Raw genomic sequence first — 115,343 nt, forward strand, 5'->3', positions numbered from 1 at the left:
GAAAAATACGCGCCCTCACCGCAACAGACGGCAAAGAATTAGCCAGTATTTATTCACCAGACGGTAAGTACATTATTTTTCATCGCTACTCAGAAGAAGAATGTATTAACGATATTTGGGCGAAAAACCTAGAAACACAGCAAGAATATAAACTCAGCAAAAATATGGATATCTATGGACAACAACGCTTCTCAAAAGACGGGAAGAAAATTATTGTCATCCGAACCGTTGACTGTGCTGAACCTATTACGCAGAAAAAATGCTATCAGCTTATGAGCCTTGATTTCGAAAAAGCACTAAACGCACCTCAGGAAATGGATTTAATCCTAGAGTGCAAAAACTCCGAGATTAGAAGACCCTATTGGATGAACAATGGTAATATTGCGCTAATGCAAAGACACACTGAGCGTTGGAAACTGGTGAGTTTTACAAGTAATCAGAGTCAAACCAATGTGATCCATGATGGCTTTGTTTATCACTATGACTACTCGCCAAAACAAGATTTACTGGCCGTCACAAGTATTAAAGAAGATAGCCAGTACTATATAGATATCATCAAACCTAACGGCGAGCTGATTTCTAGCCACCCAATTAATTTACCTCCAGAAATTACAGGTTATCGTTTTATTCGCCCTAACTTTTCACCAATTGAAAATACATTAATTTTTAGTACAGGTAGGCAACTTTTTTCAATGACGTTTGATGGCGAAATACAGAATATTAGTATTCCCGTTGACAAGCCTTTCTCAAGTCCAATGTTTCACCCTGATGGTGATAGAGGCCTGGTTATAAAAGGGGTATATGATACTGATATAATTTTAGTCGATATAAACGAAGGTTCATCTAGTGTTATTTCAAGGTCAAATACAGGTGAAAATAGTGCAGTGTATCAACCAAACGGCAATTACATTGCCTTTGAATCAGAACGGTCGGGTGACGAACAAGTTTGGGTAACAAATCAAAGTACCACTACGCAACTGAGTCACTTACCCACTGACAGTTATATCTCTGGTTTGAAATGGTCGAGAGATGGTAAAAATATATTAATGAACGCAAATAGTAGTTTATTTAATATTTCTTTAGATAAAGTACAAAAACAAATCACGACAAGCTTACCCATACTTGCATTATTACACTGGGACGATAATAAAAACTCGGCATTGGTATTTGCACAGTTCAATGGAGTGAAAAAGCTGGCTAAAGTAGACTTAACTTCAGGCACAGTGCAAAAGCTAACAGACAAGCGTGTCAACTGGGCAACAAAAACGGATACCGGTGCAATTGTACTCACCGATCATATGGATAAGTTTTGGATTTCTAGCGCGATAGAGTATCAACCTATCACCGCACTTAATATGCAAGGCGGTGATAACAAACGCTTCTTCACCCGCAATAATAAGATTTACGGCATAAACAACCAAAATCAAGCTTGGCGATATGACATACAAACTAAAGAATTCGATACTATTACGACACTTACAAAGAACACCGAAAATATTACAGATATAAAGAACAACAAACTGTTAGTGACAAAAAGGCAAGTTGCCAACAAAGAAGTAGTAGAGTTACTCCTAGTTAAATAAGTACCTAAAGCTAGAATGCTTAAGATACTTATTTAAAAATCGGATTAATCTTGGAGAAGAAACTTCAATGGCTGCGCAGCCATGGTTGGTAAAATTTCTGTAATTTCATAATGCGCAAGAGCTTCAATAAAGAATGGGTCTTGCGCAATTACCTCATCTAACTGCTTTCTATCTTTAATTGTAGAAATGATTACACCACCCGTTCTTGGGTTCTTACGGCCTGACAAAATAAAGTTACCATTGCCATAATGCTTCTCTAGAAACGTTTTATGCTCTGGAATGTATTTATCAATGACGCTAAGCGGTGCACAGTAACTCAAAGACACAATAAACATAGAAAATCCTTATCTATAGAACAAAAACCTTATCTTAAAGCTTAGGCTGCCTTAAGGTAAGGCTCTCGGCCTTTATGTTTATTGCTACGTTGATAACTGCCCTTACCTTTTTTAGGCTTTTCGACTTTACTCTTAAACAACACGCTTGTGACAAGCGCCTTAATCGCATTATCTTTTATCTCACCACGATGGTGGTCGTGTTGATATTTTTTGTTTTTACTCATCAATTCCTCTTTTAAAAATGAGTTAATCTCGAATTGGCTATCGTATATAAAAAACCTATAAAAACAATCAATATTTAATCAATTTAAAGTTTTTTATTTGGTGCGCCACCATGAAAGTTTATGTACAGCTGCTGTAAATTTTTAGGGACCAATGGCCAGCCAAAATCAATGGCTTCAGCAGTACAAGAAAAGAACAAGTGCTCAACATAATAGACATCAATATATTCAGCTTCGATATTTGAAGCCGACTCAAATTTTTTACTCATGTAATTTAAATAAGATGTAGCTTTATCGATATCGCCCGAATTGAAGGCTTGGTTTGTTAACTCTGCAATAGCTTCGAGCCTAAAAGCATAAGCCCACTTTTCATGCTGCTCCATTAACGTAACAGCTTCAGGAAAATGTTGAGTAATATCTTTTAAAAAGCGTCTAATTACGATTTTTGACATAAGAGTTTTGCGTCATTTAATCTATTGAGACGAATTTCAACATGCGAAAGCAATCTTTCAATTGCGTCTTTGTGGTTGAGCAGTTCACCTGCAGTCGTGCGGATCTTTTTTATTTCGCTAAGTTTAGGGTATTCTGCTTTACCTTTAATCATGCTGAATCGGATAGCTAATGAAAAATATGAGAGGTATAAATTAAACACTTCTAAATCATTCGCTTCAACTTCTTTAAATCCTAATTTCTGGGCTCTTTTAGCGTTAAAAAAATACGACGTTGCAAATATTGCTCTTTCAGGTTCAAGCTCGCCATCCTGAGTGCGTTTACATAACTCGTTTAAGCCATCTAGAATCCCTTTTAAAACTTTAAGTTGCGCTTTATGTCCATATTCATGTCGCTTTATATTGATTAAGTAGTCATAGATAGAACCAACATGTAGATGCAATTCACGATTTGATTCTGTATAAATCAACAATGGTGAAAGGTAAGTGAACCTGCTAATACGACTGTACAAAGGTGTTAGTAGTATTGATTCGAGTACAGGTGACAAGAAAAACAGTACGGCACAATATAAAAATAAATATGGTCCTAAGGGAATTAATAAAAAAGGCAAAATTGGAATAAAATACACAAAAGAAAGCGCACAAGTTTGTACCCTGCTAAATGGCTGTAAAAATGCATTCATAATGATTCTATTTATTTTTGAAATAAAAAATTTTAAATTTTAGATAGGACAATAAAGTATGCTGCGAGTACTAGATTACCCCCAAAAAGCCCATTAGCCCGACTGATAACAAGAGTGACCACTGCGGTAACTTAATGAATGTACGCATCTTAAAAAAATACCACCCAACCACAATAAACACGACAGAAAAAAAGACAAAACTTGCAGAAAGTAAAATCACAAGATTCTGGAATTCAACAAAATTAAACCAACCAATAAAGCAAAATGCAGCAGCAGAAATAAAAAGCATCACAGATACCATATGCCAGCAGCCTAACAAAGTTGCTTTTGGTATATCGGGTAAGTCAGATTTAAGAAAAGGTCTGACCGGATCAATCTGACCTGCAATTATATGAACCAATGCCGTTAGGAGCGCCAAAATACCTGCTGAAAAAATTAATGTATTCATCTTTATTCCTTTAAGAATTAATTACAACTCGACCTAAAGCCAAAATAAAAATGGATTGTATGAGTTAAATCTAATAGTTGTATTACATGCTACCTTTAATCAATGTACCTAATAATGAACATTTAGAAAAGTTTCTTTCCAAAATGCATAAAAACAACAAGCCTCACTTTCTGCTTTTATTAATATTCTTTTAAGTACACTCGAGCGTTAAACACACTCAGAGTGTGTACTCTGTACTAAAGAGTAAAGTCAATAAAACTCATACTTTGCTGAATGGGATTTAGGTGCTACAATCAAATTGTATATTTTATACGATGTTATTTATGATACGTTTTTTATTCTTTAAGGTATTACGATGGAAACAAACAGTACAGATTGGCGTTATACGGTTATGCCAGCCGTTTTTACATGGCTAAAAGAGTCTGAGTCTGGCGCTTTAGAAATTGACCTTGCAGCAACACAAAAGTATGCGGCAGATATTTTAAGAGTTGAAGGTAAAGCAGGAACCAGAATGGGCGGTTTAGTTGGCTCTGGCACACTTGGCGAAAATAGCTATTTAACGAATGAACAACGCTTATCTTTACTTGCTTCTCTTTCAGAAGTAGCCAAAGAATTTAATGTACCTTTAATTAGTGGTGCAGCGGCAGAAACAAAAGAAGAATTAGCCGATATCGTAAAAGAACTCGCAAAAGTGGGCGTTGATACAGTCATGGTTATGCCGCCAAAAACCGAAGCTACACCATCAGATGATGAAATGTATGACTATTACGCGTTATCAGCGTCTGCAGCTAAAGAAGCTGGCGTAACGATCATGCCATATAATAATCCAGATGCCGCAGGCTACCATGCTTTATCAACTTCATTATTAATGAGACTTGCAGCTTTACCTGAGGTAACAGCGCTTAAAATCTCAACTACTGATGTATCTGTCATTGAAACACTAATGCTAGAAAACAAAGAATTAAAAGTACTTGCTGGTGTCGATACTGTTACCGTACACGCAGGTCTTGCTGGTGCGTGCGGTGGTATTACTGGTGTTGGTTGTATCTTCCCTAAAGCAAGCGTTACGATGCAAGAGTATGTAAATAAAGGGCAATGGGCAGAAGCGAACAAAATTTCTCAAGCAATGAACTCTATTTCATACCTAGATGCCCAACCATTACTTCTAGAGTACTTAAAGTTTGCGTTTGGTGTTCACCATAATGACGCTGAAGGCGGCTTACGCACACTTGGAAAGAAACTGACTCAAGAACAAATTGAAGATGTTAGAGCAAGATACTTGCTGGCTAAAGAAAGACTTGAATTGCTAGGTTTAGCTGAGTAAACCTTGTCGAGGTAAATCAATAGCTCCACTTACGGAGCTTTTGATTTACTAAAATGCTACGAAATAAAAGCAAAATGGAAATAACTACTCATGGAGTTTATAAGAATCCTCGCTAAATTTTAGCTTATATATTTCGCTATCAAACCAAAAACGCTCAACGACAGTCCACAAAGAAGTAAATAGTTCAACGTAGTAGATTTTAGTAATATGGGAGAAGGTAATTCTGTAAAAGTATTTTTTAAAGGTAAAGAAAAAATCCTAGGGTTTAGCCCTAAGCAAAATATTGAAATTGTAGCGCCTATTGATATTACTAAATCACTTTCTGAGCTATTTTTTGTAAAAAAACCTACAAAACCAGAAATAAAGAAAGTAAAACTAATACAACAACATATAATTAAAACTAGTTTATCCTTAAATGGTAAGTTTCCCACTCAATCCTCCATAATAAAAAATTTTATAAGTTTGAAATTGGCTTGCGCCAGATAAGTTTCGCTATATTTAACAAATTGATTTCATGAAAATTACGACGATAATAATCATTAAATAGTAATAACAATATCAAACTTTACTATATTAATATACTCATTTTTTGGATTTATCTGTAATTAAAAACCAGTGTCTATCATTAGTCAAAAGCGACTAATATCAAAACAACTTTGATTTTATATCTTCATTTCCTAAGTTAAATATCGAGCCAACTCTGAACTCTATAAATAATTAGATCCTAGGAGCAAATCCAAAATTAGTAGTCAGAACGAGCAAGCTTTGTATTTACATGTTCAGTTAATTGTTGTGTGATTAATTTGCTGAATCGCTATCTCTTACTGTTCTAAATCCAATATGGCTAGTACCTAAACCAATTTCTTGTGGTTGTCTTGCCGATGGTCGATACCTAGCACACGCATTTTTTGCGCATAAATGCGAACCGCCTTTGATTGTATAATGAGCACTACCATCTTTGTTATAAGGATCCGCAGTCCACTCCCAAACATTGCCTATCATATCGTATAAACCTGCCGAACTTGCAGGATAACTCATCACAGGCGCTGTAGCTAAATAACCATCGTCCAACGTGTTATTGTGAGGAAATATTCCTTGCCAAATATTTGCTTTAGGCGTGCCTTCATTGTTGACTGAATCTTGTTGATTAAATTTAGCTGCATACTCCCATTCTTTTTCACTCGGCAGACGTCTGCCAAGCCATTTTGCGTAAGCTTGTGCATCTTTTAACGCGATATGAGTCACAGGATGTTTTAATTGATCAGCCACAGACGAAAAGTCACCTCTTGGATTTTGCCAATTTGCTTGTTGATTAAACGTCCAATACCCGCTTTTAAATGCTGCAGGAAACACATAGATGGCAGAGCCGGGTTGAAAAGATAAATCTGGTGCATTTGGATAATCACTGCGTGATGGACCAGTTTCAGCTAATGTTTGATAGCCTGTCTCTTTTACAAAATCGGCAAATTGCCCAATGGTGACTTCATGGCTGTCTATACAAAACCCCTCTACAAATACCTGTTGTTTAGGCAACTCTTCAATATAGTGTTCATCTGACCCCTGAATAAAATACCCCGACGTTAAACAAACCTCAGAATAGGCATAAGGTTGGTCTACAGGAGGTTCACTGCAACCAACTAAACTAATCAAGGCAGAGATCACAAACGTAGTAAATCTTGAGTTTAAAACCAGATTTTGAATTAATCTCTTTTCCATAGCCATTATTTTTTTGGTTGGTTTTTTAAGCTATTTAAGATGTTTTCAAGTTCAGTTAAGATTGAACTTGCGTCATTACTTCCTAAAATCAAATCTGACGTTTCTGCTGGATCTAGTTGTAAGTCATAAAGTACTTTTGAGCTATCTTTATTTTCTATTAGCTTATAACGGGCATTTCGAATAGTAAATGCATCATCAGTTTGAGAAAAAATATGCGTTCTGCTTTCGCCGCCAGATTGTTTGAGTAACTGCGTAAAAGATTGACTGTTATTTATAGAAGCTACATTTTGCCCAGCAATATCTAAAATAGTACTGTAAAAATCAGTACCATTTATAAGCGCTGTCTCTCTCTTTGCTATACGCTCAACCCCCTTACCCGCGACTATCATTGGTACTCTAATGCCACCTTCGTTTATCGAGCCCTTAGCGCCACTCAAAGGTGCATTTCGGTCTCTTACTGTACCCGGCGTACCATTATCACCAATAAATAAAATAACTGTATTTTCTAAGGTTTCAGTGCCTAAGCTTGAAATCAAGCGGCCAATTTCAGCATCTAGCGCTTCAATAGCAGCCAAGTAGTAAGCTCTCGAATTTGCTTCGATATCTTCTTCGGTGCCTGACAGTTTTCTGTTGTGTAAATCACTAGGCGGTAAATGAAATGGGGTATGCGGCGCGTTATATGCCATCCATAAAAACCACGGGGTTTCATCAGACAGACTATCTAACCAGTTAATTGCCCTATTTGTAAACTCAGTCGTGGTGTAAGTGGTCATATCTATCATTTGGCCATTTTCAATCAAAGGCCAATCATAATAGTCTTGTACGCCACCACTTCTAAGCCCTGCAAAATAATCAATACCTGATTGATTAGGGTCACTAAAAGCATCCCCTAAATGCCACTTGCCTATTAAAGCAGTTGCATACTCTTGCGTTATAGCATCAGCTTTAAGTTGTTCATGTAGCGTTGTTTCGCTCAGATCTAATACGTCACCTGGAGAAAGTACTTGAGTTTGAATACCATATTTACCCGTTAACAGAGTTGCCCGAGTAGGTGAACACACAGGGTTAACCCATAAGTTTTCAAATACTAAACCTCTTTGTGCAAGTGCATTCAAATTTGGCGTATTTGGTACATCAGAAGAAAGTGAATATTGTGCTGAAGCATCTTGCCCCATGTCATCAGCAATGAGCAGTAGAATATTGACAGGCTTAGTCGCAACTGGATCTGTGTCGTTTATTTTTAAATTGAAAGAAGTTGATGTGCTTTCATTATGAATATCAGTGGCAACAATAGTGACAATAACATTCCCCTTCACTATTGGCGTCCCAGAGATGCTGTTATCTGTAACCTCTAAACCAATATCACTATTAGATAAGACTATCTCATATTTAATTTCATCATCATTTACATCAATAAAATGAGTGTCGTTTAGTGGTAGTTGCCACATAAATTGACTACCAACAGTTAAAGATTGATTGTCAAAAGCCTGTTTAAGCTCTGGCGGTGAGTTTACTGTAAGTGTAAAATCATAAGATGTTGACAATTTACTGGGATCTGTCGCAGTTATAACGACCTTATATGTTCCAGACTCTGGAGATTCTGCGCTGATAAACCCATTAATAATCGTTAGCCAAGGTGCATATGGTGTTACCTCAATTTCATAAGATAGTTCATCACCATCAGAGTCAGTAAATAAAGGTGAACTGCCATCAATATTTAGGTTAATAGTATTTGCTTTCAGAGTAAAAACATCACCAATAGGCGAATTTACAACTGGGGCGTGATTAGTATCAACTGCACCGGAGGTATCCCCCGTATTATCACTACCGCCCCCACAACCTAATAATGAAAAACTTAAAGCTATTATACTCAAAGCTTTGTTTTTATTAAGCGCACCGTAAAGCATATCAATTCCAATTATTTCGATTTCTGATACAAAGATACGCAAAAAAATTCAAAACAACCATTGTTTGACAGGTAAAGTTATGTAAAGACTAAGTAGCATGCCCGAGGTCAAAAATAGTGAGGCGCTTTATGAATATGGCTAATACCAATAGTTAAAGACTCTTAATTAAAATACATTTAACGCATATACAATCGAAAGCCACCTCATTAACATGAGCAATTATTATTTGATTATCAAAGTTCGCTCGCTCCGATAATGAGTTATGCGTTACTCGCCAGCCTCTAGAACCATTTGCTTAGCCCATGTGGTCACGTTTATCCACTTTTCATTGCTAATTCCATTATGCGACCAATATACCACCTCACCATTCTCATTGATGCAATAGTAATCAGAGTTGTTTTCACAGATAGGCATAAGTTCGACAGGTAAATCATAAAACTTTCGAGTACTTACCAATGCTTCGTAAATATCAGCATAACTAGGAGGATCTACGATTTCCAACGCTTCAAGTGGAGCATTTCCTAGATCATACCCAGATTTAATGAATGCCACATATTCTGGTGGAAAAATGAAACCTAGCTTTTCTTGAGCTTCTGCAATTTCAATATCGGTAGGTATTTTCACAACATACTCTTTAATTTGCTGAGACTTAAATTAAATACAACTAACGTCGACAACAATTTAGTTATATCTTTTTATTAAAGACTTGCATGGTTAGCTCAGTCCACTGCCCCAGATTATAAGCTTGCAATTTACTCTCAAAGTTACTGGCTTTTATACGTTGAACAAGCTGACTTTTACTCTCATCGTTAAAGTCATCCACTAATTGATATAATAAGCCCGAAAGTTCATGGTTGCCAGAGCCTTTAAGGTTTAATAATTCATATGCTCTTTTAACCGAATCTAAAAGTGAAATTTTATTAGATATAAAATCTTCTGCTATTTTCGATAACCAAAACGCTTCTGGAAACTCGAGAATGTCGTAATTTTCTAGCAACACAGCCACGCCATCTGATACGCAAGTGCTTTCATGCATTATTGTCTGAAATATAGTGGATTCATTATAGTGTTCTCCAACCCAATTAATGAAATCCTTAAAAGGTATTTCTCCTTTCATTGCCAGGTAGGAAACTAATGCAATTTCTTTTTGAATCATGAACTACTCTCAATAAAAACATCGCTTAGCTAACAGACAAAAATTAAATAAGCTAAATTCGCGCGAAATGACAAGCTTATTTAATTTTGTGCTAGTTTAGTGCATTGTCAGTTAAGCTTTATTCATTTTGATTAGGTGATGGGATCTGCTTACAATTACCCTTACTGTCACAGTTAATAATTGTTACTTTTCCAGAGCGAATTTTTACTGAAAACCCAAATCGAGCAAATGCTGCAGTCGCTCCCCTTATATTACTTGGAATATCAAATTGATATGTACCAATATCACTTACATTAAACGGTACGGTATTATTGTCACTATCTCTTGCTTCAATTAAGTCAATGATTACCGCATTTCCATCTATTTTAATAGAAAAAAGAACTTTCCCCCCATTAGCAGTGTTTATCCAATATTTGTTTAACTCTCCAGATAAAAAGCCCAATTTTCTGGCTTTATCTTTTACAGCTTCAATTGTTATTGAACTGACCCAAAGTTGCTCTTTAATGTAGTCTGTTAAATTATTCTGATTTCTAGAGTACTTTGGTAAATCCCAAACATTATCAATCACTGCTGAAGGTACTGTATTAGACACTGTATTGTCTTCAAATTCTTTAAAAGCATTAGAAATATCTTGAAACATACTTTTATCTGCTGACGAAGTACTCACTTTAATAATTTCTCGATGGCTTATTTGGCCATGGTCAGGGTCCCATTCAATATAGTTATGATATGTTTCGATTTTAGACTGAGTAAAATCTAATACATTGATTATATTACCAGGTTCACTTACGATGCCTGCTTTGAGTTTCATATCAGCCGAACTACAGCCATGACAAACCGTTGCGATTTTATTTGCAGCAAAAACTGAATGCATGAAGAAAAATAAAAAAAAACAGTATTACTTTTAACATTTAAATCATCCTTAAAAATTTATTTTCATACTTAAAATAAATGCAAGACCATTTCTCAAGTTTGTCTCACACCATCTAATTGTAACTTAATTTGTGTTTTTTGTAAGTTAATCGTTAAACAACAACCTCACAAATAATATGCCGTTTATAATTATAAATATCTAATTACCAGCCTGTGGTCTCAAGCACTTCTAGAGAAGACACAAACAAAGTTGAATCTAATCATTATCGATTGTAATCATCAAAAACACTAAAGCATTGTAATAACTTAATTCAGCTCTCTTAGAGTACAGAGCACGTAACGGTTATTATGTTTTTAGTGCGTCATAGCGCTTTGTTTAACGTCTAAAATAAGGTCTTGCATGTTTATGCTAGGTATTTAATATTCAGAACTTATTTTTTTATGTGGGTTATACATTAGAAGAGTTCTGTAGTCGAAAAATACGACTTAAAATGTTCGGTGAGTGTCTGATACCGAAAGTTGTAAATGGTTGTATTGCCGAAAAAAGCACCGAACGTTTCCACGTTCAGTGCTATATCTCGTGTCTAACGCAATCCCTGAATTTATAAGGGTTAGCGCTTAAGTGAGCAATTTTAGGCTAAAGCCACTAGTTATTTTGCTTTTCTATAACGTCTTCAATAGATACAGTACAAGTAGGACATTCCTCAAGCTTTTGAATCAACAAGTCGAGCATTTCTAACCTGCCCCCATTTGCATGTTGCTGCATTTTTAGAAAACGTAAGCTGTCTTGATTGAAACGATACGCATGGCTTTCTAAATCTTTTTTAAACTGTTCTTGATCGATAATACCATCTTTATCAACTTTGATTTTATTTCTATGTGGTACAATAAACTTTGAACAATGTGCTGTGCCGTCTTTTTGCGGCACTAAGATAAACTCATAACCATCTGTTGTCCTAAACAAAAATGGACGACCAAACTCTATTTGACGACCAAACTCTATGGTTTTCTTTACCGAGCCATCATAACTAGCTTCAGACCCGGCTTCACCTGCAAACAAAATCGAAAAGCTAGCTGACATTTTTGCCGAAAACGTGGTATTCACTATTTGATGGTGTTCTTTAAGAACTTGATATTCTGTATAAAAGCCGCTATCAAACAATGCAGATTTACAAAGGGTTACCATGCTGTGAGGTGTCCTTTCTATACCCGAACCATTGTCACAAAACTTGTCAAAGTCTAATGCGTAATTGGAATCTTTCATTACTAGTTTGGCTAAATTTCGTGTAGCGACTTCTGAAGAGACTAACTGCTTTACGCTATTTTTTACTTCTCCTCCAATTTCAACACCTTTTTCATAATTAAGCGTCAAGGCCTCATCGCGAAATGCTGTAAATTGGAAATGCATAACGGTATCTAATGCATCAGACTGAATGACAATGTGAATAGGCGCCGAGTAGGTGTTTTGTAACGCTTCTTTTATATTCACTCTTGCAATAAATTCAGCATAATTTCTTTGCTCATCTAAATTGGTACAGATCTTAGTCTCACCAACACATCCAATGACTTCAGCCACACCTTTTGCATACACTGAACTTGAAAACGATGCCAAAGCGATGGCTGCCAAAGATAAATATTGCTTTACCATATTTAATTCCTGTTAAATTTAATTTATTCCGTTTTTACAAAATCAAGCTGATTCGACTTACATGCCGCCTTGATGTATTTTTTGTAACTTAAGAGTATAATTTGCAACCAAAAATAAAACAATAAGTTAAACTATGTGCACGTGAGCATTTGAATGCAAATCTATACCTGAAAATATTGCTAAAACATATTTAGACGTCCCCGTCGCCTCCATTCCCACCACCCGAAGAGCAATTTGTTGTTATGCCATTTTCATTAATTGGTCGGTCAAACCCTGTTTCTATGGCTCATATTCTTTGCCCTGCTGACATTTTTAAAACCTATTTCATGCCCACTAACATATTCGGCAATGTGTTCATAATCTGAAAATGACTAATTTACGAGGACATGTGGTGTTTCCGACTCCACATCTCTTCGATTAGTTAATGTCTGATACCTAAAGTTGTAAATGGCTGAATTGCCGTAAAAAAAAGCACCGAACGTTTCCACGTTCAGTGCTATATCTTGTGTCTAACGCAATCCCTGAATTTATAAGGGTTAGCGCTTAAGTGAGCAATGTTAGGGCTAAAGCCACTAGTCACTTTGCATTTCTACAACGTCTTCAATAGTTACAGTACAAGTAGGACATTCCTCAAGCTTTTGAATCAACAAGTCGAGCATTTCTAACCTGCCCCCATTTGCATGTTGCTGCATTTTTAGAAAACGTAAGCTGTCTTGATTGAAACTATACACATGGCTTTCTAAATCTTTTTTAAACTGTTCTTGATCAACAAGACCATCTTTATCGACTTTGATTTCATTTCCAAGTGGTACAAGAAAGCGTGAACAATGTGCTGTACCGTCTTTTTTCGGAACTAAGACAAACTCATAGCCATCTGTTGTCCTAAACAAAAATGGACGACCAAACTCTATTTGACGACCAAACTCTATGGTTTTCTTTACAGAGCCATCATAACTAGCTTCAGACCCGGCTTCACCTGCAAACAAAATCGAAAAGCTAGCTGACATTTTTGCCGAAAACGTGGTATTCACTATTTGATGGTGTTCTTTAAGAATTTGATATTCTGTATAAAAGCCGCTATCAAACAATGCAGATTTACAAAGGGTTACCATGCTGTGAGGTGTCCTTTCTATACCCGAACCATTGTCACAAAACTTGTCAAAGTCTAATGCGTAATTGGAATCTTTCATTACTAGTTTGGCTAAATTTCGTGTAGCGACTTCTGAAGAGACTAACTGCTTTACGCTATTTTTTACTTCTCCTCCAATTTCAACACCTTTTTCATAATTAAGCGTCAAGGCCTCATCGCGAAATGCTGTAAATTGGAAATGCATAACGGTATCTAATGCATCAGACTGAATGACAATGTGAATAGGCGCCGAGTAGGTGTTTTGTAACGCTTCTTTTATATTCACTCTTGCAATAAATTCAGCATAATTTCTTTGCTCATCTAAATTGGTACAGATCTTAGTCTCACCAACACATCCAATGACTTCAGCCACACCTTTTGCATACACTGAACTTGAAAACGATGCCAAAGCGATGGCTGCCAAAGATAAATATTGCTTTACCATATTTAATTCCTGTTAAATTTAATTTATTCCGTTTTTACAAAATCAAGCTGATTCGACTTACATGCCGCCTTGATGTATTTTTTGTAACTTAAGAGTATAATTTGCAACCAAAAATAAAACAATAAGTTAAACTATGTGCACGTGAGCATTTGAATGCAAATCTATACCTGAAAATATTGCCATAACATATTTAGACGTCCCCGTCGCCTCCATTCCCACCACCCGAACAGCAATTTGTTGTTATGCCATTTTCATTAATTGGTCGGTCAAACCCAGTCTCTATGGCTCATATTCTTTGCCCTGCTGACGTTTTTCTAAACCTATTTCATGCCCGCTAAGATATTCGGCAATGTGTTCATAATCTATAAATGACTAATTTGTGGGGACATGTGGTGCTTCCTACTCCACATCTCTTTAATAGGGTTTAATTCTGGTGATTGGCGTAGCAGTTTAAAATTGACCTATAGACTCAACATGTAAGTTTTAGACTGAGATAATAAGCCGAGCTATTTGATGCAGTATTCCTATCCAACCAATTATAAATGCGGCATCTTCAAGCATACCTACTTTCTTAAATTCTTGAGCTTTATTTAAGAAAACTTCACCAAACGGTTTTGTATAGATAATTAATGACATGCAGATGCCAGGCCAAATAACAGCAGCGAGTAACCTTGATGTGTCACCAACATTAATTGCCAGCTCGACAAAAACGCCAACCGATAAAGAGATACCTATTAATTTAGCTAGTTTCCATCTTTCAAGGTTTTCAGAAAAAGTCATTTCATACTCTTTCGATGAGTAATACTGCCCAATAAAGCTTGGCAGCAGAAATAACATTACTGATAAAATTAACATCCTCTCGGTCCTATAAAACTAACGAAAAATATGGGCTCCCCGACCACTTCGCCACAATGTGCCATAGTGGTATTTGAACAAAAACGAGGTGAGTCCATATGTCTTTAATTAAAGTTGTTGGCATCGATTTAGCCAAATATGTTTTTAGTATCCATGGGGTTGATGAGCATGGCAAGTGCAAATTACTGAGCTGTAGCGTTTACAAAGTTCATCACACAGTGAGTATCATGGCTTCTAAATTTGTAATTCCTTATCGCCAAAGCGAAAAATGACTCCAATCATGTTGAAGCCATTTCCAGTATTTTAGAGGACGTTGAAAATGGTTTTCCCCAGCTTGATCGTGAACTATTAAACGATGTATGGCTCAGCGTACAAGGGCTTAATCCAGAAATATTAAAATACGACCGACAAGTCTATGCTCTTTCTAAACAAATCCCTGCTGTAAAATTACTAATGAGTATTCCAGGTATAGGCGAAGTCACTGTAACCGCTGTTGTTGCTACTGTAAACGATGCAAAGCACTTTAGTTCTAGCCGCCAATTCGCAGCATGGATTGGTTTGGTAACACGACAATACACAACCGGTGGCAAAGTACATTTAGGTCGTATCAGTAAACGCGATGACAAGCACATATGAACGCCACTCATCCATGGTGCTCGTGCTGTGATTGCTAACTGCAAAACGAAAACATACAAAACCAGTGTGTGGTTACAAAGCTTGATTGAATGACGTGGCTTTAAACGCGCTACTGTAGCCCTTGCTGCGAAAAATGCCCGTTTAATCTGGGCACTATTACGATCAGGTAAAGAGTATCAGGTGGATTATGTGTGATTTAATTAGCTAAGCGCGGTTCACCTAAACCGTTAACCCCACCGAGTCCAGCAATAGCAATTAACGATAACACGGTCAGACCGAGAGCAATAAAACCTGTTTAATCAGGAAGTAGAAAATACGGTCTAACGAATGAGGTCATTGCTCAAGCGCAAATCATCAGGGCGATAGTGTAGCAAAGCTAATAAACGCCGAATTTAGAGCTGCTGTCAGATCTTCTTGTTGTCGAAGGCACCCATTGCTTAACAAAGGTGAGTCCATGTAGCTCGGTTATTAATCTCTGTTTAATTGCTTGTTTGGTGTGTAAGAATCCAAGTACTCACCTACCCGACCACCAAATAGCGAAGGTGATGTATAATGTATTTTACGTTTAACATATGAGCAAGACTCTTTAACTCTGTCGCTGCTCTCAGATTGCCATAATGCCTTGTCAGTATTTTTTACTATTTCATTTAATGGTTGCTTGCCGATAATAACTGCTTTATCGATGAGCTGTTTGTTACTTAAGTACCACTCATTTATTTCTTCTTGGATTGCGCTATCACAGTATTCTTTTAAAGATAATATGTAGCTAAAAACCTGACGAGCCCTTAATGCAGCATCTTGATATGAGCAAACACCATCTCGCCTTTGCTTGCCATCAGGGACTGCTGCACAAGGTTCAACAGCAGAAACTTTGAATGAAAATAGCAAAAGCAAAGTTAGTAAGACAATCTTCATTAGCACCTAACGCTTGCCTAACCGGCGTAAAATAGCAGGCTAAAATTAGCGACGAAGGAGCACAAGCCTGCTGTTTTGCGTCCTATAGTTTAGGTACTTGTTATGTACGTGTAACTGATTAACCTATTACTGTTTAATTTCTTTAAGAAAAGAAACCAAAAACCTTTTGGCAAGCATGATTGGAACACCGCCGAATACAAACGCAAAAGATGTCATATCAAGTGCGTGCTTGTATGTTTCGTAACTAAGAATGGCAAATAAGAAGGTAATTACAGCCAAAAAAGATGATGCCTGAAAGAGCTCAATAATAAAAAGTTTGAAATTCATGATATTCCTTATGTTGTTGGTAACTTAATAAATGAGTACAAAACGCTTAAAAATGCTTGGCTATACTTGTGAGCGTAGCGAACCAAGCCAAGCGTTTTTAGTCCGATTTGATTTTCTTGTTAGGCTACACTTTCATCGTGTTTTTTGACTATATCTAAGCAGTAAACAAAGGATAAACCCGTTTTATTTCTGAGTAATTTTGCAGCTTTAGTATGGTCTCCACTTAAAATAGCGGTGTGAATTTCTTCATTGAATTGTTCAGACCAATCGATTTCTTTTTGGGATAAGAGAATTTTTAATTTTGCGTCTATTTCAAACAATTTCACCATTATGAAAAAGAAGCTCAAGCAAATTGCGAAAATGATTAAATAGTTCCAATCCATGAATTCAACCTTGATGTAGCCTAAAAGCTTATTATCTCCCAAACTGCCAGTATAAATACCGACAAAACGGGCTATATTACGTGTCCCAATATTCACACAAGAAAAGTTTTTTGTAAACATGAGTTTATAATGTCCAATTTTGTTAACCTGTGAAAAATGGATAAAACGCGCTGCAATAATGTTATTGGACGAAATCAAATAACTGTACAAATAAACAGTTTTATTTTTAATTCCCATAAAAAAGGGCCGATAAAGGCCCTTACTATTCATTTTATATTTTAAAGATGCTCTTTAAACAACTTATAAATACGACGGTACTCGTCTAACCAACCCGTTGGTTGCCTAAATCCATGTGGCTCAACTGGATAAATCGCTGTTTCGAAGTTTTCTTTCTCAAGCTCGATAAAGCGCTGTACGAGTCGAACTACGTCTTGGAAGAAAACATTATCATCAACCATTGGTGCGTTGATAAGTAATGGCTTTTCTAAGCCTTCAGCAAAGTAGATTGGAGAACTACGACGATACGCAATCGGGTCTACATCTGGATGGTTAAGAATGTTAGACGTGTATGGCGTATTGTAGTATGCCCAATCAGACACTGGTCGTAGTGCTGCGCCCGCTTGGAATAGTTCAGGCTTTGTAAGCAATGCCATAAATGTCATAAAGCCACCGTAAGAACCACCATAGGTACCTACTGCGCCAGTATCAACATTCACATTTTCAGCCATCCATTTAACACCGTCTTCTAAATCTTGAATTTCAGGTGTGCCCATTTGGCGGTAAATAGCTGTACGCCAATCACGGCCGTAACCTTTAGACGCTCTGTAATCCATATCCATTACTACATAGCCTTCGCTTGCTAATAGTGAATGGAACATAAACTCACGGAAGTAACCAGACCAACCCATGTGTGAGTTTTGCAGGTAACCCGCACCATGGTTGAAAATAACGGCTTTACGTGTTTTGCCAGTCTCACCTTCTACGTAGTCAGCTGGGTAATATACTTTTGCATAGATTGGTTGTTCTGTATGACTTGAAGGCACTGCAACGATTTTTGGCGCGATTAGTTTTTTATTTAAGAACTCGTCAGAAACAGTATTTGTTAATCGTGTTACTTGTGCGTTTGGCTTAGCATCTGCAACATATAGTTCATTAGGCATCATGATCTTTGAGTGATTAAGCAATAATTTTTGCTCATCTTGGCTCAATTCATAATCCGTCATACCATCTAAGTCAGTCAGCGCCACTTTTTCAGCAGTTCGTGTGTTCACACGGTAAACTTCGTAAATGCCTGGGTGCTTAACATTCGCCTTAAAGTAAATTTGCGAATCATCTTTGCTCAGCGTTAAGTGTGAAACAACAAATTGACCTTTAGTAAGTTGCTTGGCTTTGCCATTTAAAGGTTTAGCATAAATATGGCTGTAACCTGTTTCTTCAGACAAGTAATACAAGGTATCTGAATTGTTCATCCAGCCAAAGTCATTGTACGTGTAGTTCACCCATGCATCGTCGTGTAAACGATGTTGTGATTTGAACTCGTTATTCTCAAAATCAACGGTTGCGATCCAACGGTCTTTGTTGTCCCATGCTTCAAGCATTACCGCAACTTGAGAGCCCGACGTATTCCACTGAACCGCACTTTGATCCCAACCCCAGTCCATCATCAAGTTAATATGACGAGGCTCACGTTTTGATTCGTAAGTTCTACCTTCAGCTTTTGCATTCTCTGCTTTCTCAGCTGCTAAAACATCTTCATCAAAACCAGGTAGTGTTTCATAACTTAAAGTTGTTTGTGCTTTAGTTGCGATATCAATGAAGATGACATCTGAGCTAGATGGTTTCGAATCAGCTACGCGACGACGAGCAGGCACTGCTTCGATGTCACCGTTTTGTGACACATAGTTAGGCATAATGTCTGTATCAGCGCGCCATGGTGTGCTCTTTGTCACAACAGCGATAAGTTTATCGCCTTCTGGAGAAAGGCTTGCTTCTACAAGGCGGTTACCTTTACCTAGATAAAATTGATTAGATGCAATTGTGTCATTTTCAGTATTTAATTGCGCTTTGCGTTGCTCTTTATCTAGCGCGTTTTTATGCGTTAGCTTTACAAAATCAATCAGCTTGTGTTGCTCTTTAGCGATGTAAGTTGATGGCTCTTGCGTACCTTTAGGTTTGTCAGCTAGATGTAATTTAACAAGCTCTTTAGTAAGACCTGAATTAATATCTACGCTAAAGAAGCTATTACCAGTGCGATAAGCTAATTCACCAGAATTTAAAAACTGTAAAGAGCGCGCTCTATCAGAGCTCTGTGTAAGCTGTTTGATTGCGCCCGTTTTGATGTTCTTAACAAACACATTGCCTTCAAACGTATAGGCTTGCACTGCACCATCTTTTGAATAAACCGCGTTTTTTGCACCAACTGTATGAAGTTGGTTTAATACAACTTGCGTAGGCGCTTTACCAGCTGTAACAGCAAACGTATCGCGTAATTCATTACCCGCTTGCTTGCGGTTGAAAATCACAGTTTGGCTATCTGCAGCCCAAAATGCGCGCTCAGGTTGACGACCCAACCAATCAGGGTGTGCCATTGCTTGCTTTAATGTGATGTTCTCACCACCAAAATCTAATGGCGTTGCTACAACAGGGGCGAAGTTTGAAGCTGGTTCAGCCTTGACCGCGTCTGTAGATGTGGTTGTTTGACAACCTGTTAAGAACAGGCTCGCTGCAACCGCAGCTGAAATTAGAGAGTGTTTGATCATAGTTATTCTTCAACTTGTTAGACTAGGTCAATTTAAGCAAATGCGAAGATAGAATACGAATAATTTTAGATAAAATAACAATAATTAAGGAAGTGCGTAGCGCTTAGACTAAAAACATTGTAATTATGAACATAAAAAAGGCCAGCATAGGATGCTGGCCAAATACTCTCTGCGCTCACATAGTCGTTGATGAACAACGATTATGAAATGAGGCCTATCCGCGCCTCATTACCTAAGACTAGTCCATTTTTGAAAAGTTCCAAGAAAATTGTATTAATTTATCACCCCATCGATTATCAGGAGTAAAATGACTGAACTGACAATGCCCCAAAGTAAGGTTGCCATCGCTAGAGGGCGCCACCCTGTTTGTTTTAACATAGACAGAGACACACTTGATCCGACCAAAAATAAACAGGCATAAAGTACATGTTTTGCTCCTGCATAACCCAACTGCCAAAAAGTCGAATATTCAGGAAAGTAGGTATTAATAAGGGCTGCTAATAAAAAGCCGACAATAAAAAGAGGAATACTTGCCTTTTCTTCACTTTTCCAAAATACACCAGCTAATGCTGTATATGGGATGATCCACATTGCACGTGTGAGCTTAATTGTCGTTGCAATACCAACAGCGATTGGACCGTAAGTCGAGGCTGTTGCAACCACACTGCTCGTATCATGGATCGCAAGCGCAGCCCAAATCGCAAATTGTTCTTGGGTTAACTCAAAGTAATGCCCGATTGCAGGAAAAATCAGCAAAGCTAAGCCATTTAATAGAAATACTATGGCCAATGACACCGCAATCTCGTGCTGTTTAGCTTTTATTACCGGGGCCATTGCTGCAATTGCGCTGCCTCCACAAATAGCAGTACCAAAAGACAATAACACACTGGTATTTTTATTTACTTTAAAGAGCTGCCCTAAAATTTCACCGAGCCCTATTATAGCTGTAATACTCACAATGGTGAGAACAAACGAGCTTCGCCCGACTTCAAGTACATCATTAAAGTCGACATTAAATCCTAGACCTATCACAGCTAATTTTAATAACCATTTACTGGCTTGATTACTTAAAGACAAATATGGGTTAGTAAAAATCAGTGTGAAAGCAAGACCAAGAAGAAGAGAAAATGCAGGACCTATAAACCCTGTTAGACAAAGTACAAAGAATCCAATAAACGAAAACTGTTTAATAGACTGACTAGTCACTTTACAAAAGCCTTATTTAGTTTATTGAATTCAGATAACTTGAGTCAAAAAAGCCGAGTTAAACTCGGCTTTTTTATTATAGTGCTTTTAACTGCTCAGAAGTTGCCTGAACACCCGGGTAATCTTGCTCTGGCAGTAATTGAGCCAGTTCAGAGAGTTTATCACCAAGCTCTGATAAACTATTAGCAGAAACATTAATATGTCCCATCTTACGGCCTGGTTTTGCTGATTTGCCATACCAGTGGCTGGTTGTATCAGCAACAGCCAATACGTCAGTTGGAATATTTGCTTGCCCTAGCACGTTGATCATCGCGGTTGGACGATTCAAAACCGTTGAACCGAGTGGTAGGCCTGTAACGGCGCGCATGTGGTTTTCGAATTGGCTAACATGACATCCCTGCTGAGTCCAATGACCCGAGTTATGTACACGTGGCGCAATTTCATTTACCAACAAAGTGCCATCTACATCGAAAAACTCAATGGCTAATACGCCAACATACTCTAATGCATTGGCGATAGCGTTAAACGCAGACTCTGCTTGCGCTTGAATTGCATTTTTCTCTTTACCCACGATTGAAAGTGTTAATACCCCATTGGTATGTTGGTTTTCAGTCAGAGGGTAGATTGCAGTTTCACCATTTTTTGAACGTACACCTATGATGGAAACTTCACGATCAAATGGGATCATTTTTTCTGCAATAATTTGATGAGATGCATCTTTCGTTAAAAATTCAGACATCTCAGCCCAAATTTGCTCAACGTCATCCAGCGACTTTACACGCCACTGCCCTTTACCGTCGTAACCCGCTTGGCAAGTTTTAACGACTAGCGGCATTTCGAGTTCTTCAATTGAATCTAGCAAGTGCTGTTTTTCAGTGATAATTTTATAAGGCGCGCAGGCAACTTTGGCAGTATCAAGAAGCGCTTTTTCTTTCGCTCTATCACCACCCGTTGCTATGGCTTCAGTGCCTGGGTAAAACTTACCACTTTGATCACATAGCTTTAGAATATCTAAAGGAATATGCTCGAACTCAGCAGTAATTGCATCTGCTGAGTCAATGGCTTGTTGTAATGACTGATCAACTGTTAAAAAAGTAACAGGATCGATAACTTTTTCAGAGCCAACATCGTAAGCTGTAACATGAATGTCTAAATTCTTCGATGACAAGCTCATCATTCGCGCAAGTTGCCCTGCGCCAAGGACTAAAACGTTCATATTACTCAGCAGGATTTGGGTTAGCTAAAATTGTTTCTGTTTGTTCTTTACGAAAAGCTTCAACTTTTGCAAAGATTTCTGGTTGTTGGCAACCTAAAATCTGAGCAGCAAGTAAGCCCGCGTTAGCCGCACCCGCATCACCAATTGCCAACGTACCTACTGCTACACCTTTTGGCATTTGGCAAATTGAAAGTAATGAATCAACACCGTTTAGTGTTTTTGATTTAACTGGTACACCCAGCACTGGTAAGCTTGTGAAAGCTGCAGCCATACCTGGAAGGTGTGCAGCGCCACCAGCACCAGCAATGATAATTTTGATACCACGATCAGCTGCGCTTGACGCGTAATCAGCTAGAAGTTGAGGTGTACGGTGAGCCGAAACTACTTTTGTTTCATAGTCGATGCCAAACTTGTCCAGCATGTCTGCTGCATGTTGCATAGTAGGCCAGTCTGATTTTGAGCCCATGATAATGCCAACCGTCATAATAAATCCTCAGAAGTTTTGAACGATAGAAAAACAAACTGCAGGCTCTTATTGGGGGTAAGCCTGCAGTTTCTATGTGGGTATTATACCTATCTAGTTAGGTAATACCATTGAAAAGTACCATTGTATAAAGCGGTTAGTTAGTCGCCTCTTGTTGTGCAAGGTACTCGTCATATGTCCCTTTAAAGTCTATCACTTTACCGTCTTTAATTTCCCAAATACGAGTTGCAAGTGATGATACAAACTGACGGTCATGTGACACAAACAACAATGTACCTTCGTACTGCTCAAGTGCTAAGTTAAGTGCTTCGATTGATTCCATGTCCATGTGGTTTGTAGGTTCATCCATCAACAAAATATTATGCTTGTGCATCATTAATTTGCCAAACAACATACGACCTTGCTCTCCACCTGATAGAACTTTTACTGACTTTTTGATGTCATTTTGTGAAAACAGCATACGGCCTAAGAAACCACGAACCACTTGCTCGTCGTCACCTTCTTGTTGCCATTGCTCCATCCACTGAAATACAGTTTGGTCTTTTTCAAACTCATCAGCATGGTCTTGTGCATAGTAACCAATGTTCGAATTCTCAGACCATTTAAACTCACCTGTTTTAGGCGCTAAACGACCCGCTAAAGTGTGTAGTAACGTTGATTTACCCACACCATTCTCACCTATGATAGCGATACGCTCACCCACTTCAACTAAGCCTTCTAAGCCTGAGAATAAAGTGCTGTCATAACCCTGTGACACATTGGTAATTTCAAGCGCATTTCTGAAAAGCTGTTTACTTTGTTCAAAACGAATGAAAGGCGATTGACGAGACGATGCTTTAACTTCATCAAGTTGAATTTTATCAATCTGTTTTGCACGAGATGTGGCTTGTTTTGCTTTTGAAGCATTTGCCGAGAAACGAGATACGAATTGTTGAAGTTCTGCAATTTGCGCTTTCTTCTTAGCATTCTCATTTAATAGCTTTTCACGTGCTTGAGTCGCAGCGAACATATACTCGTCATAGTTGCCTGGATAGACACGTAATTCACCGTAGTCGATGTCAGCCATATGCGTACAAACAGAGTTTAAAAAATGACGGTCGTGGGAAATAATTAACATGGTGCAATCACGCTGGTTAAGTACTTCTTCTAACCATTTGATTGTATAAATGTCCAAGTTGTTGGTTGGTTCGTCTAGTAGCATGATATCAGGATCTGCAAATAGCACCTGAGCAAGAAGAACACGTAACTTGAAGCCCGGTGCAACTTCTGACATTAAGCCATAATGTTGCTCAGTACCAATACCAACACCTAAAAGCAACTCACCTGCTTTTGCTTCAGCCGAGTAACCATCCATTTCTGCAAATTGCGTTTCAAGATCGGCCACTTTCATACCATCTTCTTCACTCATTTCTGGTAAAGAATAGATACGGTCACGTTCAGCTTTAATTTCCCACAGCTCTTTATGACCCATAATAACCGTATCAATGACTGTGTATTGCTCGTAAGCAAACTGATCCTGATTAAGCTTCGCTAAACGAATATTTGGAGCTACACTCACGTTACCTGCAGAAGGCTCAAGCTCAGAACCTAATATCTTCATGAATGTCGATTTACCACACCCATTGGCACCGATTAGACCGTAGCGATTTCCATCACCAAATTTAACAGAAATATTTTCAAAAAGTGGTTTTGCACCAAACTGCATGGTGACATTAGATACGTTTAAAATAACGAGCTCCAAATAGCATATAAAATAAAACTAGCGCTATTTTAAACTAAAGGTTTTTTGAGAGCCACCAGAGAGTGGCTAAGAATAGAAACTAATGTACGAACACGTTAAAAATATAATTCCAGTCTTTTTGATACTTTTGTAGCTTTTCAATGATGCTTGGTGTGATTTCGGTACCAGCAGTTAAAATCACCGCACCTTGTTTGTTCAATAAATCCTGTGTTAAGTGCATACCTGTTTCTAAACAACTAACTCCCACACATACGTCAATATCATGATTTTCAAATACTTTGCCGCTAGACAGTAATTCGAAATACACATCTAGGATATGTGGGTCATAAAACTCAGTTTCCAAGGTTTTCATGGTTAGCATAGCTTGATCTTGCTGCATCTTCTCACCAGTAATACGACCGATTAATAACTTGTCGTAATCATTTACTATAGTGAGAATACGACTGATAGTCGGTATGTTGTCTGCGATTAAATGATCCGGTAGCCCGGTGCCATTATAGTGCTCATATTGGTGCAAAATACCTTTGCCTATAATTTGCAAATTAGGCAGCTTTTGAAGGATTTCAGCACCTTTGATGGCATTTTGCTGCTTTGCTATAAGTTGTTCTTTCATCAATTCATTTTCAGTGCACTTAACAAGCTCATCAGGTAAAGACACTTTGCCAATTTCATGCATCAATCCAGCTAAATAGGCTTGAGTAATAAGTGGCTTTTCTAACCCTAGGTGCTTGGCAACTAAACGGCAATGTGATGCTACGCGTTTTATGTGGCCATCATCACTGCCTGTTGTGTCTTCAATGATTAGGTTGATCATCTCGATGACGTCATGGAACAGTTTGCGCTGCTTTTGATTAACGTTTTTTAGTTTGTCAGTAAGTTGAGAGAGTGATGAAGTTCGAGCCTGAACTTTACTTTCTAGTTCATCGTTGTAACTTTGTAATTGTTTATTTTTTTCTTCCAGCTCATTTTGCAAACGAATTACAGACTGCTTCAATTGATACTGTTCGCAAGCCTGCATGACTATTTCTTTTAAATCGTCATTGCGCCAAGGCTTGCTGACATAGTTCGAAATCTTGCCTTCATTTATTGCTAAAGCAGTTGAGTCGATGTCTGAGTAGCCCGTTAAAAGAATACGAGCTGTATTTGGATTAATAATAAAAGCCTGAGCAAGCAGCTCTGCACCACTCATCAATGGCATTTTCATGTCTGAAATGATAACCGCAAACTCTTGCTGTTTTAAAACTTCTACAGCTTCAAGTGGTTTATCACACACAGTCACTTCAAACTCCTTTCTAAACAGGCGTTTTAAAGCGTTAAGTACTTGTGTCTCATCATCCACAATTAAAATTGGCAACTTATCAGACATTCAATAAAACCTTATGTTTCTACAAATGATTTTAAAACATTGCGTTATGTAAAAAGTGACACTATTTTAGAAATATATCAACCTCATAACGCGAAATGTGGAGATTTATATGAAAGGCAGTGTTTTCAACGCGCTACAAGAGTTTGTGGAAAATAATCATGGCTTAGAAGCATGGGACACCATGTTAAATACACTCGACCTTCCCTCTCAAGGGATCTACACATCTTCTATTAAATACGATGACAGCGAATTGTTCAGCATCGTAACCTATTATTGTGAAGCATTAAACGTACCAGCCCCAGATTTACTTAGGACGTTTGGTGAGTTTTTATTTAAGAAACTCATGCCTATGGCACCCAGTGAGGCAAAACGAGCGCCATCACTTCATGCGTTTTTATACATGGTTGATAATTTAATTCACATCGAGGTAAAAAAATTCTACGCAGATTCAAATTTACCGGAGATTGATTACAAAGACCAAAACGACCAGCACCTCACTATGATTTATCGCTCAGAGCGAAAACTATGTCATTTGTCAGAAGGCCTTATTTTAGGGGCTGCAAAACATTTCGGTGAAGAAGTATCGATTTCTCAATCTCAATGTTTACACGACGGTGATGAAGCCTGCCATATAGAAGTAAGGTTTCTATGAGTGAAGAAGCACAAAACAAAATAGACGTACTTGAACGCGCATTAAGAAGAGAGCGAGCAGCTAGAAAGCTCGCCGAAATGCAGCTCGAAAACTATACTCGGGAGCTTTTAGAACAAGAAGTTTTAAATGATGAAACGCGTATGGAAGTCGAAAATCAACAAACTCAACTGTCTTTTTTAACTGGCCTATTAGCTGAAACCTGGAGCAAACCAACGCTTAATAAGATTGTTGAAAACTACTTAGAAAGAACCTGTGCGTTTTTATCAAAACCAGATAATTTATTTATTGAACTCGATAATCTATGTAATTACGGTCAATTTCAATACTATACTCAATCTAGTACCGAATCTGAAATTAATGAGCACTTGCAACTGTTAAAGTCCTTTCTTGCTCAACTTGATAGAGAAAAGGTATTCGATTTGTTACTGCAAGAACAAGAAACACAACTCATAGATACCAGTGACATAAGTAACGAAGCGGTAGGCTTTTATCAATTTTGTGTGATGGTGCCGTTATATACACTCACGCTCGAAGATAAAAAAACGGTTGGTGTTGCAGTTTTACTCTACGAAGACCAACAAGATATCAATATCACCAAGCTGCAAACCCTTGAATCTTCAAGAAGTATGCTTTCTATCGCCATAGAAAGAAAGAGAGCTGAAGAGGAACTTCAACAGCAACTTATGAACCTTGAAGAAACAAATAAAGTTTTAGAACAAACACAATTGCAATTGGTTGGGCAAGAAAAGCTCGCATCATTAGGTTACTTAGCCGCAGGTGTTGCCCATGAAATTAACAATCCGGTAGGCTTTGTAATAAGTAACCTCGATACCATGGCTGACTATATCAAAGATATTAAATCTGCTTTGCAGCCGCTTACTGATGAGCGTTCGAATACCTCGCTGTCAACTTTAAATAAAAATTACGAAGAATTTGAGTTGCCATTTTTGTTTGAGGACAGTGATGAAATTTTAAAATCTTCAGTCGAAGGCTTAGAGCGAGTCAAAGCCATTGTGGCTGATTTGAGTACTTTCTCCCGGATGGACAACGATGAATTAGAGCCTATTGATGTAACTAAAGTCATCAATAAATCTCTTAATATGGTAAGCAATGAATTCAAATATAAACACCATATCGAAACGGACCTGTTAGAAAGCGCCACGATTTTAGGAATAGAAAGTAAATTACAACAAGTCTTTGTTAATCTGTTCGTAAACGCAAAACAAGCTATGGCTGAGGGTGGTACCTTGTTCGTACGATGTTATAGAGAGCGTACAAAAATCATTGTTCGAGTAAAAGATGAAGGTAAAGGCATATCTCGTGAAAACCTAAAAGAGATTTTTACTCCTTTTTTCACTACTAAAGCGCCCGGTGAAGGGACTGGTTTAGGTTTGTCTATTTCATACAGTATTTTGCAGCAACATAATGCAAAAGTTGAAGTATTGAGTGAGCCAGATAAGGGCACCGAATTTGTGATCTCATTCTTCGAATTTTTCTAATTAAAATTCAGATTATTCGTAATTAAATTAAAACCAAAAATAAAAAGTGATATCTATTGAGATATCACTTTTTACATTAAAATTAAACTTGCCTTAAACCACGCGCTTACAAGTTAATTGCAAAAAGATCGGTTAGTGCCTTATAAATTTTCAATTTTGCTTTGCTTTTTGCAAATGGTGCAACAGCCAATAAAGGCGCGTCAATACGTGATTTTAAGCTTTCAAGGTTGGCATCAAACTCTGACATATCTGGGTCAATTTCATTTGCAATCCAGCCCACACATTTTACCCCTTGGGCTTTTAGCGCTTCAATTGTAAGCAGCGTGTGATTCAAACAGCCTAACTTCATACCGACAACCAAAATAACGGGGAGTTCTCGCGCTTTTACCCAATCAGACAAATATTCCATGTCATTAATTGGCAAAGACCAGCCTCCAGCACCTTCTACAAGAGTGAACTCGGCACCGACGGATAGAATCTCTTTATAATGATGATTAAGTTCTATTTGTGTAATTACTTTGTTTGCACGTTGCGCTGCAATATGGGGCGCGATTGGCGGCTCGAAACAAATTGGATTTATTTGCTCATATTTAGCATGGACATTCGAAGACTCCATTATGTTTAAAGCGTCTTCATTGACCAGTTGACCAAATGCTTCTTCTGCTCCCGCAGCAATAGGCTTAAAACCAATTGCTGAGCGCTTATGTTGGGTCAAAAACTTGAGTAATAAACAAGTAACATGAGTTTTACCGACTTCAGTATCGGTACCTGTGATAAAAAAAGAATTCATTATTTTGTTAACTCCAAAATACCGACTTGGTAGCTAATAACGGCTTTACCTCCTTGTAGTGGAAAAGCTGACAATAGATTTTTATAAGCCGCTTTCCCCAGTAAGCCCTGCTCTTTTTGACAGTCAGTTAAATGATTTGCGCCAATATTTTTCACCGACTTGATGGCATTAATTGGTTTATCGTAATGATCTTGAAGACAGTGCTGATTTGAGTACACCACTTTGAATCCAACGCTTTGTGCAATTTTAATCAACTGAGTTAAATTCAAAAAGTCATTAATGTGTTGTTTATCATCCACTGCTTTCCATGCTTGAGCTATTTCAGACAAAGAGCCATCTAAAACTGTCGATAATAGAACTTGAGACTCTGGCTTACACACTGAATAAAGTGATTTAAATAAAGCTTCAGGTTCTGCGCTCCATTGAATTGCAAAATTTGAAAATACTGCATCGAATACGTTTTCTGTAAAAGGCAGTTTATCCATATCTGCACAAACACGATTCACATTATTCTCAGGATGTGTCTCAGACAACATGCCTAAACTCAGATCCATCGCAACCAGACAGTCACTGTGATGTTTTAGTTTATGCTGATGCAGCATAGGGCCTGCACCAAGGTCAAGCATGACTTGACTGTGCTTATTTAATCTTGAGAATAACAACTCAGCAGCCAACTTTTGAACATGCGCGTGTTGCTTGTACTGCCCTGCGGCTTTTGAAAACTGCTTCGCCGTTGAAAGTTTATCGAGTGTTGCAATCATATTGACACCTTTAAGGCTTTTACAAGCTTTTCAATATCATCATGAGTATGTGCTGCGGTAATTGTGATCCTGAGTCGGGCAGTATTATGTGGCACTGTTGGTGGACGAATAGCTGTTAGCCAAATCCCCTGCTCTTTAAGCTTAGCTTGCGCATTTAATGCATTTTCAGCGCTGCCTAACACAACCGGCTGTATCGCAGTGTCTGACGACATTACGGGAATGTTTGCATCGGCACAAAGCTGCTTGAATAACGCAATATTATTAAACAAGTGCTGTCTCTGTTCTCTCGCGTCAATTACACGTAAAAACTGCTGCTCTGCAGCTTGAACCATGAGCGGAGACATAGACGTCGAGTAAATATAATCACGATTAAACTGAAGTAAAAAGTCGATGACTGATTTACTTGCTAAAACAGCTGCGCCTTGACACGCCATTGCCTTACCAAATGTGATCACCAGAATTTCAGGCTTGCAACCTTGACCAACACTTCCCAGGCCATGTTCGCCCAATACACCAAAACTGTGTGCATCATCTAACATCAGCCAAGCATTATGTTGTTGCTTTAGTTTTTCAAGTTGCTGCAGTGGCGCACAATCTCCATCCATTGAAAACACGCCTTCGCTAATAATTAACTTATTAGCAGCTTTACTTTTTTCTAAACGCTGTCGTAAATGCCCCATGTCATTATGGTTGAAACGGATATGCTTGGCTTCAGATTGCAAAGCCCCATCAATTAAGCTGGCATGGTTAAGTTTGTCTTGGAAAATGGCAGAATCAAGCGCGGCTTTTGAGCCTAAGCTTTGTGAAAAAAGAGACTTGATTACACTGCTATTTGCACTAAAGCCTGTACTAAACAGTAAAGCGGACTCGTAGCCAAAATGTTTGCACAGCAAAGCTTCAAAATCTTTATGGCACTGCTGGTATCCTGTAACAAGTGCCGAGGAACGACTACCTGTTAGTCCACCTTGTAACTCTAAATTAGACCCTAAACCAAGATAATCATTACTGGCAAAGTTTAAATATTGCTTACCCTCTTTGCTCGTTAAAAAGCGTGCGTCACTTGAATCAGCAATCACATGTCGAGCACGCAACAAAGACTCTACTCGTCTTTGTTGCAACGCTACTTGTATAAATTCAAACGCCATTCACTATGCTTCGTAAAATAGCTCTGACGTTGCTTTATCAGCAATTTTTGAACTTAAAGACGCTTCGTATGCTTCATCTGAGTAGTCTTGACGCTTCTCTGGATTCATACCCAGTTTCTTAAGTAAGTTCATATCTGCATCGGCTTCTGGGTTTTCAGTAGTCAATAACTTATCACCGTAGAAAATTGAGTTTGCGCCTGCGAAGAAACACATTGATTGCATTTGCTCATTCATTGCAGTTCGACCCGCTGATAAACGCACATAACTGTGTGGCATCATAATTCGCGCAGTGGCAATCGTACGAATAAATTCAAAATGGTCTAGATCTTCAACGTCTTCAAGTGGTGTACCTTTCACTTTTACAAGCATGTTAATTGGTACACTTTCAGGTTGTTTTGGTAAGTTTGCAAGTTGCATTAATAAACCATAACGATCACCCGCTTGCTCACCCATGCCAACAATACCACCAGAGCATACTTTCATGCCTGCATCACGTACATTTTCTAAGGTATCAAGTCTGTCTTGATAAGTACGTGTTGTGATAATTTGCTGATAATATTCAGGCGAGGTATCTAGGTTATGATTGTAATAATCAAGGCCAGCCTCTCTAAGTGCATGTGCTTTTTCGTTATCAAGCATGCCGAGTGTCATACAGGTTTCTAAACCAAGCTCTTTTACTTCACGCACCATTTTTGAAATGTAAGGCATGTCTCTGTCTTTAGGATCAGACCATGCTGCGCCCATACAGAAGCGTGTTGCGCCTTTTTCACGTGCTAATCTCGCTTGTTCAACAACCTTTTCTACTTCCATTAAGCGTTCACGGTCTAAGTCTGTTTTATAATGCGCTGACTGTGGGCAATATTTACAGTCTTCAGGGCAAGCACCCGTTTTAATTGATAGTAAAGTCGAGATCTGTACTTCGTTTGGATTAAAGTTCTCACGGTGAATACTTGCCGCTTGAAATAGCAAGTCGTTAAACGGCATGTTAAATAGTGCTTTTACTTCTTCGTAAGTCCAATCGTGACGAACTGTAGCCATAATCTGATACTCTTTTTTATTCTTAGCCTGTCTATTAATTAGGCGTTTGATTTGACGGTGATTGGCTTAGTCTACTGAGTGTCGTAGTATTGTCAACGTCACAGCAAAGCTAAAGGTTTACAAGTGAGTAATTTTCAACCTATAGATATCAAATTCGATAAACAGCATATTTGGCACCCATATACGTCTATAGGTGATCCATTACCTGTTTACGGTGTAACACATACAGATAGGAACAAACTTTATCTTGATGATGGCACTGAACTCATCGATGGTATGGCTTCTTGGTGGAGTGCCATTCATGGCTATAATCACCCCAAAATAGTCTCAGCAATACAAAATCAAGCACAAACAATGTGCCACGTTATGTTCGGTGGTATCACACATGCCCCAGCGGTTGAACTATGTAAAAAGCTGGTTGCAATAAGTCCTGAGCCTTTACAAAAAGTGTTTTTAGCCGACAGCGGCTCTGTAAGCGTTGAAGTTGCAATCAAAATGGCATTGCAATATTGGATAAGCAAAGGTGAAACCACTAAAACAAAGCTCATGACCGCCAAAAAAGGCTATCACGGTGATACCTTTGCTGCGATGAGTGTTTGCGACCCAGTAAATTCAATGCACAGTATGTATCAGGGTTTCTTACCTGAACATATCTTTGTCGAAGCACCAAAAGCTGGTTTTTACGATAACGAAAATAAAGCCGAACTTGCAGCGTTAGAACATGCGTTTGAACAATATAGCAATGAAGTCGCCGCTTTTATTATCGAACCCATTGTACAAAACGCTGGTGGTATGAACTTTTATCATCCGTCTTATCTCAAAAAACTCAGAGCACTGTGTGATAAATATCGTGTACTCCTCATTTTAGATGAAATTGCTACCGGCTTTGGTAGAACAGGAAAAATGTTTGCTTGTGAACACGCAAACATCAGTCCAGATATTATGTGTATTGGTAAAGCATTGACTGGTGGTGCGATGACGCTTTCTGCGACATTGGCAACAGAAGACGTCGCTGTCGGGATCAGTCAAGGTGAAGCTGGCGTATTAATGCACGGACCAACGTTTATGGGGAATCCCCTTGCCTGCTCTGCGGCTAATGCAAGTTTAGAGCTGTTACATGAAAACGATTGGCTTTCACAGATTAAAAATATCGAACAGACAATGAATACTTACCTATCTCAATGTTCGCAATTAGAAGCTGTAGAAGATGTCAGAGTGCTCGGTGGGATTGGTGTAGTGCAAGTAAATCGTGCCGTAGATGTTGCTAAGATTCAAAAGTATTTTATTAGAGAACATAAGGTTTGGATCAGACCGTTTGGCAACCTCATATATATAATGCCACCTTATATTAGCTCAGATAACGACATTATGGCTTTATGCTCTGCAATTTACCAAGCTATCAGCACAGAAAAATACTAAAGCTAATAATCAAAAACTTAGCGTTATTTGTTCGAACTGATACAAATAACGCTGAAACATAGCTATTAATTTGTTAAACTACTACGCTTTATGTAATTAGAAGTAGAGTAAACTAACATATGCAGCAAACCGTCCAATTGCAGCCAGCAGAAGCTTATGTACCACCTAAATTCAATGTTTATCAACACCGTCAGATAGATAAGATTGAACAACTGCATCAACTTCCTGAGCATTTACGCTTTGAGATGCGCGTTGTCGCCAATGTTTTTCCTTTCCGTGTTAATAATTACGTGATTGAAGAGCTAATTGATTGGGATAAAGTTCCGAATGATCCGGTATTCCAATTAACTTTCCCACAGCGTGGCATGCTTGATGATGAGTCATATGAGCAGATGGCTGCGCTATTAAAACGAAAACATACCCCGGAAGAAGTTTTTGAATTAGCAACACAACTTCGTCAAAAGTTAAACCCGCACCCTGCTGGTCAAATGGATAAAAATGTGCCGTCTTTTGAAGGTGAGCAAGTTGAAGGTATCCAACATAAATACAAAGAAACCGTGTTGTTCTTCCCTGCTCAAGGTCAATATTGCCACTCTTACTGTACTTTCTGTTTCCGTTGGGCGCAGTTCGTAGGTAAAGCAACGCGTTTTAACAATAACGATGAAGAATTACTGCACAATTACCTTGCATCACACACTGAAGTAACCGATCTACTAATGACAGGCGGCGACCCTATGGTTATGCGTACTGTAAAGTTACGTAAGTACCTAGAGGCACTTAAAGAGCCGCGCTTTGATCACATCAAGACTATTCGTATTGGTACTAAGTCTTTAACATTCTGGCCATTCCGTTACGTTACAGATCCAGATGCGCAAGACCTATTAGCTTTATTAAAGGAGCTTGTAGATGCAGGCAAACATGTTTCAATTATGGCGCACGTTAACCATAAGCAAGAATTACGTACAGATATTAGCCGTGAAGCTATAAAGCTTATTCGTAAAACAGGCGCACAGATCCGTACACAAGCTCCACTATTAAACAACTTAAACGTTGATTCAGATATGTGGGCTGAGATGTGGAAAGAACAAACTCAAATGGGCATGATCCCTTACTATATGTTCATTGAGCGTGATACTGGTGCTAAGCGCTACTTCGAATTACCATTGTATAAAACTTGGGAAATTTTCCGTGATGCTTACAAACAAGTTTCAGGTGTAAGTAGAACAGTACGCGGTCCTTCGATGAGTGCGGGTCCTGGTAAAGTTGAAGTGTCAGGTGTGACTGAAATTGCAGGTGAAAAAGTATTTGTACTTCGCTTTATCCAAGCGCGTAATCCTGAGTGGGTTCAGCGTCCTTTCTTTGCAAAATACGACGAAGAAGCTACTTGGCTTGATGGACTTGTTCCTGCTTTTGGTGAAGAAAAGTTCTTCTGGCAAGAAGAATACGAAGCAATGTAAATAAATTTAAAATGAATTGCGTAGTTAACTACGCAATTCTTTTTCCACTCCTAACTGTAAATTCAATACCACTTTTCTGAACCATAAACTATGATTTAAATAGTTAATTAGATTGGAGTTATGGTATGCCAATATCATTAACCAATGAAGAAAAGGTAATTCTTAGAAGTGTTTCAATCCCACCAAGGCCTGAGGCACTGATAAAGTTTTCAGAAGAAACTAAAAAGCCAGAGCCAAACATTTCTCATGTATCTGAAATTCTACAGGAAGATGTTGGGATCTGTGCAGCAATACTTCAAGTCGTCAATTCAAGCGCTTTTCGACGCGCAAAAGAAATAGAATCTATTGATCAAGCCATCATGATCTTAGGCTTAAAGAGGTTAATCCCCTTAGTTAAAGCTGTTGCAGTTAAAGCCGCCGTTGGCACAGATCCAACTATGGCCAAATTTTGGGATGTTCAAACCGTTATTGCGCATATTGCCAGTATAGTTGCAATGAAGCTCGATAAACCAGCGTTGTCTAATCACGCTTATATGCTAGCGCTTTTTCACGGTGTAGGTGTGGCAATTCTGAATCAGCATTTTGACGATTTTGAAGAAGTTATGTCTTATGCTGTCCAAAACAATTGGGATGACGCAGCTAAATTGCAGTTTGAAAAATACCAAACAAATCACGCTACCATAGGTGCTTTACTAGCACAACAATGGCGCCTACCAAAAGTCATGATTAACATTATTTACTACCAACATGACATCGATGGCTTATTTCAATCAGAAGAGTTAGACAAAATTGGGTTAGATTTACTGTGTATTCTCAAACTCTCAAGACATTGCGCTTTTTTAAAAGACAAACCAAGCGAAATAAATGATGAATGGCGGAACATCATGGATGATGTTTTAGATCACCTAGATATGGAAGAAGAACATTTATTTAGAATTATTGAAGAAATTACAGATGAGATATGAGGGCTTAATAGCCCTCAGTACATAAACACTATTTAAAGCCTTTGAGTATATTATCACACACAACTGGCGTTGGTCTGTGATTATCATCAACAGCAACAAAGGTGAAACTACCCGAAATTGCTAAGTGTTTGTCATCTTTGTGCATACGTTCTAGGAAGATATTAACATCCACTTTTAAACTAGTATTACCAACATGAGATACAGTCGCTACTAATTCAGCAAAAGTTCCCGCTGGGATAGCTTCTTTAAAATCTACTCTATCAGACGAAATAGTAACCAAAGGCTTGCGGCAAAAACGTGTTGCTGCAATAAAAGCGACTTCATCCATCCATGCAAGTGCATCACCACCAAATAAAGTATTATGGTGATTCGTGCGTCCTGGAAAAACAGTCTTAGTTACAGACGTAACAGACTCTTTAATACGTTGCTCAATCAAGGCTTGTTTTTCGATATCATTCATTTAAGTTACTACTTAGTATTTGCAAGTTTATCTTTCATTAATAAAGCGGGATCTAAACGTTCATTGAACCAATTAAAACGCCAGTCTAAATGCGGGCCAGTTACACGACCTGTGGCACCTATATCAGCAAAATGGTCACCGACTTTTACCTTATCGCCAACATTTACGTGTATTTTATTAAGGTGGATATAGGTTGAAGTAATGCCATGACCATGGTCGATGATCACCGTACCGCCGCTATAATATAGATCAGGATCCGCCATCACGACTTTACCCGCAAGTGGTGCCCAAACTGGCGTGCCCGTTTTATTTGCAATGTCTAAGCCAAAATGTGGATTTCTAGGTTTGCCATTAAAGAAGCGCTGACTGCCATACACACCCGAAATACGGCCTTTTGCAGGTCGTAAAACGGTGTCTTTAAAAAATGTAAAATCAGATTCTCCTGCTCGAGCAGCTCGCACACGTTTTGCGTCATCTTTGATACGAGCAAGCACTGAGTCAGGTGGCGAAACGTACTTCTTCTCAACACCCGTGATACGATCGATTTTATATTCACGCTTTGTGATCACAATGTCTTGTGTATGTTGCTTTCCTGTATGGTCAACCCAAGTTAGGGTATGTTTTGTATCTGCATCTCGACCGAAGCCAAACACAAACTCTCCCTCTTTGGTTATTTTTAATGCTTTGCCATTAAAATATACCGAGTTAGGCTTGTCTAGCTTACCAATGATCATACCGCCTTGCGTTAGACTTCCTTTAAGTTCCAGTGCCATTGAACTAACACTGGCAGTCAAACCAACTAAAGCGAACAATGCGGCTTTAAGCATATGCAATGGCTCCTTTGCCTACGCCCTCAAATGCTTTTACTTTTACGGCATTGTCAGGGTGCGTTTTTTTAATTTCTGTTGCTAAGTAATCAGCAATGCACTCTACTGTTGTATCACAAGGTAAAAGATCACAACGCGCTTTACTGATTGCTAATTCGAAATAGCCCTGTGTAGACGTGTATGCAAAGGCATAATCATTGTCATAGGCTTTAATATGTTTAAGTTCTGAGTTGGCGATTAAGTCTTCTTCAGATCCAAGGTAAATATCTTCCCATTTACGTGACCATTCTTTTTGCAAACGAGGCATAGGAATGTTATCAAGGCTAATACCAATCAACGAACGGTGGCCGTGAACAATACGCTGGCAGTTACCATCATGCTTTTTCAAGCCATGGCTATAGTGGTAATAAAAACTAGACGTCTGCTCTGTGCGAAGTTCAATATCGATGTCTTTAACGTTTTCAGGCATTTTAGGCATGATTTGCTGCTTCAAGAACTCAATCACTGATTGTTCATTGACTGCTTCAGCGTCAATCAAGCAAACAGCTTGTTCGGGTGCATACATTGCAATGTGATGCTCTTCACCGAATTGTGCATCAAGCTTCACTTGTTCGCTTTCAATACTACATGTGCCATTTAAACGCTTTGGTATTGCAAGCTTATGATCGATTGTGTCATCGATAATGCGTTTAATCTGCTTTTTTACTAGTGCAAAATCTAAAACCATAGACTCATCATTCAAGTCTCCATGAAGTGTTAAGTCAGCAATCCAACTTTCACCTACCGGCCCTCTTTTATTACAAAAGTAAGAAAAATCAATAACAGTTAAAGCGTCTACGAATAAAATCATGTCGATCCAAAATGAACTAAGTTAACAAGAATCATTATAAAGAAATGTATTCTAAAAATCGCCCAAGTTGATGCAAGTTGTCATATAAAAATGCTTAAATGTTTAAAATATTGTCAATAATCAACTGTTCAGAGTTGTTTGGCGTACATCTGTAAGCTAAAGTAGCCTGAATTTTTATTTTGAAGAAAAAGTATTAATACTATGGAACCAAAGAACAGCTACACAAAAGAAGAATTGATCCTATGTGGTCGTGGTGAAATGTTTGGTGAAGGCAACTGCCGTTTACCAAGTGACAACATGCTAATGATGGATCGTATTATTGAGATCAACGATAACGGTGGTAAATTTGGCAAAGGTCAAATTATTGCAGAGTTAGACATTGACCCTAGCCTTTGGTTCTTCGATTGTCATTTTAAAGGCGACCCTGTAATGCCTGGTTGTCTTGGTCTAGACGCAATGTGGCAGATCGTTGGCTTTTTCTTAGGTTGGTCTGGTGGCCCTGGTCTTGGTCGTGCACTAGGTGTTGGCGAAGTTAAATTCACAGGTCAAATCTTACCAACCGCTAAAAAAGTGACTTACCGTGTAGATATGAAGCGTGTAATTAAGCGTAAATTATTCATGGGTATGGCTGACGGTACAGTTGAAGTAGATGGTCGCGTTATCTATGAAGCAAAAGATTTAAAAGTAGGTCTTTTCCAAGATACGAGCGCATTCTAATTAAAGTTATAAATACTTTGCTCTAACAACAAAGCCCTCATAATTGAGGGCTTTGTTGTAATAAATTCTCTAAATTAAGTTTTAAACATATTGCGGTCATCTACGGCTTCTCGCCACCCGCCTAACCATTCTGATCTAGATTCTAGTTGTTGATATGGACAAAGTTCTTTTGAGCGTCCTGCTAAACCTGCTTTATATCCTTGGGAATGTGCTCTTTCTAATCGATCACGCTTTTGTCTCTTCATAGGTAAATCCTCACCTTTTGTTTATTAACACTGCAAAACATTGCAACATTTAATGAATAGTTAATAAAAACGCAAAATTCAAATGTTATTAGCCTTTACGTTCAAATTAAAATGATGCATGTTTTATAAAGTCTAATTTTGTAAATACGAGAACACGAAGCCGCTTAAAGAAATGACTTTAACGCTTCATAAAAGCAGGATTGGCCAACCCTTGGAATCTAATAAAACATATTCTTCATATAGCTGCAATATAATTTACATAATTAAAATTAACCCAAGAAAAAAAAGAATAATTTAAATAAATAACAAATTATTTTTAAAACTTAAATTTGATAAATCGAAATATATGGATTAAGAATCTAAAATAAGTGAAAATTTGCATTGTCAGTTCACTGTAATTTTTTGACTAAATAAAGTGCATATTTATTAGGATCTTACAGACACAAAAAAGGCCGCTAGAAAGCGACCTTAATCATATTGACAGTTGTTGAAAGAAGTCTTAGCTGATAACTTCTAAACCGCCCATGTATTGACGTAATACTTCTGGTACCACGATTGAACCATCTGCTTGTTGATAGTTTTCTAAAATTGCTACTAAAGTACGACCAACAGCTAAACCAGAACCATTTAATGTATGAAGTAGTTCTGGCTTCTTCTCACCTTGACGACGGAAACGTGCTTGCATACGACGTGCTTGGAAATCCCACATGTTTGAGCAAGATGAAATTTCACGATACGTGTCTTGCGCTGGTAACCATACTTCTAGATCGTATGTTTTTGTTGCACCAAAGCCCATATCACCAGTACATAAGACGACTTTTCTGTACGGAAGCTCTAATGCTTGTAAAATATATTCAGCGTGACCTGTTAGCTCTTCAAGTGCTGCCATTGAGTCTTCTGGTTTTACAAGTTGAACAAGTTCTACTTTATCAAACTGGTGTTGACGGATTAAGCCACGTGTATCACGACCGTAGCTACCCGCTTCACTTCTGAAACAAGGCGTGTGCGCTGTCATTTTGATTGGTAGTTCTTTTTCATCAAAGATTTCATCACGTGCGCAGTTTGTGAGCGGTACTTCAGCTGTTGGAATTAAGCTGAAACCTTCTTGTTCTTCACCATCGTCGTTGATTAAACCTTTAGTGTGGAATAAATCACCTGCGAACTTAGGTAACTGGCCCGTACCTAGTAAGCTGTCTTTGTTTACAAGGTAAGGCACGTACATTTCTGTGTAGCCATGCTTATCAGCATGTGTATCAAGCATGAATTGAACTAGTGCACGGTGCATTCGCGCAACACCACCTCGCATTACAGTGAAGCGAGAACCAGTTAGTTTAACACCGGTTTCAAAGTCTAAGCCTTTGTCAAGCGCTTCACCTAAATCTACGTGATCTTTAACTTCAAAATCGTACTGCTTAGGTTCGCCCCATTTGATGATTTCAACATTTTCACTTTCATCACTTCCAGCAGGCACATCTTCTGCCGGTAAGTTAGGTAAAGTTAAAGCGATATTATTTAGCTTAGCTAAAATTTCATCTTGTTCGTTCTTAGCTGCTGTAAGTTGGTCGCCTAAGTTAGCAACAGCATCTAGTAGTGGCTGAATATCTTCGCCTTTTGCTTTAGCTTGACCAATTGCTTTGGAGCGGCTGTTTCTTTCGCTTTGTAATTCTTGTGTTTTTGTTTGAAGCGCTTTGCGTTGCTCTTCTAAAGCATTAATCGCATCAACATCAAGCTCAAAGCCACGTTTAGCTAATCGAGCTGCTGCTTCAGCAATATCCTGACGTAAATATTTTGAATCTAACATTTTGCTTTTAACCTTTTTGCATGACTAAGTTAAGGCCTAACCAAGCCATAAAAATACATAACACCACATTTAAGGTGATATTGAGAATCATCTTCACAATTTGCCCTTGTTGAAGTAGCAACAAAGAGTCCATTGAGAATGTAGAGAAAGTTGTTAATGCACCTAAGAAACCAATCACAATAAGTGACTTATAAGGGCTTACCGCGAGTACTTGTTTTTCAAGTAAGCCAAATACAACTCCCAATAATAATGAGCCGATTATATTAACGGTCAAAGTGCCAAATGGGAATCCCCTACCCAGCAGTTTAAGCATTGTATCACTAATAAAAAACCTTAAACACGCACCAAGTGCGCCGCCAAGTGCAATTGAGAGGTACATTTTAATCATTTGAATATCTTTTGTTCACACTCATTTGATTTAATGACTTTAAATATTCAAGCTTATCTTTGATCTGCTTCTCTAAGCCGCGTTCAGAGGGCACATAATAATGCCTGTCTTTGATTTCTTCGGGAAAGTAATTTTCACCTGCGGCAAATGCCCCTCCTTCATTATGGGCATAACGATATTCATCACCATAACCTAGCTCTTTCATGAGCTTTGTCGGTGCATTGCGTAAATGAACAGGCACTTGGTAGTCAGGGTCAGTCGCAGCATCTTGCTTTGCTTGGTTAAACGCCATGTAAACTGCATTGCTTTTTGCTGCACTGGCTAAATAGATAGTTGCCTGTGCAATGGCTCTCTCGCCTTCACTGGGCCCAACGCGTTGAAAAATATCCCACGCATTTAATGCTACTTGCATCGCTCTTGGATCTGCATTACCAATATCTTCGGTGGCAATGGCTAAAAGGCGCCTTGCAACATAAAGTGGGTCACCACCACCTGCTAGAATTCTGCAATACCAATAAAGTGCGGCGTCTGGATCGCTACCCCTAACTGATTTATGAAACGCTGAGATCAGGTCGTAGAATAAATCGCCCCCTTTATCATATTTTGCAAAATGAGAAGGTAATAGCTGACTAAGTACATCAGATGTAATAACCACTTGCCCATGTTGTTCAGATAGCTCAATAGCTTGCTCAAGTAAATTCAAGGCTTTTCTAGCATCACCACTACTGACCAGCGAGATTTGCATAAGTTGCGCATCGGATATCGTGATTTGCAGCTTTGAAAGTGTCTCATCTTTGGTAATAGCGCGTTTTAATACCTGAACAAGTTCTTCATCGGTTAAAGCCTTTAAGGTGTATACACGTGCCCGCGATAGAATCGCGTTATTTAAGGCGAAACTAGGGTTTTCAGTAGTGGCACCAATGAAAATAAAAGTACCATCTTCAATGTGAGGTAAAAAAGCATCTTGTTGAGACTTATTAAATCTATGAACTTCGTCAACAAATAATAAAGTTCTTTGTCCCATACTGAGGTTTTGTTTTGCTTCTAACACGGCTTCACGGATTTCTTTTACACCTGAAGTCACTGCGGATAAGTGCTGAATGCGCGCATTAGCGTGGTTAGCAATTATTTCAGCAATGGTGGTTTTGCCGACGCCAGGCGGCCCCCAAACGATTAGACTATGTGCTCTGCCGGAAAGTATGGCTTTATATAAGGGTTTATCAGCGGCTAATATATGTGATTGGCCTATGTAGTCTTCTAACCGTGTTGGCCGCATTCTTGCGGCCAATGGCTTTACATCGTTGCCAAAATCAAATCCTAAATTACTCACAAAAACTATTCACTTTGTGTTTGGTCGTCAATTACAACATGTTCAGGAATGGTAAAATTAAACAGGTCACTATTTAAAGAACCGTTTAATTTGATGTCTGAAAATTTAAACTCAGTTGATTGACCTGATAAATCCACCACCAATATTTTTGAAAGTTGTTTGTCAGTATTAAACTGTAATTCTAACGACTCCACTTGAGAGTCGGTTGTCGATTTAGGGATAATTTTGTAATTATCTTTAGTCTTAGAAACCTGATACTTTTCCCATTGTGTTTTAGCATTTGTAGTTAATAAAACAAAAGGCGTTGTTTCGATCAGATTAAGACTGGCCATAATGGTCACTTGCTCTGCAAATTCATCGTAATAATAAGCACGATGTCCATCAGAAACCAACATAGTTGAGTCAGGCTCTTGTTGTTGCCAATGAATTTTTAAAGGCTGTGCTAGCGCTAAGTTACCCGAGCCAGTTTGTAATACTTCACCTTGCTCATCCGTTACTTTTTGATTAAAACTCGCTTTAAACGTCGTCATTTCAGAGAGCTTAGCTTTAAGTTCAATTGCAGCATCTGCAAATGCGGCTTGTGACAAAAACAGTGGAGACAAACCGATTAAACTTGATAATAGTGTTTTTTTCATCATTTAATTTACTCCCCCTTTAGGGACTAATACTTCTCGAGCACCATTGTGTCCTGGTGAACTTACGACACCTGACGCTTCCATTTGTTCAACTAAACGAGCAGCTCGGTTATAACCGACACGAAGCTTACGCTGCACACTCGAAACAGACACCTTGCCAGATTCAATGACAAAGTTAACGGCTTCGTCATAAAGTGGATCAGATTCGTCGTCGCCACCTTCAGGTGTTTCACCCGGTAATAAAATATCTTCAGTGGCATCACCACATAAGATTTCTTCGATATAATTTGGCTTACCACGAGCTTTCCAGTCATTTACAACAGCATGTACTTCGTGATCATCAACAAACGCGCCGTGAACACGAATTGGTACGCTGGTGCCCGGCGGTAAATACAGCATGTCACCCATGCCAAGTAAGTTTTCTGCACCTTGCTGATCTAAAATGGTACGAGAGTCGATTTTACTTGATACTTGGAAAGCCATACGAGTTGGAATATTCGCTTTGATAAGACCTGTAATAACATCAACAGACGGTCTTTGTGTTGCAAGCACCAAGTGAATACCTGCAGCACGTGCTTTTTGTGCTATACGCGCAATCAACTCTTCGACTTTCTTACCGACAATCATCATCATGTCGGCAAACTCGTCAATCACAACAACGATACTAGGCAGTTTATCAAGCTCTTCGGGCTCATTCGCCATGCCATCTGTGTCTTTGAAAAGCGGGTCTAATAATGGTTGACCCGCTTCTTTGGCCGCAAGCACTTTTTGGTTATAGCCTTTTAAGTTACGGACACCAAGTGCTGACATGAGTTTGTAACGTCGTTCCATTTCGCCGACACACCATCGCAGTGCATTTGACGCTTCTTTCATGTCTGTGACAACTTCGCATAGTAAGTGTGGAATACCTTCATAAACAGAAAGCTCTAGCATTTTCGGGTCTATCATGATCATACGCACATCTTCTGGCGGAGACTTGTAGAGCAAGCTCAAAATCATGACATTTACGCCAACAGATTTACCTGAACCCGTTGTACCCGCAACTAATAGGTGTGGCATTTTGCCCAAATCTGCCACTACAGGCTGACCGGCAATGTCTTTACCTAAAACCATGGTTAATGGTGATGGGTTTTGTTCAAATTTAGGGGCGTTAATTACTTCTGAAAGGCGTACAATTTCTCTGTGTTTGTTTGGTAGTTCAAGGCCAACATAGGTTTTACCAGGGATCACTTCTACAACACGAACACTGACAGCTGATAATGAACGCGCTAAATCTTTTGCTAGACCGGTGATTTTCGCAACTTTAATACCCGGTGCTAAATCGAGCTCAAATCGCGTGACAACGGGACCTGGGTACACCCCTACTACACTCGCTTGAATATTAAAATCCAGTAGCTTCACTTCTACAAGACGAGAAACGGCATCCAATTCTTCTTTTGATATAGGGTTTTTCTGTTTATCAGGCCTATCTAATAAATCGAGTGATGGAAGAGGATCCTTTGGCGGCTCAGCATTCAGCAATTCTTCAAACTTTTCTTTCGCTGTTGGCTCTGGCACAAAAACTGGTTTTTCAGGTTTTGGTTTTAGTGGTCTTGCTGGAGACTGAACTCGGGTTTCTGGCTCTTGAGCTAGAACAGGTGCATCGTCTAAGCCTTGTAACGCGCTAGAGGCATCAAAGTCGTCATCATCAATCGCTGAAAAGTTGATTTCTTGCTCTAGAATATCATCTAATTCATCAAATACATCAGCTCGAGAGTTATCCAAACTTGAACTCTCAACAATAGGTTCACTTTTTATTACTTTGCTTTCAGTCTCTTGAATTGTTTCTGAATCAGTTTGCTTAGCAAATAGTCTATCTTTTAATTTCGCAATTGGTTTTTGTTCTAGCGATTGTTGAGAAGTAATTTCAGATTCAGCATGAGTGATTTCGGTTTTATCTGATATATCTTCAAGAGTTGTCATTTCATCTAACTGAACTTCAGTTTCTTGTCTAACGACAGGCTGTGCTCGCTTGTTTGATTGGAAGTCTTGGAACTTTTTGAATAATACACGACAAGCTTGAATAACCTTTTCACCGATGTAGTCAACAAACTCAACCCATGACACCCCTGTCATTAAGGTTAAACCAGCAAAGAAAAAGCATAATAAAATAATTGAAGTGCCCGTGAATTTAAATGCTGGGATCATCGCATCACGAACGACGTCACCAATAAATCCGCCTGAAGACACATGATAGATATCATCAAAGTTGATGCTGCTTATGGCACTTGCTGAAGATACAAACAAAACTAACCCAATCAGCCTTAACGCTAAAGTGACATAATCAAGGTGAAATAACTTGTGTGGTTTCTTAAACAACAAATAGCCAGCTAGTTGAATGGCTGCAGGCACTAAAAACGCCATCCAACCAAAACTGACTAATAAAATATCAGCAACCCACGCACCAGCTGTACCTGTAATATTTTTTACTTCAAGATATTCACCTGTTTGAGACCAAGCAGGATCAGATGGGTCAAAGCTTATCAAGGCACATAACGTAAATATTGCCGTGAAAGTGCTGACGATCAGACCAGTTTCAAGTAGCCTTTGAATTCCATTAAGACGCATAAAGTGCGTTTACCCCTAATTTGCCTTGGTTTAGATTTTTTTTGAGTGCAGTTGTTGATGCTTTTTTGGTAAATCTAAACTTTTGGATATTAAAATCTTTTTTATCTGAATAAGCGCTTAAGCACGCTTTTGTAATAACTGTAACAATACCAAGAAATAACTAAGCTTCACAGGGTTTTATTACTTCTCCGAGCTCCCCTTTTACCTCTTCCATAACAACATAAGTGCGACTTTCACTTATATTTGGTAATTGCAGCAGTATGTCTCCCAAAACCCCCCGATACTCAGACATATCTGTTACTCGTGTTTTTAGTAAAAAGTCAAAATTACCTGACACTAAGTGACATTCGATTATTTCATCATGCTGCCTCACTGCCTGATTGAACTTATCGAATACATCAGGGCTATTCTTATTTACTGTTACTTCTACATAAACTAAAAGCCCTTGCCCTAACTTAGCCGGGTCAACAACAGCTTTATACCCCTTTATATAGCCTTCTCGCTCTAGCTTTTTTACTCGCTCTAAACAAGGCGTTGCACTAAGTCCAATTCTCCTTGCTAACTCTACATTTGAAAGTCTGCCATCTTTCTGAAGTTCTACTAAAATGTTTCTGTCTATTCGATCTAACTGTTGGTACATATGCTTTTCAGAGTTTTAATCTGCCATTCGATACTTTTCAGAATTTATATCTAGAAGATACACCAAAAAAGGTAGGACATGCTAGCTAATGACCAATATAATAGTCGAAAATTTTATCCCGTTCTTATATATGAGGCGATTATTATGCTTATCGGTGTACCTAAAGAAATAAAAAACCATGAATACCGTGTTGGTATGGTTCCAGCAAGTGTTCGTGAATTAATTAACCACGGCCACCAAGTTGTTGTTGAAACAAATGCTGGTATTGGCATTGGTTTTACTGACGAAGATTACATTGCAGTTGGTGCAGAAATCTTACCAACAGCTGCTGATGTTTTTGCAAAAGCAGACATGATTGTTAAAGTAAAAGAGCCTCAAGCAGTTGAGCGCGCTATGTTACGTGAAGGTCAAATCCTATTCACTTACCTTCACCTTGCACCAGATCTTCCACAAACTGAAGACCTTGTTAAGAGCAAGTCTATCTGTATCGCATACGAAACTGTTACTGACGCTCGTGGTGGCTTACCACTTCTAGCGCCTATGTCAGAAGTTGCTGGCCGTATGTCAATTCAAGCTGGCGCTCAGGCACTTGAAAAATCAAATGCAGGTCGTGGTATGCTTTTAGGTGGTGTACCTGGTGTTGAGCCAGCTAAAGTAGTTGTTATTGGTGCTGGTATGGTTGGCAACAATGCAGCGCAAATGGCTGTTGGCATGGGTGCTGATGTTGTTGTTCTTGACCGTAATGTTGACGTTCTTCGTCGTGTAGACGCACAATTCGGCAACCGTGTTAAAGCTGTATACTCTACTGCTGACGCACTTGAAAAGCACGTACTTGAAGCTGATCTTGTAATCGGTGGTGTACTTATCCCAGGCGCTGCAGCGCCAAAACTAGTAACTGCTGAACACATCAAGAACATGAAACCTGGTTCTGCAATTGTTGACGTTGCAATCGACCAAGGTGGTTGTATTGAAACTTCTAAAGCAACTACACACGCTGAACCAACATACATCGTTGATGACGTTGTTCACTATTGTGTTGCTAACATGCCTGGTGCTGTTCCACGTACTTCAACGTTCGCACTAAACAATGCAACGTTACCGTATATCATCAAGCTTGCAAACAAAGGCTATAAAGCTGCACTTCTTGAAGACGAACACTTCATGAATGGCTTAAACGTGATCAACGGTCAAATTACATGTAAAGAAGTTGCTGAAGGCTTCAACATGGAATTCGTAGATGCTCGTACTGCACTAGAAAATGCTTAATCTATAAGTAGAATAAAAAAACCCGCTTAAAGCGGGTTTTTTTATTTTATTTAATTACAGAAGTTAAATCTAAATATTTAACAAAGTATTACCACTCAAACATATAGGCCATTTTACTGATGGTTCTTAATGCTACACCATGGGTATTTCGTTTAGCATACAAATGTTGCAAAGATTTATCTTTGATCTCACCCACTACCACTTCTTTAACTTGATAACCTAAGGCATGGGCTGCTTGTGCATAGGCGACAAACTCCCATTTCTTAATATTAGTGTTATCAACGATAACAAGTGGAATCCCCTCAGCCAGCGCATTGATATAACGAGCAAGATTCAAATTATGAAATTCTGATAGCTTGAATTTATCGAAATGATACTCACCTTGTTCATTGTAAAAATAGTCGTCTGTCGCACAAATCGCGTATTGTGTCTCGTCACCTGCGACGAGTTCGTCGACTAAGTTTTGTGCATAATGGCTTTTGCCTGAACCTGGAAGCCCTCTTAGAATAAAAACTTGCTTCATTGCCTTCAACTAATTACTTATTTTTATCACTGAATTTAAGCCAATGATGCCATATTTATGCAAATTAGTCATGATACTTATATTTAGAGTGTTATTTAGTGCAATTGACCTGAAAAGAGTTGTCATAAATGGTTTTTTTATTTGCTCATCACAGGTAAGATAATGCCCTCGTACCAAAGGGTATGACAGTTTAAATAATTATTAGAGTAACTAAATCATTGGAGTGAAGATGAGCCACATAGCGATAACGGAGCTACTTAAAGGCACCGTTGCGGTAGACAGCCAAGTAACAGTAAAAGGTTGGATCCGTACACGCCGCGATTCTAAAGCAGGTATTTCTTTCTTAGCCGTACACGACGGTTCTTGTTTTAACCCTATTCAAGCAGTTGTTCCGAATTCGCTCAATAATTATGATGAAGTTACCAATTTAACTGCTGGTTGTTCAGTTAGCGTAACGGGTAAACTGGTTGAGTCTCAGGGCCAAGGCCAAGCTTTCGAAATCCAAGCTGATACAGTTGAAGTTATCGGTTTAGTTGAAAACCCAGATACTTACCCTATGGCTGCAAAGCGCCATAGTATCGAATTCTTACGTGAACATGCGCACTTACGTCCTCGTACAAACGTAATTGGTGCTGTGACACGTGTTCGCAACTGTTTATCACAAGCCATTCACCGTTTTTTCCACGAACGTGGTTACATGTGGATCAGTACACCAATCATCACAGCGAGTGACTGTGAAGGTGCGGGTGAAATGTTCCGTGTATCAACATTAGATATGCAGAACCTACCGCTTACGGATAAAGGTGACATTGACTACGCTGAAGATTTCTTCGGTAAAGAAGCCTTCTTAACTGTTTCTGGTCAGTTAAATGGCGAAACATATGCAAGTGCGATGTCAAAAATCTACACATTTGGCCCAACGTTCCGTGCCGAGAACTCAAATACGTCTCGTCACCTTGCTGAGTTCTGGATGGTAGAACCTGAAGTAGCATTTGCTGACTTAGAAGACATCGCCAGCCTTGCTGAAGATATGCTTAAGTATGTATTTAAAGCAGTACTTGCTGAGCGTCGTGACGATATGGAATTTTTCGCACAACGTATCGAGAAGACAGCGATCTCTCGTTTAGAAGAGTTTGTTGAAAAAGATTTCGCACAAGTTGATTATACTGATGCAATCACAATCCTTGAAAACTGTGGTAAGAAATTTGAATTCCCGGTTGAATGGGGTGTTGATTTACAATCTGAACATGAGCGCTATCTTGCAGAAGAGCACTTTAAAGCACCAGTAGTAATTAAAAACTACCCTCGTGATATTAAAGCATTCTATATGCGCCAAAATGAAGATGGTAAAACAGTCGCAGCTATGGACGTAGTAGCACCAGGTATTGGTGAGATCATTGGAGGCTCTCAACGTGAAGAGCGTTTAGATGTACTAGATGCGCGTTTAGAAGAGATGGGTCTTCACAAAGAAGACTATAGCTGGTATCGCGATCTACGTAAATACGGCACAGTACCTCACTCAGGGTTTGGTCTAGGCTTTGAGCGCTTGGTTGCTTATGTGACAGGTATGGGCAATGTACGTGATGTTATCGCCTTCCCTCGCACTAAAGGCAATGCAAACTACTAATCTGCATTAGATAAAAAAAGCGCCAAGTTGGCGCTTTTTTTGTGTGTTACGAATATATGAACAAAAAACTTATGCAAAAAAAATCCCCGTACAAAACGAGGATTTTTATAGCTGATTCAATTCACTGAGTGAAATTGAAAAAGTGGTAAATTCTTAATTAAAGAACTTCTAATAGCTCAACATCGAATACAAGTGTTGAGAATGGTGCGATTGATGCACCAGCACCGCGCTCACCGTAAGCTAGGTCATGCGGGATATATAGACGGAATTTAGCACCAGGCGCCATTAGTTGAAGTGCTTCAGTCCAACCTTTGATAACACCGTTTACTGGGAACTCAGCAGGTTGACCACGTTCAACAGAGCTATCGAAAACAGTACCGTTGATTAATGTACCGTGGTAATGAACACGTACAGTTGAATCTGCAGCTGGCTTGTCACCTTCGCCTGTTGCTAGTACTTCGTACTGTAGGCCTGACTCAGTAACAGTTACTTCTGCACGCTTAGCGTTGTCTTCTAAGAAAGCCGTACCTTCAGCAGCTAAAACTTTAGCTTCTTCTTCGCGACGCTTTTGAATTTCTGCATTGATTGCTTCAAATGCAGCTTGAATTTCAGGAATTTCAACACGAAGTGCTTCACCAGCATACGCATCTTTCATACCTTCAAACACTGAGTGAAGGTTAAGACCATCGAAAGGGTTAGCTTTAAGCTGCTCGCCCATTTGCAGACCGATACCGTAGCTTGCTTTTTCTGCACCTGTATTAAATAAATCAGACATGTAAATTTTCGCTTTTTTAATTTAAAGAATGTTGCAGTGTAACACACTGCAGATTGAGATAAAGGTTACTCTGCTTGCTGCTTATCCATTAATTTCTTAAGCTCTACCACAACAAATGTTGCAAACGGTAAACTTAATACCAAGGCAAGTTTTAACTCTTTGCTGTAGTCGATAAGTTGCTCTGTGAAAAAATACCCAAAGCCAATAATACCAAAAGCACCAACTATCATTGCGCAGAATATTGGCCATACTTTTTCGTATTTCACAATTAAGTGACCAACTAATAGATTAAACAGAAATGTATAGAGAACGGTGTTGAGAAGGTTCGGGTCTTGTTGTGCATCGATTGATAATTGCAATGCCATTTCCAAGCCACTGACATAGAAAAAACTAAAAATGATCCAAAGTGAAAAACGCTTTACCAAATCAAGTTTCATACTTCCTCCAAACGAAAAAAACCGCCTTAAGGCGGTTTTGGGAATGAGGTGGCGGAGAGATAGGGATTTGAACCCTAGATACGCTATTAACGTATGCCGGTTTTCAAGACCGGTGCTTTCAACCACTCAGCCATCTCTCCGTTGTTGGCGCGAATGATAGAGAGTTTTACAAACCTTGTAAAGTACTATTTAAAAAAAAGAACCAATATTAAATTGTTTGATTACTAATAATACTGTTTTGGTCGTTTTGCTATGAATGCGCCCATTAAACTCACGCAAGTTAAGCTTATGAGTACAAATGCTGAATCAACAAATAATTTTGTGATCTCATCTAATGTATAATTTTGTGTGTATAAAAGCGGTGCAAATGAAATGCTTCCGACAAAAAGCAACACTTTAAAAGCTCTAGAGAATTCATAGCGTTTACTATAACTCATCCACCAAGTAAGCACTAAAAGTAAAAATGAAGCTGGAAGAAATAAATATTGAACTTGTTCCGTGACATAAGATGAATAGTAAGAAATAGCAGCCCCTATTGTGGACCAGAATAACCAAGCCCACCAATTCTCTTTTTCTTTTAAAAATAGATTGCCCATAAAGTGTCACATGATTTTATTATTATTAATATCTTTATAAGACTAACAAATATACTGGCTATAAAACAACCGTCTCGGGCAACAAAAAAGCGCTCAATTGAGCGCTTTCTTAATTATGATTTTAAAGCTTTTCGTTGAGCTTCTTTTTGCTGCTGTTTTGCTTGCTTGCGCTGTAGTAAAGCTTCTTGAGCTTCATGCCCTATATGGCCTTCGCCACGCTCTTGCGCCAATTTCATTTGTTTTTGACGCTCAGCAAAACGGGCACGCTGCTCTTCAGTTACATTATCAATACAGTGATGACAAGAAACACCCTCTTCATATTCAGGCTTTTGTTTTTCTTCTTCGGTGATTGGCATCCGACAAGCATGACACTGATCGTATTGACCTTTTTGTAAGTCATGATCGACGGCTACACGGTTATCGAATACAAAACACTCACCTTCCCATAGAGATTCTTCTTTTGGTACTTCTTCAAGGTACTTAAGAATGCCGCCTTCTAAGTGGTAAACTTCATCAAAGCCCTGCTCTTTCATATAAGCAGTCGACTTTTCACAACGAATGCCTCCTGTACAGAACATCGCTACTTTTTTATTTTTAGCAGGGTCTAAGTTTTTCTCTGCCCACTCAGGGAATTCACGGAAAGTCTTAGTGTTTGGGTCAATAGCATGTTTGAACGTACCGATTTCAATTTCGTAATCATTACGTGTATCAACAACCACAACATCTGGGTCAGAAATAAGCGCGTTCCAATCTTGTGGCTTAACGTAAGAACCAACCACTTTTAACGGGTCGATACCTTCCACACCCATAGTCACGATTTCTTTTTTAAGTTTTACTTTAGTTCTATAGAACGGACACGTTTCGTCGTAAGACTCTTTAGAAACAATATTATCTAAACCTGGTTGCGCATCTAACCAAGCAAGTAATGTATCAATACCTTCACGTTTTGCAGCAACTGTACCGTTAATACCTTCAGCAGCAAGAAGCAAAGTACCACGTACTTCGTTTGCTTCCATAACCTCTAAAAGAGGCTGACGAATTTCTTTGAAGTTTGGTAATGAAACGAATTTATAAAGTGCACATACAACATATTGAGCAGACATAATATTCCTAATTAGCTTTGAATAAGGCTATTAGTTCTTAAGCACGACTAATAGCTAACTACCGGATCGTAAATCCGGCGCCGGAGGCGGTATTGTACGGATTTAACAAAAAAATGCACTAATAAAGCTAAAATATCCCTGTGTTGCAGAACTCTGTTTGATATAATTGCTGCTTAAACTTTATTTGGAGTAGTAACTTTGCAATTTACCGAATTAGGTATTGATAGCCGCTTGGCTCAACAACTTTCGCACCAAGGGATAGTTTCACCAACTGAAATTCAGGCTCAAGCCGTTCCAACTGCAATCGCAGGTCACGATGTATTCGCACAATCTAAAACAGGCTCAGGTAAGACATTAGCTTTTTTGCTGCCTGCTGTGCACAGAATAATGAAACAAAAAGCACTAAGTAAGCGCGATCCAAGAGCGCTTATCATTGCACCTACACGTGAACTCGCGACACAAGTTTTTAATCAATGCCGACTGTTAATTGCAAGCACTAATATTTCTTTAGTGAAAATCCTTGGCGGTGAGAACTTTAACGACCAAGTTAAAGCACTTCGTAAGAATCCACACATTGTTATAGCTACCCCTGGCCGCTTAGCCGATCATCTTTCTCAAAACACAGTACAATTAAATGGTTTAGAACTGCTTATTTTCGATGAAGCAGATCGCATGTTAGATTTAGGTTTCGAAGAACAATTAAACTTAATCAACCAATCTGCTGATCATCGTCTAAGACAAACATTGCTATTTTCAGCGACTTTAGATCATGCACAAGTTGAAGTTACATCTCGTCAGCTCTTAAAAGCACCAAAACGCATCATTTTGAGTGATGCCCAACAGAAACACGACGACATTGAGCAAGCGCTATATTTTGCTGATCATCTTGATCACAAAGAAGCACTTCTCAAACATTTAGTGACTGATGAATCTGTTGGTCAATGCATCATTTTTACAGCCACAAGAAACGACACTCAGCGCATTAGTGAACTACTTAAAGAAATGGATATCTCTGCAGTAGGTCTTGCAGGTGATTTAACCCAAGCTAAACGCTTAGATATTATGGATTCTTTTAGTCGCGGCTTATTTAAAGTATTAGTGACCACAGACGTTGCGTCACGGGGTCTTGACTTGTTAAGCGTGACACACGTTATTAATTTCGATCTCCCTAAACAAGCCGAGGAATATGTGCACCGGATCGGTCGTACCGGGCGTGCAGGCTTTAAAGGTGTTGCAGTATCATTCGTAGGTCCTAAAGATTGGAAGAGTTACCTAGCCATTAAGTCATATTTACACGAAATACCTGATTTTAAAGTCATTGAAGGGTTAGAAGGTAAATTTAAAGGCCTTAGACCACCAAAACCTGCAAAAAAAGTTAACCTTAAATCAAAAGATACTGTAAAAAAGATTAAGAAAAAACCATATAAAAAACCGATTAAGAAAAATAAAAAACCTATCCCTGCGCCATTTGATGTAGATGGTGCAGCACCATTAAGACGTAAGCCAAAGCCAACACAGGAATAATTATGTTAGGTACAAAACAACATTTACAAATCACTGAGCTTTGCGCTGAAGGGGCTTATTTAGACGGCGGTCAACTAGGTGAAGTATTTCTAAAGAAATCTGAAGTACCTGAGTACTTAGAAGAAGGTGATAGCGTTCAGGTTTTCATCTACCAAGATAATTTAGGCCACCCAACTGCTACGACTAAAGATGTGATTGCCCAAGTTGGCGATTTCGCTTTATTACGTGTTAAAGAAATAAATAAGATAGGTGCTTTCTTAGATATTGGTATCGATAAAGATATTTTATCCCCTTACAATGAACAAAAGCCAAAAATGCGTGAAGGCTATAGTTATCTTGTTAAGTTATATTTAGATAATGCAAGTAAACGTATTTGTGCATCGAGTAACTTAAAAAAGTTTTTAGACAAAGCAACACCGTCATATAAACCAAACGAAGAAGTCGATTTAATCGTCGCTTCTAAAACGGATATTGGCTTTAAGGTTATCATTAATGACAGCCATACAGGCGTGGTGTTTTTTAATACCGTTTTCAAAAGACTGTTTATAGGGCAAAAATTAAAAGGCTTTATCAAACAAGTTCGAGAAGATGGCAAAATAGATGTCGTACTTGAAAAGCAAGGCGTTCAAAAATTTAAAGATCTTGGTGAGCAGATTTTGTCAGAACTTAAAAACTCAGAGGGCTTTATTCCTCTTGGCGATAAATCTGATCCTGAAGAAATTAAGAAACGTTTTGGCTCAAGTAAAGCAAACTTTAAAAAAGCCATTGGAGGCTTGTTTAAACAAGGCTTAATTGATATCGAAGCTAAGTCAATTACATTGAAATAACTCAGAATAATATAAAGGCAGCTTACACTGCCTTTATTTTTCATCACGTTTAACTTTCAGGTTAAGCGTTAATTTCCAAATTAATGGCTTCTAACGCTTTAACAGGATCTTCAGATTTAGTAATTGGTCTACCTATTACTAAATAATCACTTCCCGCTTCGACCGCTTTCTTTGGCGTCATAATGCGCTTTTGGTCACCAACATCTGCGCCAACAGGACGAATACCTGGAGTCACTAATTTGAAGTCAGCACCCAATTCAGTTTTTAAGCTTTCAGCTTCTTGAGCTGAGCATACGACACCATCAAGGCCAGCTTCTTGTGCAAGCTTGGCAAGATACAAAACTTGCTCTTGTGGCGTTTTATCAACACCTAAACGTGATAACTGCGCCTGATCCATGCTTGTTAGAACAGTTACAGCAATAAGTAATGGGCCATTTTCATATTGTGCTAAAGCTTCTTTTGCTTTTTGCATCATTTCTAGACCACCACTTGCATGCACGTTAACCATCCACACACCTAGCTCAGCAGCGGCAGTTACAGCTTTAGCAACTGTATTAGGAATATCATGGAATTTTAGGTCTAAGAAGACATCAAAGCCTAAGTCAACTAACTGTTTAACGAACTGAGGACCGAAATAGGTGAACATTTCTTTACCGACTTTAAGGCGACACGTTTGAGGAGAAAGTTGCTTAACAAAGTCTAATGCTGCTTGTTCATTATCATAATCAAGCGCAATTAATACTTTTTTAGAATCGTGTTGAGACATAATAATCCTAATCGAATAAAGTTAAGTAAGCCTTAAAAACCATCAACGCCTTTATTTGGTCGTATGGTCTCCCAGTGCTTACAAGAAGGGCAAAGCCAATATAATTTATGGCTTGTAAAACCACAGTGACGACACTGATACTCTGGTTTAGTATTTATGTAGGATGTAACTAAATGATCTATCTCATTTAATACATCTTGTAGTTTGTGGTTTTTACTACTCAGCAGTTTTAATAAGTAACTAAAACCTCTAATTGATGGCTCACGTTTTAAACTATCAGTTAGAAATTCTATCGCTTCATTTGCTTTATTTAATTCTAATAAAGATTGGCAATGTTTTATTTTTATCAGCATACCGCCCTTAGGCAATAATTCGCTGATCAGTTCATAAAACTGGGACTGTAAATTAAGTGCATTATAGCTATGCTCAAGTTGTTCCATATAAATTGGCGCTGTATCAGAAAAGCTGCAAATGAGTTTTCGCCAATAATATATACTCTTCACATAATCTTTATTGTTATAAGCATCTAAACCGAGTTCATACATAGGGCGAATTGTTTTATGGTTTAGTGCAAACGTCTTTTCCATTAATTTAGGAGTTTGATTAGATAATGCGGTTTCACAATAGAAGTTTGCGATTGCAGCACAATGACTTCTTTTACTAAATAAGTCACTGTGAGCTTCAAACATATTCACACCTTTTTGCCATTCGCTCATTTGTGAATATAAATTAATAATTGGTTCTAGTGCTTGGGTGTTATTAGACTTAACCAGAATAATTAAATGCTCTTCAGCACTGTCTAATAAGCCAGCCATTATGTAATCTTGCGCAAGCTCAAGTCTACAATCAGACATGATGCGTTCATCTAAATTAGGCTGATTAATGAGGAGTTCATGAATTTTGATTGCTCTATCTATTTCGCCTCGTTTGCGAAATAAACTGGCTAAAGTAAGGTAATGCTCGACAGAGTCAGCAGAGACTTCAAGCAATTGAATAAGGTGTTCAAGACCCTGATCTTCTTCACGGTCTAGTAAGAATTTTAGCCCTTTACTATATTCGGACGTTATTTTTCTGCTGTATTCATGAGCTTGATTCTTAGCACTATTCTTGCCCATTACATAACCGTAAGCAGCAGCAACAGGAAGAAGTAAAAACAGCAGTTCTATCATTATTGAGTATTTATCTGATCAGCGTTTACTTTATCTTTTCTATTTAAACGGTAATTCTGCCATTTTAGTTTAGAAACTGAAGCAGTGCCGATTAAACAACCAATCAACAACCCAATAATAAATGTGATTGCGAGAATAGTGGCAAGAGGTAAAGTGCTACTCGCTAATATATAGTTTACTTGTACTTCTGCAGGGTTTTGTGAACCTATTACAAAAGCTAAAACTATTAGAACTAACAACAATCCTTTTTTGGCGATCTTTACCAACTGCTACCCTACCCTTAACCAGCAATACTTGCGTTTACTCTGTCTCTAAGCTCTTTACCAGGCTTAAAGTGTGGGACGTGTTTACCATCTAATTCAACTGTTTCACCAGTTTTTGGGTTACGACCTGTACGAGGGGCACGGTAATGTAGTGAAAAACTACCAAATCCACGAATTTCAATTCGTTCAGATTCTGCTAATGACCCTGCCATTTGTTCAAGAATCTCTTTAACGGCATTTTCAACGTCCTTAACTGGAATATGAATATGTTGTTCAGCTAACTGTTCTATCAATTCTGACTTTGTCATAATTTTTCCTCAAAATAAAAAGAAAGGGCAAAAGTGCCCTTTCTATCTGTACTCGAAATTAGTCTTTCTGAGCGTTTTTGAAAGCTGCAGCCATTGCATTTTCGAATGCTGGCTCTTCTTTCTTCAGCTTCTCAAGAACTTCTTTCTCTTCAGCTTCGAACATAGCTTTAACTGATAGGCTGATAGTACGGTTCTTACGATCAACACCTACGAATTTAGCTTCGATTTCGTCGCCTGCAGAAACAGCAGTTGTTGCATCTTCAACACGCTCTTGAGCGATGTCAGCTACACGGATGTAACCTTCAACACCTTCGATAAGCTCAACAGTTGCACCTTTCGCGTCAACTTCAGTCACTTTACCTTTAACAATAGCACCTTTTTTGTTTGCGTCTAGGTAGTTATTGAAAGGATCTGCTTCAATTTGCTTAACGCCTAGTGAGATACGCTCACGCTCTGGGTCAACTTGAAGTACGATTGCAGTGATTTCATCGCCTTTCTTGTACTCACGTACCGCTTCTTCACCTGGAGTGTTCCAAGAGATGTCAGATAGGTGTACAAGACCGTCGATACCACCTTCAAGACCGATGAAGATACCGAAGTCAGTGATTGACTTGATCTTACCAGTAACTTGATCACCTTTGTTCTGTAGGCGAGCAAATTCTTGCCATGGGTTAGCAATACACTGCTTAAGACCAAGAGAAATACGACGACGCTCTTCGTCAATTTCAAGAACCATAACTTCAACAGTGTCACCTAGTGAAACAACTTTTGAAGGATGGATGTTTTTGTTAGTCCAATCCATTTCTGAAACGTGAACTAGACCTTCAACACCTTCTTCGATTTCAACGAAACAACCGTAGTCAGTTAGGTTAGTTACACGACCTGAAAGCTTAGCACCTTCAGGGTAACGACCAGCGATAGCTGCCCATGGATCTTCGCCAAGCTGCTTAAGACCTAGAGAAACACGCGTCTTCTCTTTGTCGAACTTAAGTACTTTAACCGCGATTTCGTCACCAACGTTAACGATTTCACTTGGGTGCTTAACGCGCTTCCAAGCCATGTCAGTGATGTGTAGAAGACCATCAACACCACCTAGGTCTACGAATGCACCGTAGTCAGTAAGGTTCTTAACGATACCTTTAACTTCTTGACCTTCAACAAGGTTAGCAAGAAGTTCATCACGCTCTTGTGAGTTTTCAGATTCGATAACTGCACGACGAGAAACAACAACGTTGTTACGCTTCTGGTCAAGCTTGATTACTTTGAACTCTAACTCTTTGCCTTCAAGGTGAGTTGTGTCACGTACTGGACGAACATCAACAAGTGAACCAGGTAGGAATGCACGGATTGAATCAACTTCAACAGTGAAACCGCCTTTAACTTTACCGTTGATGATACCAGTAACAGTCTCTTGCTCTTCACATGCTTTCTCAAGACGGATCCAAGCTTCGTGACGCTTAGCTTTCTCACGAGAAAGGATAGTTTCACCGAAACCATCTTCGATAGCATCTAGTGCTACGTCTACTTCATCACCAACAGCAACTTCTAGTTCACCAGCAGCATTTTTGAATTGCTCAGCAGGGATTGCACTTTCAGATTTAAGGCCAGCGTCAACAAGAACGATGTTGTTCTCGATTGAGATAACAGTACCTTTAACGATTGAACCTTGTTCTGCTTCAAAACCCTTTAGGCTTTCTTCAAATAACTGCGCAAAATTTTCTGACATTATACGTCTCTAAATATTTAATAATCCAATTGGCAACCATGCCGCATGGGGTAGTTTAACAAGCACCAACTTCCTGTCAGTACATTAAAAATCTATGCTATAAGAGATTGTTTTAACTTACCATTAATGACGGCTTGTTCAAGAATGTTTTGAACTTCATTAAACACTTGTTCAGCGTTTAATGTTGTCGTGTCAATTACAATGGCATCTTCAGCAGGCACTAGCGGCGCTACTTTACGATTCATATCTCTGTCATCTCTCGCTTGAATATCAGCAAGGAGACCACTTAGTGTAACATTTAACCCACGACCATTCAACTCGTCGAAACGACGTTGAGCACGCTCTTCTGCGCTTGCTGTAAGGTAAATCTTAACTTCTGCATTTGGAAATACAACTGTGCCCATATCACGACCATCTGCAATTAAACCTGCTTCGGTTCTAAATGCACGCTGGCGACGCAACAAAGCTTCACGAACTCGTGGTAAAGCAGCAACTTTTGATGCAGCAGCGCCCACTTCTTCATTTCGGATCGTTAAACTAACGTCTTCGCCTTCTAAGATCACTTTACATGATTTAGTTTCACGGTCGATTGGAAATTGCACATCAAGATTAGCAGCAAGAGGCACTAATGCTTCTTCGTTGTCTAATTCTATGTGGTGATGAATTGCAGCAAGTGCTAAAACACGATAAATCGCCCCACTATCTAGCACCTCCCAATTCAATTTTTCAGCTAATAAACGACAAACAGTTCCTTTACCTGAACCACTTGGACCGTCAACGGTGATAACTGGCATTACAGCCTGCATTTAAACCTCCTGAAATGCTCACCAAAAAATTCCGCGGCATTATACATCATGTTTTATGAATAGATCCTGTTTTAGCTGTAACTTTTTGTTAAATAATATAATTGAGGTACAGGGCTATAATGTTATAACCCTGCATTTTCAAGATCTTGGAGATTAATGAGTACTCAAAGATGCAAGTACATCGAAGTATGTTGGGAAGGTTTTCGCCGTACATTTTGGATCATTAATGATCACTTCTTGGCCGCCCACTGCGACCATTGAAAAACACATGGCAATTCTGTGATCATCATAAGTATCAATATCAACTAAATTCAATGTTTCAGGTGGTGTAACTTCAATAAAGTCATTACCTTCAACAACTTGAGCACCTAATTTTTTTAATTCAGTTGCCATAGCATGTAGTCGATCTGTTTCCTTTACACGCCAGTTGTATATGTCTCTAATAGCCGTTTTGCCTTTAGCAAAAAGTGCCACTGTCGCTAATGTCATAGCAGCATCAGGAATTGCGTTGGCATTAATATCGATGCCATTTAACTCACCTTTACGAACGACCAGTTTTTCATCATACCAATCGATCTCAGCGCCAACTTGCTCCATGACTTTTGCAAAACCAATATCACCCTGCACACTTGCCTTGCCGACGCCATTAATTTCTATTTCACCACCATTGATGGCTGCAGCAGCAATAAAGTAAGACGCAGATGATGCATCTCCTTCTACCATAATGCTCTTTGGTGACTGATAGTTTTGACCTGCTTTAACAACAAAATACTGGTAATTGTCATTTTCTACATGCACACCAAATTTTGCCATCACACCTATTGTAATATCGATATAGGGTTTCGAAACTAGTTCACCTTTTATAGAGATATTTAAATCACCACCTAATAAAGGGGCAGCCATTAATATCGCTGTCAAAAACTGACTTGAAATACTGCCATCAATTTCTACATGTCCGCCTGCTAGCTTTTTACCAAGGATTTTTAATGGTGGATAATCTTTATTTTTAAGGTAAGTGATATCTGCATCAATAGAATCTAATGCATCAACTAAATGACCTATCGGGCGCTCTTCCATTCTAGGCTCGCCAATAAGCTCATAATTTCCTTCAATAGCAGCTAAAACAGCTGTCAAAGGACGATATGCAGTACCAGCATTACCTAAAAAGAGCGGTTCATCTGGCGTTTCAAATTTGCCTGAAACACCATAAACAGTTGCGATGGTCTTGTCTTCGTTAAGTTCGACTTTAGCACCTAACTGACCAAGCGCTTTTAGCATGTGTCTTATGTCATCACTATCAAGTAAGTTAGTGACTTGCGTCACACCATCAGCAAGTGCTGCGAGCAGCAAGATTCGGTTCGATAGGCTTTTTGAGCCAGGTAAGGTAACTGAACCACTTACCTTTTTAATTGGCTTTAAGGTAAGTTGTTCCATTAACTATTTTCCTGTGCAAATTTATCCATAAACGCGACTAAAGCTTCTATACCTTCTACTGGCATAGCGTTATAAATACTTGCACGCATACCACCAACAAATCTATGACCTTCAAGTGCAAGTAACCCTGCGGCTTCGGCTTCAGATAAAAACTTATCGTTTAAAGTGTCATCTTTAAGCCAAAATGGGACATTCATAAGTGAGCGACAATGTTTAGCAACTTTATTAGAATAGAAGTCTGAGCTATCAATATAGTCATATAGGATCGCTGCTTTCTTCTTATTGTGCGCTTCCATTGCTTTAACACCACCGATTGACTCTAGGTATTGAAATACTTCATTTGCTAAATACCATGCAAAAGTTGGCGGCGTGTTATACATACTGCCTTGTTTTGCTTCAATCGCATAATCAAGGATAGCTGGACGAGGTAAGCCTTCTCGCTCTAACAAGGTTTTACGCACGATAACAATACATAAGCCTGAAGGGCCGATATTTTTCTGAGCACCCGCATAAATCAAATCAAAATCATCTACATTGATTTCACGTGACAAGATCATTGAAGACATATCTGCCACGATGGGTGCATCGTGCTTAGGCACATCGTATATCTCAATACCATCGATTGTTTCGTTAGGACAATAATGAATAAACGACGCTTTTTCAGGTAACTTCCACTGTGCAACAGGCTGAATATCGAATTGACCATCAACATCTGTACGAATATTAATGCCTTCTACTTCGGTGAACTTAGCGCCTTCTGTCGTCGCGCCACTAGACCAAATACCATTCTCAACATACACACCAGGTGCATCATCTAGGTGAAGGTTTAAAGGCACTGCAGCAAATTGGCCACGGCCACCGCCATGCATAAATAAAACTTCAAACTCATGTGAAATGTTCATTAAACGACGAAGGCTTGCTTCGCACTCTTTTACCATTTCTAGGTAAGGCTGAGCTCTGTGGCTCACTTCCATGACAGATACACCTAGGTTCTGCCAATTTAAAAATTCTTGTTGTGCTTTTTTCATTACTTCTGGTGGCAACATTGCCGGACCAGCACAAAAGTTATATACCGTCATTTCCTCATTCCTAAACTGTATATTTGTGAACGCATTGAGTTATCGTTATAAATAACTTCACGCTTTTTAGAGTTAAAAAAAGCGGCCGAAGCCGCTTTTTAAGATTTATTCACTTGGAGTATCTTCACTACTCTCTTGTGTACCTTCAGGGTTATCTTGCACTACTGCTTCAGAACCGTCTTCAGGTAATTCATCAACTTCGATTTCCTCGATACGTTGTAAACCAACTACTTGTTCTTCGTCAATAGTTCTTATCAAAATAACACCTTGTGTGTTACGACCGACAGTAGAAACTTCGTTAACACGGGTACGTACAAGCGTGCCGCGGTTTGAGATAATCATGATTTCATGGTTATCTTCAACTTGCACCGCACCGACTACGTTACCATTACGCTCCGATACCTTAATTGATACAACACCTTGTGTTGCACGGCTCTTCGCTGGGTAGTCTTCTAATGGTGTACGTTTACCATAACCATTCTCAGTAACGGTCAAGATTGCACCATCATTCTTAGGTACGATCAACGATACAACTTTAACACCCTCAGGCATCTTAATACCGCGAACACCGGTTGCTGTGCGGCCCATAGGACGTAAAGCAAGCATTTCTTCGCCAGTCTCAGGATCTATCTTAACTTCACCTGTTTCTGAATCACGAAGCTTTTCGTTAAATCGCACTACCTTACCATGATCTGTGAATAGCATGATGTCGTTGCTACCATCTGTGATATCAGCACCGATCAGGTTATCACCTTCGTTAAGGTTAATTGCAATAATACCGCTTGCACGTTGACGGCTATACGCTGTTAAAGGAGTCTTTTTAACAGTACCGTTTGCCGTTGCCATCAATACATACTTGTCATCTTCATATTCACGAACCGGTAAAATAGTCGTGATACGTTCATGCGCTTCTAATGGTAACAAGTTAACGATTGGTTTACCGCGTGCCTGACGTGATGCGAGTGGTAACTGGTAAACTTTCAACCAGTACATTCTACCAGCTGTTGAGAAACACAAAATGGTATCGTGTGTATTTGCAACTAACAGACGTTCGATGAAGTCTTCATCTTTCATCTTAGTTGCTGCTTTACCTTTACCACCACGGCGCTGCGCTTCGTAATCAGATAATGGCTGATACTTTACATAGCCTTCGTGAGAAAGTGTTACAACTACATCTTCTTCATTAATCAGATCTTCAAGACTAATATCGTGGGCAGCAGCACTGATCTCAGTACGACGCTCATCACCATATTGCTCTTTGATTTCAACGAGCTCATCACGAATAACTTCCATTAATCTTTCTGGTGAAGAAAGGATGTAAAGAAGTTCTGCAATGAGGTCTAATAGCTCTTGATATTCACCAAGGATCTTCTCGTGCTCAAGGCCTGTTAGCTTGTGTAAGCGTAAATCAAGAATAGCTTGAGCTTGTTGCTCAGATAAATAGTACTGACCGTCGCGAATACCTAGCTCAGCAGCTAACCAATCAGGACGTGCAACATTGTCTTCACCAGCCTTTTCAAGCATAGCTTTTACTGTGCCTAACTCCCAAGGACGCGCAACAAGCGCTTGTTTTGCTTCTGATGGTGTTGGAGACTTACGAATTAACTCAATAATTGGGTCGATATTCGCAAGGGCAATTGCTAGACCTTCAAGTGTATGCGCTCGATCACGTGCTTTACGTAAATCGAATACAGTACGACGAGTAACAACTTCACGACGGTGAATAATAAACGCATCAAGCATTTCTTTTAAGTTGAAACACTTAGGTTGGTTATTATCCAGCGCAACCATATTCATACCGAATACAGTTTGCATTTGTGTTTGTGCGTAAAGGTTATTTAATAGAACTTCACCCACTTCACCACGCTTAACTTCAATAACGATACGCATACCGTCTTTGTCAGACTCGTCACGAAGTGCACTAATGCCTTCGATTTTCTTATCTTTTACAAGCTCAGCAATTTTTTCTATTAATCGCGCTTTGTTAACTTGATAAGGAATTTCATGAACAATGATCGTTTCACGACCAGTTTTATCATCCACTTCAATTTCAGCACGCGCACGAATGTATACCTTACCACGACCCGTTTTATAGGCTTGTTCGATGCCCTTCTTACCGTTAATAATCGCAGCAGTTGGGAAATCTGGACCTGGGATATATTCGATTAGTTCTTCAATCGTTAAATCAGGGTTTTGAATAAGCGCTAAACAGCCGTTGATCACCTCAGTTAAATTATGAGGTGGGATGTTGGTCGCCATACCAACAGCAATACCTGAAGAACCATTGACTAATAAGTTAGGTACTTTAGTTGGCAATACATCAGGGATCTGCTCTGTACCATCGTAGTTTGGTACATAATCAACTGTTTCTTTTTCAAGATCAGCTAGTAGTTCATGCGACATTTTCGCCATACGTACTTCGGTATAACGCATCGCAGCGGCTGAGTCACCGTCAACAGAACCAAAGTTACCTTGACCGTCAACCAGCATATAACGTAGAGAGAAAGGCTGAGCCATACGAACAATCGTGTCGTATACAGCACTGTCACCATGCGGGTGGTATTTACCGATAACATCACCGACAACACGAGCCGACTTCTTATAAGGCTTATTCCAGTCGTTACGAAGCTCATTCATGGCAAACAATACACGACGGTGAACAGGTTTTAGACCATCACGTACGTCTGGTAATGCACGACCTACGATTACACTCATCGCGTAGTCAAGGTATGAATTTTTTAACTCGTCTTCGATATTGACTGGGAGGATTTCATTGGCGAGATCAGTCATTGATTGCACTTTCCTTCAGAGTCTATCTCTATTAACACTATCAAGTGCCCTAGAGATTAAGTTATTATTAATATCAACGCCCATGCTAACACAGATTTATAATTATTACAGGCGCAAAATCCGTGTGATTTTGAAATAATCTAATTTAAATGCGCTCAGATTCACGAGGAAGTTTTTTATGACCGAACATCAGAATGTAGATCCACAAGAAATTGCGAAATTTGAGAGCATCGCAGAAAGATGGTGGGATACAGAAGGAGAATTTAAACCCCTTCATAATATTAATCCGTTACGTCTCGATTTTATTAATGACAAATCTAATGGCTTATTTGATAAACAAGTTGTCGATATCGGCTGTGGTGGCGGTATTTTAACTGAAAGCATGGCGAAACTTGGGGCCAAAGCGACCGGTATAGACTTAGGCCAAGAGCCACTCAATGTTGCAAAACTGCACGCTTTAGAAGTGGGTTTAAAAGTTGACTATATAAAAGTACCAGCAGAGGAATTTGCAGCAAACAATACTGAGCAATTTGATGTCGTAACGTGCATGGAAATGCTTGAGCACGTTCCTGACCCTGAATCTATTATCCAAGCTGCTGCACAAATGGCAAAGCCTGGCGCAAGTGTATTCTTTTCAACTTTAAACAAAACGATTAAAGCGTATTTACTTGCTATAGTCGGTGCAGAAAAAATTCTAAAAATGGTACCTGAGGGTACACATGAGCATGATAAGTTTATTCGCCCTTCTGTTTTAATTGGCTGGGCTGAAAAAGCAGGCCTTAAAGTTCGCGCCAGTGCGGGGATCAATTACAACCCAATCAATAAAACATTTACCTTAACTGATGATGTCAGTGTGAATTACTTACTTCATTTCGAGAAACTTGATTAATGAATGCTGTCATATTCGATTTAGACGGCACCCTACTCGACACCACTGACGACTTAGGAGCAGCTTTAAACCACGTTCTTGAGATAAATGGCCTTGCTGCCGTTTCGCGAGATGTATATAGCCCTGCTATTTCTGATGGCGTAAAAGCGCTCTTAGATGTTGGATTTGGTAGTCGGCTCGATGAGTTTGAAGTAGCTCGCTTAAGACAGGATGTACTTGACTATTATGAAGCCAATATTGCAGTACATACGGATTGCTTTGATGGTGTACCAGAATTAATTCAGTCTTTGCATAAAGATGATATAAAAGTCGCAATCATGACTAATAAGCCTACATTCCTGACTTTACCCCTTGTTAGGCAAATTTCAGCACTCAAAGAAATTGAAGTTATTGTTTGTGGAGATACGCTAGATGAAGCTAAGCCTTCTCCTAAGCCATTATTATACGCAGCGAAACAATTAAGTATTAATCCATCCGAATGTCTTTATGTGGGTGATGCACAACGAGATATTCAAGCAGCAAAAGCGGCAAGGATGACTTCTGCTTGCGCTTTATGGGGATATATCCCAAGTCTTGAAGACGCGTATAGTTGGCAAGCAGATCTAAATTTAACTAACCCACTTTTAGTGCTTGACCATATCTAGTGCTCATATTTACGCCAAAACACTATATCTAGTGTTTTGGCTCTTTCATCACCTCAAGCTGCTCATTAAGAAAACACTCTAAAATTTTTTTTATTTTCTTTAAAAATCGCATCATTTTTATTGATTTCCTGCTGAGGTTACTTGCGTCAAACCTCAAAAGGTTAATAGTTACTAACACTTTTTATTTATCCCAAACTTATCCACATTTGTGCATTTACCTTTCTATTGCAAATTAAATTGAACCCCACTATCTTGTGATCCCAATCAGAAGAACCACCATATATAGTGGTCAAAACCTGAGCTTTTTTTCGCCAATTATTTTTTAAATATTCAATCCGAAGGATTACAGGCACAGCTATGAACCAACAGTTATCTGTCAGTAAAAGAAACGGCCGCAAAGAGCCGCTCGATCTCGATAAAATTCACCGCGTCATTACCTGGGCTGCAGAAGGCTTAGATAATGTTTCAGTTTCTCAGGTTGAGTTAAAGTCACACATTCAATTTTATGATGGGATCCGTACTGAAGATATACATGAAACTATCATTAAAGCTGCTGCCGATTTGATCGATAAAGACTCTCCGGATTACCAGTATCTTGCTGCACGTCTAGCTATTTTCCATTTGCGGAAAAAAGCATATGGCCAATTTGAACCACCACGTTTATATGACCACATTACGAAGCTGGTTGAACAAAAGCGTTATGATCAACACCTTCTTATCGATTACACCGAGCAAGAAATTGATGAGCTTGATAACTACTTAGATCACAGCCGTGACTTAAACTTTAGCTATGCAGCGGTGAAACAGTTAGAAGGTAAGTACCTTGTACAAAACCGTGTAACTGGCGAAATCTATGAAAGTGCTCAGTTCTTATATATTCTTGTAGCTGCGAGTTTATTCTCAGATTACCCTAAAGAAACACGTCTTGATTTCATCAAACGTTTCTATGATGCGGTATCTTTATTCAAGATTTCATTACCGACACCTATCATGGCAGGTGTTCGTACACCAACGCGTCAATTCAGCTCTTGTGTATTAATTGAAACGGGTGATAGTTTAGACTCAATCAATGCGACTTCATCAGCAATTGTTAAATATGTCAGCCAACGTGCTGGTATCGGTATAAATGCTGGTCGCATTCGTGCGTTAGGCAGCCCAATTCGTAACGGTGAAGCTTACCACACAGGTTGTATTCCGTTTTATAAGCACTTCCAAACGGCTGTTAAAAGTTGTTCACAAGGTGGTGTGCGTGGTGGTGCTGCTACCCTATTCTACCCGCTTTGGCATTTAGAAGTAGAAAACCTACTGGTACTTAAAAACAACCGTGGTGTTGAAGAAAACCGTGTTCGTCACTTAGATTACGGTGTGCAGTTCAACAAAACAATGTACGCTCGCCTTATCAAAGACGACTACATCACATTGTTCAGCCCGTCAGATGTGCCGGGCCTTTATGATGCATTTTTTGAAGATCAAGAAGAGTTCGAGCGATTATATACGCAATACGAGCAAGATGAGTCTATTCGTAAAAAGCGCATTAAAGCGATTGAGTTATTCTCTATGTTCGCGCAAGAGCGCGCGAGTACTGGCCGTGTTTACTTGCAAAACGTTGACCACTGTAATACGCATAGTCCGTTTGATTCAAAGGTTGCACCTATTCGTCAGTCTAACTTATGTCTTGAAATTGCGCTGCCAACAAAGCCGCTTTCACACATTAATGACCCAGAAGGTGAAATCGCGCTATGTACGCTATCAGCGTTTAACCTTGGCGCAATTGAATCTCTAGATGAACTTGAAGAGTTAGCTGAACTTGCTGTTCGTGCACTTGATAATCTATTAGATTTCCAAGACTACCCAGTTCCTGCTGCTCACACTGCAACTATGGGTCGTCGTACGCTAGGTATTGGTGTAATTAACTATGCTTATTATCTTGCCAAAAATGGCGTTAAATACTCTGATGGCAGCGCGAATAACCTAACACACCGCACATTTGAAGCGATTCAATACTATCTAATGAAAGCTTCAAATGAACTTGCCAAAGAGCGCGGTGCATGTCCTAAGTTCAATGAGACAACGTATTCAAAAGGTATTATGCCAATTGATACATACAAGCGCGACCTAGATAACATTTGTAGCGAAGAACTTCGTCTTGATTGGGATGCGCTGCGCGCAAGCATTCAAGAGCATGGTATGCGTAACTCGACTGTATCGGCACTGATGCCATCAGAGACCTCATCACAGATCTCAAATGCGACAAATGGTATTGAGCCGCCTCGCGGCCATATCAGTGTTAAAGCAAGTAAAGATGGTATCTTGAAGCAAGTTGTACCTGAGTACGAAAAGCTAAAAGATCAATATGAGCTACTTTGGGATATCCCTTCGAATGACGGTTATCTTGGTCTAGTAGGTATCATGCAGAAGTTTATCGACCAAACTATCTCTGCTAACACGAATTATGATCCAACTCGCTTTGAAGGTGGTAAAGTACCAATGAAGCTGCTTCTTAAAGACCTACTTACTGCTTATAAGTTGGGTGTTAAGACACTTTATTATCACAATACACGTGATGGTGCCTCAGACTCTCAAGACGAATTAAAACCAGAAATTGAAGATGATGGCTGCGAAGGCGGCGCGTGTAAAATTTAATTAAGACGTGAGTAAGCATTGTACTTACTCACTTTTTTGCGTTATCGAGTATTAAAAAATATGTCTTATTCTACATTTAGCAGAAATCATAACGACCAGTTAAAAGAACCAATGTTTTTTGGTCAAACTGTAAACGTGTCACGTTATGATCAGCAGAAATACCCTATTTTTGAAAAGTTAATTGAAAAACAGCTCTCTTTTTTCTGGCGTCCAGAAGAAGTTGATGTGTCTAAAGATCGCTTAGATTTCCAAGCGTTACCTGAGCATGAAAAACACATTTTTTTAAGCAACTTGAAATATCAAACATTGCTAGATAGTGTACAAGGCCGTTCGCCGAATGTTGCATTATTGCCTATCGTTTCAATCCCAGAGCTTGAAACTTGGATTGAGACTTGGGCGTTCAGTGAAACAATTCATAGCCGTTCATATACACATATTATTCGTAACGTAACGCAGTCACCTGAAGTTATCTTTGACGACATCGTAAGCAACGACAAAATCAATGAGCGTGCTGATGCGGTTACTAAATATTACGACGAACTAATCGAAAAGGTATCAATTTATAACCTTTACGGTGAAGGTAAGCATGTAATTAATGGTGAAGAAGTTCGAATTAACTTATTTGAGCTTAAGAAGCTACTTTATCTTTGCATCATGTCTGTAAACATTTTAGAAGCTATTCGCTTCTACGTCAGCTTCGCTTGCTCATTTGCTTTTGCTGAGCGTGAACTAATGGAAGGTAACGCAAAGATCATTAAGCTTATCGCTCGTGACGAAGCCCTTCACCTGTCTGGTACACAGCATATTCTTAATATTATGCAAGAAGGTAAAGACGATCCTGAGATGTCTATTGTTGCAGCGCAATGTGAAGCTGAAGCAATTCGTATGTTCGAAGAAGCTGCACAGCAAGAGAAAGAATGGGCTGAATACTTGTTTAAAGATGGTTCTATGATTGGTCTAAACAAAGACATCCTTTGCCAATATGTTGAATACATTACTAACACACGTATGTCAGCTGTTGGTTTAAAGCCTATTTTTGAGACTAAGAGCAATCCAATCCCGTGGATCAATGCCTGGTTGGTATCAGACAACGTGCAAGTGGCTCCGCAAGAAGCAGAGATCAGCTCTTACCTAGTCGGCCAAATCGACTCTCAAGTCGATGCATCTGACTTTGGTGATTTCGATTTATAATGAATTCGAAACCCAGTTCTAAAATATCTATTGAAGAACATTCTGAGCCGCTAACATTTACGGCTCAGTGCCCTTCAATACTAGATGCACTCGAAAAAGCAAATATTGAAGTTACTTATCAATGTAGAGAAGGCTTTTGTGGTGCATGTAGAGCCAAACTTAACTCAGGTGAAGTGATTTACAACCAAGAGCCGTTAGCATTTGTAAGAGATGGCGAAGTGTTAATGTGTTGCTCTAAACCTTTAACTGATATTTCAATCACATTACTTTAGTTTTAACAAAGTTGTTTTACTTCTGTTTGATAATAACCTGACTTATCACTCACACTCATCGAATTCTGTTCAATTAAAATGTCCCAATGCATACTATTGGTTAGATTTGTTTTTAGATCTTCTAAGAAGCTAGCTTTAATGCTAAAAATACTAATATTGTGGTGTTGTATTAAGTGTGATGAAACTTCTTTGTACCAATTCTCACCATCGATAGTTAAAATCAAAAGTCTATTATAAAGTTTACATAGTCGGGTAATTTCGCTTATGTCTAACTCTGACACATATAAAGCTAAGACAATCTTTTGCTCATCGTTTTCACACCAAACATCCGGATACGATTTGTCTGACTTTTGATTCAAAAAAGTACGTTGATTATAAGAAAGTGCACAAAACCCTAGTATCCTAAGTAAAAAGTGCTCTAGACTTTCTCTTTTTGCAACAGCAGCTGTAAACACTTCTATATGATTTGCATGGTGAAAAAGATCCGCCACTTTTAACCTTGCTTTAAAGACAAAAGGTTTGCTCATCAGATACTCCTATCCCTAATGAACTAACTTTAGGTCAAAAATGCGATAATTCAACAAAGCTACAGTATAACATTCGTTGATCGCAAGCATAGTGTTGTTATACCATAACCATAACTGAGAACATTAATGAAGTACTAAGATGAAAAAACACTCTATAATTGCGACTGCAATTCTGACAGCTTTGTCTGCAGGCAATGTATATGCTGCGCAAATCACTGGCAAAGTGATTGACTCAAACAAACAACCTATATCTGGTGCTAAAGTTCACCTACATGGTAAAAAACAATCTGTTATTACTGACAGGTTTGGTAAATTTAGCATCAATACTGATTCTGATAGTCAGCTACACATCACTAAAAACAACTACATCGACCAGCGAATTGATATCAAAGCAGATCAAGGTAACGTACTAGTGTCTTTAGAGCCTAGTTCAGTTGAAAGCATTGTTGTCTATGCCTCTGCCCTTCATAAAAATAATTTAGAAATGGCGTCACCTGTTTCAGTTCTATCTGGCGATGAATTGAAAAAGCAAGCTAAGCCAACTCTAGGCGAGACACTTAAAGGCCAACCAGGTATTAATGCTAGCTACTTTGGGCCAGTATCTTCTAGCCCAATTATTCGTGGCTTAGATGGTCCAAGAGTAAAAATTACGCAAAATGGTTTAGATAGCAGTGATGCGTCAAGAATTGGCCCAGATCATGCGACAACTAATGAGAGCTTATCTGCCGAACAAATAGAGGTATTACGTGGCCCAGCAACCCTACTTTATGGCTCTGGTGCAATAGGTGGTGTTGTAAACGTCGTAGATAACCGTATTCCGACAGACATCATTGAGACGTCAACAGGTGCCGTTGGGTATAGTTTTGATACTGTCTCAAATACAAATACTTATGCTGCCTTATTCGAAACAGGTAAAGATGGATTCAATTTCCATTTTGACGGTGTAGTAAGAAATGGTAAAGATTATGACTCTCCTGAATACCCTTCTCATGAAGAACATAGTGAACATGAAGAGCACGGTGAACATGAAGAGCACGGTGAACATGAAGAGCACGGTGAACATGAAGAGCACGGTGAACACGAAGAACTTTTAAAATCAGTACCCAATACATTCATCGACTCTCAACAAGTTAATTTTGGTACAAGTTATGTAAATGACCACCTGACCGTGGGCTTCTCATTTGGCAGAATTGATACAGACTATGGAATTCCTGCGCATAACCACGCTCATCACGACCATGACCATGACCATGACCATGACCATGAAGAGGGTGAACATGAATCTCATGAAGACGAAGTCCATGACGAAGAAAGTGTTTTTGCACGAGTAAAACAAGACCGTTGGCAAGCACTTTTAAATTACGCACTTCACAACGATTACATTGAAAACATCAATGTGAAAGCAGGTTTCACAGATTATCAACACAGTGAGATTGAAGGTGGCGCTGTAGGCACAACTTTCAAAAATAAAACGTCTGAATTGAGAACGAGTGTTGAGCATAAACTTGCTGGCTGGCATGGGATTGTTGGTTATCATTTCTCTGATAGTGATTATGAAGCACAAGGTGCTGAAGCATTTACACCAGCTACTGAAACAACGAGTCATGCACTTTATGTTTTAGAAGAAAAGCAGTTTGGTGATTTTACCCTTGAGCTTGGTGCTCGAATTGAAGATTACCAACTTTCTAGTGTCATCTCTGAGGAATCACACGAAGAACATGACGATCACGATCACGATCACGATCACGATCACGAAGAGCATGAAGAAAAGCGTTTATTTGCATATGAGTTAAACCAAACTAATATGAGCTTCTCAATTGGTGGTGTATATGATTATGCAGAAGGTCAGAACATTGCTGTTAACTTGTCACACTCAGAACGCTCACCTTTAACCGCTGAACTACTTTCTAACGGTACCCATATCGCAACAAGCACTTATGAGCTAGGTCTTGGTTATCATTTAGAAGATGGAGAAGCCCACTTCGAACCAGAAGACATTCAGCAAGAAGTTTCGACAAACTTTGACCTCAGCTTTAGAAAGTTCACTGGTGATTTTGGTTACACACTAAACTTCTTCTATAACGATGTAGAAAACTATTATTACCAAGAAAATACAGGCCTAATTTATTCTTCTGAACACGGTATTGAAGAAGCAGATCATGAGCATGAAGGTGCGTTACCTGTATACCAATTCAAGAGCCAAGATGCTGAGCTATATGGTTTTGAACTAGATACTCACTACAAGCTGAATGAAGAAAACACGGTTAAGCTATTTGCTGATTCAATTACGGCAAAACTAAAAGACTCAAGTTATTTACCTCGTATTCCAAGCAATAAAATTGGAATTAAGTACGAATACGCACTCGACAATTTAGTTGCTGACTTAACTGTGACGCGTTACGCAAGTCAAAATAACATTACGTCTTATGAGAGTAAGACAACTGGTTATACATTAGTAGATTTAAGTATGCAGTATGATTTTGATATTGCAGGCAATGACGTAATGGCTTATTTCAATATTGATAACTTAACAGATGAATTAGGCTTCGTTCATACCTCTGTAATTAAAGAGCAAGCACCGCTTCCTGGCAGAAACTTTAAATTAGGTGTCAGAGCATTCTTCTAAATTTAAAGTAATCACACTAAAAAAAAGGCCAATTTATTGGCCTTTTTTTTATTTTATTCCTTACAAAACATTGAATTAATATTATATTTCACTAGCCTTCATAATACTGAAATAAATTTAGGGAGTGAAGATGAAGACTGTTAAAGCCAAGTTACTCAGCACAGTTTTTGGTGGATTAGCCTTAGTACTTCTCAGTGCAATGTTCGCGATTAACTCTGTTAAATATATTGCAAAAGAATATGATGTTCTAATAGAAGAAGAGTTAAGTGCACAATTAAAAGTTAACCTCATCTTAAATACTTTCAAAACTCAGGTCCAAGAGTGGAAAAATATTCTTATTCGTGGTGAAAACCCTGATCAATTCGAGAAATATTTAAAGCAATTTACAGAACAAGAAAAGGTTGTACAAAACCTAACTTCTGAGCTTATGGCAAAAGCCTATTTGCCAGAAGCTATTCGGTCACAACTTAATAAATTTAAAACTGAGCATAATAAGCTTGGCGAATTATATCGTATTGGTTTGTCTGATTTTGAAAATGCGAATTACAATACGCAAGCAGGTGACAAAGCCGTTAAAGGTATAGATAGAGCAGCTGCAACTCAGCTAAAAGAACTCAATCAATCCATAGATAAGTATGTTGACAATGCAGTAAAAAGACTGCGTGATGAAAAAGAAACTGCGATTTTTGAAAGCACTGTAATCATCCTAGCTGTTTCATTTATAGTAATCGTGATAATGGCATTGTTAATTCAGCGTTGGATCACTCGGCCTATAAAAATAGCGTCACAAGTTGCAACTGAAATATCTGACGGTAATTTAGAAAACAGCATCAACTCAACTAGTAAAGATGAGATTGGCGCTTTACTTACTTCGCTCGATAAGATGCAAACCAACATTCGTGAAGCTAATGAGCAATTGACCCAACAAATGCTCCTGCAAAAATTACAAGCTGAAGAAAGCGGCCGAATTAAACAAGCACTAGACAAGGCATCTTCCCCAGTTTTACTTTACAAAGCAAATAATGAAATTATTTACACTAATAATGAAACAAATACACTATTAAATCGCTATCAGAGTTTAATCAACAGTCCTTCAACACTGATTGGCTCTAATATTATTCAAATATTGTCGAGTAAGTATGAACAACAAATTGAACAAGCTAAAAGCCAACAAGTTCAATTCGAAATGAATGTAGAGCATGTTTACCTAAATATTACAGCGACCCCTGTTTTAAATAATGCTAGTGATGTAATTGGTGTGGTCGTTGAACTCAATGATCTAACCGGACAGAGAAACACAGAAAATAAAGTAGACGACATTATTAATGCTGCGGTAGCAGGCCAATTGGACGCCAGGTTAGACGTAGACAACCTAAACGGCTTTATGCTGACACTAAGCCAAGGCATCAACCGCTTGCTTGATGCCATTGTATCTCCAGTCATGCAAACAGAAAAATATCTTACAGCCATTTCACGTGGTGAAATACCAAATAAAATTGAAGGGAGTTACCAAGGCGACTTTTTAAAGATAAAGCAATCTTTGGAACAAAGCGCAAAAGCGATTAAGTTACTAATTTCTGACTCTACGTATTTAGTAAATTCAGCTTTAGCAGGTGAGCTTTCTAATCGCGCAGATAGCAATGCACATAATGGAGAATTTAAATCAATTATCACAGGGATAAACAAAACACTTGATGCAATCATACAGCCAGTCCAACTCACGTCTAGCTACCTTGATAATATTGCCGTTGGACAATTACCCAATGTTGATAAATCACAATTCAAAGGCGATTTTGAGAAAATTCTGACCAGTTTTGAAACTAGTATTCATGCCATTAACTTGCTCTTAAATGACACTTCAATGTTAGCTAGTGCTGCTAATTCTGGTGAGCTATCAAAGCGTGCTGATGTCGAGTTACACCAAGGAGCTTATAGAGACATTGTTTCATCAATTAATGATACGCTAGATGCAATCTCTACCCCGTTACAATCTTGTATCGCTGTCATGAATGCCTTGGAGCAAGGCAATCTAACTAAAAAAATCAATGGTAACTACTCTGGTGATTTTGCAAGTCTCAAAGACTCAGTAAACCAAAGTATTGAAAATCTTGCTGCTATGGTCACCGAAATTAATGAAACAGCTAATACGGTAGCGAATGCTTCAGCGCAAATAAGTCAGTCAACACAGGAGTTGAATTCATCCACAGAATCACAAGCGGCTTCAATTGAAGAAACTACCGTATCTATGGGTGAAGTGACTGATAAAGTCAATAGTAATACCAAACATGCACAAACCGCAAATGAACACGCACAAAATGCCGACCAACAAGCCATTGAAGGTGGAGAGTTAGTCAATAACACTGTAATTGCAATGAAGGCTATTAGTGATAGTTCAAATGAAATTTCTAATATCATTGATGTAATCAATGGCATTGCATTTCAAACTAATCTACTTGCGCTCAATGCCGCCGTTGAAGCCGCGAGAGCAGGTGAAAAAGGTCGAGGATTTGCTGTGGTTGCCGCTGAAGTGCGTCAGTTAGCACAACGAAGCTCAGATGCTGCTAAAGAAATCTCTGGTTTACTGAAAGACAGTGCCGATAAGGTTGAAAATGGTTTGATGCTTGCTGAGCAATCTGGCAATACCTTACATGATATTGTAAGTAGCATACAGACTCTGTCGAATCTTATGAATGACATTGCATTATCAAGTAGTGAGCAGTCAAATGGTGTATCACAAATCAATATTGCCATTAAACAATTCGACCAAAGTGTTCAACAAAACAACTCACTTGTCGAGCAAACCCGTCATGCTGGCGCGTCTTTAGACAAACAAGCCTCGCACTTGAAAGCTTTAGTCAGCCAATTTACTGTGTAATAAAAAAGCCGCGACCATGAAATGGAGCGCGGCTTTACAACCAGAAACTATCGTTGTTCTTATAATGCGTTTTCTAGTTCAGGCAACACATCAAATAAATCTGCTACTAGACCATAGTCAGCAATTTGGAAAATTGGTGCATCCGGATCTTTGTTGATAGCAACAATCACTTTAGAGTCTTTCATACCTGCTAAGTGCTGAATTGCACCGCTTATACCAACTGCAATATATAAGTCAGGCGCAACAATCTTACCTGTTTGACCTACCTGCATGTCATTTGGTACAAAGCCAGCATCAACCGCAGCACGTGAAGCACCAATCGCAGCGCCTAATTTATCTGCAATACCATTTAGTAGTGCAAAGTTTTCGCCATTCTGCATACCACGACCGCCTGAAATCACGACAGGTGCTGCATTTAATTCAGGACGCTCTGATTCAGTTTGCTCAACTGAAACAAACTCAGAAAGAGTATTATCAGCACCACTTTCAACAGATGAAACTGCAACTGCAGCCTGCTCACCTTGCGCATCAAATGCACTTGCACGCACTGTAATAATCTTTTTATCTTCAGAAGATTTAACCGTTGCGATTGCGTTACCCGCATAAATTGGTCGCTTGAAAGTATCTGCATCAATAACATCAATGATTTCAGAAATCTGCGACTTATCAAGTAAAGCAGCTACACGAGGTAAAGTGTTTTTACCTGTAGTTGAAGCACTCGCTAGAATATGTGAGTAATCAGCAGCAAGCTCTACAACTAAGTCCGCGGTACTTTCTGCTAGCTGATGTTCAAACACAGGCTTATCTGCAACAATTACTGACGTAACACCTGCGATTTTAGCAGCAGATTCAGCGACAGCTGCTACTGAATGGCCTGCAACTAACACAGTGATATTGTCTGAAATCTTTGCAGCTGCACTGATAACTTTAGCTGTTTCAGGTTTAAGAGCGCCCTGCTCGTGCTCTGCAATTACTAATACACTCATGAGATCACCTTAGCTTCAGTTTTTAATTTATTGACAAGCTCTGCTACATCTTCAACTATTATACCTGCTTCACGCTTCGCTGGCTCTTCAACTTTTAAAAGCTCAGTTCGAGGTGCTAAATCAACACCTAGGCTGTCAGTTGAAATTACGTCTAATGGCTTACGTTTTGCTTTCATAATGTTAGGAAGAGAAGCATAACGGGGTTCATTTAATCGTAAGTCTGTTGTAACAACTGCTGGAAGTGATAGAGACACAGTTTGTAAACCACCATCAACTTCACGAGTAACTAATGCTTTACCACCTTCAACAACCACTTTTGAAGCGAATGTGCCTTGGCTACGACCTGTTAATGCCGCAAGCATTTGACCAGTTTGGTTGTTGTCAGAATCAATCGATTGCTTACCTAAAATAACTAATTCAGGTTGTTCTTCTTCTACAAGTTTACTTAGCAGCTTAGCAACGTGAATCGACTCAAGCTTTGCATCTGTATCGATTTGAATGGCTTTGTCAGCACCTAGTGCTAGTGCGGTACGAAGCTGCTCTTGGCAAGCTTTATCACCAATAGACACAGCAATCACTTCTGTCGCAATGCCAGCTTCTTTTAATCGGATGGCTTCTTCTACCGCAATCTCACAGAAAGGGTTCATTGCCATTTTTACGTTCGTTAGATCAACATCACTGTTATCAGGCTTTACTCTTGCCTTGACGTTGTAGTCAATCACGCGTTTGATTGGCACAAGTACTTTCATAGTTACTCCATGATCTGGTTAATTCTTGAAGATGACGCTAACGTCAATACATTTATTTAATGTAATCAGCCTACTTCCTGTTGACGTAAACGTCAACCTAAAATAACCTTAGATTAACTTATAAAAAACTTAATATTTAAATAAACGTTTATTTGGCAATCCGTCAGCCATTTTAATGTGTTCAGAGTCATTTAATAGCGGTCAAGATCAAGGTTGCGTCATATAACTAGTTCACAATAAAACATTTAAACGTTTACGCTACCGTCAAGATAAGTGAGGATAATATGGTCGAACGCGAAACGATGGAGTTTGACGTTGTAATTGTTGGCGCAGGACCTGCTGGCCTTTCATGTGCAATTCGTCTGGCTCAACAAGCAAAACAAAAAGAACAAGAATTAATGATCTGCGTTGTTGAGAAAGGCTCTGAAGTCGGCGCACATATTTTATCTGGTGCTGTATTTGAAACCAAAGCACTGGATGAATTATTACCGGAATGGAAAAATTTAGGTGCACCTTTAAATACGCAAGTCACCGAAGACGAAATATATCTATTCAAAAATGAAGAAAGCGCCACCAGCATTCCGCATTTTGCGATCCCAAAGACATTCAAGAATGATGGCAACTATATTGTGTCTATGGGTAATGTATGTCGCTGGCTGGCAGAACAAGCTGAAAGTTTGGGTATTGAGGTATTCCCAGGTTTCAGTGCGCACTCTCTCATTATTGAAGACAATCAAGTGAAAGGTATTGTCACAGGTGATATGGGCCTTGACAGAGAAGGTCAGCCGAAAGATAGCTACATGCCTGGTATGGAGCTTAGATCAAAATACACTGTGTTTGCTGAAGGGTGCCGTGGTCATTTAGGTAAACAGTTAATTAAAGAGTTTGAACTCGATAAAGATTCAACACCACAACATTATGGCTTAGGTTTTAAAGAGATCTGGCAAATAGATCCGAGTAAGCACAAAGAAGGTACGGTTGTACACGGTACTGGTTGGCCACTAACCGGTGATACAACGGGTGGTTCATTTATGTACCATGCTGAAAATAATCAGGTCGTTGTGGGTCTTATTATTGACTTAAATTACTCGAATCCACATTTGAGTCCATTTGATGAATTCCAGCGAATGAAACACCACCCTGTTTTTAAAGAAACACTAGAAAGTGGTGAGCGCATCGCCTATGGTGCAAGAGCTATTGCAAAAGGTGGTTTCCATTCGCTGCCTAAAATGCATTTCCCTGGCGGCTTATTGATTGGCTGTGATGCGGGTACGTTAAACTTTGCCAAAATCAAAGGTAATCACACCGCAATGAAATCAGGCATGTTAGCTGCCGATGCAATTATAGAAGCCCTAGTGCAAGAAAACCCAACGGCTGATTTAAGTACATTTGCCGAGTTATTCAAATCAAGCTGGTTGTATGATGAGCTATACCAATCGCGCAACTTCGGCCCTGTCATTCATAAATTTGGCAGTATATTAGGTGGCGCTTACAACACGCTGGACCAAAACTTTTTTAATGGCTCTTTGCCATTCACATTTAAAGACACAACCTTCGACCATGAATGCATGAAACCTGCGAGTGAATGTGACACCATTAGCTACCCAAAACCTGATGGTAAACTCAGTTTTGATAAATTATCTTCTGTATTTTTATCAAATACTAACCATGAAGAAGTACAACCTTGTCACTTGCAGTTAAAAGACAAAGCGATCCCTATCAACGTTAATCTTGTAAAATTTGATGAGCCTGCACAACGTTATTGCCCTGCTGGTGTATATGAGATTTCTGAAAATGAAGGTGAAAAGCAGTTTGTTATTAATGCCCAAAACTGTATTCATTGTAAGACCTGTGACATCAAAGATCCTTGTCAAAACATCACTTGGGTGACACCTGAAGGGACTGGAGGTCCTAACTACCCGAATATGTAAAGCTATATTCCTATACCTAAATTGCACAAGGGCCTTATGGCCCTTTTTTCGTTTTACAGTCTGTTGACTATACTTAACATTACTTACAGTAATAGGTTGAAATATATGAATCAGCAATCTGAACTTGTTTTTAGATTTTTAGCAGAACCCACAGACGTCAATTTTGGCGGTAAAGTGCATGGCGGCATTGTGATGAAGTGGATAGATCAAGCCGGCTATGCGTGTGCTGCGGGCTGGAGTGGCAGTTATTGTGTTACTGTATCTGTTGCAGGTGTCAGGTTTAAACGCCCTATTCTTGTCGGCCAAGTTGTAGAAGTTACCGCGCAAATCGCACATACGGGTAAAACTAGCATGCAAATTTTCATCCGAGTAAAATGTGGCGACCCTCAAAATAATATTCTATCTGAAAGTAATCACTGCATTATTAGTTTTATTGCGATGGATAAAGCTGGCTACCCTGTGCCTGTGCCACAGTTTGTAGCAAAAACCAAAGAGCAAAAAAAGTTAGAGCAATATGCAATCAAAATGAAAGAAATTGCGATTGAAACTGAATCCTTGCTTCATCGCACAGTAAAGGAGTAAAGCGTTTCAATTAAGTGAATGCTTAGCCAGTTCATAAATGGCCATATTTGCAATGTCATTTAATTGCTGTTGATTATGTTTATTCGTTTTTAAATCATGAATTAATAATGATTTTTGTTCTTCAATTAAGAGTTCAAAGTTTTTAGGGCTCACTAAGCCATCTTGGATCTGAGAAACAAGCTCATTTAGCCTTGTTTTTCTTGATATCAGTGAATCTTTAATCAAACTGTATAATTCTTCACAGCTATATTTTAAGGCTACCTTTCTACATACGACATCAATATTGTGTTCAAATCCCATGTTCACGCTCATCACTCCCTTTTAAGTTATTACTCGTACCCTTAAGGCTAAATACTGTTCTAGAAGCAAAATGAACTTTTAAGGCTGATGCTCTTGCACTCATCAATAATTCTCGCTCATGCTCATGAGGTAGATGGTTACTGGCAATAAACCTAGATGCGTTTTTTTTATCGGTCATTTTTCTGTAACTTAAATGATAATTCAGACATAAGATTATGTCGGTTTGCAAAATAATCCAATTACACGCCATTACACCTTCATTACATGGTTTATTTGCTTAAGAAAAGTTACAATCCAAACATCTATGTTTTTATATTTAGTTGCTTGTGGAAAACTACCAAATTGAGCCAGTCGGTTTTATTCAATCCCCTTATAAACAAAAGTTTGCCATACCTAGACAGCCCCGTTTAGTGCCTGAGGCAAAAGCCAAGCTTATCTTTAGTAAAGAATTTAGCCGCGAAGAGTTTGTTCGAGGTATCGAAGAGTTTACACACTTATGGTTGTTGTTTCGTTTCCACGAAACCGCTGACAAAGGCTATTCTGCACTTGTCCGCCCGCCCCGTTTAGGTGGCAATGAAAAAAAAGGCGTATTTGCAACCCGAGCCACTTTTCGACCTAATGGCATTGGCATGAGTGCGGTGAAATTAGAGGGTGTTGAATATAAGAACGGTCAACTCGCGCTACTTTTATCTGGGATAGATTTACTTGATGGCACACCAATTATCGATATAAAGCCATATTTACCTTATTCAGATGCCATGCCCCAAGCTTCAGCAGGCTTTGCCGATACACGTCCCGAAACTTTAATGACTGTTGAGTTTTCAGAGCAAGCGGCTGAGTTTTTGGCAACGCAAGCTGATAAATCACTGCCAGAGTTTATTGCCAATGTACTCAAACAAGACCCCCGACCTGCTTACAAAAAACAAAAAACAGGCACACAGACGTACGGAATGAACTTGTATCATTACAATATTCGCTGGCAAGTCGACGGTGAACACAATCTTGTCACAGAAATCAGTATTGAACGTTAATAAACACTTTGTATGGGTCGTTAGCACTGCTAAACTAATGGCCATTTTCCAGAAAAACAAAATACTATACGAACGGAACCACCATGCGTACCAGTCAATATATTCTTGCGACTCTAAAAGAGACGCCTTCTGATGCTGAAATTATCAGCCACCAACTTATGCTTCGTGCAGGCATGATCCGTAAACTTGCATCAGGTTTGTACACTTGGTTGCCATCAGGCTTAAAAGTTTTACGTAAAGTTGAACAAGTAGTTCGTGAAGAAATGAACAAAGCCGGTGCAATCGAGTTACTTATGCCGGTTATTCAACCTGCTGATCTGTGGGAAGAGTCTGGACGCTGGGAACAGTTTGGTCCCGAGCTATTACGTATCAACGACAGACATAATCGTCCGTTTGCGCTTGGTCCTACTCACGAAGAAGTGATCACAGATCTAGTACGTAAAGAAATTAACAGCTACAAGCAGTTACCAATTAATTTCTACCAAATTCAAACTAAAGTACGAGACGAAGTACGTCCTCGTTTTGGTGTAATGCGCGCACGTGAATTCACCATGAAAGATGCTTACTCTTTCCATATGACAGAAGAGTGTCTGGATAATACCTACCAACGTATGCATCAAGCGTACTGCAATATTTTTGAGCGTTTAGGTCTAGATTACCGTCCAGTAATTGCAGACACAGGTTCAATTGGTGGTAGTGTTTCTCATGAATTCCACGTATTAGCAGAATCAGGTGAAGATGCAATCGCATTCAGTGATGTAAGTGATTACGCAGCAAATATTGAAAAAGCCGAAGCAGCTACACCTAGCGAAGCACGCCCTGCTCCATCTAAAGAATTAAACACATTCGATACGCCTGAAGCAAAAACCATTGAAGAGCTTAAAGCAAAACATGGTGTTAAACCACATCGAGGTGTTAAAACCCTTATTGTTTATGGTTCACCAGATGAAAATGAAGAGCGCGGTTTAGTTGCACTAATCGTTCGTGGTGATCATGAATTAAATGAGTTAAAAGCTGAAAAACTATCACTTGTAGACTCTCCGCTAGAAATGGCAAAAGAGGAAGACATTATCGCTGCCATTGGCGCTCGCCCTGGCTCATTAGGCCCTGTAGGCCTTGATATGCCAATTATTGTTGACCGTAGTGCTGCTGTGATGGCTGACTTTGTTGCAGGCGCAAACAAAGATGGTGTGCATTACAGTGGTATCAACTTCGACCGTGATGTAACTGACTACACTGTAGAAGATATTCGTAACGTGGTCGAAGGCGATCCAAGTCCTTGTGGAAATGGTACCCTGCATATCAAACGCGGTATTGAAGTAGGCCATATTTTCCAACTTGGCAGCAAGTATTCTGAAGCAATGAATGCTGGTGTACTTGGTGAAAACGGTAAAAACCAAATCATGACCATGGGTTGTTATGGTATTGGTGTATCTCGTATTGTTGCTGCTGCGATTGAGCAAAACAATGATAAGTTTGGTATTAAATGGCCAAAAACGCTTGCGCCATTCGAACTTGCTATTGTACCAATGAACATGCACAAGTCGCATCGTATTCCTGATATTGCAGAGCGTTTATACAGCGATTTCCAAGCTGCTGGTGTTGATGTGTTATTCGATGACCGTAAAGAGCGCCCTGGTGTCATGTTTAATGACATGGAACTAGTTGGTATTCCATACACACTTGTTATTGGTGAGCGTAACCTTGACGAAAATAAGGTTGAGCTTAAGAACCGTATTACTGGTGAAAAGCTAATGCTTGATATTGATTCAGCAGTTGCTGAGATCACGAAAGCTATCAAAGCTTAACCTTACAGCAATAGAAAAGCGGCTATTTAGGCGCTTTTCTATTGATTTAAAACACGATTATTTTCGTTTTGGGCGAAAATAATCTATATTTTTATAAAAGCTTGCTTCTTTGTTTTCTTCATACCATGAAGGCACACCTAATAATGGTAGGGGTGACATCTTTTTATTGTCTTCTAATAACCCATCTTGAATCATTTGATAAAGCTGCGCGTCTAAATAGTGATATTGCTGTTCTAAGCTTAATTGGTAAAAACTTTCTTCAACATTTATACAAACTAGCTTACCTGTAAGCCCAATAAACGGGTTGGTCATCATTTCGTAGTTAGCGTGGCCAAATGTAAAAGGTAAATAATTTTTACCCCACTGTGCTCTTTGATCCACAAAAGCATCTGACCATTGATGTGATTTAAGCTGAGAAATTATTTCATCATTATTAACCACTAATATAACGCCACACTCGTCAAATAATGTAATTGCATTTCTTTTTTTACTTCTTTGTTTTGTGCCATGCGCTTTTATTTCTTCAATATGTAATTCATTCAGAAGTGCTTTGGTTTTTGGAAATAGACACCATATGAGAGCGCCGAATAAGTCATGCCAGTTTTGCTCTCGTGTTGGTACTTTCCCTGTTTCGAAGATAATTGCTTCGTAGTAACGTGTTTCATTTTCTAATTCAGAGTTAGGTGTAAAACAAATATTTAATCCTTGTGGCTTCTTTAAGTCTTTTAACCCGTTTAACCAATCAAAACTTGGCCAGTCTGTATGTGAGTTGAGGTTAAACAATGTATTTAGATGCTCAAAAGCACCATTATTAAGACAGGATTGAGAAAATGTCTCTGAGGCAACAAATCTTTTCATAGGACTACAGGCTTAAAAATTTTCGCGATTTTATCGTAAACTTGTCTTCACGCCAACTAAGGCGGTTAATCGCTTTAACTCGAACAAGCAGTATAGAAATGTGTATACTTAAGCGATTTTAATTAAAAGAAAAAAGTGATTATGAAACTGAGAATAACACTTAGCGCAATTGCTGCAGCTGTGCTTGCAGGTTGCGTATCAACAAGTAACACATCTAACGATATTCAAACCGCTTACAACAGCATCAACGAAACACAACTTGCAGAGCACATTAAAACACTCGCTTCTGATGAGTTTGAAGGCCGTGCCCCTTCTTCGAAAGGTGAAGAGCTTACTCTAGCCTACTTAACAAAACACTTTAAAGCTCTCGGTTATGAACCGGGCAATGGTGATAGTTTCTTCCAAGAAGTGCCGCTTGTTTCAATTGAAGCTGACTCTGATATGGAACTAGTAATTGGTGGTAAAGCTTACCAATACAAAAAAGAAATGGTGATGGGCACAGGTCGCATTAGCGAACTTGAGTCAATCAACAATTCTGAAATGGTGTTTGTTGGCTATGGTGTGAATGCTCCAGAGTATGGCTGGAACGATTACGAAGGCCTAGATGTTAAAGGTAAAACAGTTGTAATGCTGGTTAATGATCCTGGTTTTGCGACCAAAGATCCAAGCATGTTCACAGGTGAAGCCATGACCTACTACGGTCGTTGGACATACAAATACGAAGAAGCCAGTCGCCAAGGTGCTGCGGGTGCAATCATCATTCATGAAACAGCACCTGCTTCATACCCTTGGAGCGTTGTTGAGAACTCTTGGAGTGGCGAGCAATTTGGCTTCCAAAAAGAAAATAAAAACATGGATCGTGTAGCCGTTGAAGGCTGGGTAACTGTCGATGTAGCTAAAGAGCTGTTCGAAAAAGCGGGTCTAAACTTTGAGGATGCTAAGAAAAAAGCGGCACAAGGCGCCTATCATGTTGATATGGGTGACTTAACCGCCTCAGTAACTGTTAAAAGCAAGATTAAGACATCAACGTCGTACAATTTTATTGCGACTTTACCTGGTAGCAAAAAGCCGGAAGAGCATATTGTTTACTCAGCTCATTGGGACCATTTAGGTATGGATAAAAACCGTAAAGGTGACCAAATCTATAACGGCGCGCATGATAATGCGACGGGTACTGGTGGTATGATTGAAGTAGCAGAAGCATTCGCTAAGCTGCCAACTCGTCCAGACCGTTCAATCACCTTCTTAGCAGTAACTGCGGAAGAGCAAGGCTTACTTGGCTCAAAATTCTATGCGAATACGCCGGTCATTCCAGCAAAAAAAACCGTTGCTAACATCAACATGGATAGCTTAAACCTACTTGGTAAAGTGAAAGATATCAGCGTAGTGGGTATCGGTAAATCAAGCCTAGACGAAATGTTGGCTGATGCTGCAAAAGCTCAGGGTCGTGTAGTTTCTGGAGATCCACGTCCGGCATCAGGTGGTTATTACCGCTCAGATCACTTTGCATTCGCAAATATGGGCGTACCTGCGATGTACGCTGGTGGTGGTACAGAAGCACTAGATGAAGCAACAGCAAACTATCGTAAGAAAATGAGTTTAGTTCTTCGTGGCTGTTATCACCAACCGTGTGACAGATACCGTGATGAATGGGACTTAAGCGGTGCAGTTCAAGATTTGCAGTTGTTCTTCCAAGTTGGCTATGACGTTTCTCAACAAGCTGAATGGCCAACATGGAAAGCTGGTGCTGAATTCAATAGAAAATAAACTCAAATGAGATTGATTTTTATTTAAATTAGCACTAAAGTGCAACTGATAATATTTATTGGTTGCACTTTATGATCACTCTCACAACGTTAAGGCATTCACCTGTTCTCAGTTCGCTTGCATTCATGCTTGCTAATAAGCGACTAGTCTTACCTGTTTTTATACTTCTGTCTTTACTCTATGAACCAATAAGATCGATTACAATACCTACCCTTGCAGATGCATTTTTTCAGGTCACTGTTTTCGTCGCCGCAACCTTATTCATCTATTACTATTTAGTTGACAGGTTACCTCAACTTGAACTCAGTTACTTAAAAGCAAAATCACCTACATTAGAAATTACCTTCGCAGCAATACTCGGAGCCCTCCCAGGCTGTGGTGGAGCTATTATTGTAGTTACTCAATTTACTAAGAAACAAGCCAGCTTTGCTTCTGTTGTCGCTGTATTAACTGCCACGATGGGAGACGCTGCTTTTCTTCTACTAGCTAAAGATCCTTTTGCTGCTTTGAGTGTAATTAGTATAGGCATCGCTACTGGTATAATAAGTGGTTTAATTGTCCACTTGTTCCATGCTGATTCATTTTGTCACCCTCAAAAAGGTGCAAATTATGCCCATGATTGCATGAAATCGAATAAGGCCATTCATGTTGGTGAAAAGCTATGGAAGTGCTTTTTAGCGCCTTGTGTGGCTATATCTTTACTCATTGCATTTAATGTAGATTTCGGCGAATTTGATAATGCCATCACTTATTTTGGTGCTTTGTTTGCAGCTATCGCAGTCACCATCTGGGCATTCTCTTCAGAAGGTAAAACCTATCAACAAATTACAGCTGAAGATGAGGAAGTATCACCACCCAGTAAGTTTTCTCGAATAATACAAGATACCCACTTTGTAACAGCCTGGGTCATCGCTAGCTTTATGCTTTATGAAATTGCAGTGAGTGTGTTTGGGCTAGACCTTAGAGCTTGGTTTAGTGAATATGCGATTTATGCCCCACTCATTGCTGTTGCAATCGGTTTATTACCGGGTTGTGGCCCTCAAATAGTCATCACTACATTGTATATACAAGGTATTATTCCATTTAGTGCTTTAGTTGGTAATGCCATATCTAATGATGGAGATGCACTTTTCCCTGCTTTAGCAATGGCACCTAAGGCAGCCTTAATTGCCACACTATATTCAGCAATACCAGCATTATTAGTGAGTTACCTCTTATTTTGGTATTTACAATAAGTTGTATAGACAAGATATTTTCCCCATTTAGTGCTTGAGTTGTTAATGACACACCATGTAATAAGTGGGCTTAATTAGTCACATTAGTAATTGCACCAAAATCAACCTTAACTGTCAGAGCATAATCAAAAATACAAGCATTATTATTGAGTTAATGTTTTCCCTGTATTTACAAACAAATGTCAGTAGTTGTATAGACAAGAAAAAAGCCTTAGATGTTTTTCTAAGGCTTTTTATTATTTTGAATTCTTTATTCAACATTAATTTATAAGACCACTCAGACGAACTAGATACTCTATTGTGAGGAAAGAAAACATTGTTGGCAGCACAACTCACGCGTCCTGCTATCGCTGATATACCTACTTCCATGTAGTCAAGGCGAATTTTGCAATATTAATTGTTCTAAATGAGAAATCTTCGGCACAACTGCAATCAGGTTCAATCACATAATGTAATTAAGTGTCATTACGTATTGGTATCATTTGCTCTGCAGCCTCACTTTTTGAGTAACGATTAAAACACCACAGCGCAATAGACGTTACACCAGCAATAGCAGTAAATAATGACCACATCAGTTCTGGTTTATTCTGCCCTATTGCTAAATTCGCATAACTCCAACCTGACAAAAAGCCTGCGCACAAAAAACCTAATGCCATAGAAACAAAGTAATAACCCATATACAAGGCTGCTTGATCTTTCGGTGCTATGCTTGCTACATATTCTTGACTCTTTGGTGAGGTAAGCATTTCACCTAATGCAATTAATAAAATCACAACTGTAATCACCCAACCAACCATATTGTGTTGAGAACCAATTAAAAAAATGAATGCAGCCGCGATTATGATGAGTCCAGCAATTAATACATATATAGACTTAAACCTTTGACAAAGTAAACTCACAAAGATTTGTAGTAAAACGATTGCAGCAAAGTCTAAGTTAATTAGGTACTCAGGGTTAACCTGTCGGTATGCCAAAAGGTAAGCTGTATAGTTTTGTATTTGTGTACTATTTAATTCATAAGTATTGTTTGCAATTAAACGTAACTCTTTAACCAAATTTGCTAACTCATTAGTTGGTACATTTACTTTTAAATGCACCCACTCAAGCCTCAAAGTTTCAAATTCGATGGCATTGCTCATCTTAATATCATTAAATAAAGTCACTATAGCTGCAGATATTTTTTCTTCATCTACGAAGGCAAAGAAATCAACTGCGCCCTGCCCAAATAAAGATAAGAACTGAACTAAATCTTTGGTATTAACAAAGTCACGAATAAACAAAGGAACAGTGTAAAAAAGTTGATTATAAACCGTCCAAAAACCCGTTAAAATCGCAAGATATATCGCAAATTTAGCATTACTGACTTTTACTTTCTCTTGCCACCAACTTGATGCACTTTCTTTTGCAAATAAATTCCAAATTACATTTGAAATAAGCCAAAGCACAATGGTCAAAAATGCTTGAGTGTAAGATAACCACTCTACACCCGCACACATTAGTAATACGATAGAAACAAATAAAACCAAAGCAAAACGGCCATTTCCTAACACACTTTGTGCCTCATTTATCGTTTCTTTTAAGCTTTTGTCGCTTTGCTTTTTAAGTGATGGTGGGTTTTTGTAGAAAAATAAAACTGGCACAAAATTTAATAATATCCAAGCCGCCGACATCATAAATACCGCATCCCAACTTATCGCTCGCATAGCACCGGCTATTAGCGGACCTAGAAACCCACCGACGTTAACCATGGTATAGAATATACCAAAACCAAGCCCTCTATTTTGGTCATTGGTGCTATGAGCAATCGTGCCAACCACGACTGGCTTAAAGCATGCGGCACCTAAAGCGACGAAGCTGAGTACTATAAAAAATGACCAAAAGTCTTTGACTTGGCCCAGTAAATAATAACTCGGCGCCATTATAACAAAAGAAATGATAAACATTTTCTTATAACCTATTCGATCACCAAGTGCACCAGTTAGAACAGGCAATAAATACAAAAAGAAAGGAATGATCCCTTGAATTGCTCCTCTCTCAATATCAGAAAATCCGACACCTCCTTGTGACTTTGGAGTCGTCATATAAATAGATGACACTGCAAAAAAACCATACCAAGCTAATCGTTCAAAGATTTCCATGATATTGGCAATATAAAAGCTCTTTCCAAATCCCGATTTATGATTAGAGTACACTTTAGCTCCCTCCACCTTTATTTTGCATACAATATACCACCAAAGCATGGAGCAATGTAAAGTATTAATTCTTAGAGGAAGATCTTTAAAAAATAAGTATTACTTTTGACAAACTGAAGAAAGTAGCAAAGTCATTAATTCATAACTGCTTTTGAAGCATCAGACATCGCATTGACTAAAAGGTCTAACAGTACGTCAACATCTTCTAAACTACCGCTTTTCAGTAACTCATCCAGTTGTGTCGCATGGTTATGAATTTCGTGACACTCAAACATACCTGCTGTCCCTTTGATGGCATGTACATGCCTTTTCAGTGCCACGAAATCACTATTCTCATAACTTGAGTGCAAAAGGTGTTTTTGTTCTTCTAATCCTTGAAGGTAGTTATTTTGTAGTGCTTCATATTCACCGATAGGCAAGTTTAACTCTTCTACTTCTAGGTTGAGATAATGACTGATTTTCTTATGGAATTTTGTTCTGTCGATGGGTTTTGACAAATGATCCGTAAAGCCCATTTTTAAATAACGCTCTACTTCATGGGTCATGGTATTCGCGGTTAATGCTAATACGGGTGAACTAACCCCAGTTGCTTGGATAAACTTAAATGCTTCTTCACCATCCATTATAGGCATTTGTATATCCAATAATATTAAATCAAACTCATGATCTAAAACAGCTTGAACAGCTTCTTGGCCATTTTCTGCTGTGACCACCTGAAGCCCCATGCCTTCAAGTATAATGGTGATAAGCTTTCTATTATCAGGATGGTCTTCAGCAAGCAATACTTTGCCTTTAAGTATACCCTTAGTATCTATAGATTGTGGGTCTAATTGAGATTGCGGCAACTTATTAAGATTGCTCACCCATTGAGTATCTTTGGTTGTATATAAACCTAATTCAAGTGCAAACGTTGTACCTGAGCCAACATTACTTTCAACGGTAATATCACCATCAAGCTTACGGGCTAAACTTTTTGATATATTCAGACCTAAGCCCGTACCACCATAACGCCGTGTGGTAGAAGTATCAGCCTGATGGAAAGCAGTAAACAATGATTTAATTTCATCTTTGGTCATGCCTATTCCGGTATCTCTCACCGAAATTTGCAACTTCTCGTCACCACATGAAACATCAATACAGATCTTACCCACACTGGTAAATTTTAATGCGTTTGAAGTTAGATTTAGCAATATTTGTCTGAATCTGGTCGGGTCTATAACAATTAAATTCGGTAAAGGAAAATGATAATTTAACTCAAATTCTAAACCTTTATCTCTTATCTGTTTACCGAGGAGTGATTCAATTTCAGCAATACATCTAAACATATCTGCTTCAATTAATTCTACTTCCAACCTATTGGCTTCAATCTTAGACATATCCAAAATGTCGTTTATCAGGTTTTGTACATGTCTGGCATTTTGGAGAATAACATTGATAGCATGCCCTTTTTCAGAGGGCTTTATGTCACCAAGCAACATGCCATCTGCATAACCAATAATTGAAGTCATCGGCGTTCTAATTTCGTGGCTCATATTTGCTAAAAATCGACTTTTTGCTTCACTAGCATCACGTAATTCAGAAGCTAAGTCTTCTAACTCCTGAGTCCTTTGTAGTACTTTCAATTCTAGATTTTTGTTAAGCTCAACATTTTCTAAATTGGTTAATCTAAACTTATCTGCAACAGCAAATGCCAGCAACAGAGCATCCATTGCTGTCCCTATTAGTCCAAGTAGATAGAGGTTTAAGCTAGATGGAGGCAACACACCAAGGTTAGTTAGATTACCAATCATGTTTGGAATGGCCATTGCGACATACGCAAGTACAAAATATCTTGCTGGTTTAAAGCCTTCGCTTATTCGCAAAAAACCTACATAGAGTCCCAAACAAAGTGCTGCGCCAGTAACGATTGTGGCCCAGAGAAAACCAAAACTTGGAAACAACATCGCCATTGGTATTCCACAAGCAGCTATAACACCTAGCAAGAGTGACCCATTGGTTAGTTTTGGATGGGTTTCTTTAAGTTTGAGTAAGTTAATGTAAAAAAGGATATTCGTTAGCGGCGTTAAGGCAAAACCAAGCCAGTGTAAATTCGGCGAATAAAAGCCAAATAGTTGATCAGAAATGTGGAAAAAGTGACTCCACGCAAATACCCAGCAAATTGCAAATAATGCGTAATATAAATGCGTTTTGTCTTTTGAGCCGAAGTAAATGAGTATATTGTACAAGCCTAAAACTAAGCCAACACCAAAGCATAAAATCATTACCAAATTTTCAGTAACGACTAAACGCTCGAACTCCTCTTTAGGTTTAATGACAAATTTGATGGGTGTGTAAAAAAAATCACTTTCAAAAGAAGTCACCAATACATATTTTTCATTCGGATTAAGTCGAATTGAGTTACCGTAATGAAATGCAAATTCATTACTGACTTCTCCCCCTGTAACAATAGTTTGAATTTCCCCATCTTCACTGTAGAGCTTACTTTCTATTCTTGATACAACGGTATTGTAGGGGTATAAGACAAACTCTATGTCATTGGTATGATTTACAAGCTCAGTAACAAGCCAATACTTTCCTCCAAAAAGTGCCCTCTTTGGCAGTATCTCAAGGCCTTGTTGCCACGCTTTTACAGACTGGTAGCTTAATGGGAAGACCACATTTTCTTTCGATTTTAAAAGCAAAGCAGAATCATGTAAATTTGTTTCTTGCATGTTATGTTGATAATTAAATGTCTGTGCGTGTGACACCGCACACACAATACTCAATATAATCAGCGTAATATAAAGTATCAATTTACGCATTTAGTCAGCCAACTACTCTTCTATGTTTATTCATCATATCAATCAAAAGTTATATGAAACCTCTAGCCCAACACGCCTGCCCTCACCTTTAAAGTCTTCTAACATACCTAAGAAGCTAGATAAATCGAATTTTAAGTGACTATATTCTTTATCAAATAGATTTTTAGCCCAAAACCTTAGCTGGTAGTCTTTAAAAGTAATTTGGCTATTCAAATACCACAATGTGTAGCTTGGTTGGTGAGCTAGTATATTTTGATTTTGGTCAAAATAATAATCAGACTGATAATCAAAACCCAACGTTGCTGTCATCCTTAGGTTAGCTTGTAGGTCTGTTTCATAAGTAAGCGCGCCATTTATATTCATTTCTGAAGTAAAAGGTAAGCGATGGTTTGTCAGTTCATTGCCAAGTGGGTCAATAAATTTTTCAAATTCGGCATGTGGAATATAGCTAAACCCTAAGGTGGTGTTAAATTCATCTGTTAATTTATACTTAACATCAATATCAGAACCGTAAACCTTTGATTCACCAGCATTTTCTAGAAGCTGTATCGGTGGAGCTCCTTCAACGAGTGATGGTTGATTCATGAAGACTTGTTGACCTTTATAGTCATAGTGAAACAAGGCCCAGTTTACTTTTAACGTTCTATTGTCATTAATATACTTACCACCGACTTCATTCGAAATAAGTTCTTCTGGACCATAATCTGCAAGCATAGCTTGCTCAGGGCTCGATAAGTATCCTCCGTAATAACCACCACTTTTATAACCATTGCTTAGACTATAAAATACTGAATGATTGTTACTCAATGAGTAAATGATTGAAAGTTTGCCTGAAATGTCATCATCTTTGACTTCGCCATCAACATGATAGAAAGGCAATAAAACACCTTCTAATGAGCTAGCATCTACTACAACATTAATGTTACTTATTGAATCATATTCAAACACTTCGTCAGAGTAACGAAGACCCGTTGTAAGGATTAAGCGCTCAGACAGTTGCCAATCATATTGTCCAAATAGTGCGAATGACTTACTAACTAAGTCATTATCATAAAAGAAATTGGCGGAGTTACTGCCAAATTGCGTGCCACGTAAATCTCTCAGAATGTCATTATAGTTGTCTTGATAAATTCTTTCTTGTAATGAGAACAGACCAAGTGTGAAATGATCATCGCCTAATTCATAGTTCAAACGTACTTCGTTATTTAATACTTCTGCTTTAACGCCCAATTGACCTTCACATAACCTCGCAGGAGAGCCATCACAATTGAATGCATGCTCTCTATCTAAGCGGTTAAAGCTGTTTAGCCAAATGAATGATGTATCATCACTAAATTGCCAAGTTAATTCACTTGTCCAGCCTTTATTTATACCATGATGAGGAGAGGCATTATTTACGCTCACAGCCCAGAAGTCATCAACACCATCGTTAAACCCAAATGCATCAACACAATTTCCGGAATTAATATCACCAACTGAGCACATCACACGATTTACAGGATCTGAGAATATGCCTATATTACCGACGGGTTGAGCAATACCATTCCAGTGACTGTAATTTAACTTTAAATACCATTCCAACTCATACCACTGACCCAGATAGCTCAATCGCAGATCATTTTGTTCCATTCCCGCCTCTGGTGAAGTAGGAAATACATTATAGCTCGTATAGTCGTAGCGATTATGATTAAACGCAGCCCTAAACGCTGAAGTATCATCTAGCTGTACATTATAAAAGCCATTACTTTTATAAAAACCATCGGTACCAGCTCCGACTGTAAGTTGACCATAATCACCTGCATCCGGACGTTTACTTCTGATCAATATTGCACCGCCAGTGCTATTTCGGCCAAACAAAGTACCTTGAGGGCCTTTCAAAACTTCTACTTGCTCGATATCAAATAGGTTTAATATTTGATTATTAGCAGAGCCAACAGATGCTCCATCTACATACATTGCTATCGGAGATGTATTTGCAGTGTTGTAATCTAGTAAGCCTATTCCCCGAATATTTATTGCGGGTGGCGTACCTTCTGCTGCATTTTGACTGATTTTAAGACCTGAAATAAGCAAGCCTAAGTCTGTTGTATCTTTTAAACCAGTGCTACTTATCTGCTCCCCTTTAAGTTGATTAACAGTCACGCTAACCTTACTTTCAAGTTGCTTTCTTTTTTGAGCATACACTTCTATGACTTCTATACTTTCATTCGCGTATAAATAACACGATTGCATTAAAGACAAAGATATCAGTGTTGATAAAAGGCTTTTCGGGGATAAATTAGACATTTCCATACTCTCAGTGCAGATTTATGTGTGCAAGACGAAGTATAGTTTAAATGTCTTATGTGACCAAAGGAGATACTTAACTTTGTTTTTCAATAAGCTACTTGTAAATCACAAAAAATATTCTACGACTGACAAGATAGAAGATGATTATCTGTTATTTCTTGTAGGTTTTGTTGCTCATTCAAACAAATCTGCGCGTAATGCTGATATGCATCATGGTTAAAGTTTTCAGATAATGCATTCATGAAACCGTGTTTATACCGTGATTTAACAACGTAAAGACATGGGATTGTCTTCAATGTGGCTATAACAGGATTAAGATCAAAATGCTTTTCAATATCTGGAAAATAGATATCTACATGACAGTTTGGATTTAAACTTGTGAAATGTCTGATTTGACCAGGATAAAAAGCGATCATCTTCTGTACTCGCTTCAAGGGGGTCATAGCTAAAGCACGCCAGGCAGCGGTCGCACCTGCACTGAAACCAATTATAAAATCAGGGCTAAATTTAATCAGAGCCTCTTGAACTTTATTTGCGTACCCGTCGTGGCCTAACCTGTCTATAAACTTATCGTACATTAATTGTTCATGAAGTTCATCATCTGATGCCGTTACATCATAAGGTGAAACAGTTAGCACTTTACCTGAAAACTGCTCACAAAAATCTTTAAGCTGGTTTGTACAACCAAAGATATCGGATACAATTAATGTTCTCATAGCTGTGGGTCCTTATTTACAGACTCTTATTAAACTTTCATATTCTACCACTGACAACGTATTGGTGATGTGAAATTAACTTTTCTACAATCTACCACTTGATAAATAATTGTAAAGATTTTGTTTATTTGGAATCTTATATCAGCCATTTGCTACACTTAATATCTGTATACTTGAAATGTAGAAAAATGTTTAAGTTTCTAGTCATTATTTTTTTTCTGCTCTTGGGTTTTGAATCAATTGCTAAAACTGTCACTTTTTTAAAGGTAGACTTTGCGCCATATTATATTTTAGAAGGAGAAGACAAAGGACAAGGTAGGGATGAAGCTGTCATAAATTTACTTTCGCAGTCGCTTCCTGAATACAAATTTAAACAGGTATTTATTCCATCTAGTAGAGCTTTGTTTGAATTACAACATAGCAAACAAACAACATGTATGTTGTCTCTGTATAAAACTGAGCACAGAAAACAGCAATTTTATTTTTCTGAGCAATACTCCACGATTGGCCTAGCACCAACCATTGCCATGCACAAAGATGTTGCTGAAAAAGTAATACCCAAAGGTATTACCACCACTTCGTTAAAAGACCTAATCTTTAAAAACGATCTGCTTCTTGGCAAATCAACTGAACGTTCGTATGGGCACCATGTTGATATGATTATCCTCAAAATTCCGAAAGACGATATAATAATTCGTGCAGGTAAAGATTCCTTACAGAGCCTAACCTATATGTTACTTAAGAAAAGAGTTGACGTTATTATTGGCTACCCCGGTGAGCACCTTTATCTTCAATCCAAACTAAAAAAAGAGAGTACGTTTATTCAATTGCAAATCTCTGAATCGCCAAAAACCGTTTTAGGTTTCATTGGATGTAATAAATCTAAAGAGAGCCAGCAGTTTTTAAAGAAAGTCGATATGAACTTTAGTAAGATCAAGGAATCACCAGAATACACTTCGTTAATGTTGAGGTGGGTTCCTGTAAATTTACAACAGAACTTAGTCAATGAATTAAACAATCAATAAATTTTACGACTAACAATGATGATTTATAAAATAAAAAAATCTTTGAGAGTAAGGCACTTTAGCTTGTCAGACAAGAAATTAATCTACAAACAATAAGCAGCATTAATCTTTATAGTTCAATAAAAGTGTTCAATAACTAAACTAATATGTATTCAACTGCTTCAAAAAAGGGGCTAATATAAGCCCCTCATAAGCAACTAGTTTTTATAAAAATAACTTTCTTTCGTTATTTTTATGTCTGCTTTTTGCTTAGACTCAATGGTAAAACTAATTGGAGTCGCTTTGACCTTTAAGTCGTAACCGTCTTTAATAACGGTAACAGGTATTTGCAACATTTCTCCCCCTTCAATTTCAATCACAGCAGGTACATTAAGCTCAGCATTTTCTAACCCTTCAAGACTAATCGTATAGCTCATGGTGGTTTGCGTTTTATTGATCACGCTTAACGTATAAGGGTTTTCGACTAACCCTTCATAGTTAACACGATATAACGCATTACGGTCTCGGATCACAGATGCCTCAATTGGCGTACGATTAAACGCCCACACCACCATAATTAAAATAATTAGCGCAGTAAGGGTTGCATATCCAAGTAGCTTTAGTCTAAACGGATTGGTTTTTTTGCCTGATGCTTCATGTTCACTCTGATATTTAATGAGCCCTTTGGCATAGCCAAATTTATCCATCGTGTCATCACAGGCATCAATACACAAACCACAGTTTATACATTCATATTGCAGACCATTTCGAATATCAATACCTGCTGGGCAAACTTCTACACACAGGTTACAGTCAACGCAGTCACCAAGACCGAGTTCTTTTGGATCTTGTTTACGTTTACGTTTACCTCTTGATTCGCCGCGTTGTGCATCGTAGGTGACTAGCAACGTGTCTTTATCAAACATCACTGATTGAAAACGTGAATATGGGCAAGCAACCGTACACATTTTTTCTCTTAAAAACCCAGCATTACCATAGGTACAGAATGCAAATAAGAATACCCAAAAACTCACTAGACCTGACCATTCTAGTGTGAACATGTCGATATATAATTTTTGTACAGGTATAAAATACGCCATAAATGACGTAGCAGTGAAGAGAGAGATAGCTAACCAAGCACTATGCTTTGCTGTTTTTAACGCAATTTTTTTTGTACCCCAAGGGCTTTTATCTAGTTTAATGCGTTTATTGCGACTGCCTTCAATACGGTGCTCCACCCAAGTAAACATTAGCATCCAAATGGTTTGTGGGCACACATAACCACACCATACTCGACCCAGCCAATTAGTCACAAAGAAAAGCGCAAATGCCCCCGCCATAAATACCCAAGCCAGAATCATAAAATCTTGTGGTAAAAATGTGAGGCCGAAAATTCTAAAATGTTGGCTGCCTACATCAAACAACACTGCCTGCTGGCCGTTATATTGCAGCCAAGGGATAGCAATAAAGGTCAGCATTAAAACCCAGCCAAGATTACGACGGATTTTTTGGAAAAAACCTTTTTGTTCGCGCACATAAATCGGGCCCTCCGATTTATGTGGCTTAATGATCATGTCTTCTTCTTTAATATCAAACTTCATAGTACTTGCTCTACTAACATTGGTTAATGTCTATAGAGCAAGTTTCAGTCCAATCTGAAAGTTTATAAGCAATTGTTTTTTATACGCATAATTTTATAATGAAAATATGTAAACGCGAAATTTCACGTAGCGCGCTATATTTCGCGATTTTTTATTATTTTAAGCTTTTTCATTTTAGAGCGTAATGTGCTCTCGGGGAGCCCTAATTTAATCGCTGCACCTTTTGGGCCCGCTATACGCCAATTAGAAAGTTCTAATACGTGTTCAATATGAAGTCTCTCTGCCTCATCGAGCCTTAAACTTTGACCTTCAAGCATTTGTTCATCACCCATGTTTAATGGCTGAGAAATTGACACTAATCGTCCTTTAGACAAAATAGCCTCTCGCTCTAATATATTTTGTAACTCTCTGATGTTGCCTGGCCAATCATAAGCTTGAAGTTTGTCTATCGCTGACTTTGTCAGTCCCATTAAGTGTTTACCTAACCTTTTATTGAGCTGATTAATGAGGTTTGTACACAACAATGGAATATCTTCTTTTCGCTCTTTTAGGCTAGGTACTCTGATAGGAAAGACATTTAGGCGATAATACAGATCCATTCTAAATTCACCTTTTCCAACCATTTGCCACAAATCTTTATTGGTTGCCGCTATGATACGAATATTTACTTTTAGGGTTTTGCTGCCACCTACACGTTCAAACTCTTGCTCTTGTAGTACGCGCAAAAGTTTACTTTGTGCCTCAAGTGATAGCTCCGCAATTTCATCTAAAAATAGAGTGCCTGTATCGGCGAGTTCAAAACGCCCTTTTCTTCTCTCATTGGCGCCTGTGAATGCCCCCTTTTCATGCCCGAATAATTCAGACTCTAATAAACTAGGCGTAAAAGCCGCACAATTTACTTTTACAAATGGTTTTGAGCTGCGATTACTCAATCTATGGAGGTTTCTGGCAACAAGCTCTTTACCTGTGCCATTTTCACCTAAAATCAACACAGTACTGCTGGTTTGTGCGACAAGGTTGATTTGCTCAAGCATGGTTTGAAATATATGACTTTGACCTACTAACCCTGACTCTTGCCAATCTGCATTTAACTCTTCCAACAAGTAAGAATTTTCTTCTTTTAATTGCTCAGTTAAAGTTTGGACTTGCTCTAATGCTGCTCTCAGTGCACTTTCTGCTTCATGCTGCTTTGTTACATCGCGAAATATCGCGACAGCCCCGATAATTTGTCCATCTTTAAATACTGGCGTAGAGGTATATTCCACAGGGAAACTAGTGCCATCTTTTCTCCAGAACACTTCGTCGGATATTTGTCTTACTTTGCCATCAAACATAGTACAGTAGATGTTGCATTCATCTGCCGGATACGGTGAACCATCAGCATGGCTATGGTGATGGTATTGATGTATTTTTTTACCTATTAATTCTTCGGCTTTCCAACCTGTCATACGTTCAGCTGCGGGGTTTATAAATACTGCATTACCAGATAGGTCAAAACCGTAAATACCTTCGCCAACAGAGTTGAGAAGTAGTTCAGGGTCATTTAACAGGCGTTTAAGTAAGTGAGACATAGCATTCCTCGTGAAATATCACGAAAACTGTAACATATTGACACGTTATACTATTAGCAAATTCTGACAAATGTGTTTAAAGTCGCTAAAACACGTTTTTAAGAGATGATAATGAGCAAACCACTTCAAGATGCTACTTTGTCTGTCGGATATATTGCCAAACGTGCTGGCGTAAAAGTGTCAACCCTGCATTTCTATGAAACCAAAGGGTTGATCAGAAGTTGGCGAAATCAAGGAAATCAACGTCGATACAAACCCGATGTGCTAAGGCGAATTGCTGTGATCAAAGCAGCGCAACATATGGGGGTTACATTACAAAACATCAAAGAGACCCTAGATGCATTGCCTGAAAATAGAACCCCGACTAAAAAAGATTGGGCAAATTTATCTCAGCGATGGCGAGCACAATTGACCAAACAAATTGAATATCTAGAGCAGATCAGAGACAAAGTCGACGGATGTATCGGTTGCGGCTGTTTATCTATGACGCAATGCCCTATGTATAACCCTGATGATGTTTGTGGTAAATCGCAATCCGGCGCAGCTTTTTTGCCTTCTACCCCTGATGCACAGGCTAATTATGAAAAAACTGATAAAATAGATTAGAATCACTAACAAGGAACACCCATGAAAAAAACTGCACTCTCGCTCGCACTTGTCGCAGCACTTGGACTGACTGCTTGTACACAAACAAGTACACAACAAACTGAAAATAACAGGGTTCAAGTACAACAAAATTTTGCTAACTTCTCTGAACAGTTTATCCATGATTATTGGAAACAGTTCCCTGAGCATTCGGCTTGGGCAGGCTATGGTAAATACGATGATATTATCAGTATTCCAAATCAAGCCTATCGCGAAAGCACATTGTCTTTTGCTAACGCAAAATTAAACGAACTAGCACAGTTCGATTTAGACTCATTGCCAACAGCGCAAAAGACGGATTATTACCTAATTGAAAATGCTTTAAAACGCACCATTTGGCACTCAGAAACCTTCAAAAGCTGGCAATGGAACCCGTCTAACTACAATGTATCTGGCGGGTTTGCGACAATTTTAAATAGCCGCTTTAAAACCGATGACGAAAAGTTTGCGACCGTTTTAAAGCGTCTTCAATACGTGCCTGCATATTACGATGCTGCAAAAGCAAACATTTATAACCCAACTTTAGAATATACCCAGCTTGCTATCGGCCAAAACAGAGGCGCTTTTAGTGTGCTTAAAGATGAGCTATTAGCGCAAGTTGAAGCTTCAAATTTATCTTCAATTGATAAAGCACTTTTTGCTAAACGTTTCAATGCAGCAAAAGACGCAATCAATGGCTACATCGACTTTCTAACTGAACTTGAAAAGTCTCTTGTAGAAAATGATAACGCCCGTTCATTTAGAATTGGTGAAAAGCTTTATGAAGAGAAGTTCGCACTAGATATTCAATCTGGGTATAGCGCAAAAGAGATGTATCACAAAGCTGTTGCTGACAAAGATCGCGTGACCACTGAGATGGTTAAGATCACAGATGAACTATGGCGTAAGTATTTTCCGAACGCTGAACGCCCATCTGAAGACAGAGATGCAGTAGCGAAACTCATCAAGCACCTATCGGTCAAGCATGTTGCTCGTGACGAATTCGTGCCTGAAATCAAGCGCCAAATTCCAGACTTAGAAGCATTCGTCAGAGAAAAAGATCTGATCACGCTAGACCCAGAAAAGCCATTGGTAGTTCGTGAAACACCAGAGTATATGCGTGGCTTTGCTGGTGCGTCTATTAGTGCACCTGGTCCATACGATAAAAAAGAAAACACGTATTATAATGTAACTCCGCTCGATAATATGTCTGATGAACAAGCACAGTCATATTTAAGAGAATATAACCACTGGATTTTACAGATCTTAAATATTCATGAAGCGATCCCTGGCCACTATACGCAATTAGTTTACTCAAACGAGTCTCCTTCTTTAATTAAAAGTATTTTTGCGAATGGCGCGATGATTGAAGGTTGGGCTGTGTATACTGAACGTATGATGTTAGAAGAAGGCTATGGTGATTTTGAGCCAGAAATGTGGCTTATGTACTATAAGTGGAATCTTCGTGTCATCTGTAACACTATTCTAGATTATGCTATTCAAGTAAAAGGGATCAGCAAAGAAGAAGGCCTAGATCTGTTAATGAACGGTGCTTTCCAAGAAAAAACGGAAGCTGAAGGTAAATGGCGTCGTGCGACATTGAGCCAAGTCCAGTTAACTAGTTACTACAGCGGCTATAGGGAGATTTATGATTTTAGAGAGTCGTTAAAAGCCACTCAAGGTGATGACTTTAACTTAAAAGCGTTTCATGAGCAGTTTTTAAGCTATGGCAGTACCCCGGTAAAATACGTCAAGGCGTTAATGACTGATAAATAACACCAAAAATGAATTGAATAAGCCCTTGTTTAAGGGCTCATTATTTTGGTTAAGAGAATCACTAATTTGCTTGCAGCAATAAATGCGTATAGCGACCGAGTGACGCATAAGGCTCTTGTTGGTTATATTTAAGCTCTAATGCAAGTAAGTCATCAAATTGCGCTTTACCTTTTTCAAGCTCTCGCAAATAATCATGAAAACAACGTACACCCGTTTTACAAAGTCGCTGAAAATTTTCGCAACTTAAAGCATTATCTACAACTTCAGGTTCTACAGGATGATTAGGACTTAAACCAACCTTCTGTCTCACACGTAACCCTTGATTTACATAATCAAAGTTTCCATAGACCATATTTGCAAATAAATGCGCATCTTTATTAAAGTACATTAAAGACAAATAACCCGCATCGTTGACGAGCTTTGACAAAATTGTAATCGCCTCAACTTGGTCAACTAACCATTCAAGTACAGCATGGCATAGAACAAAATCGAAAGTACCTAACTCTAATTCAGGCAATGCCTGTAAAGGTGCGTGAATAAATTCGAATTGAGCACTTAAACCCGCTTGGTCCACGTACTCTTTCGCTAGTTGTAGCATCTCTTCCGATATATCCACCAGCGTGATGTGATGGCCCAAACTAGCCAAGTAAATCGATAACTGTCCTTGCCCACCGCCGATATCTATTATTCGTTTTGGTGCTGTAGTATTTTCCAGCCATGGAATATGCTTAGAAAAGTCACGCTTTAAAACGGCTTCTCGTATTTTGCCTTTGGGTGTACCGTAAATATTTTTCTTAAATTTTTGCGAGATAGCATTAAAGCTTCTATCTCGCGCTAATTTATCTTTATAGCTTTTGCCTATCTTACTCATATTGTACGGTTAAACCGGATTATTGATATCTATAAACTCAACGTCCAAATCATAGGTTTTAGCAAGGTATTCGCCTAAAGCTTTGGCACCATAACGTTCAGTAGCATGATGGCCTGCTGCTATAAAGTGGATGTTTTGTTCATTAGAACTATGAATTGTCTGCTCTGATGCTTCACCTGTTAAGTAGGCATCAATGCCTTGGCTAGCGGCCATATCGATAAAGCTTTGGCCTCCACCAGTACACCAAGCGATGGTTTTAATCAAGTGGTCGCCCGCTTGATTTACTAATGGTTTTCTATCTAGCTTTTCTTCGACCAATTGGGCAAATGAATCTAAGCTCATTGGTGTTTTAAGTTTGCCTTTCACTGCCACACAGTTTTTATTCCATGGCTCCAAAGCTCTTTCGTAAGTTATGTCAAGTAACTCTGCTAATTGCGCGTTGTTGCCAAGTTCTGGGTGAACATCAAGAGGAAGATGGTATGCAAGTAAATTTATGTTATTTTCCAATAAAGCTTTAATACGTCTTTGTTTCATGCCCGTAATAGTTTGGTCTTCACCTTTCCAGAAGAAACCATGATGAACCAAAATCGTATCTGCACCAGCTTTTATTGCTGCATCAATCAGCGCCTGGCTGGCAGTGACACCCGTGACAATTTTACTAATCTCGTCTGCCCCTTCGACTTGTAAACCATTCGGGCAATAGTCGCTAATAGAAAATGGTTTTAATAGTTCGGTTAATTGATTAACTAGTTTTGTTCTTTTCATGTGATTTCTCGGCCCTTAAAACTAACGCGTATTTTAACAGTTTAGCCATGATGATAAAGCGCAACGACAAACTACTAATTGATAATATCAAATACCGTAACAAAGAAATAAGAAAGTAAAAGTATGTTTTGAATTAAAAACGTGATGAAAAGCTTACCGTTGAACTGCCACTTTATTGTCTTATGGCGTATTGATTCTTGCAACAATAAAGTTGAAAGGTTAAATGATAAAAGCGCTGCAATACATAAACAAAATTCGCTTATTCTTTGCCCATTCACTTTTGCCCGTTTTTTATCAAGTAAAAATAAAATACAAAATGTCGAATTGGTTATAATCAAATAGGTTAAAACAAGTGGTAAAAGTTTATCATCATTGGCGATAAAAATAGTGACTAAAAAAAGAGTTAGTATAAGCAGGAAGTGGTTCACACTTCGAAAAAATAAGTTCAAGCTCTGTTAATCTCATGATTCTATTTCTTTGTAGGGAAGCCATTGTAGCAAGCGCTCGAATAAAACTTCGGGTTTTATTGGCTTTGAAATATAGTCATCCATACCTGCTTCAAGGCATTTATCTTTATCACCAACCATCGCATTTGCTGTCATCGCAATGATCGGGATATCTTTATAAAGCTCCCCTGCCTTTCCATTTCTAACCGCTTGTGAAGCCTCATACCCATCCACTTCTGGCATCTGACAATCCATAAGAATGGCGCTGTATTTGGTATCTCTTGTTGTATTTAATAAGTTTTGTATCACTTCTTCACCGTTTGCTGCAATATCAATATGCGTTAAATTTAGTTTTGCCAACATACTTTGAGCAACTATTTGATTAACCCGATTATCTTCAGCTAAAAGAATCCGGATCCCCTCTCCCCAACATATCTCTTCAGGCTTTAAAACAGATTGTGCTTTTAGAGACTTAATATAATGAGTCGTGACTAGAGGCTTTGCACCTTTGAGAGCTTCCCCATCTTCTGCAACAATTGAAAGTGCTGCAAATAAATCAAATGTTGTCGCAGGCTTGGGAAAATATCCATCAAAGCCCAAGTTAGCAAAAAACTTTGCATCGCCTTTGTGACACATCGAAGTCATCATAATTAACTTCGTGGCTTTTAGGTGTTCGTTTGCTTTTATATGTTCACCCAATTTCGCCCCATCCATGACTGGCATTTGCATATCCAAAAATGCGATATCAAAGCATTTATTGTGCTTTGCAAAATAGGCTTCGCTGATAGTTAAGGCTTCGATCCCTGAACGCGCTTCTGTGACTGAAGCCCCCCAATGTTCTAGCTGCGCTCTGAGTACTTCACGATTAGTTTTGTTGTCATCTACAAGTAAAATATTTAGCTCTTTCATCTCAACATCAGGAATTACATGAAATGACGCGTTACTCTTTCCTAGTAGAGTAGAAAAACTAAAACAAGATCCTTTGCCTGCTCGGCTTGAAACAGAAACTTTGCCATCCATCAATTCACAGAGTTTTTTTACTATTGCTAAACCAAGTCCTGTACCGCCATATTTTCTGGTTGTTGAAGCATCAACCTGAGTGAATGATTGAAAGAGTTTTGTCTGCTGTTCAGGCGATATGCCAATACCTGTGTCTTTGATATTACAATTTAACTGCCAATTATGGGAGTCATGCTCAATCAACGAAGCTTCTATAAGAACTTCACCATCTGAGGTGAACTTAATTGCATTACCTACTAAATTGCTTAAGATTTGTCTCAACCTACCAGGGTCACCTATTACAACGGCTTCGTCTATGTTTGTTACATCTAAAATAAGTTCTATCCGTTTGTTATGTGCTTGTATGACGGCTGACTCCGCAAAGTCACCTAGCAAGCCTCGCAAATCAAACTCTAAGTGCTCAAGCTCGAGCTTTCCTGCATCTACTTTTGAAAAGTCTAAGATGTCATTGATTAGAGTTAAAAGAGAATTAGCACTACTCATTGCGACATTTATTCGGTGCTGCTGTTCAGCATTTAAATCACTATTTAGTAGTAAATTGAGCATACCTAGAACCCCATTCATTGGAGTACGTATTTCGTGACTCATTGAGGCCAGAAACTCGCTTTTGGCAACACTAGCTTGCTCAGCCATTATTTTGGCTTCTTTCAATGCCTCTTCTGAAGCAACCCTATCCGTTATGTCTTGTTGAATTCCCACATAAGCAGTAAGTTCACCCTTTTCATTGTGTACTGGAAATAGCTGTAAGCTATTCCAAAATGGTTGACCATTTTTTTTGTAATTTAAAAGGTCTACTTTCACTAATTCATGATTTTTTAAGGCTAGCCTGATCTTATCAACTGAAGTCTGACACGTTTGTTCTCCTTGTAAGAAACGACAGCTTTGCCCCAAGATCTCTTCGCCGTAACCTGTGATGTTAGTGAAAGCTTGGTTTATATATATAAGAGGTAGCTCTGTGTCGGAGACTGAACTAATTGTTACTCCAAGGTTACTAGCATCAATAGATAGGGCTAATAGGTCATTTTCTTCTTTCGCTTTTTTCAACGCTTGTTGGGCTTGTATTTGCTCTGTAATATCAGTCATTGACCCTGCCATCCTGATAGCTTTGTTAGTACTATCAAATAATGCATCTCCTTTAACTCTGTAAACTCTAAACTCTCCTTTTTTGGTCATGAATCTATGCTGTACATCATAAATTGCTTTTTGCTGAAGGTGCGCTTTTAAACTGCTTTTAACATATTCACGGTCTTCAATATGAACCATTCTTTCTAAGACCGTATAGTCCTCTGGAAACTCATCATTGGGCATATAGCCTAGTAACTCTCTAAAACGTTCAGAACAAAATACTTTTCCTGTTTTTATATCCCAGTCCCAAATACCATCTAAACTCCCGTTGATAGCAAGGTTTAACCTTTCTTCACTCAACTTTGTTGCTTGTTGAGACAACTCTAGCTTTCTATAGGGATTTAAAAGAAGTTTTTGGCCTACTAAGAATAAAAATAAGGATGATAAAAATAGACTCACAAAAATTGCACTGGCGATGCTTATGATGACTTGATTCACTTGTTTTTCTACTAAAGTAGAATCAACTAGATAATTTAGCATTAAACCCGCACTATGAAGGTCAGACTTTAACACTGAGTCATACTTGTTATTTGTACTTAAATTTGAATAACTTAACCAAGGACCTGATAGTTTTACTCCATGTGTATTCGACTCTAAAACTTCAGATAATAAAACATCAATGGGGGTTTCAAACTTGACAATCAGCGCCCCTTCGGTGAATCCGTTATAATTAATTGGTACTGCCAATTTGAAATATGCGTGCCCTTGGTTTTGATCAAGCAATATAGCGTGTGAAAGCTCCCCATTAAGTAAATCTTCTAGCCAATCACTAGGAGTTTCTTTCAATGCCAGCTCTTCACTATTTTTATACACATAATCCCCAAGGACATTGAAGATCCAAAGCTGTTCTTTGATCCCAAGAATTTTAAATTCAGACAAATAATCATTTAAAGACGCTTCTGATACACCAGATCCCATAACACCATTAATGATAATAGGTTGACTTGATAGATCTTTAAGCAACAAAATTCTAGTTTCTAAAAAATTTTCTACATATTTTGCACTGAGCTTCGCTTCTGTTTCAGATGCTTGTTGCTTGTAACCATTTAATACTGAAGATGCTTCCCTTCCTACTAGCATCACGCTTATAAATACCGATAACAAAAGACTCATTACAACAAAGACAATAAAAGCTTTATTGGCATCAAGTTGCATCTTTAAAAAATGTGATTTCACACCCTAGCCTTTATTCTTAATAATGGAAATAGAGCCATTATCTTTGTATTTAGCCATACAAAAATCCTCTAAACCTAAAGCTTCGTGTGAATCTTCACCCTTATTTGAAAATGGCCTAGAGTAAACTTTGATCAAGCCATCTATAGTTGAGTTGAGATTCTCGAGCGCATCTCTTAGCGACTCTCTTGTACCGGCTATATTTTTTGTCACCTCAATTTGTGTCATAGCCTGAACAAAAAGTAGGCCCAAATCATAGCCATGCACAAAACCAGCTGGAGCTTGCAGCGTTTCAACTTCAAAATCACTCTTAAACAATTTCTTCGCAGATTTAATCGCTTTTTTTGCGCTACCTGATCGAGGTAGGTCATCTAACGAGAAACAAGACTGGATAAAATTAAGCTCAATACCATCCTCAAGGTATTGCTTGGTATCAGTGAAGAAATTACCCCCTGTAATTCCCCAATGGCTAATAATTGGTTTTTGTAAGGTTTTTTCGATTTCTGCCATTGCCTGAATAAAGAATTTACCTTCAATGGCATTACCAACAAATACAATACAGTCGGCCCCTGAATTTATGATCCCCCTCAATATTAGCTTTGATTTTTTTAGTTTCGTATTCCAATTAAACCATGTTACTTCAGCTTTATTTTTACCAAGCGCATTTTGCATCGTTCGTTCATTTGATTTACCCCATGGCGTGTTTTCAAGAAGCAAATGAGGCTGCTCACAAGAACGTGCTTCTTTTGCAAATTGGATTATTCGGTATCCTGCTTTAGTGTCGTCAACTGACAATCTAAAAACCCAGTTTGTTCCATGCTCATAGCGAGTAATTGGACCGCCTGCGGCCCAAGGTACCAGCAATAATATCCGCTCTTTGTTGATGAAAGTTCTATTTTTTATGTACGGAGGAGAATGAAGACCGCCTAAAATAAATAATGCTTTAGGATCTTTTAGAAACTTCTTCATATGTAATAAGCTACGATTGCTATTACCACGATGATCCTTTTCTAAGAATTTAAACTCGACGTTTTCTAGCCTACCTTTTTCAGACTCTAAAGCTGACATGAACCCCATTTTGATGGCATTTGCCGATGCAAAATGATTAGAATAATCTGAATCATGATAAATATTGAATTGATAAACTGATTGCGCCCAATTTGATGAACTATAGGTAAAAAGACAGAGAATAAAGCAATATTGGATGGCCTTCATAATTTCATCTAGTTGATTTTGTTTATTTAACCTTAGTCCAAAATATCAACTTTGTAGAAATTTAAGAAAGTATATTGATTAGAAAAAAACTTAATAAAAAAGGCCATATTTGGCCTTTCCTAAATAAATTTTTTGATTATGAAATCAACTTTTACTCGTTTTGCCTGCCCTAATATCTTCCTTACAGGTAACGGGTAATCTTGAACTGAATCGAGATCTTCATGACTAGATAATAATCGACAGTGTTGAAGAATGTCTTGCTTTTCTGATAATAATAATTTGTCGAGCTTGTGTGCTTTATCTTCGATCAAAATACCATTTTCAATATCTAAACCCCAAGCTCTAGGATTAAGGTTGTGACCACTCAGTAGATGAAGATAACCGTCTTTACTTACGCCTTTCAAATGAAAAGAGTTATTCTCATGTTTCCAAAGGTGAACTTTGAGCAAACCCGACTGAATGAACCTTTTATTGGACTTTAAGAATTTAAATAAAATTGTTTCATAAAGATAAGGTAAAGCGCCTATTTTACTGAATGGTTGTTCTGGAGAAATATAAAAGTCATTCGCCGTTTTATCACCAACAACAATGGTAACTTCTTTACCTTGTTTTAATAAGCGGCGTAAAGAGCGAAGTAATGGCGCTGGAAAATTAAAGTATGGTGTATAAAGCAGCAACTCATTATCTGTCGTGTCAAACAAAGTTTTAATTAACCTATTTAACTTATTTGCACGCCTGCCGAAACCTAAGAATGGTCGAACACTCAAGGTAGAATCTGAGTTAATTGATTCTATATTGTAACGCCCTTTTCTCAACTCTTTCATGAGTTGGCGCTGTGAAACTTTAATCTCATTGTATTTTGGTATAGGGCGACTATCTATTCTTGGTACAGCTGCTGACGACAACAAAAATTCATTTGTGAAGTTACAAAAAGAGTCTGCTAGACCTGACTGTTGTAGAATGAAATATCTATCAAGTCGATACTTCTCACCCACATTCATATACACATTGTTTATGCTAGCACCGCTGTAAAGCAAAATATCGTCGATAACGATACCCTTTAAATGTAGAACACCAAATAGTTCTTTGCCTTTAACTGGCACCCCAAATACTTTTACATTACTTTGATGTTTTTCTAATTCATCACAGTATAAGGCCGCGTTTCCCTCTGATTTCTCAGCGCCTATTAGGCCACGTTGAGCTCGATGAAAGTCAACTAATACATTAACTTCAAGCGTTGGATTTGCAAGTGAAGCCTTATGAAGTGCTGAAAGTACTTCTCTACCAGCTTCATCATCTTGTAAATACAAAGCGGTAATATAAATACGAGATTTAGCGTGCTCAATAAGACTGATAAGCCTTTGTTGATATTGCTTCGCACTACTAAGTATTTCAACGTTTTCATCAGCCAGATCAAAGCTTGGAATGTCCTGCCAAAATGCCATAACAACCTATAAATAAAGGTGACTCAATCCAGAGTCATACATAAAAATTAATTAGAACATATCAAAAAAAAATTATTAGGTCATGAAATTCTGATAAAACAGTCACTTTTGGATGTTTTTTTCAGCAAGTACAGATTATTTGACACCTTTTGATTTTATTCATATTCAATATTTCTAATTTATTTTACTTCTTCCTTGTTTTACTTAGAATCACCCTCACTTCGTTAAAAAGATAATTGATTAGGAATACCTCATGAGTGATTCAAAACACTGTAAACTTTTAATTTTAGGCTCGGGTCCAGCTGGTTACACTGCTGCTGTTTACGCAGCACGTGCGAATTTAAACCCTGTGCTAATTACTGGTATGCAGCAAGGTGGTCAGCTAACGACAACAACTGAAGTTGAAAACTGGCCTGGTGATGCACACGGCTTAACTGGTCCTGCATTAATGGATCGTATGAAAGAGCATGCAGAACGTTTTGAGACTGAGATTGTTTTCGACCACATCAACAAAGTAGACGTTACAAAACGCCCATTTACGCTAACAGGCGATCAAGGTACGTATACTTGTGATGCGCTTATCATCGCTACTGGTGCTTCGGCTAAATATTTAGGCCTTGAATCTGAAACTGCCTTCCAAGGTCGTGGTGTTTCTGCATGTGCTACATGTGATGGTTTCTTCTACCGAGGACAAAAAGTAGCGGTTGTTGGTGGTGGTAACACTGCAGTTGAAGAAGCTCTGTATCTTTCTAACATTGCAGATGAAGTTCATGTTATTCATCGTCGTGATTCATTCCGCAGTGAAAAGATTTTATCTGACCGTTTAATGGAAAAAGCTAAAAACGGTAATGTAAAACTTCATTTTAATCGTACTTTAGATGAAGTTGTTGGCGATGAAATGGGTGTGACAGGCATTAAAATCAAAGACACAGACTCAGACAACGTTGAACAACTTGATCTAGCTGGCGTATTCATTGCAATTGGTCACAAACCAAACACAGATATGTTTGAGGGCCAACTTGAAATGAAAGATGGTTATCTAGTAGTTCAATCAGGTCTTAATGGCAATGCAACACAAACTTCTGTAGAAGGTGTGTTCGCAGCTGGTGATGTATCTGATCACATCTATCGCCAGGCAATTACGTCTGCGGGCACAGGCTGTATGGCAGCACTTGATGCCGAACGCTACTTAGACAACCAATAAATTTTAGATCTGGAGGGTTGTTTAACCCTCCGCTTTCACTTTAAGATGTTTTTCATTAAAAATACGATTAATTTCTTAAATGACACCACGCCTATATCAGCTATCAGCTGAAACAATTGATTTTCCTTCACCAACTTTGGCCCTAAATGAACCTGATGGCTTACTTGCTATCGGAGGCTGTCTTTCGCCAGCAAGACTCAACCTTGCATATCAGTCAGGTATTTTCCCTTGGTTTAATGAAAAAGAGCCCATCATGTGGTGGTCTCCAAATAACAGAGGTGTGATTGAACTGAATGATTTCCATATCAGTCGTTCATTAAAGAAAGTAGCAAGAAGGACAAAACCTAAAGTCACTGTTAATAAAGCATTTGAAACTGTCATCAATGCCTGTAGAGAACAGAGGTTACATGCAGAAGGTACCTGGATAAACCATCAGATGTTGGCTGCTTACATTGATATGCATACATTAGGCTTTGCACATAGCCTCGAAGTCTGGGATCAAAGCAATAATCTGATAGGTGGACTTTATGGGATTATGAACTCGGGGGTTTTCTGTGGGGAGTCTATGTTTTTTAATCAAGCAAACGGTTCAAAGTTAGCCATGTGGGCGTTAGTTAATTGGCTTAAAAAACACAATGCCCATTTTGTAGATTGCCAGTTGGAAAACCCCTACTTAACCACTTTAGGTGCAAAATTAATTTCAAGGTCTGAGTTTTTAGCTAAACTTAAATTAGCACAAAGCTTTGAAATACCCAGCTCGATGTGGAAACCACAGGTATTGGAAGAGATTTATGACTGAACATTTTCCTTCAAAGATTGGATTAAGCCAACAATTTGATTGCAGTTATTTACCTGACAAACAAGAACAACTGCTCGTAATTCTTGATAGCCAATGCTACAACGCAGCACGGTTTCAGGACTTATTAGAATTAGGATTCAGACGAAGCGGTGATCAAATTTATCGCCCTCATTGTCCTAGTTGTCATGCCTGTGAGTCGATGCGCCTTCCTGTTAAAGATTTTGTGTTATCAAAATCACAAAAGCGAAAACTAAAAGCAGCGAAAAGCAAGTTCCATATTAAAGTGAGTGATAAAGAGCAATCAAATTATTACGCCTTATATGAAAACTATATTAATCAAAAGCATTATGATGGCACCATGTTCCCTCCAAACCGCTTACAATATGAAAGTTTTTTATTTTGTAATTGGTTACCTGTCACCTTTATTGAGTTGTGGGATCAAGATGAACTCATCGCCGTTGCAGTCACAGATACAATGCCAAACTCATTGTCTGCGATTTATACCTTTTATCACCCTGACTATGACAAGTTTAGTCTTGGTGTTGTGATGATATTGCTTCAAATAGAATTAGCACTCGATTCTGGTCTTGATTACGTCTATCTCGGTTATCAAATAGATGAGTGCAGAAAGATGTCTTACAAGTCTCAATTTAAACCTGCAGAGCGTTTTATATCGGATGTTTGGCAACTGAAGCTGTAATTAAATTAACTAATTTCCCCCCTTACCTTTACTTATTGTGTGGTTTTCGGCAAAATCTGCTGCGTTAATCTAATCAAAGAGGTGTTACGCTACACATGGCGAAAGAAGACGTAATTGAAATGCAAGGCACAGTCCTTGATACTTTACCAAACACAATGTTCCGCGTTGAACTTGAAAACGGCCACGTAGTGGTTGCTCATATTTCTGGTAAAATGCGCAAAAACTACATTCGTATTTTAACAGGCGATAAAGTAACTGTTGAAATGACGCCATACGATTTAACTAAAGGTCGTATCGTTTTCCGCGCGCGTTAATTACGCCGTGATTGTAAAGCGTATTGGTTAATTCATTCGTTTTACTTTTAACAACCCATCAGAGTGATTTCACTTGATGTGTTAAAAAAAGCCTAGCTAAGCTAGGCTTTTTTAATGGCCTCATGAAAAGGTGTATTTACACTCTTAAGCTTCAGCCAATTCAACATCATATTGGAAGTTAAGTTTATTACTCTTCAGGCCTACTTTGACTGTACCACCTTCGGCTAACTTGCCAAACAGAATTTCATTTGCAAGCGGCTTTTTCAATTGCTCTTGAATAACACGTGACATAGGTCTTGCGCCCATAGCCTTATCGTAACCAAGGTCAGCTAACCACTCTCTAGCCGCGGCTGTAAGCTCAAGGTTTACAGATTTACGATCTAGTTGCGCTTGAAGTTCAACTAAGAATTTATCTACAACTTGTAAAATAACATCTTTATCTAAATGGTTGAACCAAATGATGTTGTCTAAGCGGTTTCTAAATTCTGGTGTGAATACCTTATTAATTTCAACCATTGCATCGTGCGAATGGTCTTGCTGCGCAAATCCAATTGACTGACGAATTGTTTCTTGAACACCCGCATTCGTGGTCATGACAAGTACAACATTTCTAAAGTCTGCTTTGCGGCCATTGTTATCAGTTAATGTACCGTGATCCATAACTTGCAGCAAAATGTTGTAAATATCAGGATGCGCTTTTTCGATCTCATCTAAAAGCACAACAGCATGTGGATGCTTAATCACAGAATCAGTCAGCAAACCGCCCTGCTCATAACCTACATAGCCTGGGGGCGCACCGATTAATCGGCTAACCGCGTGACGTTCAGAATACTCTGACATATCAAAACGAATGAATTCAACGCCCATACATTTTGCAAGTTGCTTCGTTACTTCTGTTTTACCAACGCCAGTTGGACCTGCAAACAAGAAAGAACCAATTGGCTTGTCTTCATTTGAAAGACCAGAGCGTGACAATCTAATTGCAGAAGTTAATGCATCGATTGATTGGTCTTGACCAAACACCAACATTTTTAAGTTTCTGTCTAAGTTTTTGAGTGTCTCTTTATCACTTGAAGATACACTCTGCTGCGGTATTCGCGCAATTTTAGATACGATCTGCTCAATATCTGCAACGTTGATGGTTTTCTTACGTTTAGATACAGGCAGTAAACGTTGGTTTGCCCCCGCTTCGTCTATCACATCAATGGCTTTATCTGGTAAGTGACGCTCGTTGATATATTTCGCACTCAATTCGGCAGCCGCACGGAGTGCTTTTTGGGTATAACGAATACCATGATGATCTTCGTAACGCTCTTTCAAACCCATTAGGATCTTTGTTGTATCTTCAACACTTGGCTCGAGTACATCTATCTTTTGGAAGCGACGCACAAGTGCTCTATCTTTTTCAAAGATATTTTTAAACTCGTTATAAGTTGTTGAACCCATACATCTTAATTGACCACTAGACAGTAACGGTTTAATTAGATTCGAGGCATCCATCACACCACCCGACGCAGCACCTGCACCTATGATAGTATGGATCTCATCAATAAATAGAATTGAATGTGGTTTTGCTTGTAGCTCTTTCAACAACGCTTTAAAACGCTTTTCAAAATCACCGCGATATTTAGTTCCCGCTAATAATGCGCCCATATCAAGTGAATATACCTCCGCATCGGCAATCACATCGGGTACTTGCTCATTAACGATTCTATAGGCAAGCCCTTC

102 protein-coding genes, 1 tRNA gene and 1 pseudogene (2 of these 104 cut by a window edge) are annotated in these 115,343 nt (G+C 38.7%); 34 read left to right on the plus strand and 70 right to left on the minus strand.

What is annotated here, in order from left to right:
* A protein-coding gene (locus ACGHEH_RS10130) for a winged helix-turn-helix domain-containing protein (protein WP_390444755.1) crosses the window boundary here: on the plus strand, positions 1–1,583 show its 3' portion. 529 nt of this gene lie to the left of the window's left edge; 1,583 of the gene's 2,112 nt are visible here — the last part of the coding sequence; its start codon lies beyond the left edge, outside the window; the stop codon is at positions 1,581–1,583.
* 44 nt (positions 1,584–1,627) lie between these two features.
* Here the strand turns inward: ACGHEH_RS10130 and ACGHEH_RS10135 are convergent, their stop codons facing one another.
* From ACGHEH_RS10135 to ACGHEH_RS10155, 5 genes are all read right to left on the minus strand, one after another.
* Complete coding sequence (locus tag ACGHEH_RS10135) at positions 1,628–1,918, minus strand: YciI family protein (RefSeq protein ID WP_390444758.1); 291 nt, start codon at positions 1,916–1,918, stop codon at positions 1,628–1,630.
* Positions 1,919–1,959: 41 nt separating this feature from the next.
* Complete coding sequence (gene arfA, locus ACGHEH_RS10140; protein ID WP_058029774.1) at positions 1,960–2,142, minus strand: ribosome alternative rescue factor ArfA; 183 nt, start codon at positions 2,140–2,142, stop codon at positions 1,960–1,962.
* Between the two features lie 83 nt (positions 2,143–2,225).
* Complete coding sequence (locus tag ACGHEH_RS10145; RefSeq protein WP_390444761.1) at positions 2,226–2,591, minus strand: hypothetical protein; 366 nt, start codon at positions 2,589–2,591, stop codon at positions 2,226–2,228.
* Positions 2,576–3,271 (minus strand): hypothetical protein, encoded by a 696-nt coding sequence (locus tag ACGHEH_RS10150; protein ID WP_390444763.1) that lies wholly within the window; start codon positions 3,269–3,271, stop codon positions 2,576–2,578. Before ACGHEH_RS10150 ends, ACGHEH_RS10145 begins: the two co-directional genes overlap by 16 nt.
* A 70-nt stretch (positions 3,272–3,341) precedes the next feature.
* On the minus strand, positions 3,342–3,719 hold the full coding sequence (locus tag ACGHEH_RS10155; RefSeq protein ID WP_390444765.1) for a hypothetical protein: 378 nt from the start codon (positions 3,717–3,719) through the stop codon (positions 3,342–3,344).
* 355 nt (positions 3,720–4,074) lie between these two features.
* Between ACGHEH_RS10155 and ACGHEH_RS10160 the strand changes: the two genes are divergently transcribed.
* Both ACGHEH_RS10160 and ACGHEH_RS10165 read left to right on the plus strand, forming a co-directional pair.
* On the plus strand, positions 4,075–5,043 hold the full coding sequence (locus ACGHEH_RS10160) for a dihydrodipicolinate synthase family protein (protein ID WP_390444768.1): 969 nt from the start codon (positions 4,075–4,077) through the stop codon (positions 5,041–5,043).
* Between the two features lie 207 nt (positions 5,044–5,250).
* Positions 5,251–5,529 (plus strand): hypothetical protein, encoded by a 279-nt coding sequence (locus ACGHEH_RS10165; RefSeq protein ID WP_390444770.1) that lies wholly within the window; start codon positions 5,251–5,253, stop codon positions 5,527–5,529.
* Between the two features lie 312 nt (positions 5,530–5,841).
* Here ACGHEH_RS10165 and ACGHEH_RS10170 read toward each other — a convergent pair whose 3' ends face one another.
* The 8 genes from ACGHEH_RS10170 to ACGHEH_RS10205 all read right to left on the minus strand — a co-directional run bounded on the left by ACGHEH_RS10170 (position 5,842) and on the right by ACGHEH_RS10205 (position 14,772).
* Positions 5,842–6,759 carry an SUMF1/EgtB/PvdO family nonheme iron enzyme gene (locus ACGHEH_RS10170; RefSeq protein WP_390444773.1) on the minus strand — a complete coding sequence of 306 codons (918 nt, stop codon included), beginning with the start codon at positions 6,757–6,759 and terminating at the stop codon, positions 5,842–5,844.
* A 5-nt stretch (positions 6,760–6,764) separates the two neighbouring features.
* Positions 6,765–8,666: a sulfatase-like hydrolase/transferase gene (locus ACGHEH_RS10175; protein ID WP_390444776.1), complete on the minus strand. Its 1,902-nt coding sequence runs from the start codon at positions 8,664–8,666 to the stop codon at positions 6,765–6,767.
* 267 nt (positions 8,667–8,933) lie between these two features.
* Positions 8,934–9,290, minus strand: a complete 357-nt coding sequence (locus ACGHEH_RS10180) for an SMI1/KNR4 family protein (RefSeq protein WP_390444779.1) — start codon at positions 9,288–9,290, stop codon at positions 8,934–8,936.
* Positions 9,291–9,351: 61 nt separating this feature from the next.
* Complete coding sequence (locus tag ACGHEH_RS10185; RefSeq protein ID WP_390444781.1) at positions 9,352–9,822, minus strand: hypothetical protein; 471 nt, start codon at positions 9,820–9,822, stop codon at positions 9,352–9,354.
* 118 nt (positions 9,823–9,940) lie between these two features.
* Positions 9,941–10,633, minus strand: a complete 693-nt coding sequence (locus ACGHEH_RS10190; protein WP_390444784.1) for a hypothetical protein — start codon at positions 10,631–10,633, stop codon at positions 9,941–9,943.
* Between the two features lie 708 nt (positions 10,634–11,341).
* Positions 11,342–12,343, minus strand: a complete 1,002-nt coding sequence (locus tag ACGHEH_RS10195) for a hypothetical protein (protein ID WP_390444787.1) — start codon at positions 12,341–12,343, stop codon at positions 11,342–11,344.
* Between the two features lie 572 nt (positions 12,344–12,915).
* Entirely contained in the window at positions 12,916–13,917 is a 1,002-nt protein-coding gene (locus tag ACGHEH_RS10200; protein ID WP_390444790.1) for a hypothetical protein, read from the minus strand.
* Between the two features lie 483 nt (positions 13,918–14,400).
* Positions 14,401–14,772, minus strand: a complete 372-nt coding sequence (locus ACGHEH_RS10205) for a hypothetical protein (protein WP_390444793.1) — start codon at positions 14,770–14,772, stop codon at positions 14,401–14,403.
* A 98-nt stretch (positions 14,773–14,870) separates the two neighbouring features.
* Here ACGHEH_RS10205 and ACGHEH_RS10210 point away from each other — a divergent pair.
* A pseudogene (locus tag ACGHEH_RS10210) lies at positions 14,871–15,603 on the plus strand (IS110 family transposase).
* A gap of 273 nt (positions 15,604–15,876) precedes the next feature.
* Here ACGHEH_RS10210 and ACGHEH_RS10215 read toward each other — a convergent pair.
* From ACGHEH_RS10215 to ACGHEH_RS10255, 9 genes are all read right to left on the minus strand, one after another.
* On the minus strand, positions 15,877–16,323 hold the full coding sequence (locus tag ACGHEH_RS10215) for a hypothetical protein (protein ID WP_390444796.1): 447 nt from the start codon (positions 16,321–16,323) through the stop codon (positions 15,877–15,879).
* 126 nt (positions 16,324–16,449) lie between these two features.
* On the minus strand, positions 16,450–16,650 hold the full coding sequence (locus tag ACGHEH_RS10220; RefSeq protein WP_390444799.1) for a hypothetical protein: 201 nt from the start codon (positions 16,648–16,650) through the stop codon (positions 16,450–16,452).
* Between the two features lie 119 nt (positions 16,651–16,769).
* Entirely contained in the window at positions 16,770–17,270 is a 501-nt protein-coding gene (locus ACGHEH_RS10225; RefSeq protein ID WP_390444802.1) for a hypothetical protein, read from the minus strand.
* A gap of 41 nt (positions 17,271–17,311) precedes the next feature.
* Positions 17,312–19,792: a prolyl oligopeptidase family serine peptidase gene (locus ACGHEH_RS10230; protein WP_390444805.1), complete on the minus strand. Its 2,481-nt coding sequence runs from the start codon at positions 19,790–19,792 to the stop codon at positions 17,312–17,314.
* Positions 19,793–20,065: 273 nt separating this feature from the next.
* The gene (locus ACGHEH_RS10235) at positions 20,066–20,998 is read right to left on the minus strand and encodes a YeiH family protein (protein WP_390444809.1); all 933 of its coding nucleotides are present in this window, start codon (positions 20,996–20,998) and stop codon (positions 20,066–20,068) included.
* Between the two features lie 76 nt (positions 20,999–21,074).
* Positions 21,075–22,214 carry a 5-(carboxyamino)imidazole ribonucleotide synthase gene (locus ACGHEH_RS10240; RefSeq protein ID WP_390444811.1) on the minus strand — a complete coding sequence of 380 codons (1,140 nt, stop codon included), beginning with the start codon at positions 22,212–22,214 and terminating at the stop codon, positions 21,075–21,077.
* A 1-nt stretch (position 22,215) separates the two neighbouring features.
* On the minus strand, positions 22,216–22,698 hold the full coding sequence (purE, locus tag ACGHEH_RS10245) for a 5-(carboxyamino)imidazole ribonucleotide mutase (RefSeq protein WP_130254288.1): 483 nt from the start codon (positions 22,696–22,698) through the stop codon (positions 22,216–22,218).
* Between the two features lie 136 nt (positions 22,699–22,834).
* Complete coding sequence (locus ACGHEH_RS10250) at positions 22,835–24,427, minus strand: ABC-F family ATPase (protein WP_390445184.1); 1,593 nt, start codon at positions 24,425–24,427, stop codon at positions 22,835–22,837.
* Positions 24,428–24,518: 91 nt separating this feature from the next.
* Complete coding sequence (locus ACGHEH_RS10255; RefSeq protein ID WP_390444814.1) at positions 24,519–25,805, minus strand: HD domain-containing phosphohydrolase; 1,287 nt, start codon at positions 25,803–25,805, stop codon at positions 24,519–24,521.
* Between the two features lie 109 nt (positions 25,806–25,914).
* Here ACGHEH_RS10255 and ACGHEH_RS10260 point away from each other — a divergent pair, with 109 nt between their 5' ends.
* Entirely contained in the window at positions 25,915–26,457 is a 543-nt protein-coding gene (locus tag ACGHEH_RS10260) for a heme NO-binding domain-containing protein (protein WP_349287275.1), read from the plus strand.
* Positions 26,454–27,956 (plus strand): sensor histidine kinase, encoded by a 1,503-nt coding sequence (locus ACGHEH_RS10265; RefSeq protein WP_390444817.1) that lies wholly within the window; start codon positions 26,454–26,456, stop codon positions 27,954–27,956. Before ACGHEH_RS10260 ends, ACGHEH_RS10265 begins: the two co-directional genes overlap by 4 nt.
* Positions 27,957–28,062: 106 nt before the next feature.
* Here the strand turns inward: ACGHEH_RS10265 and bioD are convergent, their stop codons facing one another.
* From bioD to bioB, 4 genes are read right to left on the minus strand one after another with little or no spacing between them, the layout of a single operon-like run.
* Positions 28,063–28,746, minus strand: a complete 684-nt coding sequence (gene bioD / locus ACGHEH_RS10270) for a dethiobiotin synthase (RefSeq protein WP_390444819.1) — start codon at positions 28,744–28,746, stop codon at positions 28,063–28,065.
* Positions 28,746–29,507, minus strand: a complete 762-nt coding sequence (locus ACGHEH_RS10275; protein ID WP_390444822.1) for a methyltransferase domain-containing protein — start codon at positions 29,505–29,507, stop codon at positions 28,746–28,748. The genes bioD and ACGHEH_RS10275 overlap by 1 nt, the downstream gene beginning before the upstream one ends.
* Positions 29,504–30,652 (minus strand): aminotransferase class I/II-fold pyridoxal phosphate-dependent enzyme, encoded by a 1,149-nt coding sequence (locus tag ACGHEH_RS10280; RefSeq protein WP_390444824.1) that lies wholly within the window; start codon positions 30,650–30,652, stop codon positions 29,504–29,506. The genes ACGHEH_RS10275 and ACGHEH_RS10280 overlap by 4 nt, the downstream gene beginning before the upstream one ends.
* A 3-nt stretch (positions 30,653–30,655) precedes the next feature.
* The gene (bioB, locus tag ACGHEH_RS10285) at positions 30,656–31,690 is read right to left on the minus strand and encodes a biotin synthase BioB (RefSeq protein ID WP_390444826.1); all 1,035 of its coding nucleotides are present in this window, start codon (positions 31,688–31,690) and stop codon (positions 30,656–30,658) included.
* Positions 31,691–31,813: 123 nt separating this feature from the next.
* On the opposite strand from bioB, the gene bioA reads away from it, so the two are divergent.
* The 3 genes from bioA to ACGHEH_RS10300 all read left to right on the plus strand — a co-directional run bounded on the left by bioA (position 31,814) and on the right by ACGHEH_RS10300 (position 35,531).
* Entirely contained in the window at positions 31,814–33,109 is a 1,296-nt protein-coding gene (gene bioA, locus ACGHEH_RS10290; RefSeq protein ID WP_390444829.1) for an adenosylmethionine--8-amino-7-oxononanoate transaminase, read from the plus strand.
* A 119-nt stretch (positions 33,110–33,228) separates the two neighbouring features.
* Entirely contained in the window at positions 33,229–34,566 is a 1,338-nt protein-coding gene (locus ACGHEH_RS10295) for a KamA family radical SAM protein (protein WP_390444831.1), read from the plus strand.
* Positions 34,567–34,691: 125 nt separating this feature from the next.
* Entirely contained in the window at positions 34,692–35,531 is an 840-nt protein-coding gene (locus ACGHEH_RS10300) for an HDOD domain-containing protein (RefSeq protein WP_390444833.1), read from the plus strand.
* A 28-nt stretch (positions 35,532–35,559) separates the two neighbouring features.
* Here the strand turns inward: ACGHEH_RS10300 and ACGHEH_RS10305 are convergent, their stop codons facing one another.
* Genes ACGHEH_RS10305 through ACGHEH_RS10315 form a run of 3 tightly spaced genes read right to left on the minus strand, consistent with a single transcriptional unit; the run spans position 35,560 to position 37,668 of the window.
* The gene (locus ACGHEH_RS10305) at positions 35,560–35,991 is read right to left on the minus strand and encodes an acyl-CoA thioesterase (protein ID WP_130254299.1); all 432 of its coding nucleotides are present in this window, start codon (positions 35,989–35,991) and stop codon (positions 35,560–35,562) included.
* Positions 35,992–35,999: 8 nt separating this feature from the next.
* On the minus strand, positions 36,000–36,818 hold the full coding sequence (locus ACGHEH_RS10310) for a M23 family metallopeptidase (RefSeq protein ID WP_390444836.1): 819 nt from the start codon (positions 36,816–36,818) through the stop codon (positions 36,000–36,002).
* Entirely contained in the window at positions 36,811–37,668 is an 858-nt protein-coding gene (locus ACGHEH_RS10315) for a 6-carboxytetrahydropterin synthase (RefSeq protein ID WP_390444839.1), read from the minus strand. The genes ACGHEH_RS10310 and ACGHEH_RS10315 overlap by 8 nt, the downstream gene beginning before the upstream one ends.
* Before the next feature lie 201 nt (positions 37,669–37,869).
* Here ACGHEH_RS10315 and fabA point away from each other — a divergent pair, with 201 nt between their 5' ends.
* The gene (gene fabA / locus ACGHEH_RS10320) at positions 37,870–38,385 is read left to right on the plus strand and encodes a 3-hydroxyacyl-[acyl-carrier-protein] dehydratase FabA (protein WP_390444841.1); all 516 of its coding nucleotides are present in this window, start codon (positions 37,870–37,872) and stop codon (positions 38,383–38,385) included.
* A gap of 74 nt (positions 38,386–38,459) precedes the next feature.
* On the opposite strand, the gene rmf is transcribed toward fabA, so the two are convergent.
* The 7 genes from rmf to lrp form a co-directional block, all read right to left on the minus strand.
* Complete coding sequence (rmf, locus tag ACGHEH_RS10325; RefSeq protein WP_130254303.1) at positions 38,460–38,630, minus strand: ribosome modulation factor; 171 nt, start codon at positions 38,628–38,630, stop codon at positions 38,460–38,462.
* 499 nt (positions 38,631–39,129) lie between these two features.
* Positions 39,130–40,431, minus strand: coding sequence for a serine--tRNA ligase (gene serS / locus ACGHEH_RS10330; protein WP_390444845.1), 1,302 nt, complete (start codon positions 40,429–40,431; stop codon positions 39,130–39,132).
* A 7-nt stretch (positions 40,432–40,438) separates the two neighbouring features.
* On the minus strand, positions 40,439–40,819 hold the full coding sequence (gene crcB / locus ACGHEH_RS10335) for a fluoride efflux transporter CrcB (protein ID WP_058029743.1): 381 nt from the start codon (positions 40,817–40,819) through the stop codon (positions 40,439–40,441).
* On the minus strand, positions 40,812–42,149 hold the full coding sequence (locus ACGHEH_RS10340) for a replication-associated recombination protein A (protein WP_390444848.1): 1,338 nt from the start codon (positions 42,147–42,149) through the stop codon (positions 40,812–40,814). Before ACGHEH_RS10340 ends, crcB begins: the two co-directional genes overlap by 8 nt.
* 5 nt (positions 42,150–42,154) lie before the next feature.
* A complete protein-coding gene (gene lolA / locus ACGHEH_RS10345) occupies positions 42,155–42,787 on the minus strand; it encodes an outer membrane lipoprotein chaperone LolA (protein ID WP_390444850.1) in 633 nt (210 codons plus the stop codon).
* Positions 42,788–45,391, minus strand: a complete 2,604-nt coding sequence (locus ACGHEH_RS10350) for a DNA translocase FtsK 4TM domain-containing protein (protein ID WP_390444853.1) — start codon at positions 45,389–45,391, stop codon at positions 42,788–42,790.
* A 160-nt stretch (positions 45,392–45,551) separates the two neighbouring features.
* Positions 45,552–46,031 (minus strand): leucine-responsive transcriptional regulator Lrp, encoded by a 480-nt coding sequence (gene lrp / locus ACGHEH_RS10355; protein WP_130254308.1) that lies wholly within the window; start codon positions 46,029–46,031, stop codon positions 45,552–45,554.
* A 144-nt stretch (positions 46,032–46,175) separates the two neighbouring features.
* Here lrp and ald point away from each other — a divergent pair, with 144 nt between their 5' ends.
* Positions 46,176–47,297: an alanine dehydrogenase gene (gene ald / locus ACGHEH_RS10360; protein ID WP_390444855.1), complete on the plus strand. Its 1,122-nt coding sequence runs from the start codon at positions 46,176–46,178 to the stop codon at positions 47,295–47,297.
* A gap of 88 nt (positions 47,298–47,385) precedes the next feature.
* On the opposite strand, the gene ACGHEH_RS10365 is transcribed toward ald, so the two are convergent.
* Complete coding sequence (locus tag ACGHEH_RS10365; RefSeq protein ID WP_390444858.1) at positions 47,386–47,820, minus strand: ATP-binding protein; 435 nt, start codon at positions 47,818–47,820, stop codon at positions 47,386–47,388.
* 229 nt (positions 47,821–48,049) lie between these two features.
* Here ACGHEH_RS10365 and asnS point away from each other — a divergent pair, with 229 nt between their 5' ends.
* Positions 48,050–49,447 (plus strand): asparagine--tRNA ligase, encoded by a 1,398-nt coding sequence (gene asnS, locus ACGHEH_RS10370; RefSeq protein WP_390444861.1) that lies wholly within the window; start codon positions 48,050–48,052, stop codon positions 49,445–49,447.
* A 157-nt stretch (positions 49,448–49,604) separates the two neighbouring features.
* Here the strand turns inward: asnS and ACGHEH_RS10375 are convergent, their stop codons facing one another.
* The 5 genes from ACGHEH_RS10375 to ACGHEH_RS10395 form a co-directional block, all read right to left on the minus strand.
* Positions 49,605–50,222 carry an FKBP-type peptidyl-prolyl cis-trans isomerase gene (locus tag ACGHEH_RS10375; protein ID WP_138482268.1) on the minus strand — a complete coding sequence of 206 codons (618 nt, stop codon included), beginning with the start codon at positions 50,220–50,222 and terminating at the stop codon, positions 49,605–49,607.
* Between the two features lie 65 nt (positions 50,223–50,287).
* Complete coding sequence (locus ACGHEH_RS10380; protein WP_390444863.1) at positions 50,288–50,659, minus strand: hypothetical protein; 372 nt, start codon at positions 50,657–50,659, stop codon at positions 50,288–50,290.
* A 49-nt stretch (positions 50,660–50,708) separates the two neighbouring features.
* A tRNA-Ser gene (locus tag ACGHEH_RS10385) sits at positions 50,709–50,799 on the minus strand.
* A gap of 84 nt (positions 50,800–50,883) precedes the next feature.
* The gene (locus tag ACGHEH_RS10390; protein WP_390444865.1) at positions 50,884–51,255 is read right to left on the minus strand and encodes a hypothetical protein; all 372 of its coding nucleotides are present in this window, start codon (positions 51,253–51,255) and stop codon (positions 50,884–50,886) included.
* Between the two features lie 113 nt (positions 51,256–51,368).
* Positions 51,369–52,358, minus strand: coding sequence for a rhodanese-related sulfurtransferase (locus ACGHEH_RS10395; RefSeq protein WP_138568562.1), 990 nt, complete (start codon positions 52,356–52,358; stop codon positions 51,369–51,371).
* A gap of 198 nt (positions 52,359–52,556) precedes the next feature.
* Between ACGHEH_RS10395 and ACGHEH_RS10400 the strand changes: the two genes are divergently transcribed.
* Together ACGHEH_RS10400 and ACGHEH_RS10405 are read left to right on the plus strand one after the other, a co-directional pair.
* Positions 52,557–53,882 carry a DEAD/DEAH box helicase gene (locus ACGHEH_RS10400; protein ID WP_390444867.1) on the plus strand — a complete coding sequence of 442 codons (1,326 nt, stop codon included), beginning with the start codon at positions 52,557–52,559 and terminating at the stop codon, positions 53,880–53,882.
* Positions 53,879–54,709: a S1 RNA-binding domain-containing protein gene (locus ACGHEH_RS10405; protein ID WP_390445186.1), complete on the plus strand. Its 831-nt coding sequence runs from the start codon at positions 53,879–53,881 to the stop codon at positions 54,707–54,709. Before ACGHEH_RS10400 ends, ACGHEH_RS10405 begins: the two co-directional genes overlap by 4 nt.
* Before the next feature lie 61 nt (positions 54,710–54,770).
* Here the strand turns inward: ACGHEH_RS10405 and pyrF are convergent, their stop codons facing one another.
* From pyrF to gyrA, 9 genes are all read right to left on the minus strand, one after another.
* Positions 54,771–55,475 carry an orotidine-5'-phosphate decarboxylase gene (pyrF, locus tag ACGHEH_RS10410; protein WP_390444869.1) on the minus strand — a complete coding sequence of 235 codons (705 nt, stop codon included), beginning with the start codon at positions 55,473–55,475 and terminating at the stop codon, positions 54,771–54,773.
* Between the two features lie 32 nt (positions 55,476–55,507).
* On the minus strand, positions 55,508–56,644 hold the full coding sequence (locus ACGHEH_RS10415; RefSeq protein WP_390444871.1) for a lipopolysaccharide assembly protein LapB: 1,137 nt from the start codon (positions 56,642–56,644) through the stop codon (positions 55,508–55,510).
* Positions 56,644–56,910 (minus strand): lipopolysaccharide assembly protein LapA domain-containing protein, encoded by a 267-nt coding sequence (locus tag ACGHEH_RS10420; protein ID WP_390444873.1) that lies wholly within the window; start codon positions 56,908–56,910, stop codon positions 56,644–56,646. Before ACGHEH_RS10420 ends, ACGHEH_RS10415 begins: the two co-directional genes overlap by 1 nt.
* Before the next feature lie 14 nt (positions 56,911–56,924).
* Positions 56,925–57,215, minus strand: coding sequence for an integration host factor subunit beta (gene ihfB / locus ACGHEH_RS10425; RefSeq protein WP_138482285.1), 291 nt, complete (start codon positions 57,213–57,215; stop codon positions 56,925–56,927).
* A 58-nt stretch (positions 57,216–57,273) separates the two neighbouring features.
* A complete protein-coding gene (gene rpsA, locus ACGHEH_RS10430; protein ID WP_390444876.1) occupies positions 57,274–58,941 on the minus strand; it encodes a 30S ribosomal protein S1 in 1,668 nt (555 codons plus the stop codon).
* A gap of 92 nt (positions 58,942–59,033) precedes the next feature.
* The gene (gene cmk / locus ACGHEH_RS10435) at positions 59,034–59,747 is read right to left on the minus strand and encodes a (d)CMP kinase (RefSeq protein ID WP_390444879.1); all 714 of its coding nucleotides are present in this window, start codon (positions 59,745–59,747) and stop codon (positions 59,034–59,036) included.
* A gap of 153 nt (positions 59,748–59,900) precedes the next feature.
* Positions 59,901–61,181, minus strand: a complete 1,281-nt coding sequence (gene aroA, locus ACGHEH_RS10440; protein ID WP_390444881.1) for a 3-phosphoshikimate 1-carboxyvinyltransferase — start codon at positions 61,179–61,181, stop codon at positions 59,901–59,903.
* Positions 61,181–62,260 carry a 3-phosphoserine/phosphohydroxythreonine transaminase gene (serC, locus tag ACGHEH_RS10445; RefSeq protein WP_349287303.1) on the minus strand — a complete coding sequence of 360 codons (1,080 nt, stop codon included), beginning with the start codon at positions 62,258–62,260 and terminating at the stop codon, positions 61,181–61,183. The genes aroA and serC overlap by 1 nt, the downstream gene beginning before the upstream one ends.
* 105 nt (positions 62,261–62,365) lie before the next feature.
* A complete protein-coding gene (gene gyrA, locus ACGHEH_RS10450; RefSeq protein WP_390444884.1) occupies positions 62,366–65,050 on the minus strand; it encodes a DNA gyrase subunit A in 2,685 nt (894 codons plus the stop codon).
* A gap of 178 nt (positions 65,051–65,228) precedes the next feature.
* Between gyrA and ubiG the strand changes: the two genes are divergently transcribed.
* From ubiG to yfaE, 5 genes are all read left to right on the plus strand, one after another.
* Positions 65,229–65,939: a bifunctional 2-polyprenyl-6-hydroxyphenol methylase/3-demethylubiquinol 3-O-methyltransferase UbiG gene (gene ubiG, locus ACGHEH_RS10455; protein WP_390444887.1), complete on the plus strand. Its 711-nt coding sequence runs from the start codon at positions 65,229–65,231 to the stop codon at positions 65,937–65,939.
* Positions 65,939–66,583, plus strand: coding sequence for an HAD family hydrolase (locus tag ACGHEH_RS10460; RefSeq protein ID WP_390444890.1), 645 nt, complete (start codon positions 65,939–65,941; stop codon positions 66,581–66,583). The genes ubiG and ACGHEH_RS10460 overlap by 1 nt, the downstream gene beginning before the upstream one ends.
* A gap of 357 nt (positions 66,584–66,940) precedes the next feature.
* Entirely contained in the window at positions 66,941–69,226 is a 2,286-nt protein-coding gene (gene nrdA / locus ACGHEH_RS10465) for a class 1a ribonucleoside-diphosphate reductase subunit alpha (RefSeq protein ID WP_390444892.1), read from the plus strand.
* Positions 69,227–69,286: 60 nt separating this feature from the next.
* Positions 69,287–70,417 (plus strand): class Ia ribonucleoside-diphosphate reductase subunit beta, encoded by a 1,131-nt coding sequence (gene nrdB / locus ACGHEH_RS10470; protein ID WP_138482323.1) that lies wholly within the window; start codon positions 69,287–69,289, stop codon positions 70,415–70,417.
* Positions 70,417–70,689 (plus strand): class I ribonucleotide reductase maintenance protein YfaE, encoded by a 273-nt coding sequence (gene yfaE / locus ACGHEH_RS10475; RefSeq protein WP_390444895.1) that lies wholly within the window; start codon positions 70,417–70,419, stop codon positions 70,687–70,689. Before nrdB ends, yfaE begins: the two co-directional genes overlap by 1 nt.
* A gap of 2 nt (positions 70,690–70,691) precedes the next feature.
* Here the strand turns inward: yfaE and ACGHEH_RS10480 are convergent, their stop codons facing one another.
* The gene (locus ACGHEH_RS10480; protein WP_390444898.1) at positions 70,692–71,216 is read right to left on the minus strand and encodes a YaeQ family protein; all 525 of its coding nucleotides are present in this window, start codon (positions 71,214–71,216) and stop codon (positions 70,692–70,694) included.
* Between the two features lie 139 nt (positions 71,217–71,355).
* On the opposite strand from ACGHEH_RS10480, the gene ACGHEH_RS10485 reads away from it, so the two are divergent.
* The gene (locus ACGHEH_RS10485; RefSeq protein WP_390444901.1) at positions 71,356–73,842 is read left to right on the plus strand and encodes a TonB-dependent receptor; all 2,487 of its coding nucleotides are present in this window, start codon (positions 71,356–71,358) and stop codon (positions 73,840–73,842) included.
* Positions 73,843–73,972: 130 nt separating this feature from the next.
* Positions 73,973–76,717 (plus strand): methyl-accepting chemotaxis protein, encoded by a 2,745-nt coding sequence (locus ACGHEH_RS10490; RefSeq protein WP_390444903.1) that lies wholly within the window; start codon positions 73,973–73,975, stop codon positions 76,715–76,717.
* Positions 76,718–76,776: 59 nt separating this feature from the next.
* On the opposite strand, the gene ACGHEH_RS10495 is transcribed toward ACGHEH_RS10490, so the two are convergent.
* Both ACGHEH_RS10495 and ACGHEH_RS10500 read right to left on the minus strand, forming a co-directional pair.
* Positions 76,777–77,703 (minus strand): electron transfer flavoprotein subunit alpha/FixB family protein, encoded by a 927-nt coding sequence (locus ACGHEH_RS10495; RefSeq protein ID WP_390444906.1) that lies wholly within the window; start codon positions 77,701–77,703, stop codon positions 76,777–76,779.
* Positions 77,700–78,452, minus strand: a complete 753-nt coding sequence (locus ACGHEH_RS10500; protein WP_390444909.1) for an electron transfer flavoprotein subunit beta/FixA family protein — start codon at positions 78,450–78,452, stop codon at positions 77,700–77,702. Before ACGHEH_RS10500 ends, ACGHEH_RS10495 begins: the two co-directional genes overlap by 4 nt.
* 284 nt (positions 78,453–78,736) lie before the next feature.
* On the opposite strand from ACGHEH_RS10500, the gene ACGHEH_RS10505 reads away from it, so the two are divergent.
* Positions 78,737–80,383, plus strand: a complete 1,647-nt coding sequence (locus tag ACGHEH_RS10505; RefSeq protein ID WP_390444912.1) for an electron transfer flavoprotein-ubiquinone oxidoreductase — start codon at positions 78,737–78,739, stop codon at positions 80,381–80,383.
* A 105-nt stretch (positions 80,384–80,488) separates the two neighbouring features.
* Positions 80,489–80,965 (plus strand): acyl-CoA thioesterase, encoded by a 477-nt coding sequence (locus ACGHEH_RS10510; protein WP_390444914.1) that lies wholly within the window; start codon positions 80,489–80,491, stop codon positions 80,963–80,965.
* Positions 80,966–80,971: 6 nt separating this feature from the next.
* On the opposite strand, the gene ACGHEH_RS10515 is transcribed toward ACGHEH_RS10510, so the two are convergent.
* Complete coding sequence (locus tag ACGHEH_RS10515; RefSeq protein WP_390444917.1) at positions 80,972–81,265, minus strand: hypothetical protein; 294 nt, start codon at positions 81,263–81,265, stop codon at positions 80,972–80,974.
* Positions 81,255–81,443 (minus strand): hypothetical protein, encoded by a 189-nt coding sequence (locus tag ACGHEH_RS10520; RefSeq protein WP_390444920.1) that lies wholly within the window; start codon positions 81,441–81,443, stop codon positions 81,255–81,257. Before ACGHEH_RS10520 ends, ACGHEH_RS10515 begins: the two co-directional genes overlap by 11 nt.
* A 148-nt stretch (positions 81,444–81,591) precedes the next feature.
* Here ACGHEH_RS10520 and tsaA point away from each other — a divergent pair, with 148 nt between their 5' ends.
* Together tsaA and ACGHEH_RS10530 are read left to right on the plus strand one after the other, a co-directional pair.
* Positions 81,592–82,296, plus strand: a complete 705-nt coding sequence (tsaA, locus tag ACGHEH_RS10525; RefSeq protein ID WP_390444923.1) for a tRNA (N6-threonylcarbamoyladenosine(37)-N6)-methyltransferase TrmO — start codon at positions 81,592–81,594, stop codon at positions 82,294–82,296.
* A gap of 83 nt (positions 82,297–82,379) precedes the next feature.
* The gene (locus ACGHEH_RS10530; RefSeq protein ID WP_390444926.1) at positions 82,380–84,104 is read left to right on the plus strand and encodes a proline--tRNA ligase; all 1,725 of its coding nucleotides are present in this window, start codon (positions 82,380–82,382) and stop codon (positions 84,102–84,104) included.
* Positions 84,105–84,161: 57 nt separating this feature from the next.
* On the opposite strand, the gene ACGHEH_RS10535 is transcribed toward ACGHEH_RS10530, so the two are convergent.
* Positions 84,162–84,962 carry a DUF3025 domain-containing protein gene (locus ACGHEH_RS10535; RefSeq protein ID WP_390444929.1) on the minus strand — a complete coding sequence of 267 codons (801 nt, stop codon included), beginning with the start codon at positions 84,960–84,962 and terminating at the stop codon, positions 84,162–84,164.
* A gap of 141 nt (positions 84,963–85,103) precedes the next feature.
* On the opposite strand from ACGHEH_RS10535, the gene ACGHEH_RS10540 reads away from it, so the two are divergent.
* Positions 85,104–86,729 carry a M28 family peptidase gene (locus ACGHEH_RS10540; RefSeq protein ID WP_390444932.1) on the plus strand — a complete coding sequence of 542 codons (1,626 nt, stop codon included), beginning with the start codon at positions 85,104–85,106 and terminating at the stop codon, positions 86,727–86,729.
* A gap of 125 nt (positions 86,730–86,854) precedes the next feature.
* Complete coding sequence (locus ACGHEH_RS10545; RefSeq protein WP_390444934.1) at positions 86,855–87,964, plus strand: putative manganese transporter; 1,110 nt, start codon at positions 86,855–86,857, stop codon at positions 87,962–87,964.
* A 455-nt stretch (positions 87,965–88,419) separates the two neighbouring features.
* Here the strand turns inward: ACGHEH_RS10545 and ACGHEH_RS10550 are convergent, their stop codons facing one another.
* The 4 genes from ACGHEH_RS10550 to ACGHEH_RS10565 form a co-directional block, all read right to left on the minus strand.
* The gene (locus tag ACGHEH_RS10550) at positions 88,420–90,102 is read right to left on the minus strand and encodes an MFS transporter (RefSeq protein WP_390445189.1); all 1,683 of its coding nucleotides are present in this window, start codon (positions 90,100–90,102) and stop codon (positions 88,420–88,422) included.
* Between the two features lie 188 nt (positions 90,103–90,290).
* Entirely contained in the window at positions 90,291–92,957 is a 2,667-nt protein-coding gene (locus ACGHEH_RS10555; protein ID WP_390444937.1) for a 7TM diverse intracellular signaling domain-containing protein, read from the minus strand.
* Positions 92,958–92,999: 42 nt separating this feature from the next.
* Entirely contained in the window at positions 93,000–95,243 is a 2,244-nt protein-coding gene (locus tag ACGHEH_RS10560) for a TonB-dependent receptor (RefSeq protein WP_390444940.1), read from the minus strand.
* A 122-nt stretch (positions 95,244–95,365) separates the two neighbouring features.
* Positions 95,366–95,962 carry a hypothetical protein gene (locus ACGHEH_RS10565; protein WP_390444942.1) on the minus strand — a complete coding sequence of 199 codons (597 nt, stop codon included), beginning with the start codon at positions 95,960–95,962 and terminating at the stop codon, positions 95,366–95,368.
* Between the two features lie 188 nt (positions 95,963–96,150).
* Between ACGHEH_RS10565 and ACGHEH_RS10570 the strand changes: the two genes are divergently transcribed.
* Entirely contained in the window at positions 96,151–96,987 is an 837-nt protein-coding gene (locus ACGHEH_RS10570) for a transporter substrate-binding domain-containing protein (RefSeq protein ID WP_390444945.1), read from the plus strand.
* A 197-nt stretch (positions 96,988–97,184) separates the two neighbouring features.
* Here ACGHEH_RS10570 and ccoG read toward each other — a convergent pair whose 3' ends face one another.
* Positions 97,185–98,567 carry a cytochrome c oxidase accessory protein CcoG gene (gene ccoG, locus ACGHEH_RS10575; protein ID WP_390444947.1) on the minus strand — a complete coding sequence of 461 codons (1,383 nt, stop codon included), beginning with the start codon at positions 98,565–98,567 and terminating at the stop codon, positions 97,185–97,187.
* A gap of 134 nt (positions 98,568–98,701) precedes the next feature.
* Entirely contained in the window at positions 98,702–100,138 is a 1,437-nt protein-coding gene (locus tag ACGHEH_RS10580) for a sigma-54 interaction domain-containing protein (RefSeq protein WP_390444949.1), read from the minus strand.
* A gap of 105 nt (positions 100,139–100,243) precedes the next feature.
* Here ACGHEH_RS10580 and soxR point away from each other — a divergent pair, with 105 nt between their 5' ends.
* Both soxR and ACGHEH_RS10590 read left to right on the plus strand, forming a co-directional pair.
* Positions 100,244–100,744, plus strand: coding sequence for a redox-sensitive transcriptional activator SoxR (gene soxR / locus ACGHEH_RS10585; RefSeq protein ID WP_390444952.1), 501 nt, complete (start codon positions 100,244–100,246; stop codon positions 100,742–100,744).
* A 21-nt stretch (positions 100,745–100,765) separates the two neighbouring features.
* On the plus strand, positions 100,766–102,538 hold the full coding sequence (locus ACGHEH_RS10590; RefSeq protein ID WP_390444955.1) for a DUF885 domain-containing protein: 1,773 nt from the start codon (positions 100,766–100,768) through the stop codon (positions 102,536–102,538).
* A gap of 61 nt (positions 102,539–102,599) precedes the next feature.
* Here ACGHEH_RS10590 and ACGHEH_RS10595 read toward each other — a convergent pair whose 3' ends face one another.
* The 6 genes from ACGHEH_RS10595 to pssA form a co-directional block, all read right to left on the minus strand.
* Complete coding sequence (locus ACGHEH_RS10595; RefSeq protein ID WP_390444958.1) at positions 102,600–103,409, minus strand: methyltransferase domain-containing protein; 810 nt, start codon at positions 103,407–103,409, stop codon at positions 102,600–102,602.
* Positions 103,410–103,418: 9 nt separating this feature from the next.
* A complete protein-coding gene (locus ACGHEH_RS10600; RefSeq protein ID WP_390444961.1) occupies positions 103,419–104,174 on the minus strand; it encodes a Nif3-like dinuclear metal center hexameric protein in 756 nt (251 codons plus the stop codon).
* 74 nt (positions 104,175–104,248) lie between these two features.
* Positions 104,249–104,602: a DUF1294 domain-containing protein gene (locus tag ACGHEH_RS10605; protein WP_390445191.1), complete on the minus strand. Its 354-nt coding sequence runs from the start codon at positions 104,600–104,602 to the stop codon at positions 104,249–104,251.
* 33 nt (positions 104,603–104,635) lie between these two features.
* Positions 104,636–107,941 carry a response regulator gene (locus ACGHEH_RS10610; RefSeq protein ID WP_390444964.1) on the minus strand — a complete coding sequence of 1,102 codons (3,306 nt, stop codon included), beginning with the start codon at positions 107,939–107,941 and terminating at the stop codon, positions 104,636–104,638.
* 3 nt (positions 107,942–107,944) lie between these two features.
* Positions 107,945–109,153, minus strand: coding sequence for an ABC transporter substrate-binding protein (locus tag ACGHEH_RS10615; RefSeq protein ID WP_390444967.1), 1,209 nt, complete (start codon positions 109,151–109,153; stop codon positions 107,945–107,947).
* A gap of 119 nt (positions 109,154–109,272) precedes the next feature.
* Positions 109,273–110,598, minus strand: a complete 1,326-nt coding sequence (gene pssA, locus ACGHEH_RS10620) for a CDP-diacylglycerol--serine O-phosphatidyltransferase (RefSeq protein ID WP_390444970.1) — start codon at positions 110,596–110,598, stop codon at positions 109,273–109,275.
* Positions 110,599–110,851: 253 nt separating this feature from the next.
* Between pssA and trxB the strand changes: the two genes are divergently transcribed.
* From trxB to infA, 4 genes are all read left to right on the plus strand, one after another.
* Positions 110,852–111,802, plus strand: coding sequence for a thioredoxin-disulfide reductase (trxB, locus tag ACGHEH_RS10625; protein ID WP_390444973.1), 951 nt, complete (start codon positions 110,852–110,854; stop codon positions 111,800–111,802).
* A 79-nt stretch (positions 111,803–111,881) separates the two neighbouring features.
* Positions 111,882–112,601, plus strand: coding sequence for a leucyl/phenylalanyl-tRNA--protein transferase (gene aat / locus ACGHEH_RS10630; RefSeq protein WP_390444976.1), 720 nt, complete (start codon positions 111,882–111,884; stop codon positions 112,599–112,601).
* Entirely contained in the window at positions 112,594–113,301 is a 708-nt protein-coding gene (locus tag ACGHEH_RS10635) for an arginyltransferase (protein WP_390444978.1), read from the plus strand. The genes aat and ACGHEH_RS10635 overlap by 8 nt, the downstream gene beginning before the upstream one ends.
* 95 nt (positions 113,302–113,396) lie before the next feature.
* Positions 113,397–113,615: a translation initiation factor IF-1 gene (gene infA / locus ACGHEH_RS10640; RefSeq protein ID WP_058029687.1), complete on the plus strand. Its 219-nt coding sequence runs from the start codon at positions 113,397–113,399 to the stop codon at positions 113,613–113,615.
* A gap of 144 nt (positions 113,616–113,759) precedes the next feature.
* Here the strand turns inward: infA and clpA are convergent, their stop codons facing one another.
* Positions 113,760–115,343: the 3' portion of an ATP-dependent Clp protease ATP-binding subunit ClpA gene (clpA, locus tag ACGHEH_RS10645; RefSeq protein ID WP_390444982.1), read on the minus strand. It continues 684 nt past the right edge of the window; only the last 1,584 of its 2,268 coding nucleotides appear in the window; its start codon lies beyond the right edge, outside the window; it ends in the stop codon at positions 113,760–113,762.

Origin of the sequence: Pseudoalteromonas sp. MTN2-4, assembly GCF_042848605.1 — a bacterium.
In the GTDB taxonomy this organism is placed as follows: domain Bacteria; phylum Pseudomonadota; class Gammaproteobacteria; order Enterobacterales; family Alteromonadaceae; genus Pseudoalteromonas.

Excerpts from the sequence above, each read along its gene's own strand:
- ACGHEH_RS10395 (WP_138568562.1), bottom strand. The coding sequence starts at position 52,358 with ATGTCTGCTCAATATGTTGTATGTGCACTTTATAAATTCGTTTCATTA.
- ACGHEH_RS10555 (WP_390444937.1), bottom strand. The coding sequence starts at position 92,957 with ATGCGTAAATTGATACTTTATATTACGCTGATTATATTGAGTATTGTG.
- rpsA (WP_390444876.1), bottom strand. The coding sequence starts at position 58,941 with ATGTCAGAAAATTTTGCGCAGTTATTTGAAGAAAGCCTAAAGGGTTTT.
- ACGHEH_RS10615 (WP_390444967.1), bottom strand. The coding sequence starts at position 109,153 with ATGAAGGCCATCCAATATTGCTTTATTCTCTGTCTTTTTACCTATAGT.
- ACGHEH_RS10280 (WP_390444824.1), bottom strand. The coding sequence starts at position 30,652 with ATGGCGTTTGAATTTATACAAGTAGCGTTGCAACAAAGACGAGTAGAG.
- ACGHEH_RS10500 (WP_390444909.1), bottom strand. The coding sequence starts at position 78,452 with ATGAAAGTACTTGTGCCAATCAAACGCGTGATTGACTACAACGTCAAG.
- ACGHEH_RS10510 (WP_390444914.1), top strand. The coding sequence starts at position 80,489 with ATGAATCAGCAATCTGAACTTGTTTTTAGATTTTTAGCAGAACCCACA.
- arfA (WP_058029774.1), bottom strand. The coding sequence starts at position 2,142 with ATGAGTAAAAACAAAAAATATCAACACGACCACCATCGTGGTGAGATA.
- ACGHEH_RS10160 (WP_390444768.1), top strand. The coding sequence starts at position 4,075 with ATGGAAACAAACAGTACAGATTGGCGTTATACGGTTATGCCAGCCGTT.
- ACGHEH_RS10215 (WP_390444796.1), bottom strand. The coding sequence starts at position 16,323 with ATGAAGATTGTCTTACTAACTTTGCTTTTGCTATTTTCATTCAAAGTT.
- ACGHEH_RS10595 (WP_390444958.1), bottom strand. The coding sequence starts at position 103,409 with ATGAGTAAGATAGGCAAAAGCTATAAAGATAAATTAGCGCGAGATAGA.
- ihfB (WP_138482285.1), bottom strand. The coding sequence starts at position 57,215 with ATGACAAAGTCAGAATTGATAGAACAGTTAGCTGAACAACATATTCAT.
- ACGHEH_RS10480 (WP_390444898.1), bottom strand. The coding sequence starts at position 71,216 with ATGAGCAAACCTTTTGTCTTTAAAGCAAGGTTAAAAGTGGCGGATCTT.
- ACGHEH_RS10530 (WP_390444926.1), top strand. The coding sequence starts at position 82,380 with ATGCGTACCAGTCAATATATTCTTGCGACTCTAAAAGAGACGCCTTCT.
- nrdB (WP_138482323.1), top strand. The coding sequence starts at position 69,287 with ATGTCTTATTCTACATTTAGCAGAAATCATAACGACCAGTTAAAAGAA.
- ACGHEH_RS10550 (WP_390445189.1), bottom strand. The coding sequence starts at position 90,102 with ATGGAAATCTTTGAACGATTAGCTTGGTATGGTTTTTTTGCAGTGTCA.
- ACGHEH_RS10200 (WP_390444790.1), bottom strand. The coding sequence starts at position 13,917 with ATGGTAAAGCAATATTTATCTTTGGCAGCCATCGCTTTGGCATCGTTT.
- ACGHEH_RS10505 (WP_390444912.1), top strand. The coding sequence starts at position 78,737 with ATGGTCGAACGCGAAACGATGGAGTTTGACGTTGTAATTGTTGGCGCA.
- lolA (WP_390444850.1), bottom strand. The coding sequence starts at position 42,787 with ATGATGAAAAAAACACTATTATCAAGTTTAATCGGTTTGTCTCCACTG.
- ACGHEH_RS10170 (WP_390444773.1), bottom strand. The coding sequence starts at position 6,759 with ATGGAAAAGAGATTAATTCAAAATCTGGTTTTAAACTCAAGATTTACT.
- aat (WP_390444976.1), top strand. The coding sequence starts at position 111,882 with ATGACACCACGCCTATATCAGCTATCAGCTGAAACAATTGATTTTCCT.
- ACGHEH_RS10565 (WP_390444942.1), bottom strand. The coding sequence starts at position 95,962 with ATGAGAACATTAATTGTATCCGATATCTTTGGTTGTACAAACCAGCTT.
- rmf (WP_130254303.1), bottom strand. The coding sequence starts at position 38,630 with ATGAAGAGACAAAAGCGTGATCGATTAGAAAGAGCACATTCCCAAGGA.
- ACGHEH_RS10310 (WP_390444836.1), bottom strand. The coding sequence starts at position 36,818 with ATGCTTAAAGCCGCATTGTTCGCTTTAGTTGGTTTGACTGCCAGTGTT.
- ACGHEH_RS10590 (WP_390444955.1), top strand. The coding sequence starts at position 100,766 with ATGAAAAAAACTGCACTCTCGCTCGCACTTGTCGCAGCACTTGGACTG.
- ACGHEH_RS10540 (WP_390444932.1), top strand. The coding sequence starts at position 85,104 with ATGAAACTGAGAATAACACTTAGCGCAATTGCTGCAGCTGTGCTTGCA.
- ACGHEH_RS10365 (WP_390444858.1), bottom strand. The coding sequence starts at position 47,820 with ATGAAGCAAGTTTTTATTCTAAGAGGGCTTCCAGGTTCAGGCAAAAGC.
- ACGHEH_RS10375 (WP_138482268.1), bottom strand. The coding sequence starts at position 50,222 with ATGTCTGATTTATTTAATACAGGTGCAGAAAAAGCAAGCTACGGTATC.
- ACGHEH_RS10545 (WP_390444934.1), top strand. The coding sequence starts at position 86,855 with ATGCTTGCTAATAAGCGACTAGTCTTACCTGTTTTTATACTTCTGTCT.
- serS (WP_390444845.1), bottom strand. The coding sequence starts at position 40,431 with ATGTTAGATTCAAAATATTTACGTCAGGATATTGCTGAAGCAGCAGCT.
- ACGHEH_RS10315 (WP_390444839.1), bottom strand. The coding sequence starts at position 37,668 with ATGATTTTATTCGTAGACGCTTTAACTGTTATTGATTTTTCTTACTTT.
- ACGHEH_RS10635 (WP_390444978.1), top strand. The coding sequence starts at position 112,594 with ATGACTGAACATTTTCCTTCAAAGATTGGATTAAGCCAACAATTTGAT.
- ACGHEH_RS10490 (WP_390444903.1), top strand. The coding sequence starts at position 73,973 with ATGAAGACTGTTAAAGCCAAGTTACTCAGCACAGTTTTTGGTGGATTA.
- ACGHEH_RS10145 (WP_390444761.1), bottom strand. The coding sequence starts at position 2,591 with ATGTCAAAAATCGTAATTAGACGCTTTTTAAAAGATATTACTCAACAT.
- serC (WP_349287303.1), bottom strand. The coding sequence starts at position 62,260 with ATGACGGTATATAACTTTTGTGCTGGTCCGGCAATGTTGCCACCAGAA.
- ACGHEH_RS10535 (WP_390444929.1), bottom strand. The coding sequence starts at position 84,962 with ATGAAAAGATTTGTTGCCTCAGAGACATTTTCTCAATCCTGTCTTAAT.
- cmk (WP_390444879.1), bottom strand. The coding sequence starts at position 59,747 with ATGCAGGCTGTAATGCCAGTTATCACCGTTGACGGTCCAAGTGGTTCA.
- ACGHEH_RS10600 (WP_390444961.1), bottom strand. The coding sequence starts at position 104,174 with ATGAAAAGAACAAAACTAGTTAATCAATTAACCGAACTATTAAAACCA.
- ACGHEH_RS10275 (WP_390444822.1), bottom strand. The coding sequence starts at position 29,507 with ATGATTGCAACACTCGATAAACTTTCAACGGCGAAGCAGTTTTCAAAA.
- bioB (WP_390444826.1), bottom strand. The coding sequence starts at position 31,690 with ATGGCTACAGTTCGTCACGATTGGACTTACGAAGAAGTAAAAGCACTA.
- ACGHEH_RS10380 (WP_390444863.1), bottom strand. The coding sequence starts at position 50,659 with ATGAAACTTGATTTGGTAAAGCGTTTTTCACTTTGGATCATTTTTAGT.
- ACGHEH_RS10515 (WP_390444917.1), bottom strand. The coding sequence starts at position 81,265 with ATGGGATTTGAACACAATATTGATGTCGTATGTAGAAAGGTAGCCTTA.
- ACGHEH_RS10460 (WP_390444890.1), top strand. The coding sequence starts at position 65,939 with ATGAATGCTGTCATATTCGATTTAGACGGCACCCTACTCGACACCACT.
- ACGHEH_RS10300 (WP_390444833.1), top strand. The coding sequence starts at position 34,692 with ATGCCAATATCATTAACCAATGAAGAAAAGGTAATTCTTAGAAGTGTT.
- ACGHEH_RS10220 (WP_390444799.1), bottom strand. The coding sequence starts at position 16,650 with ATGAATTTCAAACTTTTTATTATTGAGCTCTTTCAGGCATCATCTTTT.
- soxR (WP_390444952.1), top strand. The coding sequence starts at position 100,244 with ATGATAATGAGCAAACCACTTCAAGATGCTACTTTGTCTGTCGGATAT.
- ACGHEH_RS10580 (WP_390444949.1), bottom strand. The coding sequence starts at position 100,138 with ATGTCTCACTTACTTAAACGCCTGTTAAATGACCCTGAACTACTTCTC.
- ald (WP_390444855.1), top strand. The coding sequence starts at position 46,176 with ATGCTTATCGGTGTACCTAAAGAAATAAAAAACCATGAATACCGTGTT.
- ACGHEH_RS10240 (WP_390444811.1), bottom strand. The coding sequence starts at position 22,214 with ATGAACGTTTTAGTCCTTGGCGCAGGGCAACTTGCGCGAATGATGAGC.
- ACGHEH_RS10485 (WP_390444901.1), top strand. The coding sequence starts at position 71,356 with ATGAAAAAACACTCTATAATTGCGACTGCAATTCTGACAGCTTTGTCT.
- ACGHEH_RS10295 (WP_390444831.1), top strand. The coding sequence starts at position 33,229 with ATGCAGCAAACCGTCCAATTGCAGCCAGCAGAAGCTTATGTACCACCT.
- aroA (WP_390444881.1), bottom strand. The coding sequence starts at position 61,181 with ATGGAACAACTTACCTTAAAGCCAATTAAAAAGGTAAGTGGTTCAGTT.
- fabA (WP_390444841.1), top strand. The coding sequence starts at position 37,870 with ATGGAACCAAAGAACAGCTACACAAAAGAAGAATTGATCCTATGTGGT.
- ACGHEH_RS10135 (WP_390444758.1), bottom strand. The coding sequence starts at position 1,918 with ATGTTTATTGTGTCTTTGAGTTACTGTGCACCGCTTAGCGTCATTGAT.
- ACGHEH_RS10305 (WP_130254299.1), bottom strand. The coding sequence starts at position 35,991 with ATGAATGATATCGAAAAACAAGCCTTGATTGAGCAACGTATTAAAGAG.
- ACGHEH_RS10155 (WP_390444765.1), bottom strand. The coding sequence starts at position 3,719 with ATGAATACATTAATTTTTTCAGCAGGTATTTTGGCGCTCCTAACGGCA.
- asnS (WP_390444861.1), top strand. The coding sequence starts at position 48,050 with ATGAGCCACATAGCGATAACGGAGCTACTTAAAGGCACCGTTGCGGTA.
- ACGHEH_RS10520 (WP_390444920.1), bottom strand. The coding sequence starts at position 81,443 with ATGACCGATAAAAAAAACGCATCTAGGTTTATTGCCAGTAACCATCTA.
- ccoG (WP_390444947.1), bottom strand. The coding sequence starts at position 98,567 with ATGAAGTTTGATATTAAAGAAGAAGACATGATCATTAAGCCACATAAA.
- crcB (WP_058029743.1), bottom strand. The coding sequence starts at position 40,819 with ATGATTAAAATGTACCTCTCAATTGCACTTGGCGGCGCACTTGGTGCG.
- ACGHEH_RS10175 (WP_390444776.1), bottom strand. The coding sequence starts at position 8,666 with ATGCTTTACGGTGCGCTTAATAAAAACAAAGCTTTGAGTATAATAGCT.
- ACGHEH_RS10205 (WP_390444793.1), bottom strand. The coding sequence starts at position 14,772 with ATGTTAATTTTATCAGTAATGTTATTTCTGCTGCCAAGCTTTATTGGG.
- gyrA (WP_390444884.1), bottom strand. The coding sequence starts at position 65,050 with ATGACTGATCTCGCCAATGAAATCCTCCCAGTCAATATCGAAGACGAG.
- lrp (WP_130254308.1), bottom strand. The coding sequence starts at position 46,031 with ATGTACCAACAGTTAGATCGAATAGACAGAAACATTTTAGTAGAACTT.
- ACGHEH_RS10560 (WP_390444940.1), bottom strand. The coding sequence starts at position 95,243 with ATGTCTAATTTATCCCCGAAAAGCCTTTTATCAACACTGATATCTTTG.
- nrdA (WP_390444892.1), top strand. The coding sequence starts at position 66,941 with ATGAACCAACAGTTATCTGTCAGTAAAAGAAACGGCCGCAAAGAGCCG.
- ACGHEH_RS10260 (WP_349287275.1), top strand. The coding sequence starts at position 25,915 with ATGAAAGGCAGTGTTTTCAACGCGCTACAAGAGTTTGTGGAAAATAAT.
- yfaE (WP_390444895.1), top strand. The coding sequence starts at position 70,417 with ATGAATTCGAAACCCAGTTCTAAAATATCTATTGAAGAACATTCTGAG.
- pyrF (WP_390444869.1), bottom strand. The coding sequence starts at position 55,475 with ATGTCTCAACACGATTCTAAAAAAGTATTAATTGCGCTTGATTATGAT.
- ACGHEH_RS10230 (WP_390444805.1), bottom strand. The coding sequence starts at position 19,792 with ATGATCAAACACTCTCTAATTTCAGCTGCGGTTGCAGCGAGCCTGTTC.
- pssA (WP_390444970.1), bottom strand. The coding sequence starts at position 110,598 with ATGGCATTTTGGCAGGACATTCCAAGCTTTGATCTGGCTGATGAAAAC.
- ACGHEH_RS10195 (WP_390444787.1), bottom strand. The coding sequence starts at position 12,343 with ATGGTAAAGCAATATTTATCTTTGGCAGCCATCGCTTTGGCATCGTTT.
- ACGHEH_RS10495 (WP_390444906.1), bottom strand. The coding sequence starts at position 77,703 with ATGAGTGTATTAGTAATTGCAGAGCACGAGCAGGGCGCTCTTAAACCT.
- trxB (WP_390444973.1), top strand. The coding sequence starts at position 110,852 with ATGAGTGATTCAAAACACTGTAAACTTTTAATTTTAGGCTCGGGTCCA.
- infA (WP_058029687.1), top strand. The coding sequence starts at position 113,397 with ATGGCGAAAGAAGACGTAATTGAAATGCAAGGCACAGTCCTTGATACT.
- purE (WP_130254288.1), bottom strand. The coding sequence starts at position 22,698 with ATGACGGTTGGCATTATCATGGGCTCAAAATCAGACTGGCCTACTATG.
- ubiG (WP_390444887.1), top strand. The coding sequence starts at position 65,229 with ATGACCGAACATCAGAATGTAGATCCACAAGAAATTGCGAAATTTGAG.
- ACGHEH_RS10415 (WP_390444871.1), bottom strand. The coding sequence starts at position 56,644 with ATGATAGAACTGCTGTTTTTACTTCTTCCTGTTGCTGCTGCTTACGGT.
- ACGHEH_RS10265 (WP_390444817.1), top strand. The coding sequence starts at position 26,454 with ATGAGTGAAGAAGCACAAAACAAAATAGACGTACTTGAACGCGCATTA.
- ACGHEH_RS10225 (WP_390444802.1), bottom strand. The coding sequence starts at position 17,270 with ATGGGAATTAAAAATAAAACTGTTTATTTGTACAGTTATTTGATTTCG.
- ACGHEH_RS10165 (WP_390444770.1), top strand. The coding sequence starts at position 5,251 with ATGGGAGAAGGTAATTCTGTAAAAGTATTTTTTAAAGGTAAAGAAAAA.
- bioD (WP_390444819.1), bottom strand. The coding sequence starts at position 28,746 with ATGAATTCTTTTTTTATCACAGGTACCGATACTGAAGTCGGTAAAACT.
- ACGHEH_RS10190 (WP_390444784.1), bottom strand. The coding sequence starts at position 10,633 with ATGAAACTCAAAGCAGGCATCGTAAGTGAACCTGGTAATATAATCAAT.
- ACGHEH_RS10255 (WP_390444814.1), bottom strand. The coding sequence starts at position 25,805 with ATGTCTGATAAGTTGCCAATTTTAATTGTGGATGATGAGACACAAGTA.
- ACGHEH_RS10185 (WP_390444781.1), bottom strand. The coding sequence starts at position 9,822 with ATGATTCAAAAAGAAATTGCATTAGTTTCCTACCTGGCAATGAAAGGA.
- ACGHEH_RS10150 (WP_390444763.1), bottom strand. The coding sequence starts at position 3,271 with ATGAATGCATTTTTACAGCCATTTAGCAGGGTACAAACTTGTGCGCTT.
- ACGHEH_RS10350 (WP_390444853.1), bottom strand. The coding sequence starts at position 45,391 with ATGCGTCTTAATGGAATTCAAAGGCTACTTGAAACTGGTCTGATCGTC.
- ACGHEH_RS10390 (WP_390444865.1), bottom strand. The coding sequence starts at position 51,255 with ATGGGCAATCTATTTTTAAAAGAAAAAGAGAATTGGTGGGCTTGGTTA.
- ACGHEH_RS10570 (WP_390444945.1), top strand. The coding sequence starts at position 96,151 with ATGTTTAAGTTTCTAGTCATTATTTTTTTTCTGCTCTTGGGTTTTGAA.